The sequence below is a fragment of the Pedococcus sp. P2_D7 genome, assembly GCF_056404295.1.
In genome coordinates this window covers 1-111,896 of the sequence record NZ_JBFUEH010000007.1, presented here as the reverse complement: position 1 = coordinate 111,896, position 111,896 = coordinate 1, and the positions used below count along the sequence as shown (strand labels likewise).

The window sequence follows — 111,896 nt, the reverse complement described above, 5'->3', positions numbered from 1 at the left end:
CATGCCGAGAGCCCCCACCCTGCTGCGAGTGGGGGCTCTTGGCATGCCGGGAAGCGGGGATGTGGGAATGCGGATGCCGCGGGCCAACCGGTGTGGGTCAGGGTTGGCTCGGGCGCCAGACCACCAAGGCCTGCGAGCGCTGCATCCGGGGCCGCTGCCCGGCCCGCACCGCGATCACGTCACCCGTCGGACCGACGGCGAACACCCGGGAGGCCGACCGCGCCTGGGACGAGCGCCGCGAGCGTTCCAGCTCGTCGGTGAGCTCGAGCACCCGACCGCGCAGGGCAGCCACCTCGTTCTCGAGCTCCAGGATGCGCTGGATGCCGGCGAGGCTGACGCCCTCCTCCTGGGACAGGCGCTGGACCTCCCTCAGCATCGCGACGTCGCGCCCGGAGTAGCGCCGTCCCCCACCGCGGGTCCGCGACGGGCTGACCAGGCCGAGGCGGTCGTACTGCCGCAAGGTCTGCGCGTGCATGCCGGCCAAGGTGGCCGCGACCGAGATGACGAAGATCGGGGCGTCGTCGTCAGGCGAGAACGAGCGGGGGTCGTCCACGACCGGTCACCGCCTCGCGTTGGCGAAGAGCTCTGCCCGCGGGTCGAACCCTTCGTCGAGGGTCTGCAGGGTCTGGACCGCGGCCATCGCCTCGTCGGACAGCCGCTGCGGCACCACGATGCTGACCTTCGCCATCAGGTCACCCGGCTTGTCCTTCACCGGCACGCCACGGCCCTTGATCCGCAGCACCCGGCCGCTGGGTGTGCCGGGTGCGACGCGCACCTTGACGGTCGAGCCGTCGAGGGTGGGCACGGCCACGGTGGCGCCGAGGGTCGCCTCGGCGAACGTCACCGGGAGCTCGATGGTGAGGTTGTCGCCCTCCCGGCCGAAGACCGGGTGCTTCTCGACCGCCACGGTGAGGATGAGGTCGCCCGCAGGCGCCCCGGAGTCGCCGGGCTGGCCCTTGCCGCGCAGGCGGATCTTCTGTCCGTCCCTGACCCCGGGCGGGATCCGGGTGGTGATCTGGCCGCCACCGGTGGTGCTGAGGGTGACGGTGGCACCCTCGACGGCGTCGCGGAACGGCAGGCTCGTGCGCGCGGTCAGGTCCGCGCCCTTGCGCGGTCCCTGGGGAGCGCGGAAACCCGTGCCCCCGTATGCCGGGCCGCCGCCTCCTCCGAACATCCCACCGAGGATGTCCTCGAGGTTGGGTTCACCGCCGCCACCGGTCGAGTACCGCACGCGGGCGCCGCCTCCGCTGCTCCCGCCACCGAACATCGAGGAGAACACGTCGTCGAAGCCCCCCGCTCCGCCGCCGGGACCACCGGCGGTGAACCGCGCGCCGCCCCGGGCCATCTGGCGGACGGCGTCGTACTCCCGGCGCTTCTCGGGGTCGGCCAGCACCGAGTTCGCCTCGCCGATGTCCTTGAACCGTTGCTCTGCAGCGGTGTCCCCGGGGTTCTTGTCGGGGTGGTGGGTGCGGGCGAGCTTGCGGTAGGCCTTCTTGATCGCCGCGTCGTCGGCGTCCTGGGGGACGCCGAGGATCGCGTAGAAGTCCTTCTCGAACCAGTCCTGGCTAGCCATGTCGGCGCCCTCCTTCCTGCGTGGTCCTGGCTTCGTCCGGCCGGTCGGCCCGGCCTGCGCGGGTGGCGCGGCACGGGCCGGCCGACGGGACGCGGGTCATGCTGTGAATGATGCGGCCGTCACTCGGGATCGGCCACGGCGACGCGCGCGGCACGCAGGATCTGCTCGCCGGCGCGGTAGCCGGGCTGGAGCACCTGGACCACGGTGGTCGAGTCGGTCGGTTGCACCGAACCGTCCTGCGGCCAGGCCGTGTGCATCAGCGCCTCGTGCAGGTTCGGGTCGAACTGCTCACCGGCCACGCCGTAGCGCTCCAGCCCGAACTTGCCGAGGGTGGACTCCAGCTTGTCGGCGATGGCCGCGAACGGTCCGTCGGCGAGGTCGCCGTGCTCCCTCGCCGCGTGGATGTCGTCGAGCACCGGGAGCAACGCCTCGATGACGGACTGGGCGGCACGCTCCTGCACGACGGCCCGGTCACGGTCGACGCGGCGCTTGTAGTTGACGTACTCCGCCTGCAGGCGCTGGAGGTCGGCGAGCCGCTCCCCCGCAAGAACCGTGTCGGGATGGAGGTCGGCCGAGTCGGACGACTCCTCGCCGGCCGGCTCGGTGGCGTCACCGGCGCGCTGCGGGCCGGCACCCTCGTCGAGGATGTCCCCCTGCAGCGGGGCCGCCGCGGCGGTGGTGGGCGGGGCGGTCTCGCCGGCGCCCACCACCCCCTCGGCACCGTCAGGCGTGGGGGCCTGGTCGGTCACTTCTTCTCCTCGTCGTCCTCGACGACCTCGGCGTCGACCACGTCGTCGTCGGACGCACCCGGGTCGGCGGAGCCGGCGTCGTCAGGAGCCGCGCCGTCACCAGCGGTGCCGGCCTGCTCGGACTCGGCGGCCGCGGCATACATCGCGGTGCCCAGCTTCTGAGACTCCTCGGAGAGCTTCGAGGTCTTGGCCGAGATGTCCTCGGGCGTGGCGCCCGACTCCGGCTTCAGGGCCTCCTTGAGGTCCGCGAGGGCAGCGTCGACGTCGGCACGACCGTCGGCCGGGAGCTTGTCGGCGTTGTCGCCCAGGAACTTCTCGGTCGAGTAGACGAGGTTCTCGGCGGTGTTGCGGGCCTCGGTCTCCTCGCGACGCTTCTTGTCCTCGTCGGCGTGGGCCTCGGCCTCCTTGATCATCCGCTCGATGTCCTCCTTGGCGAGGGCGGAGCCACCGGAGATGGTGATCTTCTGCTCCTGGCCGGTGCCGCGGTCCTTGGCGGACACGTTGACGATGCCGTTGGCGTCGATGTCGAAGGTGACCTCGACCTGCGGCACGCCACGCGGAGCCGGCGCGATGCCGCTGAGCTCGAAGGTGCCCAGCTGCTTGTTGTGCTGCGCGATCTCACGCTCGCCCTGGAAGACCTGGATCAGCACGCTCGGCTGGTTGTCCTCGGCAGTGGAGAACACCTCGGAGCGCTTGGTCGGGATGGCCGTGTTGCGCTCGATGAGCTTGGTGAACAGGCCGCCCTTGGTCTCGATGCCGAGCGACAGCGGCGTGACGTCGATGAGCAGGACGTCCTTGCGCTCACCCTTGAGGACACCGGCCTGCAGGCTCGCGCCCACGGCCACGACCTCGTCGGGGTTGACGCCCTTGTTGGGCTCCTTGCCGCCGGTGAGCTCCTTGACGAGCGTGCTCACGGCGGGCATGCGGGTCGAGCCACCGACGAGGACCACGTGGTCGATGTCGGACAGCGCGATGCCGGCGTCCTTGATGACGTTCTGGAACGGCTGACGGGTCCGGTCGAGCAGGTCCTTGGTCAGCTGCTCGAACTGGGCGCGGCTGATCGTCTCCTCGAGGTGGATCGGGCCGTTCTCGGACATCGAGAGGTACTGCATCGACACGTTGGTGCTGGTCGAGGAGGAGAGCTCCTTCTTGGCCTGCTCCGCCGCGTCCCGCAGCCGCTGCATCGCGATCTTGTCCTTGGACAGGTCGACACCCGAGGTGTTCTTCACGGTGGTGAGGAGGTGGTTGACGATGCGCTCGTCCCAGTCGTCGCCACCGAGCTGGTTGTCACCGCTGGTCGCGCGGACCTGGATGGTCGAGAAGCCGTCGTCCGGGTCCTTGCCGACCTCGAGGAGGGACACGTCGAAGGTGCCACCACCGAGGTCGAAGACGAGGATGAGCTCGTCCTCCTTGCCCTTGTCGAGGCCGTACGCGAGCGCCGCGGCGGTGGGCTCGTTGATGATGCGCAGGACGTTGAGGCCGGCGATCTCACCGGCCTCCTTGGTGGCCTGGCGCTCGTGGTCGTCGAAGTACGCGGGGACGGTGATGACGGCGTCGGTCACGTCCTCACCGAGGTAGGACTCGGCGTCGCGCTTGAGCTTCTGCAGGATGCGGGCGCTGATCTCCTGCGCGGTGTAGGTCTTGCCGTCGATCTCCGGCGACTTCCAGTCGGTGCCGATGTGGCGCTTGACGGAACGGATCGTCCGGTCGACGTTGGTGACGGCCTGGCGCTTGGCGATCTCGCCGACCAGCACCTCACCGCCCTTGGAGAACGCCACGACGGACGGGGTCGTGCGACCGCCCTCCGCGTTGGCGATGATCGTCGGCTCCCCGCCCTCGAGGACGGCGACGGCCGAGTTGGTGGTACCGAGGTCGATGCCGACCGCACGTGCCATGGTGAATCTCCTGTTGCGTTGGGGTTGAGTTGCCTGCACTCAAGTTAGGAGCCGGTATGCCACATGGCAAATCCAAGCGCCAAACTTGCGTTCACTTCGCTCAACTTCGTGCGGGAGGAGATTGTTCCCGCAGATGACAGGATCTGTCGGTCAGTCCTCGCCGCGGGCGACGCCGTGCCAGTAGGCGGCGATCTCGCTGCCCTCGCGGAGGACGGCGTCCGGCTCGGGCGGGGCCGGCCAGAGCTGCAGGAGGTAGCGGTCGGGCGCGGTCTCGTCATCCTCCGGGGTGTCGAGCTCCTGCCCCTCGTCCATCCCGGCGACGCAGTAGCGCGCCCGGTGCCACCCGGGCTGGGGGATCGTGCACCCGTAGGCGCTCTCGAAGGTCGCGATCGTCAGGTCGGGCGTGGACAGCTCGACCGAGACCTCGACGACGTCCTCCCACTCCTCGTCGACCTCGGGCGCGTCCTCGCTCCACGTGACGACCAGGGGGACCTCGCCGGTGTGGAGCCCCGTCACCATGCCGAGCTGGTGCGGGACCTGCGCGCCGACGAGCCCGTTGGCCTGACCGCGGCGCGCCCCGACCAGGTCGTCGGACTCGTCGCCACTGCCGTCCGGGTCTGAGTAGAGGTCGATGAAGCCGTAATGGACGTCGACGAGACCTGCGAACACCTCGGGCATGCGGCCAGCCTCTCGCGGCTGACCCGGAGCGAGCAATCCGCCCGCGACTTCTGGCCGACGGTGTCGCACAACGGGCGGGTTTCGGAGTGGTCTTGAGGCACCAGTGGCCAGAAGTCGGGGGGTCAGGGGGTGTGGGTGGCGAGGAACCGGGTCAGCGAGTCGCCCCAGGCGGCCCAGCCGGCCGGGTTGGGGTGGTAGACCTCCGCCTGTCGTCCGCCCTTGGTGCCGAACCCGACGAACCACGGGCCTGCCTTCGAGCCGGCCGGGGCCTTGGCGCCGAGCTCGTGGCCCGCGAAGACGGTCGCGGCCGAGGTGTCGAGGTAGGTGCGCTCACGCCCGGGGCCTGATGCCCTGACGGCGTCGACCACTCGTTGCTGCACCGCCGTGCCGGCCTTCCCGAGCGCGCGGATCCCGCGGTTCGCGTCGTAGCCGCCCTGCTCCATCAGCGGTCGGTCGGGCGCGAGGAGGGGATAGCTGCGCAGGACGAGGGTCGCGTCGGGCCGCATCCGCGAGCGCACCTGCGTGAGCGCGACGGTGAGGTCGGACTGCAGTTGGGGCAGTAGGCGGTTCGCGCGGGAGATGCCGTCGGCGCAGCCCCCGTCGGCAGTGCCCGTGCCGAACAGGAAGCACTGGAGCACGATGCTCCCGAAGCCGACGTCGTTGCCGCCGATGGTCAGCACCACCACGTCTGCCGTGCGGTCCACGACGTCGACCTGGGCGGGGTGGGCCTGGTCACGGGCGTGGGTCAGGTCCGCCACGACAGCCCCGCTGCACGAGACGTCGACGACCACGGCCCGCACCTGCGCGGCATACCGGCGTCCTGCGCTCAGCGGCGTGCGGAAGCACGCGTCGACGTAACCCCCGGCACCGTTGCCCGCCGAGTAGGAGTCACCGAGCAGCACGACCTTGTCGAGCCGTTCGAGGGGTGGCGGCGCAGGGGTGCCGCTCGACCCCGCGACGGCCAGCCCGGCACCACCGAGCACGGACACGGCCAGGAGGGGCACGGCGAGCCTGGTCCACCGCATCAGCCGCACCTCCTCACCGTCGGGCTCTCACGCTACGTCGACACCCTGCGCGTCAGCCGACCGCCTCTGCCGGATGAGGGATCCGGTCGTGGCACCTTCCCGTCCGTCCGAGGTATGCCCCGTGGACTGTCAGTGGGTCCACCTACCGTGTGCGTCATGGCCGAGAAGCGTCCGTCACACCTGAGGGTGGTCCCCACCCCGTCCGCCCCCGGGCGGACTCCTGAGGTCTCGCGCGCCGACACCGACCCAACCGGGAACTACTGGGCCGAGCTCCAGGCCCTGCGCGACGAGCGCCGCAGACTACGCGCCGGCTGACCCCCGGCTGGTTCGGTTCCGCTCGGGTAGCGTCGCCGCTCGTGGACGACCGACTCTTCGCGCGCACCGTGGCCGGGCTGGCGGCCCACGACGCCGACCTCGCCGCGCTCGTGGCCGCCCACGGCATACCTCCGCTGTGGCTGCGGCCACCAGGCTTCGCGAGCCTGGTCCTGTTCATCCTCGAGCAGCAGGTCTCGCTCGCGTCGGCGGCCGCGGCGTATCGCAAGGTGCTCGAGCGCGTGGGCACGATGGTGCCCGAAGCCCTGCTCGAGACCACGCCGGACGACCTGCGGGTCGACGGGGTGTCCCGCCAGAAGGATCGCTACCTGCGGGCGTTGGCCGCCGCGGTCGTGACCGGCGAGCTCGACCTGCTCGGGCTGGTCGCCCTGTCCGACGACGAGGCGCGACGAGCGCTCATCGCCCTGCCGGGCATCGGACGCTGGACGGCCGACGTCTACCTGCTCGCCTGCCTGGGCCGTCCGGACCTCTGGCCGGTCGGCGACCGAGCACTGCAGGTTGCTGCGGCCGAGGCACTGGGGCTCGACGACGTGCCCGACCAGGCCGCGCTGGAGGCGCTGGGCGAGAGGTGGCGACCGCACCGTTCGACCGCGGCGCGGCTGCTCTGGCACGGCTACCTCGTGCGGCGCGGCCGGTCGGAGACACCACTCAGCGTCCTCGGCTGACCCACGACCCGCTGGTGGACGGAGCGCGGCGTCAGCCGGCAGTGACCTCGCGGGCGAGGGCTGGTGGCATGTAGTCGTAGCGGACGAAGCTGCGGGTGAAGGTGCCGGTGCCGTGCGAGACCGAGCGCAGGTCGACCGGGTAGCGGGCGAGCTCGTGGGCCGGCACCTCCGCGTGGATGACGGTGCGCCCACCCACGTCGGAGGGCTCGGTGCCGTGCACCTGGCCCCGACGGCCGCGCAGGTCGGCCAGGACCCCGCCGACCGCGTCGTCGCTGACCTCGATGTGCACCTCGTCGACGGGTTCGAGCATGGCGACCGTGGAGTCGTTGGCCGCCTCACGCAACGCCATGCCCGCCGCGGTCTGGAACGCCATGTCGGAGGAGTCGACCGAGTGGGCCTTGCCGTCGACGAGGGTGATCCGCACGTCGACCACGGGGTAGCCAGCCAGCACCCCTCTCTCGAGCTGGTTCCGGGCGCCCTTCTCCACGGAGGGGATGAAGTTCCGGGGCACCGCGCCGCCGACGACCTTGTCGACGAACTCGATGCCGGCGCCGCGCTCCAGGGGCTCGATCTCGAGGTGACAGACGGCGTACTGGCCGTGCCCACCCGACTGCTTCACGAGCCGGCCCTGCACCTTGGTGGGCCGGACGAAGGTCTCGCGCAACGAGGTGCGCACCGGCTCGACCTCGACGGGGACGTGGTAGCGGGAGTCGAGGGTGGCGATCAGCTGGTCGACGTGCGCCGGGCCCATCGCCCACAGCACGAGCTGGTGGGTCTCGGCGTTGTGCTCGAGCCGCATCGTGACGTCCTCGGCCACCACCCGTTGCAACGCGGTCGCGAGCTTGTCCTCGTCGCCCTTCGACCTGGCGTGGATCGCCACGGGCAGCAACGGGTTGGGCAGCAGCCAGGGCTCGACGAGGGCCGGCTTGTCCTTGCGCGACAACGTGTCCGAGGTCTCGGCACCGGCGAGCTTGGCGACGACGACCACGTCACCGGCGATCCCGGCGGCGATCGGTCGCGTCTCGTCGCCCACGGGCGCTGAGAGTGGTCCGATCCGCTCGTCATCGGTGTCGTGGTCGGCGTGCTCGTCCACGAGGTGGCTCGCGAAGTGCTGGAGGTGACCGGAGATGTGCACCGGATCGTCGGGTCGCAGCGTGCCGGAGAACACCCGCACGAGTGACTGACGTCCGACGAACGGGTCGGTCGTCGTGCGCACGACCTCGGCCACGAGTGGGCCAGCGGGGTCGCAGGTGACCGGGCCGAAGTCACCGCCAGCCGGGGTGTAGACCGTGGGCACGGCTGCCCCCACAGGAGACGGGAAACCCCTCTCGCACAGCTCGAGGAGCGCCCCGACGCCGATGCCGCTCGGAGCGTGGGTCGGCAGGATCGGGAAGAAGCGGGCCGTCGCGATGGCGAGGCGCAGGTCGCCGGAGACGGCCTCGGTGTCGACCTCTTCGCCCCCCAGGTAGCGCTCGAGGAGCCCTTCGTCCTCGGACTCCTCGATCACGGACTCGATCAGCTCGCCCCGCTGGGCGTCGATCAGCTCTCCCTCGTCGGTGCTGGGCTCCCGGTCGGCCTCACCGCCACCGGGGCGCTGCTCGGTCACGCTGCGGCGCAACAGGTTCAGCAGTCCGGTGACCGCGCCGTCGACCACCAGCGGCAAGGCCAGTGGCTCTGCGTCACCGAACGCCCGCTGGCACCCGGCGACGGTCGCCTCGAAGTCGGCCCGCGCCTGCTCGAGGCGCGTGATGGCGACGGCGCGCGGCATACCGAGCACCTCGCACTCACGCCACAACAGCCGGGTCGGCTCGTCCACGCCGTCAGCCGCGGCCACGACGAAGATGGCCGCGTCGGCGGCGCGCAGCCCGGCCCGCACGTCGCCCATGAAGTCGGGGTGCCCGGGGGTGTCGAACAGGTTGAGGGTGACCTCACCGCTCGGGATCGAGGCGGCCGTCAGGGACTGGGTCGCGGTGAGGTCGCCCCCTTCACGAGCGCGGCGGCCCGGGATCCGGGCCGCCACGAGCTGGTCGAACAGTGCCGTCTTGCCGGCCCCGCTCGCTCCCACCAGGACCACGTTGCGGATCTGCTCCGGTGAGGAGGGGCCCGCGGCGTCGCTGACACGGTTCATGGAAGTCACCTTGCTCCGGTCGCCAGTCCGCCGCAAGAGGTCTCCGCCGCCGGCACCAGGCCACGCTACGGCCCCAGGGCTCCGATCGGGATGACGACGATGCCGTCCTCGCGCGTGTAGCCGTAGCCGCCCGCCGCGGTGATGACGCCGAGGACAGCGGGTTTGCCGATCTTGTCTGTGTCGACCTTGGCGGCGAACCTGCGCAGACCAGCCGCTCCGTCGTTGACGCCTTGCTCCCCGCCGAGCTTGACCTCGAAGGCTCCCCAACCGCCGTCCCGAAGCTGGATGACGATGTCGACCTCGAGGGAGTCGCTGTCGCGGTAGTGGTGAATGGTCGCGTCGAGTGGGGTTGCGTAGACGCGGGCGTCCCTGACGACCAAGGATTCGAAGAGGAGTCCCAGGTAGCTCAGGTCGTCCAGCAGCCGGTTCGGTCCAGCACCCACCGCGGCCGCCGCCAGAGAGGGGTCGATCAGGTGGGTCCGGCTAGCGGTGCGCAGGGTCGCCCGGGACCGCAGGTGGGTGCTCCACGGCGGCTGCTCCTCCAGGACCATGAGTCGTCGCAGCCCATCGAGGAAGTCGTAGATGGTGGTGCGCGCGATGGTGCCCTCTTCGCCTTCGACTTCGGCGGCCAGCCTGGCGATCTTCTGCTCCATGGCGACGTTGCGAGCCAGCGCCTGGAGGAGTCGCTGGACGAGGGCGGGGTTGCGCCGGCTTCCATCGACACGGGAGATGTCGACCTCGGCGATGGTGCGCACGTAGTCGGCGTTGGCCTGCGCGGCGGCAGCGATGGGCAGGTTGAGGTTGAGTGGCCAGCCGCCCCGGACGACGAGCTCGGCGATGTCGGGGACAGTGAGAGGCGCGGTGGCAGTGGGCCGCTCACCGGCGAGCAAGGCTGCCAAGGACATGGCCCCGTTGGAGTGCCCGCTCTCGAACAGACTCATCGGGCGCATGATGAGACGGGCGAATCGCCCAGCTCCGGTATGGCGCCGTGCGTCGTCTTCGGGCACGGCTGATCCGGTCAGCACGTACTGGCCTGGGGAAGCGCGCCGGTTCACTTCGCTGCGGACGTGGTTCCAGACGCGGGTGGCTTCGAGCTGCCATTCGTCGACGAGCTGAGGAGGGTGGCCGTTGAGGACGAGCGCAGGGTCGACACGGACCGCCTCCAAGGCCCCCTGATCGGTATCGAGGTACACCTGGCTCGCCGTGAACTGCTCGGCCGTGAACGTCTTGCCACACGCTTTGGGACCTTCGACGAGTACTGCGCCGGCGGACTGCAAGCGGAGCTTCAGGACTTCATCGAGCACACGTGGTCGGTATTCACGCGCCGTGCCAGCGAGGGTGCCCATGCAGTCAGGCTACACTTCACGCGTCCTGAAGGCTACACTTTGAGAACCCATTGAACTACACTCCGGGCGATTCATAGGCTACACTTCGGAATCTGTGCCTCTCCGTGGATGCATGACCCACCGCGCCGCACGAGGTCTTCGAAGCCGGCACTCGGGTCAGCGAACGAGGACCGCCACCGCGAGAGGGAGCACGCTGGCGGCGACCACGAGCCAGTCGGCTCGTTGCCAAGGGGCGGGCTCCGCCCAGGTGCGCCGGTATGCCGTGGCGAACCCCCTCGAGTCCATCGCCACGGCGAGCGCGGCCGCGGACTGCAACGAGCGGACGAGCATGCCGATCGTCAGGGCCGACAGCTCGGCGAGCACCGATCGCGGCGAGCGCGCGGAGGCTCCGATGCCGCGCACCCGGCGGGCCCGGGCGATCTCGGACCAGATCTCACCGAAGGTGTGCACCCGCTGCAGTGCCGCGGCCACGGCCACGACCGGGCGGGCGGGAAGCCGGAGCCGCTGCCCCAGGTGGTCGCCGAGGGCGTCGGCGTCGACGTGCTGGATCAACACGGCCGAGGGAAAGACGATGATGAGCACCCGCAGGCCCGCGGTGAAGGCGGTGTCGGTGTCGTGGCCCCCGAGCAGCCACGTCGACCAGGCCACGGACAGGGCGCCCAGCACCCCGGGTCCCAGGCGCAGGAGGACTCCCCGCAGCCGACCGGTGGGGGCCCGTCCGTGTCCTGGCGCCCAGAGTGCGATCACCGCGAGCACGGCCTGGGCCGCGAGCACGAGCAGGCTGGTGGACCACCCCGGCGAGACGACCCCCGCGGGGATGGCGAGGCTCGCCCCCGCCAACAGCGACAGGGGTCCCGCCCGGGCCACCACCGGGCGGCGGCGGGCCGGCACGGGTGGCGGCTGGACCGGTCGCTCGATCACGGTGACCGCGTCGGCCCGACTGGTCACGGCGTCGTCGTGCGTGGTGAGGACGATCGCCGTCCCGGTGTCGCGCAGCGCCTCGACGATGCCCATGACGGCAGCCCAGGTGAGCCGATCCTGACCGACGGTGGCTTCGTCGGCACACACCAAAGCCGGCTGGTGGACCACCGCCGACGCCATCGCGAGCCGACGCTGCTCCCCACCCGAGAGGTGTCGGGGGTCGGCCTGCTCCAGATGAGCGAGGCCGAGGTGGGCCAGCAGCGCGCGGGCCCGCTCCAGTGCCTCGGACTCGACCAACCCGACCGCTCGCGACGTGGTCATCACCTCGTCGAGCACGGTGTGGCTGACGATCGTCGAGCTGGCCCACTGCGGCACCCAGGCCACCCGGCGGGCCAGGTCGACCGTGCCCAGCCCACGCGGGTCGCGCTCCCCCTCGACCGCGAGGTCGGGCCGCAGCCGAACCTCGCCGCCTTGCCGCTGCAACAGCCCGGCCAGCGCGAGCAGGAAGGTCGACTTCCCGGCGCCACTGGGGCCCACCAGGGCGTGCACCTGTCCGGCGCGAGCCTGGAACCACTGGTCCTGCACCGCGACCGTGGTGCGGGTCGATCCGTCGAGTGCGCGCACCGACCGGCTGATGGTGACGTCTGCGGCGTCGAGGGTCAGCACGTTGGCGCACGTCGACGACGGCTCGAACACCCCAGCCGGTATGCCGCGCGGTTGCGGGTCCGGGATCCCTGGCACCCAGATGCCTTGGGCTGCAAGAGATTCCCCGTGCAGGGCCAGCACCGAGGCGGTCTCCCCGTCCGCCACGATCCGGCCCGTCGAGTCGAGCACGACCAGCCTGTCGACCAGGTCGAGCCAGGGGCCGAGCCGGTGCTCCACGACGACCGTCGTCAGGCCTCGGGACCGCGTCACCCGGTCGACCGTCGCGCGGACGGTGTCGGCGTTCGCGGGGTCGAGCATCGCCGTGGGTTCGTCGAGCAGCAGGACCGCGGGCTCGAGGGCGAGCGCTCCCGCCAGGGCGAGCCGTTGCTGCTCACCCCCGGACAGGGCGTGCGTGGGAGTGTCCTGCGGCATCTGGAGACCCACCGCGGCCAGCGCGGCCGTGGCGCGCGCCGGCATGTCGGCGCGCGGCATACCGATGTTCTCGAGGCCGAAGGCCACGTCACGTCCGACGGTCGCCGACACGATGCCCGTGCCGGGCTCCTGGAGGACGAGGCCGACATCGCCGGCACGGGTCCCCGGGATGGCACCGTCGAGCAGCACGGTGCCACCGCGCTCACCCGAGTCGGCGACCTCGAGCACCCCGGCGAGCCCACGCAGGAGCGTGGACTTGCCGGAGCCGCTCGGGCCGACGAGGAGGACCCGCTGGCCGGCCGGGATGTCGAGGTCGAGTCCGGGGATGACCGGGTCGCGACGCCCGTAGGGCCGCCAGGTCAGTCCCCGGACCTCGAGGTGCCCCCGACGCCCCGATGAGGCGCCGGGACCGGGGTGATCAGACAGCGCGTGACTCCCGGGCTTCCTGTCCTGCGGGGAAGGCACCGAGTGCGCCAGCCCGTGCGAGCGCCTTGGTCAGCAGCCAGCCACCCGCACCGGCGACGAGGCCTCCGCTGAAGGTGAGGATCCCGGCATACGCGAGCTTCCAGGTGAGTGCCCAGTCCTTGATCCAGTTGGTCGACTCGTACCCGGCCTCGAGCGGGCCTGCGAGCGCCCCCGCGGCCACTGCCGCGACCAGTCCGAAAGCGGTATAGCCGAACAGGGCGAAGGCCAGCTCGGTGCCAACCCCCTGGACGACTCCGGAGACCAGCGTCGTGGCCCCCCACTGCGTGCCGGGGAGCATCGAGACGAGCGCGGCGATGACCTCGCAGGCCAGCGCTGCTCCCGGACGCCGGATGACCAGACCGCCCACGACGCCGGCCATGAACCAGGGCCCGGCGAAGAGGCCGGACAGCGGCGGGAAGCCGACGCTGATGGCGTTGGCCGGGGCTTCGTAGGCAAGGCCCCAGCCCCAGTAGGCGATGCCGAACGCGGCGCCGAGGAACGTGACCGTGAGCAGGTCGACCGTGCGCCAGCCGGTCAAGGGCGCCGCCGCGCGGATGCTGCCGCGGCGGGGCGTGGTGGGTGTGGATGAGGTGGTGTCGGCCGAGGCCGGGGTGTTGGTGGTGCTCATGTGTTCTTCTCCCGTGGAATCCGGTGGATACCTCGGGGAGACAGCTGCCGAACGAGGAGCACCTGTGGTGGCGCACTCGCCCGACAGGTGTCTGAGATCTCGACTCCCTACGCCGGTGCGAACCGGATCAGGTGTGAGGGTCTGCGGTCTCCCGCACTCTCAGCGCTCACGCGCTCCCCTGTCGTTACGCGTCGAAGACTACTCCACGATGTGACAGGGTGGAGGCGCAGGTCAGCAGCAGTTTGCGGCGGCCGGAGGGCGATCGGAACGGAGAGGTGCGACATGGGACCACTGGTGTGGCGAGTGCTCGGGACCGGGTCGGCGGTGCTCGCCGGCGTGATCGCCAACAAGCTGGTCACCACCGTCTGGAAGAAGGCCGGCCGTGACGCCGTGGTCGACCCCCGCGACCCGCGGACGCCGTGGAAGGACGCCGTCGCGTTCGCGGCGCTGACCGGGCTGGCCGCCGGCGCGGCCAGGGTCATCGCGACCCGCAAGGCGGCCGAGTACTACCAGAAGTCGGCCGGCCACCTCCCCAAGGCCATGCAGGAGGGCGACGCCTGACGCGTCGCTACAGGTCGAGGGCCCGGGCGATCGGGACACCGGCGCGGTAGGACAGGTGGACGTGCGAGGGCGCGTCGAGCACCGTCAGGTCTGCCCGCGCGCCGACCTCGATGCGACCGATGTCGGTGCGCCGCAACGACTTCGCTGAGCCGACGGTGGCAGCGAGCACGGCCTGACCGGGCGTCAGCCCCATCTCGCGCACCGCGAGCGCGATGACGAACGGCATCGACGACGAGTAGCAGGTGCCGGGGTTGCAGTCGGTCGCGAGCGCGATCGACACCCCGGCCCGCAGCAGGGCGGCCGCGTCCGGGTAGGGCGACCGGGTCGAGAACTCGACGCCCGGCAGGAGGGTGGCCACCGTCGTGTCGGCCGCGCCAGAGAGCGCCTCGACGTCCGCGTCGGACAGGTAGGTGCAGTGGTCCACGCTGGCCGCGCCCAGCTCGACCGCGAGGCGCACGCCGGGTCCGTGGCCGAGCTGGTTGCCGTGCACCCGCAGCTCCAGCCCCGCCTGGCGTCCGGCGACCAGCACCGCGAGGGCCTCGTCCTCGGTGAAGGCGTGGGCCGAGTGCGGCTCGCAGAAGACGTCGACCCACCGTGCGTGCGGGACCGCAGCCTCCAGCATCGGCCCGGTGACCAGCTCGAGGTATGCCGCGCGGTCACCGGCGTACTCGGGTGGCACCACGTGCGCGCCGAGGAAGGTGGTCTCCGGGGTGAACTCGCGGGCGATGCGCAGGGCCCGGGCCTCGTCCTCGACCGTCAGGCCGTATCCGCTCTTGATCTCGACGGTCGTCGTGCCCTGGGCGCGCATCTCCCCGACCCGGGCGGCGACCAGCGCCCGCAGCTCGTCGTCGGTGGCGTCTCGGGTCGCCGCGACCGAGACCCCGATCCCACCCCCGTCGTAGGGCGTCCCCGCCATGCGGGCGGCGAACTCGTCACCGCGGTCACCGGCGAACACGAGGTGCGCGTGGGAGTCGACGAAGCCGGGGAGCACGGCCCGACCGTCGACGTCGAGGACGCGGTCGGCCGCCGGCGCCTCCCTGGACGAGCCCACCCAGACGATCCTGCCGTCCGCCACGACGACGGCGGCGTCGTGGCGCAGGCCCAGCCCGTCTGGTGTGGTCCCGTCGCAGGTGACGAGCTCGCCGATGCCGGTGACGACGGTGCTGCTCACTGGTGGTCCCTGACGTCGGACAGCGCCTTGCCCAGCATCGCCGCCACGTCACCCAGCCGGTGCCGGCCGGACTCGACCACCACCTGTCCGCCCACGACGACGGTGTCGACATCGGATCGTGTTGCGCTGTAGAGGATCTGACCCGCCTTGGCGCCCGCCGTGTTGACGGTGTCGGTGCGGACCACGACGAAGTCGGCGGCCGCGCCGTCGGCGATGAGCCCGGCATCCTGCCACCCGAGGCTGCGGTAGCCGTCCACCGATGCGGCGGTCATCAGCTCGTCGGGTGTGAAGCGGCCGCGCTCGTTGCTGGCCAGTCGCTCGTGCATCTCCAGGCCCCTGACCTCCTCGAACGGGTCGATCACGGCGTGCTGGTCGGAGCCGAGCGAGAGCCGGGCGCCCGCCTCCGCCAGGGCACGCGCGGGGCCGATGCCGTCCGCGAGGTCGCGCTCGGTCGTGGGGCAGAAGCAGGCGGTCGACGAGGACCCACCGAGCAGCTGGATGTCGTGGTCGGACAGGTGGGTGGCGTGGACCGCGCTGAACCGGTCGCCCAGCAGCCCCGCCTCGTCGAGCAGCTCGGTGGGCGTGGCGCCGTAGAACATCTGGGTGGCGAGGTTCTCGGCGGGCTGCTCGCTCACGTGGGCGTGGACGATCCGGCCGCGGGTGACCTCGGCCATCGCCCGCAGGTCGTCGCGGGGCACGGCGCGCACCGAGTGGACGGCGGCACCGATCCGGGTGGTTGCGTCGGGGCTGAGTGCTGCTACTCGCGTGGCCCACCGGTCGACGTCGCCGTCGGTGAAGCGACGCTGGACGTCGTCGAGCGGCACGTGGCCGTCGCCCGCCAGACCACCGGCGAGGTAGCAGGTGTCGAGCAGCGTCAGCCGCAGGCCAGCCTCGCGAGCGGCCTCGATGAGCGCTGCCCCCATCGCGTTCGGGTCCGCGTAGGGCCGCCCGGACACGTCGTGGTGCAGGTAGTGGAACTCCCCGACCACGGTGGTGCCGGACAGCACCATCTCGGCGAACACCGCCCGGGCGAGGGCGAGGTAGGTGTCGGGCGTGAGGTGCCGCGTCACGGCATACATCTGCTGTCGCCAGGTCCAGAAGTTGCCGCCGTCGCCGTGGGTGCGGCCGCGCAGGGCGCGGTGGAAGGCGTGGCTGTGGGCGTTGGCCAGCCCGGGCAGGACGACTCCGTGGAGTCGCACGTCGCCGGCCTCCGCCCGCGCGCGACGGCGCACCCCTGCGAAGACGCCGTCGACGACGTCGAACCGCACGTCGGTGGCCAGGCCCGTGGGGAGCCAGGCGTGCTCCGCCCAGTAGGTCGTCATGCCGCGTCCCCGGCGAGGTCCTCGAGGACCGCGGTGAGGGCGGCGACCCCTTCGAGGCAGTCGGACGTCTCGGCGAACTCCTCCGGGGAGTGCGAGACGCCAGTGGGGTTGCGGACGAAGAGCATGGCGGTGGGGATGCCGGCGTTCGCGAGGATGCCGGCGTCGTGCCCCGCCCCCGTGCCCAGCACTGGTATGCCGCCGAGCCGGGTGCCGAGCCGTGCGCTCAACGAGGTGTCGAACGGCGTGGACGGGGTCCACGACTCCTGGGTGATCCTGCCGCCCGACTGCTCGACCATGGCGGTGATGTCGGAGACCGCACGACGGACCGCGCGGGGGCTCGCGCCCCGGGCGTCGAGCCACCCGGTGACCGCGCTGGGGATCGCGTTGACGCCACCGGGCGTCACGGCGACCTTGCCGATGGTGGCGACGCACCCGTGCGTGATGGCAGCCTCGCGGGCGGCGAGCACCGCGGCGGCATACCCGAGCATCGCGTCGTGACGGTCCTCGAGCCTGGTCGTGCCCGCGTGGTTGGCCTCGCCGGCGAAGTCGAGGCGCCACCGGCCGTGCGGCCAGATGTCGCTGCCGACCGCGACGGGGTGGTCGAGGTCGATGAGCCCGCGGCCCTGCTCGACGTGCAGCTCGACGAAGCTGCCGATGCGGCGCAGCGCGTCGTCGTCCCGACCGATCTGGTGGGGGTCGCGCCCGGCGGCCTTCAGCGCATCGGCCATCGACGTGCCGTCGGCGTCGGTGAGGCTGCGCGCGCGACGCGCGGTCATGGCTCCGGTGATGACGCGTGAGCCGGCGCAGGCGACCCCGAACCGGGCGCCCTCCTCGTCGACGAAGTTGACGACGCCGATCGGCCTGGACGGCTGGAACCCGTTGGCCTGCAGGGCGTCCACCGCCGCGAGGGCGCTGACGACCCCGAGTGGGCCGTCGAAGGCGCCACCGTCCGGCACGCTGTCGAGGTGGGAGCCGGTGACGACGCCCTTGTCACCCTTGGCCGCGGCCGAGTCGGGGTCTCCCCACCAGGCCCACTGGTTGCCCATCCGGTCCTCGGTGAGGTCGAGCCCACGGGTCGCGCACTCGCCCGCGAACCACTCGCGCAGGTCGTGGTCCTCGCGCGTCCACGCGAACCGGCGGTAGCCGCCGCTCTGGGCGCTGCGTCCGACCGGTTGCAGGTCAGACCACATCGACTCGAAGCTCACGGTGTCCTCTCAGCTCTGCCCACGCCGACGGCGAGGTCCATGCGACGCTCTGCTCAACCGGCACCGAGACCATTCCACACCAGGGACCGCCGGCGCACGGCAGGACACCGGGCAATGCGTCTCGGATCCCAGACCACGCCCGGCAGCGGCGTCGCGGCCGGGGACCTAGCATGACGACATGACCCAGGACACCGGCTCCGACCCTGCCCGGGACGCCACCCCGACCGAGGGCGAGGCGCGGGCCGCCGCGGCGCTGGCCGTCAGCGGGATCGAGCACACGATCACGCGGCACGGACGGGTCGGCTCCCTCGAGGAGGCGGCTGCTGCAAGGGGGGTCGAGCCGCAGGACATCATCAAGACCCTGGTGGTGCGGCGCGCCGAGGACGACTTCCTGTTCGTCCTCGTGCCCGGCGGCCGGGAGATCTCGTGGCCCAAGCTGCGGGCCCTGCTGGGCGTCAACCGGATGTCGATGCCCGATGCGGCTGTCGCCAAGGAGGTGACCGGCTACGAGCGCGGCACGATCACGCCCTTCGGCTCGACCACCCCTCTCCCCGTCGTCGCGGACGCGACCGTCAGCGGACGCCTGATCTCGATCGGCGCCGGGGCGCACGGCGTCGCCGCGACCGCACACTCCGACGATGTGCTCCGGGCCCTCGACGCGCAGGTCGCCGACGTCACCGAGCCCGCCTAGGTGTATCGAGCCATCAGGTTGGTCGCAGTCGGCTGACGGGTGGGTGCCCGCCGAGTGCTGTGTGGCGTCGTTGAGTGTTGTAGTGCTCGAGCCATGGGGCAAGAGCGGCTGCCCGGTCGGTGCTGCTGGTGAAGACCTGTCGGTAGGCCCACTCGGTTTGCAGGGTGCGGTTGAGTCGCTCGACCTTGCCGTTTTGCCAAGGGCAGTGTGGCTTGATGAAGACCTGCCGGATGCCGTGTCGAGCGCAGGTTTCGCGCAGCGAATAGCGGTAGGCCCAGGCGTTGTCGGTCATGAGCCGTTCGACCTGGGTGATGCCGTGCTCGGCGAAGTAGCTGATCGCGCGTTCGAGGAATCCGGCGCAGGTCGGGCCTTGCTCGTTGGGCAACACCTCGGAGTAGGCGAGCCGGCTGTGGTCGTCGACCAAGGAGTGCACGAAGTCGTAGCCGATCCGGGTCTTGTCGAGCCGTGTGCGGTGGTAGTTGGCGGTTCCGCCGGTCGCGCGCCAACCACCCCCGTCGGGGATGCGCCCCAGCTTCTTGACGTCCATGTGGACTAGTTCACCGGGGCGTTCGCGTTCGTAGCGGACCGCGGTGACCTTGCTGGCTCGGATGACGTGGCCGGTGATCGGGTCGAGCACGGCCAGCCTGGGCATGCCGTTGCGCGACAGGACCCGCGAGACCGTCCGGGTGGGTAGGCCGAGCTCGGCCCCGATCCAGTCCGGTCCCCGACGCTCGCGCCTGCGGAGCTCGATGATCCGCGCCTCGATCTCGACCGGAGTCCGGGTCGGGGTCCGGTGCGGACGAGACGACCGGTCGCGTAGGCCCAGTTCCCCCTCGGTGCGGTACCGGTCGATCCAGATCCGCACGCATTTGCGTGACACTCCCATCGCCGCAGCGATGTGGGCCTTGGGCCAGCCGGCCTGGTGTCGCTGAACGATCAGCAGTCGGCCATGAAGGGTCAGACGAGCATTACCGTGGGACACGAGAACCTCCGAGTGGATGTGGGCCTTCGACAAGCCACACCCCACTCGGGGGTTCTCCTCACGTCAATAGACCGATCCAGGTACCAACGTCATGGCCGGGTACACCTAGGGAGTCACCCAGCGCAGGCCGGTGAGGGTCGTCGAGTAGGGGTAGACCTCCTCGACGTCCTGCTGTCCCACTGGCTTGGAGCGGTCGAAGCTGGCCCGCACCTGGGTGGCGATGGTCCCGGCAGCGGTGTCCACCGTGACGATGCGCACCGGGTTCGTGTCGGGGGCGTGCATGGCCTGCAGGAACATCGCGACGGGGTGGCCGTCGGCGGCGGGCCTGGAGCCGGAGAAGACCTGACCGGTGTGCCCGGAGAAGGTCATGACGACGTTGGGGTAGACCTTGAGCGCGTCCCACAGCTGGGTCGAGGTGGTCGCGCCGTAGCCGCCGTTGGTCGTCGAGATCGACCCGTCGTTCTCGAGGAACATGTGCGTCAGCACGATGACGTTGTGGTGCGGGTGCGAGGCCACCACGCCGGTGGCCCAGTCGATGATCTGCTGTCGCGGCCAGATCTCGAGGCTGAGGACGAGCCAGTCGTCACCACCGGCGCGGAACGTGCGGAAACCGTTGTCGGACCTGCCCGGCTCGGCCAGCCCCTCGAAGCCGAAGTAGGACGGTGGGTAGTACGTGTTCCACAAGGTGGTGTCGCGCACCGTCACCGTGGTGTCGGCACCCGGACACGCCGCGCCCCCCTCGCAGACGGCCGCCGTGTCGTGGTTGCCGGGCGACGCGATGAACGGGATGCCGGCCGCCGCCAGCGCCGCGAACCGGGTGCTCATGCTGACCCACTGCTGGTGGTCGGGCGTGTCCCAGTCCTGGACGTCGCCGCTGTGCAGCACCCACTGCAGGTTCAGCTGCGCCCGGTGGGCGACGAGCCAGGCGATCCGCTTGTCGGTGCGGGGGTCCTGCGGCCTCACCTCGGGCTGGGTGTCCGGGATGACGGCGAAGGAGAAGGTGGTGGCCGGGTCGGCGATCGTGGGGATCGGCTCCACCGTCGGTTGCGGTGGGCCGGGCACCGCTGCCGTTCCGGTGGTCGTGGCGGTCGCCGAGGTGCCCGGCCGGCTGCGCGGCTCAGGTGTCGTGCACCCGACCATCATGAGGGCGAACGCGCACCCCAAGGCGCCGAGCCCGAGCGCGCGTCGTCCCCTCGCCCCTCGCCCCATGCACCGTCACCCACCTGAGTTGCACCGCCCCGTCAGGCCAGCGTATGCCGGGTGGTCACCACCCGGCATACGTCGTCCGGTGGAGCACCCGGTGCCCCTTGGCTGCTGTGCCGCCGGGACAACCGCGCGCGCTCGGTCGGCCATTCCGCGCGGGCCGCTCGGCCCGCGGTGGTCGCTCAGCCCTCCCGCATCGGGATGCGGACGCCCTGTTCCTGCGCCGTGCGCTCGGCGATGTCGTAGCCGGCATCGACGTGCCGGATGACGCCCATCGCCGGGTCGTTGGTCAGCACGCGAGCCAGCTTCTGGGCGGCGAGCTCGGTGCCGTCGGCGAGGGAGACCTGGCCGGCGTGCAGCGAACGGCCGATGCCGACGCCACCGCCGTGGTGGATCGACACCCAGCTGGCGCCCGACGACGTGTTGACGAGGGCGTTGAGCAGCGGCCAGTCGGCGATGGCGTCGGAGCCGTCGAGCATGGCCTCGGTCTCGCGGTAGGGACTGGCGACTGACCCGGTGTCGAGGTGGTCGCGGCCGATGACGATGGGCGCGCTCACCTCGCCGGTGCGGACCAGCTCGTTGAACGCCAGCCCCGCCTTGTCGCGCTCGCCCTGGCCGAGCCAGCAGATGCGAGCGGGCAGCCCCTGGAAGGCGATCCGCTCCTGCGCGCCGCGGATCCACTTGTGCAGCCGGTCGTTGTCGGGGAAGAGGTCGAGGACGGCCTTGTCGGTGGCCGCGATGTCCTTCGGGTCACCGGAGAGGGCGGCCCAGCGGAACGGGCCCTTGCCCTCGCAGAACAGCGGCCGGATGTAGGCCGGCACGAAGCCCGGGAACTCGAAGGCCCGGTCGTAGCCACCCTGTCGGGCCTCGTCGCGGATCGAGTTGCCGTAGTCGAAGACCTCGGCCCCGGCATCCTGGAACTCGACCATGGCCTGGACGTGCTTGGCCATCGACTCGCGCGCGCGGTCGGTGAACTCCTCCGGCTTCTTCTCCGCGTACTCGTGCCAGTCCCCGAGCTCGATCCCCTCGGGGAGGTACGACAGAGGGTCGTGGGCACTGGTCTGGTCGGTGACGATGTCGATCGGCACCCCGCGGCGCAGCAGCTCCGGGAAGACCTCGGCGGCGTTGCCGACGACGCCGACCGACCAGGCCCGGCGCTCGTTCTTGGCAGCCACGGCCTTCTCGATCGCGTCGTCGAGGGAGTCGGCCACCTCGTCGAGGTAACGGTGTTCGACGCGGCGACGCAGTCGGGTCTCGTCGACGTCGACGATGAGGCAGGCGCCCTCGTTCATCGTCACCGCGAGGGGCTGCGCGCCACCCATGCCACCGCAGCCACCGGTCAGGGTCAGCGTGCCGGCGAGCGTGCCGCCGAACTTCTTCTCGGCGATGGCGGCGAAGGTCTCGTAGGTGCCCTGGACGATGCCCTGCGTGCCGATGTAGATCCAGGACCCGGCGGTCATCTGCCCGTACATCGTCAGCCCGAGGTGCTCGAGCCGGCGGAACTCCGGCCAGGTGGCCCAGTCGCCGACGAGGTTGGAGTTGGCGATGAGCACGCGGGGCGCCCACTCGTGGGTCTGCATGACCCCGACCGGGCGCCCACTCTGCACCAGCATCGTCTCGTCCTGCTTGAGCGTGCTGAGGGTGCGCACCATGGCGTCGAACGACTTCCAGTCGCGAGCCGCGCGTCCCGTGCCGCCGTAGACGACGAGGTCGTCGGGACGCTCGGCGTTCTCGGGGTCGAGGTTGTTCATGAGCATGCGCAGCGGCGCCTCGGCACCCCAGTGCGTTGCGTGGGTGAGCTGGGTGCCGCGGGGCGAGCGGACGGGGCGAGCGCCTTCCATGGTGTTTCCTTTCTGAGGTTCAGTTGAGGGGGCCGGTGACGGATTCGGCTGCTGCGACCGCCGCGCCGGTGGCGACGAGCTGGACTGCGGTCTCGATCTCCGGGGCGAGGAAGCGGTCGGTGCCGGGCGCAGGGGCACCGGCGTCGCGCAGCGCCTTGACGACCGCGGCCGTGGCCGGGGCCGCGGTGAGCGGCGCGCGCAGGTCGAGGGCGCGGGCCGCAGTGAGCAGCTCGACCGCCAGCACGCGGGTGAGGCCGTCAACCGAGCGGCGCAGCTTGCGGGCCGCCGACCAGCCCATCGACACGTGGTCCTCCTGCATCGCGCTGGACGGGATCGAGTCGACCGACGCCGGAGCCGCGAGCCGCTTCATCTCCGACACGATCGCGGCCTGGGTGTACTGGGCGATCATGTGGCCGCTGTCGACGCCCGGGTCGTCGGCGAGGAACGCGTGCAGCCCGTGGTTGCGCGAGACGTCGAGGAAGCGGTCGGTGCGACGCTCGGAGATCGACGCCAGGTCGGCCGCGACGATCGCGAGGAAGTCCAGCACGTAGGCGACCGGCGCCCCGTGGAAGTTGCCGTTGGACTCGACCCGGCCGTCGGGCGTCACCACGGGGTTGTCGACCGCGGAGGCGAGCTCGAAGCCGGCAACCGTCGCGGCATACTCCACGGTGTCGCGGACCCCGCCCGCCACCTGGGGTGAGCACCGCAGCGAGTAGGCGTCCTGGACACGGGTGCATGCCTCCGGGTCACGGTGGCTGTCGCGGATCCCACTGTCCTGCATGAGCTTTCGCAGGTTCGCGGCGGACAGCGCCTGGCCGGGCTGGGGACGGAGCGCGTGCAGGTCGGCCGCGAACACGTCGTCGGTGCCGAGCTGGCCCTCGACGCTCATCGCTGCGGTGATGTCGGCGACCTTGAGCAGCATGCGCAGATCGGTGATCGCGAGGACGAGCATGCCGAGCATGCCGTCGGTGCCGTTGATGAGGGCCAGGCCCTCCTTCTCGCGCAGCTCGACCGGCGTGATTCCGGCGGCGGCGAACGCCTCGGCCGTCCGCATCCGCTCACCCTCGGCGTCGCGGACGACACCCTCACCCATCAGCGCCAGCGCACAGTGCGACAGCGGGGCGAGGTCGCCCGAGCAGCCGAGTGAGCCGTACTCGTGGACCACCGGGGTGATGCCCGCGTTGAGCATCGCGACGTAGGTAGTCAGGGTCTCCTCACGGATGCCGGTGCGGCCCGTCGCAAGGGTCGAGATGCGCAGGAGCATGAGCGCCCGGACGACCTCGCGCTCGACCTCGGGGCCGGAGCCTGCGGCGTGCGAGCGCACCAGCGACCGCTGCAGCTGGGCCCGCAGCTCCACGGGGATGTGCCGGGTGGCCAGGGCGCCGAACCCGGTGGAGACGCCGTAGTGCGCCACCGTGTCGTCGGCCAGCGCCTCGATCACGGCGCGGGTGCGGCGCACCTCGGTGAGCGACTCCGGCGAGATCTCGACCCGGGCACCGTGGCGGGTGACCGCCACGACGTCGTCGAATGAGATGGGGCCGGTGCCGACGGTGACCGTCGGCGCGGAGGTGGCAGTGGTCGTCATGCCTCCATTGCAGCGGAGGTATGCCGCGAGCGCGCCCTACGCACGCGCCATACCGTCTCGGATGCGAGACGTCAGCCGGCCACCCAGTAGGTGCGCTGGTTGGTGAACTCGAGGATGCCGGCCTCGGCGAGCTCGCGGCCATAACCGCTGCGCTTGGTGCCGCCGAAGGGCACCCGGGGGTCGGAGGCGACGACGGCGTTGACGAAGGCCGCGCCGGACGTGATCCTGCGGGCGACACCCAGGGCTCGCTCGCTGGACCGGCTCCAGACGCTGAGCCCCAGCCCGTAGGGCGTCGCGTCGGCCAACCGCACGGCCTCGTCCTCGTCGGTCGCCACGGCGATGGCGGCGACCGGACCGAAGGTCTCCTCGTCGAAGGCCGGCATGCCAGGGCCGGTGTCGAGCAGGACGGTCGGCTCGTAGAAGGACCCCGGGCCGTCGATGCTGCGTCCCCCGGCCGCGAGCGTGGCCCCGGCGGCCACCGACTCGTCCACCTGCCGCTGGAGGGCGTCGCGGAGGTCGCCGCGCGCGAGCGGGCCGACGCTGGTGGCCGGGTCGGTCGGGTCGCCGACGGACAGGGCTTCGACGCCCTGGAGGAACAGGCGGGTGAACTCCTCCGCCACGGGTGCCTCCACGACGAACCGCTTGGCGCAGACACAGCTCTGGCCGGAGTTGGTGAAACGGGCACCCACGGCTGCGGCCGCGGCAGCGGGGACATCGGCGTCGGAGAGGACCACGAACGCGTCGGACCCGCCCAGCTCCAGCACCGACCGCTTGGAGGCCCGTCCCGCAGCGGCACCGACCATCTCGCCGGCGCGGTTGCTGCCGGTGAGGGTGACGGCGGCGACCCGGTCGTCGGCGATGAGCCCGCCGACGGTGCGGGGCACGTCGTCCTCGACGAGGACCAAGGCCGTCACGAGGTGGGCGGGGAAGCCGACCTGCTCGAACGCCTCGGCCAGGGCCAGAGCCGTCCCGGTGACGTTGGGCGAGTGCTTGAGCAGCACACCGTTGCCGGCCGCCAAGGTCGGGATGGCGAACCGCAGCACCTGCCAGACCGGGAAGTTCCACGGCATCACCGCCAGCACCAGACCCAGCGGCTCGGGCGCGACGAAGGCCGAAACCCCTGCGGGGGAGTCGATCTCGACGTCTCGGGGAGCCAGGATCGTCGCAGCCCTCGCGGCGTAGTAGTCGGCCGTCACCGCCGACTTCTCGACCTCACCCCGGGCCTGCGCCAGCGGCTTGCCCATCTCCGCGGTGACCGACGCCGCGTAGCGCTCCGCGTCGGCCCGCAGGTGGGCGGCGAACCTGGTGAGCAGCGCTGCTCGGTCGGCGACGGGGACCTGGCCCCAGGCGCGGGCCGCAGCCGCACCGCGCGCGACGGCCTCTTCGACCTCTGCCGGACCCATGGCGGGATAGCTCGCGAGGGTGGTCCCGTCGGCGGGATTGGTGGTCGTGACGGTGCTGGTCGTGACGGTGCTCGTCGTGACGATGCTCGTCGTGACCGCACCGGTCGTGCCCGTGAGGTCGGCGCTCATGGGGTGCTCAGCCCGCCGCGGTCGCTCTCCGAGAGGTGCTCGAAGGTCTCCCCGGTCGCGGTGATCGTGCGAGTCACGTCGCGGCCGCCGTAGACCCAGTAGATCCGCATGACGCCGTCGCCACGGTTGAAGAAGCGGTGCGCGACGCCGGCCGGCACCCAGGTCGCCTCGCCAGCCACGAGGTCGAAGCGCTCCTCGCCGATCTCCGCGACGGCCTCGCCTTCGAGGACGAGCACCGACTCCTCGACGTTGTGGCTGTGCAACGGGAGTCCGGTGCCGGGCTGGAACTGCGTCTGACCCGTGGTGACGTGGTTGCTCTCGCAGTTCCACTTGCCGACGTAGGGGATGGTGACGACGCCGTTGCCCCGGTCGAACGGACGCACCGTCTCGGGTCGGATCAACAGGTTGGGGGCGAGCGGCTGGTCAGCCACGGGAGACCTCCTGGGTGAGTGTGTCGATCAGGGCGCTGGTGAAGTCGGCGGTGCTGAGGGAGCCCCCGAGGTCGCGGGTGCGGGTGGCGGGGTCGGCGACCACGGAGGTGACGGCGCGGTCGAGGTACCGCCACCCGTCGCACAGCTCGGGCCGGCCCGAGCGGGCGCCGTGCCAGTCGAGGAGCATGCCCGCCGAGCGGACGAGTGAGACGGGGTTGGCGATGCCCTGCCCGGCGATGTCAGGGGCAGACCCGTGCTGGGCCTGCGCGACGCAGATCCCGTCACCGGCGTTGACCGCTCCCCCGAGGCCGAGGCTGCCGCAGAGTTCCGAGGCCTCGTCGCTCAGGATGTCGCCGAACATGTTGGTGGTGACGACGACGTCGAACGACCCGGGGTCGCGGATCAGCCTCGCGGCGGCCGCGTCGACGATCAGCTCACGCAGCTCGACGTCGGGAAACTCCGCGGCCACCTCGCGGACGCACCGTAGGAAGAGTCCGTCGGACAGCGTGAGGACGTTGGCCTTGTGCACTGCCGTCACGTGTCGGCGGCGGGAGCGGGCCAGCGTGAAGGCGGTCCTGGCCACCCGATGCGACGCCCGCGCCGTGACCTTGCGGATCGAGAACGCCGAGTCCTCGTCCGGCATGAACTCGCCGCTCCCGGCATACATGTTGCGGTCGGAGTAGAACCCCTCGGTGTTCTCCCTGACGATGACGAGGTCCATCGGCGTGCGCAGCACGCTCAACCCCTCGACGGACCGGCACGGGCGGATGTTGGAGTGCAGCGCGAACCGCGTCCGCAGCTCGGCGGACGGGTTGATCCCGCCCTGGTCGCGGGCCGGGTAGTCGTAGTGCGAGACCGGACCGAGGACGGTGCCGTCGACCTCCGCCACCCTGGCCACCACGTCGTCGGGCAGGGTCGTGCCGACGGCTGCCAGGGACGCCAGCCCGATGTCGCGCTGCTCGAGCTCGAGGCCGAGCCCGAGCTGCTCGTCGAGCGCGCCCAGCACCGCGACCGTGGCTTCGCTGATCTCCGGTCCGATGCCGTCACCGGGCAGGACGAGGAGCTTCACGACTGCCCCTGCGGGTGGTGGAACCGTTGTGCGGCAAGGGTGTTGACCTGGCTGCCCGGCACCACACAGCGGTCTGCGGCGGCCCGCCACTGCGCGAAGTGCCGGGCAGCGCGGTGTGCGGCGATGGCCTCGTCGTCGGCGTAGAGCTCGTAGAACAGGAAGTGGTGGTCGTCGGCGAGGTCCTGCACCACGTCGAAGTAGAGGCAGCCCGGCTCGTCGGTGAACGACCGCTCGGCGTTGGTGGCGATGGCCTCGGTGAACTCGTCGAGCCGGCCGGGGACGACGTCGAGGGAGACGACGAGCGCGATCATGGGAGGACCTCCGGTCCGGTCGGGGTGAGGGGGTCGGGAAGGGCGACACCGGCCTCCCTGCCGAGGGTCGCCAGCGCGTCCCTCGTGGTGGCAGCCAGGGGTATGCCGTCGGCGGCCAACCGCTGTCGGGTGCGGTCCTCGAGCTCTCCGGGGACGAGGATCTCGTCCGCCCAGGTGGCGAGCGCACCACCACGTGTCTGGTCGACCATGGCCTCGATGCGGGCCGCGAACTCGGCCGCGTCGGACACGGCGGAGACGTCGATGGTGATGAGCAGGTGACCGGCCCCACTGCGGCGGTCGGGGTCGTAGGGGCCGGCGACCCCGTCGCCGAAGGCGCTGCCCGTGAGCACGCCGGCGAGGACGTCCATCATGAACGAGATGACGTAGCCCTTGGGTCCGGCCATTGGCAGGATCAGGCCGGCGATGGCCTCGGCGGGGTCGGTGGTCGGAGTGCCGTCGGCGGTGGCCGCCCAGCCCTCCGGGATCGCGTCGCCCCGCTCGGCGGCGAGGTAGACCTTGCCGCGCGCCACGGCGGTGTTGGCCAGGTCCATGACGACGACGCCGTGGCGGCCGGCCGGGGCCGCGATGGACCAGGGGTTCGTGCCGATCGCCTTGTCCCGCCCACCCCAGGGCGCCATGGCAGGGCTGGCATTGGTGACCAGGAGGGCGACGCAGCCCGCCTCGGCGGCCTGGCGGGTGAAGTAGGCGGCGGTGCCGAAGTGACCGGAGTTGCGGACCGCCACCCCGCTGATGCCGTGGGTGCGGGCCCGCTCGATCCCGAGCTCGACCGCGCGCTGGGTCAGCACCTGGCCGATGCCGTGACCTCCGTCGAGCACCACGACGGCGCCGCCGTCGCGGACGACCTCGGCAGCGGTGCTGCGCTCCATCGCCCCGGACCGCAGCCGGGTGAGGTACCAGGGCAGGCGGAGCATGCCGTGGGAGGCGTGGCCCCAGAGCTCGGCCGTGACCAGCGTGTCGGCGAGCAGGGCGGCGTCGGCCCCGGCCACTCCCTCGGCGACCAGCACCTCCGTCGCGAACCGGGCCAGGTCGGTCGCCGCGAAACCGGGGCCTGCGGCGGGTCGGGAGTCGGGCGTCACTGACGGGGTCACTCGTCCTCCTCGGTGCGGCTGTGCAAGACTGGGGAGAGGAAAGCATACTTGTATACAAGTATGCAACTACGTCGAGAACGGAGATCAGATGGTGGACCGCCCGCGCCGCGCGTCCGGTGGACAGCTCGTCTACACCGAGCTGCGCCGGCAGATCCTCGACCTCGAGCTCAAGCCGGGGCAGCGCCTGTTCGAGCCCGAGCTCGCGACCCGCATGCAGGTCAGCCGCACCCCGCTCAGGGAGGCGCTCCGGCTGCTGCTCGCCGAGGACCTGCTCGACCAGCTGCCGACCGGAGGCATGGTGGTGCGTCCGCTCAGTGCCCGGGAGATCGAGGAGCTCTACTCGGTGCGCGCGGCCCTCGAGGGGCTGATGACCGCCGAGGCCGGGACTCGCCTCGATGACGCCGGCGTCGCCACCCTGCGCGCCCTGGTCGAGCGCAACGCCGCCTTGGTCGACCTGCCGACGGACGCGATGAACGCCGGCCACGACTTCCACCTGGCCATCGGCGACATCGCCGGACACGGGTGGGCGTCGCGACTGCACGCCCAGGTCGACGGCCAGATGGCTCGCTACCGCGCCTTCACCAACCAGTCCCAGGAGCGCCGCACTGCCGCCCTGGCCGAGCACCGCCAGATCCTCGAGGCCCTTGTGGCGCGCGATCCGGAGCAGGCTCGCGCGCTCGCCGAGGCACACGTCCTGGCGGCTCGCGACACCGCGCTCAACGCCATCGCCGACCGGCTCGACCGGTCCGACTGACCGACTGACCGACCGGTCCGACTGACCGAGTCAGGTGGTCCGGCCCGCCCCTGGGTCAGCGCAGCGTGTAGCGCCGCTCGGGGCGACCCGCGGCGCCGTAGCGGGGCCGCATCTCGGCCTTCCCCACCGCCACCAGGTGCTCGAGGTAGCGCCGCGTGCTGCTGCGGGACAGCCCGGTGGACTCGGCGCACTCCGTGGCGGAGAGCCCGTCCTCGTCGGCCGCCTCGAGGGCCTGCAGGACGAGGTCGGTGGTCTCCGGGCTGATCCCCTTGGGCAGGCCCCCCCCGGTCCGGGCGACGGCCCCGGCCCGGAACACCCTGTCGACGTCGTCCTGGCCCACCTCGGTGAGCTCGTCCAGCTCAGCCCGGTGCACGGCATACTCGCGTAGTCGCTGCTGGAGCGACTCGATCTCGAACGGCTTGACCAGGTAGTGGAAGACCCCGCCACGCAAGGCGGTCCGCAAGGTGTCGAGGTCGCGCGCGGCACTGATGACGATCACGTCGACGTCCTCGCTGCCACCCTCGCGCAACCGGCGCAGCACCTCGAGGCCGGTCATGTCGGGCAGGTAGATGTCGAGCAGGACGAGGTCGGGCCGGGTGACCTCGACCGCACGCAGGGCATCCGTGCCGGTGCTGGCGATGCCGGCCACCTCGAAGCCGTCCTCGCGGGCAACGACGCTGGAGTGCAGGCGCGCCACCATGAAGTCGTCGTCGACCACGAGCACCGAGATCACGAGACGCCCTGGCCGAGCAACACCGGCAGGGTCGCCACGAAGACCGCACCGTCGTCGTTGCCGACGACGATGTCGCCGCCCCGGTTGCGGCAGATCACCCGGACGATGGCCAGTCCGATCCCGCGCTCCTGCGCGGTGGCCGTCGCCTTGGTCGTGAACCCGCGGTCGAAGACCATCTCGCCGATCGTCGAGTCGACGCCCGGGCCGCTGTCGCGCACCGTCACCGTGACGGCCTCCCCGGTGTGCGCCAGCGCTACCCGAACGGTGGGCGCGTCACCACCGGCAGCGGCGTCGAAGGCGTTGTCGATGAGGTTGCCCATGACGGTGTTGACGTCGGCCGCGAGCGCGTCGTCGAGCTGGGGCACGTCGCTGGACGGGTCGACGACGAGGTCCACCCCGCGTTCGGTCGCCTGGCTGGCCTTCGCGATGAGCAGCGCCGCGACTGCCGGATCCTGCACGCGCGTCACGACATTGGTCGTGAGTGTCGTCGAGTCGTCGGTGATCTGGCGGACGTAGTTGCGGACCCCGTCATACTCCTCCAGCGCGATCAGGCCGCTGACGACGTGCATGCGGTTGCTGAACTCGTGGGCCTGTGCGCGGAGCGTGTCGGTGGTGCTCTTGGTGAGGTCGAGCTCGCGCTGGAGCTCGAGCATCTCGGTGCGGTCGCGCATCGTGGCCACCCACCCGATGTGCCGACCGCGGCTGCGGACCGGCATCCGGTTGACGGTCAGCACCCGGCCGCGCACGGGCATGACGTGGTCGGTGAGCTCGACCGCGTCGGTGAAGATCAGCGCAGCGCGTCCAGTGGCGTCGACCTCCTGGAGCGTGCGGCCCCCGGAGGTGAGCGGTATGCCGAGCAGGTGCGCCGCCTCGTCGTTCACCATGGTGATCCGGTGGTCGAGGTCGACCGCCAGGACGCCCTCCTTGATGCCGTGGAGCAGGGCCTCGCGCTGCTCGACCAGACCGGCGATCTCACGCGGCTCGAGGCCCAGCGTCTGGCGCTTCACGCGGCCGGCCAGCAGGAGCGACCCGACGACCCCGAGCAGGCTGGCGATCCCCAGATAGGTCAACAGGTTCGGCACGGCGGCAGCGAGGTTGTCGAGGACGGAGGGGTAGGCCCGCACGACCGCCACCACCCCGTCGGTCTGGCGGTTGTCGACGTTGATGATCGGCGCCATGGCGAAGGCCGCACCGGTGCCCTGCTCGGTCCCCACCCACGACCGTCCGTCGAACGCGTCGGTCTGCTGGAGGTAGAGCGGGTCGCGCGGCAGGGCATCGCTCGACGCGATCACCCGTCGGTCACGCAGGGCCAGGAGCACGGTGGTCGAGCTCGAGAACGTGCGACCCGACTCCACCACCGACGTGGCCTGGCCCAGGTACTCCCGGCCACCCGACGCGGCTGCCTCGCGCACCCCCGCAGTCACGGCAAGACGCTCCGCGATCGCCAGGGCGCGACGGCCCTCGGTGTCGCGCGCCCGGGCATCGGACTGCGCCAGCGAGACCGCGGCGACCCCCACCAGTACGACGCAGACGATCCCGAGCTGCATCGCGAGCATGCGGCTGGCCAGCGTCCAGCGACGCTGCCACGGCCAGCGTCGAGCCGCCAGCCAGGCGCGCCATCGAACCTCCACACCCTGATTGTGTCGGGGCCGCCGTCGTCGGGCCAGCAGCGCGTGAGCACAAAGGACGAAACAGAGTTTGCGCACCTAACCGTGACAGCAGGCCCACAGCCGGGCACGGTGTGCGACGAACACCCCTCAGACAAAGGAGTCACCCGTGCGTGTACGGACCCCCCTCAAGATCGTGGCCGCCGCCACGGTCGCCGGTCTCGCCCTCAGCGCCTGTGGCGTGAGCGGCGACGACGCGTCGTCCGACGCCAGCAGCTCGTCCGGACCCGTCAAGGGCCTGCGGATCCTCGTCCCCAACTCCCCCGGCAGCGGCTACGACACCACCGCCCGCCTCGCGGCCAAGGCCATGCAGGACGCCAAGCTCGCCGAGAGCATCGAGGTGTTCAACTCCGCCGGCGCCGGTGGCACGGTCGGGCTGCAGCGGCTCGTCAACGAGAAGGGCAACGACGACATCCTCATGCAGATGGGGCTCGGCGTCGTCGGGGCCGTCTACACGAACAAGTCGAAGGCCACGCTCAACGACACCGTCCCGATCGCCAAGCTGATCGAGGAGTCGGAGGCCATCGTCGTGCCGAAGGGCTCCCCCTACGACACCCTCGACAAGCTCGTCGCCGCCTGGAAGGCCAACCCGGGCAAGGTGCCCGTGGGCGGCGCCTCCAACCCGGGTGGTCCCGACCACCTCACCCCGATGCTGCTGGCGAAGGCCGTGGGCGTGACGCCCAAGGACGTCAACTACGTCGCGTACGACGGCGGCGGTGAGCTCCTCACGGGCGTGCTCGGCAAGAAGGTTGCGTTCGCGGCGACCGGCATCGGCGAGGTCGCCGAGCAGGCCAAGTCGGGTGACGTCAAGATCCTCGCCGTGACCAGCGCGGAGCCCGTGGAGGGTGTCGACGCCCCCACCCTGAAGAGCCTCGGCATCGACATGGAGTTCACCAACTGGCGCGGGATCGTCGGCCCTCCCGGGCTCAGCGAGGCCAAGACCAAGCAGTACGTCGACCTCGTGACCGCGATGCACGGCTCCCAGCAGTGGAAGGACACCCTGGCCAAGCAGGGCTGGACCGACGCGTTCCAGACCGGTGACGAGTTCAAGACCTTCCTCACCGCCCAGAACGACAGCGTCTCCAGCATCCTCAAGGAACTGGGCCTGGCCTGATGTCCACCACGGCAACGACCACGGAGAAGGGAGGCCGCTCCGAGTACGGGGTGGCCCTCCTTCTCCTGGTCCTCGGCGCCTGGGCCATCGTCGACGGCCTGAGTCTCACCGACACGGCCTCCCGCGGCCCGGTCAGCGCCAAGACCATGCCGATCGCCGTCGGCGCGCTCCTGGTCGCGATGGCTGTCCTGCTCGTGGTCGATCTGGTCCGCGGTGGTCGTGGTGAGGCCGAGGGCGGCGAGGACGTCGACCTCTCGCACGGCAGCGACTGGCGCACCATCGGACTCCTGGTCGGGGCGTTCGTGGCCAATGCGCTGCTGATCGAACGCGTGGGCTGGCCGATCTCCGGCGCGATCCTCTTCTTCGGGACGACCTTCGCGCTGGGCGCACGGCACTACGTGCGGATGGCCCTGATCGCGATCCTGCTGTCCGTGGGGTCCTGGTACCTGTTCTACCTCGGGTTGGACATCAAGCTCCCCGTCGGCCTGCTGAAGGGAATTCTGTGATGGACGGCATCAACGCCCTCATCGACGGTTTCGGCACCGCCCTCACGCCGGTCAACCTGCTCTACGCCGTGATCGGCGTCGTGCTCGGTACCGCCATCGGTGTGCTGCCGGGCATCGGCCCGGCCATGACCATCGCCCTGCTCCTGCCGCTGACGTTGCGTCTCGAGGCGACCCAGGCCTTCATCATGTTCGCCGGCATCTACTACGGCGGCATGTACGGCGGCTCGACCACCTCGATCCTGCTCAACACTCCGGGCGAGAGTGCGTCGGTCATCACTGCCATCGAGGGCAACAAGATGGCCAAGAAGGGCCGCGGCGCGGCAGCACTCGCCACGGCCGCCATCGGGTCCTTCATCGCCGGCACCATCGGCACGCTCGGCCTGGCGCTCCTGGCGCCGGAGATCGTCAAGCTGGCGATCAAGCTCGGAGCCCCCGACAAGTTTGCCATCATGCTGTTGGCCTTCATCGCGGTCACCACCGTGTTGGGGTCGTCCAAGATCCGCGGGCTCGCCTCCCTGGGCATCGGCCTGCTCATCGGCACCATCGGGATCGACAGGTCCGCCGGCGGTCAGCAGCGACTCACCCTCGGCATCCCGCAGCTGGCGGACGGCATCGACGTCGTCGTCGTGGCGGTCGGGCTCTTCGCCGTCGGCGAGGCCCTGTGGGTCGCGGCCCACCTTCGTCGCGGACACGCCGAGGTCGTGCAGGTGGACGGCGCCAGGATGGGCCGTGAGGACTGGCGCCGCTCCTGGAAGCCGTGGCTGCGGGGCACTGCGATCGGCTTCCCGTTCGGCGCGATCCCCGCCGGTGGCGCCGAGATCCCGACGTTCCTGTCCTACGCGCTGGAGCGCAAGCTCAGCAAGCACCCCGAGGAGTTCGGGCACGGAGCCATCGAGGGTGTCGCCGGGCCCGAGGCGACCAACAACGCCTCGGCCGCCGGAGGCCTGGTGCCGCTGCTGACCCTCGGCATCCCCACCACGGCGACCGCCGCCGTCATGCTGGGCGCCTTCCAGAGCTACGGCATCGACCCGGGTCCGCGGCTGCTGAGCGACCACGCGGAGCTGGTGTGGGCGCTCATCGCATCCCTGTTCATCGGCAACACCATCCTGCTCGCCCTCAACCTGCCCCTGGCGACCGTCTGGGCCAAGCTGCTGAACATCCCCCGCCCCTACCTCTACTCGGGCATCTTGTTCTTCGCCAGCATCGGCGCCTACGCCACGAACACGTCGGCCTTCGACCTGTGGCTGTTGCTGATCATCGGCATCCTCGGGTTCTTCATGCGCCGCTACGGCCTACCCGTGGTGCCCGCGATCATCGGCATCATCCTCGGACCGGTGGCCGAGTACCAGCTGCGCCAGGCCCTGCAGATCAGCGACGGTGCGCTGTCCGGACTCATCAACACGCCCTTCGCGAAGGTGGTCTACGCCCTCGCGGTCATCCTCGTCGTGGCGCCCGTGGTCATCGACCGAGTCCGCTCCAGCCGGGCCGGGGACGACGACGGCGACGGCACGCACCACGTCCCGCACCTGACCCCCAACACCGAAGGAACCTGACCATGGCGATCGTCGTGGGCTACGTGCCCCGCCCGGAGGGTCAGGCGGCCCTCGACCGCGCGATCGAGGAGGCCGTCCTGCGGGGTGTCCGCCTCGTCGTCCTCAACGTCAGCCGGGGTGACGCCCTCGTCGACCCGCGGTACGCCTCGGAGGCGGACTGGGACGCGGTCAAGGCAAAGCTCGACGCGTCGGGGGTCGAGCACGAGGTCGCCCAGGCGATCGAGGCCCGCGACCCGGCCGACCAGCTGCTCCGGGTCGCGGAGGAGACGAACGCCGAGCTGATCGTCATCGGCCTGCGACGTCGCACCCCGGTGGGCAAGCTCATCATGGGCAGCGCCGCGCAGACCGTCCTCCTCGAGGCCGATGCGCCGGTACTGGCGGTCAAGGCACCCAAGTCGTGACGGCCTCCTGATGGGCGCGGTGTCGACGGCCGACCTCTACGACGAGCGGGGCGAGGAGCTCCAGTCCTGCTCCGTGCAGCTCCGCCACTACGGGCGCCACACCTCGTTCGAGGGCGTGGTCACGACGATCCGGTGTCACCGCGACAACGCGATGGTCAAGGCCACCCTCACCGAGCCCGGTGCCGGGCGCGTCCTGGTCGTGGACGGTGGCGCCTCGCTCGAGTCAGCCCTGATGGGTGACCTCATCGCCGCCAGCGCGGTCGCCAATGGGTGGGCTGGGGTCGTGATCCACGGCGCGGTGCGCGATGTCGTGGCCCTGCGCGAGCTCTCCCTGGGCGTGCTCGCGCTGGGCTCGAACCCGCGCAAGAGCGCCAAGGACGGGATCGGTGAGCGGGACGTCGTGGTCAGCTTCGGAGGCGTCGACTTCGCGCCGGGGCAGCGGCTGTTCGCCGACGAGGACGGGGTGCTCGTCACCCGAGCTTGAGTCCGCGGCATACCGTCGCACGTCTCGCACCTGAGACACTGCCTGCGTGGCCAACGCACCCGCCGCCCGGCACGCCCTGACCCTCCTCACCCTGCTGGCCCGGCACACCGAGCCCCTCCCCGCCGGGTCGATCGCCCGCGAGCTGGGGCTCCCCCGCTCGACGACCTACCACCTGCTCGCGGTGCTGCGCGACGCCGGTTTCGTCACCCACCTGGAGGAGGAGCGCCGCTACGGGTTGGGCGTCGCCGCCTTCGAGCTCGGCTCGGCCTACCAGAGGCAGGCGCCGCTGCAGCGCATCGCCCGACCACTGCTCGGGCGGCTCGTCGACCAGACCACCCACAACGCCCACCTCGCCGTCCTGCACGGCCGCGACGTCCTCTACGTCATCGAGGAGCGCGCGCCCGGTCGCCCGCTGCTCGTCACCGACGTCGGGGTCCGGCTGCCGGCGACGCTCACCGCCAGTGGGCTGGCCATGCTGGCGCGGTTGCCCGCCGCGCAGGTGCGGGCCCTCTTCCCGCACCGCGACACCCTGGTCCAGCGCGACGGGCACGGGCCGACCTCGGTCAGCGAGCTGCGGCGCGAGCTGACCGAGGTCCGCACCCGTGGCTACGCCACCGAGGACGACTCGGTGAGCGCCGGTCTGTCGTCGGTGGCCCAGGCCGTCCTGGACCACACCGGCCACCCTGTCGCGGGTGTTGCCCTGACCTTCCCCCGCGACGGCGTCGACGAGACCGAGCGCGCCAGGCTCGTCGCCGCCGTCTCGCGCGCCGCCGCCACGCTGTCGGCCCGCATCGGCGGGGTCCGCTGACTTCACCCGCTCGGCTGCCAGAATCGAGGCGACCGCGGCGACGGGGGTGAGGTCATGCGCACGACGACACACGTGTCGGCAGGGCGGCGGCGACGACAGCGCCTTCGCCGCACCCTCCTCGTGACCGCCCTCCTCGTCGCGTCCGCAGCGACTGCCGGGTATGCCGCGTGGCACGGCGACGACGCCGACCACCCCTCCGCGGCCACTCGCCAAGCGCGTCAGGGGTCAGCTGGCGGCAACCCACCCCCGGCGGCGAAGCCGGCGGGCAGGAAGTCCAACCCGCAGGTCTCGTCGACTTCGAGTGCGAAGAGCAACGCAAAAGCTAGTGGTGTCAATGGTTTTCAACCGGTGGTCACCGATCGGATCCCTGCGCCCACGATGAGCCTGGCCCTGTCGGCGGCCGTTCCCGGCACGACGAACATGCAGGCCTCGGCCGCGGCGGCTTTCCAGCGCGCCTTCGCCGACGCCCGGGCGGCCGGCCTCGCGCCTGAGATCAGGTCGGCGTGGCGCAGCGAGCAGTGGCAGCAGATCCTCCTCGACCGCGCGGTCGCGAAGTACGGCTCGCGCGCCGAGGCGTCGAAGTGGGTGCTCTCGCCGACGGCGTCGGCCCACGTGAAGGGCTACGCCATCGACGTCCACCCCCAGGCCGCGGCGACGTGGCTGCAGGCTCACGGCGCGGCATACGGCATCTGTCGCACCTATGACAACGAGTGGTGGCACTTCGAGTACCTGGCGACGTCCACGTGTCCGCCGCGCCGGCCCACCGCCGCCGGCTGACCCTTGCGGGCCGGCCGACGGCGGCAGCGGTCAGACGCCGATCGTGTGCCACGGCCCCCAGATGGCGAAGGTGAGGCCGGCACTGGCCTGGATGTTGACGAACAACGTCGACTTGTCCGGGCTGAAGGTCGAGCCGGCGAACTCGTCGTCGAACCGCGGCGTGCCGTTGGCGTTGGCCGCCCGGTTGAGAGCGATGTCCCAGAGCTGGCCGCCCTGGTTGAGTCCACGGACGTAGTTGTCCTGGTTGCTGTCCTCACACACGACCAGGGTGCCGCGGTTGCTGACCGTGATGTTGTCGGGGAAGTCGAAGGTCTGCTTGCCCGGCGACTGGTAGACGAGGCGGAGCTTCTCGGAGCGGGTGTCGTAGGCCCACACCTGGCCGAAACCGTTGCCGTAGCCGGCAACCAGCTCTGCTCCGGTCTCGGCGTCGCCACCACCCTGGGTCGAGGTGAAGTAGACGACGCCGTTGTCGTAGATCTGGCCCTCGAGCCGTGAGAAGCCGGCTGCACCCAGCGCCCGACCCTGGTCGCCGACCGCCACCAGTGCGGAGTCGTTCGTGGGCAGCACCCCGCCGGGGCCCGGCGCGAAGGTCGGGTCGGGGTCGGCGATGTCCACCCACTCGACGGAGTAGACCGCTCCCTTGTCCTGGTGCGCCTCGAGGTGGGCGTTCGGCTGTCCCTTGACGGCCAGCATCTGCAGGTGTCCGTCGTTGTCGAGGTGGCCGCTCTCCATCGGGTTGGTGCCCGGCGTGTAGCGGTAGAAGCCCGACGGGAAGGCGAAGTTGTCCTCGGTCAGGTAGAGCCGACCCTCACGCGGGTCGAACGACACCGCCTCGTGGGAGAACCGACCCGCCCGGGTGATCGGCATCGCCGCCGAGCGCCCCGTGACCGGGACCTCGAAGACATAGCCGTGCTTCTTGGTGAAGCCCGCATTGGAGGCTCCGGTGAAGTCCGGTCCGACGTCGGGCCCGTTGACCGTCTCCTCACAGGTCACCCAGGCGCCCCAGGGCATCTGGCCGCCGGAGCAGTTGTTCGCGGTCCCGTTGATGGCAGTGTGCGCGCCCAGCACCTCACCCTCGCCGGTGACGTCGACGTGCACGCAGCCACCACGGGCACCCATGTCGTAGGTCCACGATCCCACCGCCCCGAAGGGAGCCCCGGTGCCGGCGACCTCATGGTTGCGGATCAGGGTCACGGCTCCGTCCGGTCCCTCGAAGGCACCCATGCCGTCGTGGCGTCCCGGCATGGTCTTGCCGTCGACGAGCGGCGGCGGCACCGACTGGGTGTCGTGGAACGAGCGATAGCTGAAGCCCTCGGGCAGGTGCAGGCGCACCTTGCCGTCACGCAGGTCGGGCGTCGCGCGCAGGCCACGGAAGGGCGCTGCACCGATCGCCGATGCAGGCCCTGCCACCAGTCCGGCAAACGGCCCGGCGATCGCCACGCCCCCTGCCACTGCCGCGCTCCCCTTCAGAAACGTCCTTCTCTCGAGCGTCATCACTTCTCCTCCGAGATCGTCGAATCTCGTCAACCTAGACCCGACCCGCACCCTCCCGGAACCCCCACGAAGCCCCCACAATGGGCCGGTGACCTCGGACGACACCACCTCGACGCTGGCGACCGCCGTGGTCCTGTGCGGGGGCGAGGGTCGGCGGTTCGGCGGCGACAAGACCCGGGCCGACCTCGCGGGCAGCTCCCTGCTCGACCACCTGCTCGACCACCTCCCGGGCGACTGGCCGGTCGTCTGCGTGGGCGCTGCGAGACCCACGCGTCGAGCGGTCACCTGGTGCCGCGAGGACCCGCCCGGTGGCGGCCCGGTGGCCGCGATCGCCGCCGCCCTCCCCCTGCTCGACGGTCCCGTCCTCGTCCTGCTCGGTGGCGACATGCCGTATGCCGCGGGGCCGGCTCCCGAGCTGGTGGCCACCCTCGAGCGCTCCCCCGACCTCGACGCGGTGATCGGTCGCGACGGCGACGGACGCCTCCAACCGCTGCTCGCGGCATACCGGGCCTCAGCGCTGCGCGCTGCGGTGCCGCAGCCTGCGGCCGGCACCCCGCTGATGCGGCTGCTCGACCCGCTGCGCACAGCCACGGTGTCCGTGGGGGACCACGCCGCCCTGGACGTCGACACCGCCGAGGACCTCGACCGCGCCCGCCATAGGCTCGACCCGTGAAGGCGATCACCATCCCGGAGCCCGGCGACGCGTCAGCGCTCGTCCTGGCCGACGTCCCCGACCCCCAGCCCGCGCCCGGTGAGGTGCGGGTGCGCGTCGCGGCGGCCGGGGTGAACCGGGCCGACGTGATGCAGCGGATGGGCTTCTACCCACCACCGCCGGGTGCTCCCGACTACCCCGGGCTGGAGGTCAGCGGCACCGTGGACGCCCTGGGCGACGGCGTGGACGAGTGGTCCGTGGGCGACGAGGTGTGCGCCCTGCTGTCGGGCGGTGGCTACGCCGAGCTGGTGTGCGTGCCCGCCGGGCAGCTCCTGCCGGTGCCGGCAGGGGTCTCGCTGGAGGACGCTGCCGCGCTCCCCGAGGTGGTCAGCACGGTGTGGTCCAACGTGTTCATGACCGCCAACCTGCTGCCCGGCCAGACCTTCCTCGTCCACGGTGGCTCGTCGGGCATCGGCACCATGGCCATCCAGCTGGCTCGTGAGGTCGGCGCCCGGGTCGCTGTGACGGCGGGCTCGGCCGCCAAGCTCGAAGCCTGCCGCGCGCTGGGCGCCGAGATCCTCGTCAACTACCGCGAGCAGGACTTCGTCGAGGAGGTGCGGGCGGCGACCGGTGGTGCCGGCGTCGACGTCATCCTCGACAACATGGGCGCGAAGTACCTGTCCCGCAACGTCGAGGCGCTCGCCGTCAACGGTCGGCTGGTCGTCATCGGGCTGCAGGGCGGGGCCAAGGCGGAGATCGACCTCGGGCTCATGCTGCGCAAGCGGGTGGCCGTGATCGCCACATCGCTGCGGGCCCGGCCGGCCGACGAGAAGGCCGCCATCGTCGCTGCGGTCCGTGAGCACGTCTGGCCGCTGGTCGAGTCGGGCCGCGTCGTGCCGGTGGTGCACGGTCGGCACTCGCTCGCCGATGCGGGCGAGGCGCACCGCGAGCTCGAGGACAGCGGACACATCGGCAAGATCCTGCTCACGACCTGACCGCCGTCACCCACGCTGCCTTCGATGGCGCGGTCCTCGGTGGCGCTGTCTTAGGTGGCGCTGTCTTCGGTGGCGCCCCTCGTGCCGGGATCCGGCGAGTCGGGCGTCCGGTCGCCTCTCGTCTGCCACGCTGAGGCCATGACCGCCGTCGCCACCGTGCTCGTCGTCCTGGTCGCCCTCATCCACGTCTACATCGTGGTGCTGGAGATGGTCCTGTGGACCACTCCGCGCGGACAGGCTGCGTTCGGGCTGACGCCCGAGTTCGCCCAACAGACCAAGGCGCTGGCCGCCAACCAGGGGCTCTACAACGGGTTCCTCGCCGCGGGGCTCATCTGGGGCCTGGTCGGACCCGAGCACCTGCGCTTCGGGTTCCAGGTCTTCTTCCTGCTCTGCGTCGTCGTCGCCGGGCTCTACGGTGCGGCCACCGCCAGCCGCCGGATCCTCCTCGTGCAGGCCCTCCCCGGCGCCCTCGCCCTGGCCGCAGTCCTGCTCGCCCGCTGACTGACCCGAGGTGCTTGACGCGCCGGGTAGATACTCGGTATACATCTCCTCACCAGTGGTGATACTGGGTATGTAGGGGACACGCTGGGTATGTCGGGGACACCGAGGGGAGCGGGGCGGCATGTCGGTCAAACAGGGGCTGTTGGCCCTGCTGGCGACGGAGCCGATGTATGGCGCGCGGCTGCGTTCCGAGTTCGAGGCCAGGACCGGGGGGACCTGGCCGCTGAACGTCGGGCAGGTCTACACGACGCTGGCCCGCCTCGAGCGAGACGGGTTCGTCGAGGCCATCGGCGAAGACGCCGAGGGCCGCATCTCCTACCGCCTGACGCGCACCGGGCACGCCGAGGTCGCCCGGTGGTGGGTCTCCCCGGTCACCCGCGAGACGACCCCGCGCGACGAGCTGGTCATCAAGCTCGCGCTCGCCGTCACCGTCGAGGGGGTCGACGTGCACCGCGTCGTGCAGACCCAGCGCACCGCGACGCTGCGGCACCTCCAGGACCTCACCCGCCTCAAGCAACGGGCGACCACCCACCACGAGGCGGCCGAGGACGGTGACGGTCAGGTCGACCTCGCCTGGCTGCTGGTGCTGGAGAACCTCATCTACGCCGGCGAGGCCGAGGTCCGCTGGCTCGACCACGTCGAGGCCCGGCTGGTGCGCGAGGCGAACCGCCCGCGGCGGGCCACGAGCGCAACCACCGCGAGCAGCACGACTGACCCTGCGATGGGGGCCATCGCAGACGATCGCAGCACGACGACCAAGGGGGCACCACGATGAGCAGCACCGACCACGACCGCGAGGTCATCCTCTGGCTCGACAACGTCACCCGGGTGCACGGCACCGACGGCACCGCCGTCCGCGCCCTGGCCGGGGTCAGCCTCGAGGTGCGTGCCGGCGAGCTCGTGGCCGTCATGGGGCCGAGCGGCTCGGGCAAGTCGACCCTGCTCAACCTCGCGGGCGGGCTCGACGCGGCCACGAGCGGACAGGTCCTCATCGAAGGGCAGAGCATCGGCACCCTCAGGGGCGACGCGCTGGCCCGGCTCCGGCGGCGCCGGGTCGGGTTCGTCTTCCAGGACTTCAACCTCATCCCGTCGCTCACCGCGGTCGAGAACGTCGCGCTGCCGCTCGAGCTCGACGGCCAGCGGGTCAGCCGGGCTCGCCGACGCGCCATCGACGCGTTGACGATGGTCGGGGTGCAGGAGCTCGCCGACCGCTACCCCGACAAGATGTCGGGCGGCCAGCAACAGCGGGTCGCCATCGCCCGCGCGCTGGTCGGCGACCGCCGACTGGTCCTGGCCGACGAGCCCACCGGTGCGCTCGACTCCCACACCGGCGAGGGAGTGCTCCGCGTCCTGCGTGAGCGCTGCGACGCCGGCGCTGCCGGCCTGTTGGTCACGCACGAGGCGCGCCACGCGGCGTGGGCCGACCGGGTGGTCTTCCTGCGCGACGGAGTGGTGGTCGACAGCACGGGCTCGGCCGAGACGGCCGAAGCGCTCCTCGAGCCGACTGCCTGAGGCGCCGACCATGACCACCCTCATGGAACCCAGGACACCCGCCGGCCTCTCGGAAGACTCTGACCGCGCAGAGGTGAAGAGCTCGCGCCTCTCCCGGTGGCGGGCGTCCTGGCGGGTGGCCCTGCGCATGGCCAAGCGCGACCTCCGTCGCCACAAGGGCCGGTCCGTCCTCGTCTTCCTCATGGTCGCCATCCCGGTCGGGCTGCTCGCCGGCGCAGCGACCCTGGGCGCCACCGAGCAGGCTGACGCGGGCGACCTCATCACCGCCCGGATGGGCCCGGGCCAGGCGCTCGTCCAAGGCCCCCAGACGGGGAAGATGCAACAGACGCCCGACCCCAACCAAGGTGGCACCGGGTGGAGCGACGACAACCCGGCCGCCACGATCCCCGGCTTCACGGCCGATGGTTCGCCGTCGGACAACGCCGCGGCGATCGGTCGGCTGGTCGGTGGAGGGACCGCCGTCGCGGTCGGTGAGACCCAGATGCGGCTCGTGATCGGCGACCGCCGGGTCCGCGTCTCCGGACTGGTGGCCGACCCCCGCGGCGTGGACCTCGGTGACAAGGCTCGGCTCAGCTCGGGCTCCTGGGGCAACGGACCTGACGAGATCGTCATCACGCCGGCCGGCGAGCGCAAGGGGCTGCCGCGCTCCGGCTCGGTGATCCTGTCCGCGAGCGGGACGGAGCGCTCGGTGCAGGTCGTGGGCACCGCGAGCGCGCTGCTGGAGTGGGGAGGGATGCCCGACTTCGTGGTGCCGTCGCTGCCGGACGGCGCCGGCCCTGACGCCAGTGGCGTCGGAGCTGCCGGGTCGTGGGTGCTGCTCGATGGGAGCCCGGTGAGCTGGGAGGATGTCCAACGGCTCAACACCTACGGCCTGACCGTGTACAGCCGTGCCGTCCTCGAGAACCCGCCGCCGGACAGCGCCCTGCCGCCCGAGCTCCGACCCCAGAGCGACTTCACCCAGGACACCGGCCGGATGATCGCGGTCATCGGCGGGGTGATGCTGTTCATCCTCACCACCTTGCTGGTCGGCCCGGCCTTCGCGGTCAGCGCGACGCGCCAGCGTCGCACCCTCGCCCTGGCCGCCACCAACGGAGCCGAGACCCGCCAGCTGCGGCGCACGGTGCTCGCTCAGGCGCTCGTCCTCGGCGTCATCTCGGCGCTCGGCGGCGTGGTCCTCGGGACCCTCGCGGTGCGCGCGGGACTGTGGTGGTGGGTCAGCACCCACCCTGAGTCGTCCTTCGCCTCGATCGGCCTCGACCTCCCGTGGGGTGCCTTCGCGATCCTCGTGCCCTGCGCCGTGCTCAGCGCCGTGGTCGCGGCCCTCCTACCCTCCCTGCGACTCGGCCGGCTCGACATCATCGGCGTGATGCGCGGCCAGAGCGTGTCGCCCAGGCTCAACAAGGTGGTCCCGGTCGTCGGGCTCGTCCTCGCGCTGCTCGGCGGTGCGGTCGTCCTGTCCGCGGCCCGGGTGCAGGCCGGCGGCGACTTCCGCGTCGCGGGGGGTGCCGTCGCTCTGGTGCTCGGCACCCTCCTCCTCGTGCCGGCGATCCTCGTCGCGTTCGGCGCGCTCGCTGCGCGGTTCCCGGTGGCCCCACGGATCGCGATCCGTGACGCCGCCCGGCACCGCAGCCGGTCGACCCCCACCGTGGCCGCGATCCTCGCGGGGGTCGTCGCGCTGACTGCCTTCAGCATCGGGCTGGCCAGCGACACCAAGCAGCAGATGGCGACCTACCAGCCCCAGGCCCTGCCGGGTGAGGGCACCATCTACACCGGCGACGCCGAGACACAGCTCTCGGTCGACGCGGCGCTGGGCAAGGTCGGGGGAGCCGTGCGCAGCACCCCGCTGCTGCTCGTCCGCGGTCCCGAGGACCCGTTCGGGGGCCCGTCGTCGGCCGGCCCTGCGAAGCCCCAGCCGTTCGTCGCAGCCCTACCCCAGGGGTGCACCGTCCAGAAGGCCCTCGACCGCAATGGTCCGCAAGGACTCTGCAGCGCCCTCGGGACGTTGTCCTACGACAGTGGCCAGGTCGGCGTGCTCCCGGCGAGCGAGATCAAGGCGCGGCTGCGGTTGTCCGAGGCGCAGGGCAGGGTCATCGACGAGGGTGGGATCGCCGTGGGCGTGCCAGCGTTGGCGAAGGCGTCCACCCTCTCCGTCGCGCGCGGCACCTTCGTGATGGACCAGAGCACCTACTCGCCCACCGACGTCGTGACGACGGCGACCACCGAGCTCCCAGTGGTTGCCGTGGCCCCGAGCGGACGCAGTGGTGCGATGCCGGCCCAGACCGGGGCCTTCGTGACCCCGGAGACGGCGACGCGGTTGGGCTGGCCCACCTTCCAGGTGATGGTCCTGCTCCGCGCTCCGGACGGCGGTGCCATCGACGAGGCCTCCGAGAAGCAGCTCGACGAGCTGGTGGGCGACGAGGGTGGGCTCTACGTCGAGCGCGGCTTCCAACGCTACGACGAGCTGGCCATGAAGATCATGATGGGCGTCGCCGCGCTGCTCCTGCTGATCGTCACGCTGATCTCGACCGCCCTGTCGATGGCCGAGCAGCAGGCCGACTCCGGCACCCTCGCCGCTGTCGGCGCAACCCGCCGCACCCGACGCGCGTTCGCCGCCGCCCAGGCGATGGTGGTCGGGTTCGTGGGGGCCGTCCTCGGCATCGCCGTCGGTCTCGTTCCCGGCATCGCGATCACCTATCCGCTGACGGTCAGCTACGAGTACGACGCCGTCACGGGCGTCGACCACACGACCGGGCCCTACCTCGCGATCCCGTGGACGCCGTTGCTCCTCGTGGTGCTCGGGGTGCCCCTTCTGGCCGGGGCGCTGTCGGCCCTCGCGATCCGGCGGGCGCCCGCGATGACACGGCGGGCGGACTAGGACGGAGATCCACCGACGTGGGCTGGTCGGGGGGCGGCTTCCACCGGGGCCGAGGCGGCCGAGTCCCCGCTGTAGTGTCGGAGCCATGAGCGACCAGCACGGCGACGGGCCGGAGATGCAGGGCCAGCAGGGGGATCAGACCGGCGGGAACGACGGACAGCAACGCGTCGTCGTCGTGACCCAGGACGGCATGGGTGTCGCGCCGCACCACGACGGCGAGGACGGCCCCACGAACCCGGCCGACCTCGTCGAGCAGCCCGCCAAGGTGATGCGGATCGGGTCGATGATCAAGCAGCTGCTCGAGGAGGTGCGCAACGCGCCCCTCGACGAGGCCGGCCGGGTCCGGCTCGCCGAGATCCACCGGCGCTCGATCAAGGAGCTCGAGGACGGCCTGGCCCCGGAGCTGATCGACGAGCTGGAGCGGATCGCGTTGCCCTTCAAGGACGACGTGGCACCCACCGATGCCGAGCTCCGGATCGCGCAGGCGCAGCTGGTGGGGTGGCTGGAAGGCTTGTTCCACGGCATCCAGACCGCGCTCTTCGCCCAGCAGATGGCCGCCCAGCAGCAGCTCCAGCAGATCCGCCGGGCACTCCCCCCGGGCCACGCGCCCGAGGGCGGGCCGGGCGTGGCCGCGCCCCCCGGGCTGCGCCCCGACACCGGCGACAGCGGGCCGACCGGCCAGTACCTCTAGCCCACCCCAACCATCCGCGGTGACGCGGCTGGGAGGTGGGGGTTTGCGCGGGCTCGGGCACGCGGCATACAGTGGATAGCGTCACTATCCAACAGGAGCCGTCGTGGACCACTCGTGGAACGTCCTGATCGCCATCCATGCGTTCGCCGCGTCGTTCGCCATGGTGTTCGGTGCCGTCAACGTGCTGCGGCGCAAGCGGGGCGACCGCCCACACCGGACGATCGGCCGGATCTGGTTGGTGCTCATGTACTTCACCGCGTTCAGCTCGTTCTGGATCCAGCAGCTGCGCCCAGGCAGCTTCTCGTGGATCCACGGCCTCAGCGCCTTCACGATCGTCACCCTGAGCCTCGGGCTGTGGAACGCACGGCGTGGCAACATCCGCGCCCACGCCGGCAACATGATCGGGACGTATGCCGGGCTGTGGGGTGCGTTCATCGGCGTCGCCGCCGTGCCGACTCGCTTGGTGCCGCAGGCGTTCCAGTCGAACTGGCTGGGCATGACCGTCCTCACCGCGGGCATCATCGTCGTCGGGCTCGGCGCGGTCGCCGTGCTGGTCCGGCTGCTCGGTCAGGCCGGGGTCCCCGCCCGCGCGTGACCACCGGGCCCGGAACCGGGGCAGGGTCCGAGGGCTGGCCGGGTCAGGCCGGCGTGCCGGCGCGTGCGGCCGCGTCGACCAGCGCGATCCGCCGCAGCGGTGAGAGCCAGGCGTAGGCCGCGGCGGCAAGCCCCACACCCACGACCGTGAGCAGGGCGGGGCGGACTCCCACCTGGTCGGCGAGCGCGCCGGCCAGCAGGGCGCCGATGGTCCACCCGAGTCCCCAGGAGAGCATCCGGCCGGCGGTGTTGACGCGGCTCAGCAGGTGCTCGGGCGTGACCTGCTGGCGGTAGTTCAGGGAGTTGATGATCACCAGCTGGTAGGCGATGCCCCAGCCGACCATGAACAGCACCGCGAGCAGCCAGTGGGTCGACAGTGCGACGAGCAGTCCGAAGGCGGCGGAGACCGGGATCCAGCTGAGGGTGAGCCGGGCGGCGGAGAAGCGACGCAGCAGGCGAGGCGTCAGCCAGGCCGCGAGGATCCCACCGACACCCCAGGCGCTGAAGACGAGCCCGAACCGCCATCCCGACGTGCCGATCCGGAGCACGCGGTCGCACCAGGGCACCGCGAGCGCCATGAAGCCGGCACCGGCGACCGACTGCAGCGCTCCGATCACCGAGTTGGAGCGCACCCCGTGGTGCCGCCAGAGGAAGCGCACACCCTCGCGGATGTCAGCCCGCACGGACGCGAAACCCCTTGCCGCAGAACGCTCCCGGGCCACGGACATGGCTCGGCCGATCGAACGAACGACCAGAGCGGACACGAGGAAGGTGAGGGCGTCGACGGCCAGCAGGTCGGCCGGGTGCACCACGGCGAGCGCCAGCCCCACCCCCGCGGGCACGGTCAGGTCGAGGATCCCGCCGACCCCCCAGACCGCGGAGTTGGCCTCCCCCACCCGGTCGCGGCCGACCAGCACGGGCAGGGCGCCGAAGTTGGCGCCGTCGAAGAAGGTGAACAGGGACTGGGCGAGGAACCCCGCGACCAGGACGTGCGGCACGGTGAGCCCGCCGAACCACCAGGCGACCGGGACCGACCCGACCACGACGACGTTCGCGAGGTCGGCCAGCACCATCACCCGCTTGCGGTCGAAGCGGTCGCCGACCGCTCCGGAGAACAGGCCGAAGATCAGGTAGGGCAGCGCTTCGAGGGTCGTCGTCAGCGCCGTGAGGGTGGTCGAGCCGCTGAGTCGGTAGACCAGCACCGGCATCGCGATGGCCGTGACCAGCGACCCGAGGAGGCTGGCCATCCGCGCGAGCCAGTAGCGCCGGAAGTCCACATCGTCCCGCAGCCGGGCGCGCTCCACCGCAGCGTCGGGTCCCCCGTCGTCGAAGCTCACCCACCGAGTGTGCAGGGTGAAGTCCGCTTCACCTCAACCCGGGTGGGCCGGACCGGAAATGGAGCGCGACCGTCCGACGGGGCAGGTACGTTCGGGGACATGACGGACGACGTGCGACGCCTGGCTGACGACTACCACGACCACTGGATGAGGACGAGCCCGAGCTGGGCGCACATGGTGGGTGACTACCGGTTCGCCGACCGTTTCGACGACGCGAGCCGGGCCGCGGACGACGACCTCATCGCCGCCTCGCGTGAGTTCGCCGCGCGGGCTGCCGCGATCCCGGACGACGGGTTGAGCCTGCAGGACCGCGCCACCCGCGACGTCGTCTCGTTCCAGGCCACCAGCGCGGCCGACACCAAGGAGAGTCGCGCCGCCGAGTTCGCGGTCAACCCGGTCTTCGGCCCCCAGGTCGACCTCCCACTCACCGTGGCGAACCTCGCCATCCCCAACGCCGACGTCGCGGAGGCGATGGTGGCCAAGTTCCACGGCATGGGCCAGTACCTGCGCGACACCGCCCAGCGACACCGCGAGGGGGTCGCCTCCGGGCGCACCCCGGCCGCGTTCGCCGTCGCCGACACGGTCCCGCAGCTCGACGCCTGGCTGGCCACGCCGTTGTCCGAGGACCCGCTGCTCAAGACGGCCGACCTGCCCACCGACGTCGACGTCGACGCGTGGCGGGCCCGGCTGACCCACGCCATCGAGCACGAGATCCGACCCGGGCTCCACGAGTACCGCGACGTCCTGGTCGACGAGGTGGCGGCCCACACCCGACCCGACGAGAAGTGCGGACTGGTCTGGCTGCCCGACGGCGAGCAGGCCTACGCGCGCGCCCTGGCCGCCAACACCACCACGACGTTGAGCGCCCAGGAGATCCACGACCTCGGCCTGCGCCAGATCGCCTCGCTCGAGGAGGAGTACTCGACCCTCGGGGGCGAGGTCCTCGGCACCACCGACGTGCCCGCGATCTATCAGCGCCTGCGCACCGACCCGGCACTACGCCACCACGACGCCGCCGAGATCCTGGCCGAGTGCGAGACCGCGTTCGCCCGGGCGCGGGCCGAGATGCCGGCCTGGTTCAACCGGCTGCCCGCAGCCGACTGCGCGATCAAGACCACCACGCAGGGCGCGCTCGGCTTCTACTACCCGCCCTCGGACGACGGCTCCCGAGGCGGCGTCTTCTACGTCAACACGTCCGATCCCTCCGCCTGGGGCCGCGTCGAGATCGAGGCGCTCAGCTACCACGAGGGCATCCCGGGCCACCACCTGCAGCTCGCCATCGCCGCCGAGCTGACCGACATGCCGGCCCTGCGACGGCACACCGTCTTCAACGCCTACGCCGAGGGTTGGGGGCTCTACACCGAGCGGCTGGCCGACGAGATGGGGCTCTACTCCACGCCACTGGCCCGGCTCGGCATGCTGACCATGGACTCGGTGCGCGCCTGCCGGCTCGTCGTCGACACGGGGCTGCACGCGTTGGGCTGGAGCCGCCAGCAGGCGATCGACTACCTGGTGGCCAACTCGCCGATGTCCACCGCCAACGTCACCAGCGAGGTCAACCGGTATGCCGTGCTGCCCGGCCAGGCGTGCGGCTACATGGTCGGCCGGCTCGAGATCCTGCGCATCCGCCGCGAGGCGCAGGAGCGCCAGGGCGACGCCTTCGACATCAAGGCCTTCCACGACGCCGTGCTCGACGGGGGCAGCGTGCCCCTCGGAGTGCTCGACGGCATCGTCCGCGACCGCCTCCCCTGACCGACCGCGTCAGGCCGTTGCTGCCGCGGCGGCCCGTCCGGCGGTGCGGCCGGAGAAGATGCAGCCACCCAGGAAGGTGCCCTCGAGTGCGCGGTAACCATGCATCCCACCGCCACCGAACCCGGCGACCTCGCCCGCGGCATACAGGCCGGGCACCGGCTCACCCGACGCGGACAGGACGCGCGACGAGAGGTCGGTCTCCAGTCCGCCGAGGGTCTTGCGGGTGAGGATGTTGAGGCGCACCGCGATGAGCGGTCCGGCCTTGGGGTCGAGGATGCGGTGCGGGGTGGCGGTGCGGATCAGCTTGTCGCCACGGTAGTTCCGCGCCCCACGGACCGCGGTGACCTGCGCGTCCTTGCTGAACTCGTTCTCGATCTGGCGGTCGCGCTCGACGACCTGCCGCTCGAGGTGGGCGAAGTCGAGGGGGGCGTCGGGGGTGAGGGCGTTCATCTTGTCGACCAGCTCGCGCAGGGTGTCGGCCGAGACGAAGTCGGCTCCCTTCTCGAGGAACGCCCGCACCGGCCCAGGCATGTCGGCCCGCGCGCGACCCAGCACGTCCTTGACCGACTTACCCGTCAGGTCGGGGTTCTGCTCCGATCCGGAGAGCGCGAACTCCTTGCCGATGATCTTCTTCGTCAGGACGAACCAGCTGTGGTCGTGCCCGGTCTGGCGCAGGTGGGCCAAGGTGCCGAGGGTGTCGAACCCCGGGAAGAGCGGGGCAGGGAGCCGGTCGCCGTTGCCGTCGAACCAGAGCGAGCTCGGCCCGGGCAGGATGCGGATCGCGTGGGAGGGCCAGATCGGGTCCCAGTTCTCGATGCCCTCGACGTAGTGCCACATGCGGTCGCGGTTGACCAGCCGGCCGCCCGCGGCCTCGGTGATGCCGAGCATCCGGCCGTCGACGTGGGCCGGCACCCCGGTGAGCATGTGCTCCGGCGGCGCGCCCAGTCGCTCGGGCCAGTTGGCGCGGACCAGGTCGTGGTTGGCGCCGATGCCGCCGCTGGTGACGACCACAGCCTGGGCGGTCAGCTCGAACTCGCCCACGGCGTCACGGCTGGTCGGCCTGCCCCTGGAGGCGGAGTCGTCGGCCAGCAGCGTCCCGCGGACGCCGGTGACGGTGCCGTCGCTGGTGACCAGCCCGTCGACCTGGTGGCGGTGCCGCAGCTCGACGCGTCCGGCCGCGACGTGCTCCTCGACCCGACGCAGGAACGGCGCCAGCACCCCGGGACCGGTGCCCCAGACGATGTGGAACCGCGGCACGGAGTTGCCGTGGCCCGACGCCGACCCGTCGCCGCGCTCCGCCCAGCCGACGACGGGGAAGAACCGCATCCCCTGCTCGTGCAACCAGGACCGCTTCTCCCCTGCGGCGAAGTCGACGTACGCGCGAGCCCACTGGGCCCCCCACCGGTCTTCGTCGTCGAGGCGGTCGAAACCGGCCGAGCCCTGCCAGTCCTGCCAGGCGAGGTCGACGGTGTCCTTGATGCCCATCCGCCGCTGCTCCGGGCTGTCGACGAGGAACAGCCCGCCGAACGACCAGTGCGCCTGCCCACCGAGGTTGGCAGCGCTCTCCTGGTCGACCACCACCACCCGGCGTCCGGCGTCGGCGAGCTCGGCTGCGGCGACGAGTCCGGCCAGGCCGGCTCCGACCACGATGACGTCAGCGTCCATGACCGCACCCTACGGCGCTCGGGATCACGGCGGGGTCGGTCACAAGGGGTCGGTCACAAGGGGGCGGTCACAAGGGGTCGGTCACAAGGGATCGAGGATCCGTTGCAGGAACTGGCGCGCCCGCCCGGTCTGGGGTCGCGACAACACCTCGGCCGGCGTGCCGCGCTCCACGATCACGCCACCGTCCATGAACAGCACCTGGTCGGCCACCTGCTGGGCGAAGCGGATCTCGTGGGTCACCACGACCATGGTCCAGCCCTGCGCGGCGAGGTCCTTCATCGTGGCGAGCACCTCGCCGACCAGCTCGGGGTCGAGGGCCGACGTCGGCTCGTCGAAGAGCATCAGCTGCGGCCGGATCGCCAGGGCCCGGGCGATCCCGACCCGCTGCTGCTGGCCCCCGGACAGCTGGAACGGGTAGGCGTCGGCTTTCTCGTCCAGGCCCACCGCCTCGAGCAGGGCGCGCGCCTCGCGCTCGGCCTCCTCGGCCGGGCGCTTCTGGACGACGACCGGACCCACCGTGACGTTCTGGAGGACGGTCATGTGGGGGAACAGGTTGTGGGACTGGAAGACCATGCCGCTCTGCGCCCGCAGTCGCACCAGGTCGTCCTTGGCGACGGCCCCGGAGAAGTCGACGTCCACGTGTCCGATCCGCACCTGGCCGGCATCGGGTCGCTCGAGGGCGTTCAGCGAGCGCAGCACCGTCGTCTTGCCCGAGCCCGACGGACCGATCAGGACGGTCACCGAGCCGGCGTGCACCTCGAAGTCGATCGAGCGCAGCACCTGGTTGTCACCGAAGGCCTTGGCGAGGCCGCGCACGGAGACCAGCGCGCCCTCGTCCGGGTCCTGCCTGGTCGGGGAGTAGCCCACGGAGTCAGTCATCGCGCCACGTACCTGTTCTCTCGCTGTTCCAACCGGTTCTGGGCGACCGACATGAGGTGGCACACGACCCAGTAGTACGCCGCTGCCACCGCGTAGAGCTCGAAGAACTGGAAGGTCGGCGCCGCGACCTCCTGCGCCTTGCGCATCAGCTCGGTGACCTGGATCGTCGAGGCGAGCGAGGTGTCCTTGACGAGCGAGATCAGCGTGTTCGACAACGGCGGGATGGCGTTGCGGGTGGCCTGCGGGAGGACGACCTTGCGCAACGTCGTGGGGTAACCCATCCCGATGGTCGAGGCGGCTTCCCACTGACCCTTGGGGACCGAGAGGATGGCCGCCCGGATCACCTCCGCGGCATACCCACCGACGTTGAGGGACAACGCGATCACTGCGGCGGGGAAGGGGTCGAACTGCACCCCCACCGAGGGCAGGCCGTAGTAGATGAGGAACAGCTGCAGCAGCAGCGGCGTGCCCCGGATGACGGAGATGTAGACGCGGGCGACGCCCGACACCAGTCTGACCGGGGACAGCCGCATGAGCGCCACGACGAGCGCGAGCGCCAGTCCCAGGACGAAGCTCGCCGCGGTGAGCGGGATCGTCCCGATCACCAGGGCCTTGAGCATCGGCCAGAGGCTGTCCCCGACCAGCGTGAAGGTCTGCCCGTTCACCGCCGGACTACTGCTTCACGGAGACGTCGGTGCTGAAGTACTTCTCCGAGATCTTCTTCAGCGTGCCGTCCTTCTGCAGCTCGTCGAGCGCCGTGTTGATGGCGGCGACGAGGTCCGAGTTCTTGCGGGTGGCGACGACCTGCTCGGAGGTCTCACCCGTCTGCGCGGCGATCTTGATCGAGGTGTCGCCGGTGGACTTCTGGTACTCGAGGACGGCCAGGTTGTCGTTGACCGTCGCGTCGACCCGCTTCTGCTTCACGAGGGTGACGGCCTGGGTGAAGCCCTCGACGCCCTCGACCTTGGCTCCGGCGTCCTTGGCGACCTGCGCCCAGTTGGAGGTGAGGCTCTGCGCGGTGGTCTTGCCCTTGAGGTCGGCCAGCCCGGTGATCGAGGAGTCGTCGGCGCGGGTCGCGATGACGCCCTCGGAGACGGTGTAGGTGGAGCTGAGCCCGTAGAGGCCCTCGCGCTCGCTGTTGCGGGTCACCTGGTTGGCGATGACGTCGAAGCGCTTCGAGGTGAGCCCGGCGAAGATGGCGTCCCAGGGCGTCTCGACGAACTCGGCCTTCACGCCGAGCTTGGCTGCGACCGCCTTGGCGACCTCGACGTCGTAGCCGGTGAGCTGGTTGTTCGTCGGGTCGTGGTAGCTGAACGGCGAGTACGTGCCTTCCGTGCCGATCTTCAGGACACCGGCGTCCTTGACGCGGGCGAGGTCGGTCTCGGGACTGGCGGAGCCGCCGCAGCCGGCGAGCGCGGTGGTGGCCGCCAGCAGGAGGGCGAGCAGTGACAAGCGGGTGCGCATGGGAACGTTCCTTGGGACGGGCGACGCGTCGCGTCGGCAGATGACAATGCATCCGACTATAACGTCACCTTTGGCAATGGATAACACCGAGGTATGCCGGGTGGTCCGCCCCGCGGCCCGCCTCGTCCGCGAGCTACCGCGCGGTGAGCGTGACCCGGCCGGACTCGACGGAGAAGCGCACGTCGGCGAGGGTGTCCACCACGGCGTCGGCGAGCAGGTCGGCGGCGACGGTCGTCGTCGTGACGGCCAGCGTCGAGCACCCTGCCGCGCGAGCCGCCTCGAGCCCGCCCGGGGCGTCCTCGACCACGAGGCAGTCGGTCGGGTCGACCCCCAGCCGGGCGGCGGCGAGCAGGAACGGGTCAGGGTGCGGCTTGCCCTGCGCCACGTCGCTCGCGGTGACGACCACCCGCGGCGCGGGCAGTGCGGTGGCGACCAGGCGCGCGTCCGCGAGGGGTCGGGTGCAGGACGTGGCGATGGCGCACCGGTCCACGTCGCCGGTGAGGACGGCGAGCGCGTCGAGCGTGCCGGGCAGGATGGTGATGCCCTCGGTGTCGGCGACCTCGATGGCCTCGATCCGCTCGAAGGCGGAGTCCACGCGGTCCGGAGGCAGCAGCGCCGAGATGACCCCACGCGCCGGGACCCCGTGGAAGCCCGCCAGCTCGTGGGGGTCGACGCCTTCCTCCTGCGCCCACCGCAGCCACGACCGGATGACCACGGGGATCGAGTCGATCAGCGTGCCGTCCATGTCGAACAGGACCGCAGCGAAGGTGCGGCCTTCCAGCGTCCCCAGGCGTCGCGGCATACCCGCCAGCCTAGGAGGCGCCGACGCCCGCCGGTTACGGTGGACCGGTGAGCACGCCCCCGGAGAGCCCACGTCGCTGGAGGCGTGTGTCCGCGTGGCTGCTCCGGTTCGGCGCGCTCGTGCTGCTCTTCGTCGCCTGCAACAGCGGCGGCGTGGCCGCGACGACGCTCTTCCCCAGCCCCGCTGACACCCTCAACTACGGCGCGGACCTGCGGCTCTCCCTCAACCCCGGCGACATCTCCAAGATCCAGAGCCCCACGATCTTCGGCGACATCAGGCTCGACTTCGGTGGGCCCGTCCCGGCTCCGGGAGTGGTGGCCCAGGTCCACGTCAAGGAGCGCATCACCGACCTGCTCGCCCGCCCGAACATCTCGGTGCAGTCCCTCCAGCCCGGCCCGCTCGAGCTCGAACGCGCGGCGCGCGGCGGCGTGATCGCCCTCGCCTGGCGGTTCGCGGCGGGCGCCCTGGTCGTCGCCCTCCTCTGCCTCGGTGGGTATGCCGCGTGGCGGCGCCGACGCCCCGACCTGCGGTGGACTGCTGCGGTCGCCTCGGTGTGGGTCGCCTCGTGCGTGGCCACGTTCGGCGTGATCGGGCTGTCCTACCAGCCGGAGCGGCTGGACAGCTTCACCACCACCGGCATCCTCGGCACGGTGCAGCGCAACGCCGACCTGCTGGAGGGGGTCGAGACCCGCGCCGAGCAAGTGACGCCCTACCTCAAGAACCTCCTGGCCCTGTCCGCGGCGCTCCAGGACAAGTACGCGCCCCAGGCCCTCGACCAACCGGTCGCCGCGCGGATCCTCCTCGTCTCGGACATCCACGGGGCCAACCAGTACGCCCTGATGAAGACGATCGTCCAGCAGGAGCGGATCGACGCGGTCATCGACTCGGGCGACCTGGTCAACTTCGGCAGCGCGACCGAGGCCGACGCCGCCGGCCTCTTCCAGGGCATCTCCTCGCTCGGCGTCCCCTACCTCTTCGTCAAGGGCAACCACGACGGACGATCCGACGTCGACCGCGAGCTGCTCGACCGGCTCGCGGCGGTGCGCAACGTCGTGCTGCTCGAGCCGGACGACGAGACCTATGTGGTCGAGAGCATCCACGGCCTGCGCATCGCCGGTTTCAACGACCCCCGGTGGTTCGGTGACGACAACACGAACAACGCCGCCAAACAGAAGCCGGCGGCGGCCCGCTACAACACGGCGATGACCGACGAACCGGTGCCTGACATCGTCGTCTCCCACGAGCCGGCCGCGGCCGAGGACGTGAAGCGCGCGGGGATCCGCGTGAACGGGCACCTGCACGCCAGCCAGCTCCAGGGGTCCCGGATCGGCGTGGGCACCTTCACCGGCGGCGGCCCGTTCAGCCACTTCATCGCGGGCGACGGGACCGGTTCGGCGAATGGCGGTGCCAGCGGCGACGTCGGCGAGCTCACCGGCCAACCGTCGGCCTTCGACATCGCGACCTTCGGGACCGACTGCAGGCTCGCGTCGCTGACCCGCTACCAGTTCCGCAACGTCATCGAAGGGCGTCCGGCCTATGACGACGTGACCCTGATCAACGGGTCGCGGATCGAGGACGCCGCACCCGCCGCGGCGGCGCCCGCAAGTGAGGCCGGCGCGACCGGAGCGGCGGCCGCGCCCCGCACCTGCAGCGCGGACCTGGAGCAGAGCCGGGAACGCGTGACCGTCGCCCCCCGTTGAACCACGGCCACCCGCACCGTGACCGGAGGAACCGTGACCCCTACGCCGACCGACACCCACCGCCCGACGGACACCTCCCGAGCGACCGACAGGGAGATCGACAGGGAGATCGACCCGACGAGCCGAGACCAGGCTGCGACCGAGTTCGACCGGCAGGTCCGCGCCTACGTCGACGCCGAATACCCGGCCCTCGCGGGACTCAGCGAACGGGCCTTCGTCGACCGGCTGGAACCGTTGCGGGACAACGCTTTCCGGGCCGAGCCCACCGCTGCTGACCGCATCCCGTTCGCAGTCGTCGTGACGTCCCGCCTCGTCACCCCTGACCGGGCCCTCCCGACGGTGCACTGGAAGGCCACGACCGGCTGGACCGAGTACACCGCGGACGACCTTGCCGGCTACCGCCCGATCGAGGGTGTGGACGTCCCCGACCACGCGGCATACCTCGTCACGGACGTCGACACCGGAAAGGCGACCCTCGACGTGCGGGCCAAGGACGCCGTGCCACTCATCGCGGCCGAGGGCCGCTCACCGCTCACCGTCGACGAGGGCGTCAGCCTGCTGGCGCTGTGGCCCGGGATCCTCAAGGAGCGCAACGCCTTCTTCCTGCCTGGCGCGCGTGATGCGAGCAAGCGGGTCGCCGCGCTCTGGGTGAGCAAGGGGCACCCGCGGCTGGGCTGGTGCTGGGAGGGCAACCCCCACACCTGGCTCGGTTCGGCGTCCTGCGGCGCCCGCGTCGCCTGACCGGCGGCGCAGTCGCCCCTCAGCCGACCGGGTCGGCGACCACGGCCGTCCACAGGTATGCCGCGGCGTCGGCCTCGGCGCGGCAGGTGAGCCGCGCCGGGGGCTGGCTGCTGCGGCGCACCGTCACGACGGACCGCGCAGGCACCGCGCCGCGACCCAGGACCTCGACGCGCCAGAGCTCGCCGTCGGCGACCACGTCGCCGGGGGTCACGTCGCCGACACCGGCCAGGCCGTGCGCCCGCAGCACCGCCGCGAGGGCGGCCTGCACCGGCGGCCGGTGGGCCGAGAACCCGCGCAGGTGGTCGAGGTCCACCGATCCCGAGAGGTGTGACTGCACGACATCCACCGCGGTCGCCGCGTCGAGGCCGCCGTAGACGGTGCCGTCGGGGACGACGAGCAGGTTCGCGGCGAACCGGTCACCGCCGATGTGCGTGCACTCCCAGGTCTGCTGCGGCCAGCGGACCGCGAGGGCCTGGGCGACAGGGCGACCCCTGACGGCGCAGCAGACGTCGTGGCGGCCGTGCGTGCAGACCAGGAACAGCGGGTCGGGCGGACGTCCCGCGACGGAGTCGGCCGGCCCGTGGAGCAGGGCCGCCCCGGCGGCGACCAGGTCGTCGGAGTGTCGCCAGGTGCCCCACTGCTGTCGACCGTCGAGGTCGAGCACGGTCCAGCGACGCTGCTCCGGCGGTCCCGCCACCGCGGCCCGGCCCGGGCGGCGGACCAGCACGACGCGGCCGCCGACGGCCAGTGCCGTCCGGTGCAGCTGTTCCGCGACGGCGTCGTCGATGCCGGGGCTGTCGAGGGCGGCCGGCGCCCACCCACCGGGGTGCTCGATCAGCAGCCATCGCCTGGCGGGGGCGGCGGTGCCCAGCATCGGGTCGCCCCTACGCCGCGCGGACGTCGAGCACTGGGGCGTGGTCATGCAGGGACGACGACGCCGGCGCGGAGCAGCGCGCGGGTGAGCTCGAGGCCGAGCTCGGCCGCGGAGGCCGAGCCCGTGTCGAGCAGCTGCTCGACCGAGGCGAGGTCGGGGCGCTCGACCGTCTGCGACCCGACCCGGCTGCGCAGGACGGTGCGACCACCGGCGGCCGGCACGAGGGTCGCCGCGACGTGGGCCCGCAGGGCCACCCGCGTCTGTGGGGTGATCGCGTTCGCGGCGTCGGCCTGCGCCAGCGGTGCGAGCGGGGCCGGCCGCTGGGCTGCTCGCGCGGCACCGGCCAACCCGGTCGCGAGGTCGTTGGCGTCGACCTCCGCCAAGGCCTCGAGGAGGGCCGCCCGCACCACCTCCACGTCGTCACTCGCCGGGCCGTCGCCGACCAGGTCGGTCCCGATGGGAAGGGCCTCGCGCAGCTGGGCGGACTTGCTCGCCCGCGACACGGCGGCGCGCACCAGCTCGTCGGCGACGTGCCGGCGGGTCCACGCGTGGACCCCGATGGTGAGGTGGATGCTCGTGCCGCCCAACGCGGTCGCCGAGTGCAGGTAGCCGCGCGGCAGGTAGAGGCAGTCGCCGGGCGCGAAGGTCTCCTCGATCAACGGAGCCCCGAGGGCGGCCTCCTCGACCGCGGCCCGGTGGCCGGTCCACGGCTCGTCGCGGAGCGGCAGGTCGTGCACCGGCGGGTGGATCCGCCAGCGCTTCTCCCCCGCGATCTGGAGGACGAAGACGTCGTGCACGTCGTAGTGGTCACTGAAGCCGGTGTTGTCCGGTGGGGTCACGTAGGCGTTCACCTGCACCGGGTGCCCGAGCTCGGCGGCCAGAGCCTGGGAGAAGTCGACGACCGGTCGCCAGGTGCGGTGCAGACCCTGGAGCACCAGCGTCGCGCCGTCGGAGAAGTGCTGCAGGACGGCGTCGTCGCTGGCCTGGTCGGCGATGGCTGCGCCGATCCCACCGCCCCGGGTGAAGCTGCGGTCCTCGAGGGTCGCGCCCTCCTTGGCCATCCGCAGGAAGGGAGTCCGCAGGCCGCGCGCCGAGACCAGCTCGTCGACGGCGTCGGCGGAGAACAGGTCGTCGAACGACCGGGGCAGGTCCGCGGCCCTGCTGAGCAGGGGTGCGCGCGACCAGTGGCGCTCGGCGAACTCGGCCGGCGGGACGGCCAGCAGGCGCGACAGCACCGGGTGCCCACCACTCGTGGCGGGCACCCGGTGCGATGACGTCGTGGTCACCGGCTCACCGGTCGTCGGTCGTGGCTCTCAGGAGTCAGCGCCACCGTCGGCACCGCCGTCGTGGCCACCGGGGTTCGCGCCACCATCGGCCGGGCCCTCACCCGCGCCACCATCGGCACCGCCGTCGGCGCCACCGTCGGCACCGCCGTCGTGGCCTCCGGGGTTCGCGCCACCGTCGGCCGGGCCCTCACCGGCGCCACCGTCAGCGCCGCCATCGGCACCGCCGTCGGCACCGCCATCGGCACCGCCATCGGCGCCACCGTCATCTGCGCTGCCCGGCATGCCCGCCGCACCACCGTCGGACGGTCCGATACCACCCTCGTCGTCGCTTGCTTCGTTCAGCGGGGTCTCGGTCATGACTGGTTCTCCCTGTCGTCGAGCGACGCCGTGTCACGCCGCTCCTCCCTTCCTATGCCACCCAGACCCGAGCCGCCACTCAGAACCCGACGTTTGCGCAGGTCAACGGCCCGCACACGGGGCTGCGGGAGGACGAACCCACCTCGCGGCATACCCCAGCGCGGCCCGGGACCGGCGGCTCTGATCGTCCCCACCCGAGGTATGGACTTGGCAAGGGTTCAGGCGCAGGACGCCACGCCCGATTTCCCAGCCCTACTGTGCCACCACCGATCCACTGGACTGCAGGGAGAAATCAATGGCGATGACCCGCACCTTCGGCGCGCTCGTGGCACTCGGCGCCGCGACCGCCCTCACTGTGTCAGCAGCACCTGCCCAGGCCGCGAACTCGTATGTGGCCCTGGGCGACTCGTACTCCTCGGGCACGGGCACCCGGACCTACATCAATGACGGCACCACGTGCCAGCGCTCGGTCTACGCGTACCCCTCGCTCATCTCGGCGAGCAAGGGACTGACCCTCAACTTCCGCGCCTGCTCCGGCGCCAGGGTCGCCGACGTGACCAACACCCAGCTGAGTGCGCTCACGACCGCGACGACACAGGTGTCGATCTCGGTGGGGGGCAATGATGCTGGCTTCGCCGACGTCCTCACCGAGTGCGCGCAGCCCGGCTGGATGAGCGACTGCAACGGTGCGATCGACGGGGCACAGAACCTCATCAACACCAGCATCCCGTCGCGGCTGTCCACGCTCTACGCCTCGATCAAGGCGAAGGCACCCAACGCCAAGGTCGTCGTCGTGGGCTACCCGCGCATCTTCCAGGGTGAGGACTGCAACGCCTTCACCTGGTTCTCGCCGGCTGAGGAGACCCGGCTCAACCAGACCGCCGACCTGCTCAACAGCAAGACCTCCGCCCAGGCGGCGGCGAAGGGCTTCACCTTCGTCAACCCGACCAGCCGGTTCATCGGGCATGCCGTCTGCGACGACGTCGAGTGGCTCAACGGCCTGTCCAACCCGGTCGGCGAGAGCTACCACCCCAACGTCGCCGGGCACCGCGACGGCTACGCCCCGCTGGTCAGCACCCCACTCACGGGCAGTGCGCTCAAGGTCAGCAGCGCGACGCTGCGCCAGGCCGCGCTGTCGGCCGACCGTCTCGCGACCCAGCAGCGGCGCTATGCCGCCGCCGACGCGTCGATCCGTCCCGAGCAGTTCCGGGCGCCCGACCTGAGCACGGCCGAGGCCAAGGCGGCCGCCCAGCGCGCCGGGGTCGACCTGCGCTCGAGGACGAGCATCGATGCTGCCGATCGGGCGTGGTCCCAGCGCCAGGCCGCGGAGCCCGCCACCCGCTGATCCCCCCTTTATCGGGTTTAGGGACAAGGTTGACCTTCACTCGAGAAACGTTCTCGGGTGAAGGTCAACCTTCCTGCTAGACCCGATAAAGCTGTGACACGACGACAGGAGGGGTATGCCGGGTGGTGACCACCCGGCATACCCCTCCGTCGTGAGGTCGGGACCGCTCAGGCGCGACCGTGGGCGGCGCGGCTGCGACGGCTCAGGGAGTCGACGATGACGGCGAGCAGCAGGACGCCACCGGTGATCATGTAGCGCTCGGGCGAACCGAGGTTGACCAGGCTCAGGCCGTTGGAGATCGACTGGATGACCAGGATGCCGAGCAGGGCGGAGTAGGCCGACCCGCGACCGCCGAAGAGCGAGGTGCCGCCGATGACGGCTGCCGCGATGGCGTTGAGGTTCACGTCGCCACCACCACTGCTCTGGTTGGCCGCGGCGAGGCGACCCGCGGCCAGGAGGCCACCGAGGGCGGCGAGCGTCGAGCAGAAGACGAAGACCGTGACGTAGATCCGCTTGACGTTGATACCCGCCCGCCGGGCAGCCTCGACGTTGCCGCCGATGGCCAGCACCGAGCGACCCCACGACGTGCGCCGGATGACGAAGTCGAAGATGACGACCAGGGCCAGGAACAGCACGAACATGTAGGAGACACCGCGGTCGCGGTTGAGGACGTAGACCGGGATCCCCAGCAGCACCAGGAGCGCGACGGATCGTACGGCCACAGTCACGACCGGCGTCGTGGAGAGTCCCGCAGTGGCCCGCCGCTGGTTGGAGCGCAGGCGCAGGGCCGCGTAGATCACGACTGCGGCGACGACGATGCCGTAGGCGGTCGCGTCGGGGAGGAACTTCAGCGCCGAGAACTGCACGATCGCGGAGTCGAACGGGATGTTGATCGACCCCTCCTTGCCGAGCACCTTGAGCTGCAGGCCGAGGAAGCCGAGGAGCCCGGCCAGCGTGATGACGAAGCTGGGCACGCCGAACCGCGTGTAGAGCACGCCGTAGACCGCGCCGATGGCGGCTCCCGCGAGGAGGGCCGCGATGATCGCGAGGGGCAGCGCCCAGCCGTGGCCGACGAAGCCGACGGCCAGGATCGCCGCGGACAGACCGCTGATCGAGCCGACCGACAGGTCGATCTCGCCGAGCAGGAGCACCAGGACGATGCCGAGCGCGATGATGCCCGTCGGGACGCTCTGCTGGGTGAGGTTGACGAGGTTGCGGCTGGACAGGAACGCGTCGTTGCGCAGCGCGAAGACGCCCCAGATGACGACCAGGCCGACGACGACCGGCAGCGAGCCGAGGTCCCCGCTGCGCAGTCGCGACAGGAACGCGCGCAGGAAGCCACCGACGCCCTGCGAGGCGATCAGGCGCTCGTCCTGGAGGTCGGCGGGCAGGGCAGCCGTGGCGTCCGCGGCCTGGGCCTCCGGGGTGGGCGTGGGGGTGCTCATGACTGCTCCTCCGAGGTGGCTGCGGTGTCGGGACCGGCATCGGCGCCGGTGGGCTCGGGGGTCACCGCGCGGCGGGCGGCCCGCTGCGAGACGGCGTTCGTCGTCGCACCGGTGATCGCGGCGATGATCTCCTGGCTCGTCGTCTGGGCGACGTTGAACGTGCCGTTGTTGCGCCCGAGGCGCAGGACGCTCACGCGGTCGGCGACCGCCATCACGTCGGACATGTTGTGGCTGATGAGGATGACGCCGAGGCCGTTCTCGCGCAGGCGCTCGACGAGGTTGAGCACCTCGGCGGTCTGGGCGACACCGAGGGCGGCCGTGGGCTCGTCGAGCATGACGACCTTGGGGGCCCCGAGCAGCGACCGGGCGATGGCCACCGTCTGGCGCTGGCCACCGGAGAGGCTGGCCACCGGGATCCGCACCGACGGGATCTTGGCGCTGAGCTGGCGCAGCAGCCGCCAGGACTCCTGCTCCATCGTCACCTCGTCGAGGGCGCGGCCGCGGTAGAGCTCGCGGCCGAGGAACAGGTTGGCGACCACGTCGAGGTTGTCGCACAGGGCGAGGTCCTGGAAGACCGTCGCGATGCCGAGGTGCTGCGCCTCGGCCGGGCTGGCGACGCTGGCGGGCTTGCCGTCGAAGGTCATCTGCCCGTCGTCGGGGGTGTAGACGCCGGCGATGGTCTTGACGAGCGTCGACTTGCCCGCGCCGTTGTCACCCACCAGGGCCACGACCTCGCCCGAGTGGACGTCGAACTCGATGTCCTTGAGTGCCTGCACCGCACCGAAGCGCTTGGAGATGCCGGTCAGGGCCAGGACGGCTGTCGTCGGCGGCGAGAGGGTCGCTGTCATGTCAGTCCTTCGGTGGTTCGGTGGGTCCCGGTGCGGTGGCGCACCTGCCGGGGATGACTCCGAGGAGTGCCTCCGCCCAGCAGTGTGCCGCGTGCGCCAGCGGGTGGGAACAGCGCCGAGGCGCCGCTCCCACCCGCTGGGGTGACGTCAGCTGATGCCGGCCTTGGTGCAGACGGCGGCAAAGGCTCCGGTGCAGATGTCTGCGACCTTGTAGACGTTGTCCTTGATGATCGTGTCCTTCACCTTGTCCTTGGTGACCGCGATCGGGTCGAGGATGGTCGAGGGCACACCGTCGGTGTCACCCGTCGAGGCGGGCTTCTGCTTGTTCGCCAGCGCGATGGCGGCCTTGGCAGCAGCCTCGGCCTCCGGCGGGACCGGCTTGTAGATGGTCATGGCCTGGTCGCCCGCGAGGATCCGCTGGATCGCGGCGAGCTCGGAGTCCTGACCGGTGACGGGCGGGAGCGGGTTGACGCCGCCGGCCTTGAGCGCTGCGATCGCGCCACCACCGGTGCCGTCGTTCGCGGCGTAGACGCCCACGAGGGTGCCCTTGACGGCCGAGATCTGGCCCTCCATCCAGGCCTGCGCCTTGTCGGGGCTCCAGTCCGGGGTGTCGTACTCGGCGGCGACCTTGAAGCCGCTGCTGTCGAGGACGCTGTGCGCACCCTTCTTGAAGCTGGCGGCGTTCGGGTCGGTCGGCGAGCCGTTGATCATGACGATGTCGCCCGAGGTCTTGCCACCGGCCTTGATCGTGTCGACCAGCGTCTGGGCCTGGATCTTGCCGACCGTCTCGTTGTCGAAGGAGACGTAGTAGTCGGCGCCGGCGATGAACCGGTCGTAGGCGACGACGGGGACGCCCTGGCCCTTGGCGCTGGCGACGACCGCGGCGGCTGCCTTGCCGTCGACGGGGTCGAGGACGAGCACGTTGGCACCCTGCGTCAGCGCGGCCTCGGCCTGCTGCTGCTGCTTGGCGGGGTCCTGGTCGGCGTTGCTGTAGATGATCGTGCAGTCTGCGCAGCCGGCCTTGACGGCGGCCTCGAAGAGCGGACGGTCGAAGGTCTCGTAGCGAGTGGTCTTTGACTCGGGAAGCAGGAGGGCGATCTTCTTGGCGCCGCCACCGGACGACGACGAGCCGCTGCTGCCGGAGCCGGAGTCACCGCTGTCGCCGCACGCGGCGAGCGACGCGAGGCCGAGGCCAGCCACGAGAGCGGCCCCGGCGAGACGAATGGAACGGGTGGGCATAGCTGAACTCCCTTGGTCAGGCGCCGACAACCACGATGGTGCGGGCGTGTCCTGAGTTAATCGCTCCCCCACCCTTGACGTCAAGAGTTGAATTCAAGAAATGGACGCTGCAGTGGCCAGCACCGCTTCGTTCGCCGGCAGCAGAGCCGCCGCGCACACCAGCGCCCCCACGACGTCGGCGTCGGCGTCGAGCTCACCCTCACGCACCACGACCGAGGCTGCGGCGCTCGGGATGGCGCACCGCTCGAGCGAGGCACGCATCGGGCTGATGATGATCGAGCCCACCTTGGACAGCTGGCCGCCCAGGACGATGACCTCCGGGTTGAGCAGGTTGACCAGGCCGGCGACCGCGACGCCCAGGTGTCGCCCGGCGTCCTCGAGCACCCGCCGGCAGCCGGGGTCACCGTCGAGGGCGCGGGTGATGACGTCGCGCAGGCTCAGCGGGCCGTGCGAGGAGGCCAGGGCGTCGAGCAGCCCGCGGGCCCCGATGTAGGTCTCGAGGCAGCCGCGGTTGCCGCAGCGGCACACCGGGCCGTTCTCGTCGATGGTCAGGTGGCCGATCTCGCCAGCCGTGCCGGCGGCTCCCCGGAACACGTCACCGTCGAGGATCAGGCCGGCACCGACGCCGTAGGACAGCTTGATGTAGACCGCGTGCTGCACTCCTTGCAGCACACCGCATCTCAGCTCGCCGAGGGCTGCCAGGTTGGACGTGTTGTCCACCGCCACGGGTGCCTGGATCCGCCCCTCCATCTCCTTCGCCACGGCCACGCCGCGCCACCCGGGCAGGATGCTCTCGCTGCCCACCTGGCCCGACACGGCATCCACGGGAGCGGGGATGCCCACACCGACCGCACGCACGTCGGCCATCGTCTTGCCGACCTTCTCCACGAGGTCGAGGAGCAGCCGCGAGGCGCGGTCCATGCCCTCGTCAGCGGCGTGGTCGGCGGGCAGGGGCATGCGCTGCCGGCCGATGATGTCGCGAGGGCCGGTGCCGATCGCGACCCGCACGTCGCGGTCACCGAAGGCGATGCCTGCGATCAGGGTGCTGCCGGTCGCCAGCGAGACCAGGACCGCCCGCCGGCCGTTCCGGATGCTCGGCTCGAGCTCGACCGAGCCCGAGCTGTCGAGCTCCTTGACCATGTTGGAGACGGTCGCGGGGCTCAGCCCGGTGAACCCGGCGATCTCCACCTGCGTCATCGCGCCCTGGTCGCGCAGGGCCTCCAGGACACGCAGACGGTTGGCTTCACGCAGGGACGCCTGCGAGCCCGGAGCCGCCTGGGATGGATTCACGGCCTAAACATAAAGGCTGAGCCGGTCAAACGGTAGAGATGACCGACAGGCCGTGTCCGAAGGCGAACAGCGGGTCGTCGTACCCGGGGACGTCCTCACCGTGGCGACGCACCTGCTCCATCGAGCGCGGCAGGTCGAACGGCAGCCGGCCCTCCGGAGGGATCACTCCGGTGAGCGCGTCCACGAGGGCCTCGTCGTTGGTGCCGTAGCTGCCGACCAAGGCACTGGCCAGCGGCAGCAGCGGGGTGACGACCGCCGGACGGTCGAGGACGACGTCGATCACGAGGGGGCAGTGGGCGGCGATCCGCCCGAGCCGGGCGACCAGACCTGGCGGGAACTCGAGCGAGCCTTGGTGGAACCACGACTCGAGGAAGAGGTCGGAGCGGGGCTCGAAGGGCGCGGGCAGCCGCACCAGCGCCACCTCGGCGTCCTCGGGCCGGTCGACCGCGACCCCGAGCGCCGCGACGGCCTCGGGGGACACGTTCTCCGCGTAGACGCGCCGGCCCTTGGTCAGGGGGAGCACCGGCAGACCCTCACGCTCGCCGTTGGCGAGCACGGTCACGGACCTGGCCTGTGCGGCATACCCGGTGGCGCGGAAGTCCTTGCGCCCCAACGTCTCTGCGGCCACGTCCTCGTCGACGAACGGGTCGTCGAACAGACCGAGACGGAACTTGACGGTGAGCAGCCGGCGGGCCGACTCGTCGATGCGCGCCTCGGTGACGCGTCCCTGCGCGACGAGGTCGAGCAGCAGCTCGACGCACTCCTCGCCCCCGAACTGGTCGGCGCCGGCCTCGAGGATGAGCTCCATCCGCGCCGCGGGGTCGAGGTGCTCGACCCCCCACGCCCTGGCGGGGAGCACCTGGTCGCCGACGTGGTTGTCGTTGACCAGCTCCCAGTCGGTCACCACGACCCCGTCGTAACCGAGGGTGCCGCGCAGCAGGCCCGTGACGACCTGCTTGTTGTAGCCGAAGCCGACTTCCTCGATCTGCTCGCCGTCGATCTCCAGGGCGATCGGCATGCCGTAGTAGGGCATCATCGCCGCGGTTCCAGCAGCGATGATCGGGGGGAACGGCTTGAGGTGGTCGGCGAACCGGCCGCCGGGGTAGACCTGCTCGCGGCCGTAGGGGAAGTGCGCGTCCTCGCCGTCCTTCTGCGGCCCGCCACCGGGGAAGTGCTTGCTGGTGCAGGCGACGCTGCCCGGCCCGAGCGACTCCTGCTGGAAGCCCTGCAGGTAGGCCACCGCGAGCTCGCTGACGAGGTCGGGGTCCTGGCCGAAGGTGCCCGACTGCCGAGCCCACCGCGGCTCGGTCGCGAGGTCGAGGGTGGGGTGCAGGGCGGCCCGGATGCCCACCGCGCAGTACTCCTGGCGGGCGATGTCACCGAACTCCCGCACCAGCTCAGGGTCGCGCAGGGCGGCGAGGCCGAGGGGTTCGGGCCACTGGGAGAACGACTTCGCGGCGAACGACGTGCCGGCGTTCTCGATGAAGGCGTGCCTCGGGTCGGTGGAGACCGTGACCGGTATGCCGTGCGGCGACTGCTCGGCGATCGCCTGGAGGGCGTTGTGCCAGCGCGCGGCCAGGCGCGCGTCGTCGAGGGCGTGCACGTTGAAGTGGGTGAGGTGCTTGCGCAGCACCACGTCGGAGGTCGCCGACTTGCTGATGGCGCCCGGACCCTCCAGGACCGTGCCGTCGGCACCGGCCTCGATGACGGTCTGGAACATCAGCCCGACCTTCTCCTCGAGGGAGAGCCGGGGCAGCAGGTCCTCGACCCGCTCCTCGACCGTCAGGCGCGGGTCCTCGAACGGATCCATGCGGTCGTTGCTGTTGAGGTCGCGGTACTCGACCCCGTCGGGGCTGGTCTTCCTGACCGGGTGCATGGCGTCCTCTCAGTGGGCTGGCCGTGGGCGACCGGGCGTTCGGTCGGCCACCTCCGGCACCGCGCGCCCCTGGCCATCAGGGGCTTGCCCGGGGCGCGCGGTGGGTCCGGGGTCAGGCGATTCCGGCTCCGAACTCTTCCACACCGATGACCGGGCGCAGCGCCCGCTCCACGTCGGCGGTGCTGAACGCACGACGAATCACGTTGTCCGCCATGACGTTTCCGATGGCGCCCATGATCATGGCCTGGTCGAGGGACAGGTAACGCCTGGCGATCTTGCCCGACTTGACGGCGACGGCGTCGAAGAAGCCACCCGTGCCGTAGGCCTTGAGCTCGTCCTGGATCTTCGCGAGGTTCGTGAAGGCCTGGTCGGGCTCGTGCATCATCGCCAGGAACGCCGCGTGCGGCGTGACGACACCGTCGCGGTAGGCCGGGTTCGGGTTGGTGCCCGCGCGGCAGTCGCCGAAGCCGCCGTCGTAGTTGGTCCCGGCGAAGGCAGGGTCGTTGGGGTCGATGTCCGAGAGGTAGCCGGTCGGGTTCAGGCCGAGCTGGTCGACCCCGAACTCGCGGTAGCCACCGTTCGGGTTGCTCGACGGCGAGAAGCCCCAGTAGCCGTAGCCGGCCTCGATCAGGCCGTGCTCACGCTGCGAGCGCACGTGCAGCGTGTGGTTGAGCCCCCACGACCGCGGCGCCCAGCTGGACTCCGGGACGAACACGTCGGGCATGAGCTCCTCGAACATGCTGCCACCCCAGCCGGGGACGACGTGCATGCCGCGGTAGGTGTACGCGCCCTCGTAGACGTCGACGCCGAAGTAGGTGCGGTTCTCCCCGACCGGCTGCATCTCCGGCCACGACCAGTCGCAGGTCGCAGGGAAGGTGCGCCACATGGCGAAGTAGTGCTCCTTCGGGACCTGGCCGGTCAGGATGCCGAGATAGCTCGTGATGCGGGTCTCGGACACGGTGGTGTCGTAGTGGTGGTTGGTGAGCCAGACGTCGGGACCGATGCCGATGTGGTTGCCGTAGAAGCCATCCGTGCGACCGGGGGGCTGCACGACGAAGAAGCCACCGTGCATCAGGCCCGGCTTCCGGGAGGCGTTCGGGTCGTAGAAGCTGTCCCAGCGCATCCGGCTGAACAACCGCTTGGCCAGCGGCGCGGCGCCCTTGTCGGAGGTCATCACGACCCTGAGTGCCGCCCCGAGCCAGCCGTTGTCGACACTGGAGAGGAAGGGGTCGACCCGGTTGCCGTCGGTCGGCCAGGTGGTCAGCTTCTCGCCCGTGGCCTCGTCGTACCAGTTGTAGTACATGCCGCTCGGCTCGTGGTGCTCCATGCCCAGCAAGGTGTTCAACGTCTGGATGAGGCGCTTGGTGCACTCTGCCTTCGAGATGATGCCGAGCTCGCGGGCCACCACCGCCGACCAGAGGTAGCCGCCGATGTTGGTGGGCGAGGTGTAGCCGGACCGGTCGCCGGGGGCCAGCGACTCCGTGATGTTGTCGGCGGGCAGGCCGGTCTTCGGGTGGGTCATGGCCACCAGGCTGCGCCAGGTGTCCGTGGCCCAGCCGTGCACGCGGGTGGACTGGGCAGCCGCCGAGGTGGTCGACGCGAGGTATGCCGGTGCGGCAGGTGCCGCAGGAGCGGCGAAGGTTCCTGCCGACGCGCGACCGGCGGTCAGGCCGGTCGCGGCCACCGCCGTTGCCCCGACGAGGAGCTGTCGGCGCGTGGCGGAGGGGAGGATGAGCTGGGAGGTGGCCATGGGTGAGGCTCCAATCAGGTTGTTTCCCTTGCTGGTACCAAGGGCACGGGCTGCCTGCTGCGGGCGGGAACGCCCAAGGGGCTACTTGATCCCGGTCGTGGCAATTCCTTCGATCACGCGACGCTGGAAGACCAGGAAGATCGCCAGCACCGGGACGACGACGACGGTGGCTCCGGCGAGGAGCAGGCCGTACTGCGTCGAGTTCTGGCCGGTGGAGTAGAGCGCGAGCGCCACCGGCAGCGTGTAGGTCTTCTCCTGCTGGGCGACGACCAGCGGCCACAGGAAGTTGTTCCAGCTGCCGAGGAAGGTCAGGATGCCGAGCGTCGCCAGCGCCGGTCCGGCCAGCGGCAGGAAGATCTGCCGGAAGATCCGCAGCTCCCCCGCGCCGTCCACCCGGCCTGCGTCCAGCAGGTCGCGGGGGAGACCGAGGAAGAACTGCCGCATCAGGAAGACACCGAACGGCGCCGCCAGGAACGGCAGGATCAGTCCGGGCAGGGTGTCGATGAGCCCGATGTTGGCCACGAGGACGAACAGCGGCACGAAGGTCACCACGCCCGGGATCATCAGGGTGCCCATCACGACGACGAACAGGATCTTCTTGCCCTTGAAGTCGAGCATCGCCAGGGCGTAGCCGAGCATCGAGCAGAAGAGCAGGTTGCCGGCCGTGACGCAGACGGCCACGACGGTCGAGTTGAAGAAGTACTGCTTGAAGTTCAGCCGCGAGAACAGCTGGGTGTAGTTGTCGAGGGTGACCGTCTCCGGCCACCAGGTCGGCGGGCTCTGGAGGAGCTCACCCTGGGTCTTGAAGCTGCCCAGGATCATCCACACGAAGGGTGCGATGACGACCACGAGGAGCACGGTGAGCACTCCGTAGAGCAGCACGCGGCCACGAACGTTCATTCCAGTCATGACGACCTCACGTGTTGTCACGCAGCAGGCGGAACTGGATGGCAGCCACGATCGCGATGACGACGAAGATGATGTAGCTCATCGAGGCCGCATAGCCGTAGTTGCCGAAGCCGAACTGCTTGTAGGTGTACATGGACATCGAGATGGTGCTGTTGAGCGGGCCACCGTTGGTCATCACGAACGGCTCCTCGAAGAACTGGAGGTAGCCGATCGAGGTGGTGACCGAGACGAACAGCAGCGTCGGGCGCAGCATCGGCAGGGTGATGTGCCGGAACCGCTGCCACGCAGTCGCACCGTCGATCGAGGCTGCCTCGTGGAGCACCCACGGCACACCCTGCAGACCGGCCAGGAAGATGATCATCGCGGTGCCGAAGTTGCGCCACGCTGCCATCAGGATCAGGCCGGGCATCGACCAGTTCGGGTCGCCGAGCCAGTTCGGCCCCGGGATCCCGACCCAGCCGAGCACCGTGTTGATGAGGCCGAACTCCTCCTGGAGGAGGAACCGCCACACCACGGCCACCGCGACGATCGAGGTGATGACCGGCAGGTAGAAGCCGAGGCGGTACGCCGAGCGGAACTTGGTGATCCCGCGGTCGAGCGCGACCGCCGCGGCCAGGGCGATACCCAGGGTCAGGGGCATCCCGATGACGACGAAGTATGCGGTGTTGAGCGCCGACTTGCGAAAGACCGGGTCGGAGAAAGCCTTCGTGAAGTTGTCGAAGCCCACGACGTTGACCGCGAACGGGCTGCGCAGGTCACGTGACTTGGTGTCGGTGAGGCTCATGAAGAGCGACTGGACCACCGGCCACGCGGTGAAGACGAGGAACAGCAGGCAGAACGGCAGCGCCAGGATCCAGGCGGCCGGCGCTTGGCGCAGTGCCTTCCTCGCGGCACCACCCCCGCGGGGGGACGGGCGGGTCTCGCCCGTCTCCCCGCGAGGGGTCACCTCGGTGGTGGTGGCCATGATTACTGGCCGGTGCCGATCGAGTCAGCCTGCTGCTGCACGGTCTTCAGGGCCGCAGCGGGGTCGGCGCCCTTCTTGGTGACCTTCTCCATCTCGGTGTCGAAGCTCGCGACGACCTGCTCCCACGTGGGGAAGCTCGGCGGGGCCTGGGCGGTCTCGAGCTGCTTGCCGAAGGTGGCCAGCTTCTTGTCAGCGGTCAGCGCCGGGTCCTGCCACGCGGACTTCACCGCGGGAAGGTCGGTGGACATCTGGTACCACTTGACCTGGGTCTTCGGGTCGCTCAGCCACTGGATGAACTTCCAGGCGGTGTCGCGCTGCTTCGACTTCTTGAACACCACGAGGTCGGATCCACCCACGAACGACGACGACTTGGTCTTCGCCGGGATGGGCATGACGTCGTACTGGTCCTTCTTCACACCGACCTTCTCGACCGCGGACATCATCCACGGGCCCGAAACGAACATCGGCACGCGACCGCTCTTGAAGTCGGGCTCGGTGGTCGGCGTGGCCGGCGCAGCCTTGTCTGAGATCCCGTCGGTGAAGTAGCTCTGGTAGTACTTCACGGCCTCGAGCACCTGCGGGCTGTCGAAGTTGTAGGCCTTGCCGCCGTCCTTGGTGAGGTCGGCGTCGTTCGACCAGCCGAACGGCATGATCGACTGCCACGAGCCGACACCGCCGGCCTGGAAGCCCATGCCGTACTTGGCGCCCGCCTTGGTCTGCATGGCCTTGGCCATCGACTTCAGGCCGTCCCAGTCGGTCGGCGGCGTGGCGAAGCCGGCCTTCTTGGCGAGGTCGGTGCGGTAGTAGACCAGACGGGTCTCGACGTACCACGGCACACCGAACGAGGTGCCGTTGACCTCGGTGGTCTTCTGGGCGCCCTCGAAGAAGACGGACTTGTCGATCGCCGGCGGCGTCGGGTCGAGCGCGTCGTTGCCGGCGAACTCACCCATCCAGGTGGTGCCCACCATCGCGGCGTCCGGAGTGGTGCCGGCCGTGATCGCGGTGGTGAACTTCTGGTATGCCGCGTCCCACGGGATCGCGGTGACGTTCACCTTGGCGCCGGGGTTGGCTGCCTCGAACTCCTTGGCGAGCTTCGGGAGATTCTCTCCCTCGGCTCCCATGGCCCACACCGTGATGGTGCCGGTGGCCTTGCCTGCGCTGACGTCCTTGCCTGTCTCGGTGGCCGTCGAGCCGGCGTCACCACGGCCACAGGCCGTCAGGGTGAGCGCTGCGGCGGCGATCGTCGCAACCGCTATGGCGGGAGTGCGTCTCATCGGGTTTCTCTCTTTCCTCGGGGGCGGGGGCGTGCGGAAGTGGGTCTGGAGCGCGCAGCGTCGGGGCGCGCCGGGGTCTCGGGGTGGTGCTGTCAGCCGGGCGGGCCCGTGCAGCCACACGAGCGCCGGATCACCAGGTGGGTCGGGATCACCAGCGGACCGTCCTCGACGGGCCCACCGGTGACGCGACGGTGCAGGCGTTCGGCTGCCTGCGCACCGAGCTCGCGGACCGGCTGGCGGACGGTGGTGAGCGCAGGTTCGACGTAGCGGGCGGTCATCACGTCGTCCCAACCGACGACGGCGACGTCCTCGGGCACCCTCGTGCCGCCCTCGTGCAGCCGCTTCATCACGGCGAGGGCCAGCTCGTCGTTGGCGCAGACGAGGGCGTCGGTCGTGAGGTCACCGGACAGGATCCGGTCGGCGAGGGCGGTGCCGTCCGCCTCGCGCAGCGAGATGCGCACCGGCTCCGCGGCCGTCAGGCCGGCCGCCGCATGGGCGGCGACGAAACCGGCATACCGGTCTCGGACGTCAGGGCCGGAGTCCGGGTCACCGACGAAGAGGAGGGCGGTCCGGCCGTGTCCGAGGACGTGGCTGGTGATCTCCTCGGCGCTGTTGGTGTTCTCCGAGGTGACCGTGTCGATGTCGGAGTGCGGGTCGCCGGCGATGAGCACCACGGGCTTGGAGCCGTGGAGTGCGGTGACGGTGTCCTCAGGGATGGCCGCCGAGCCCAGCATCGCGAGGCCATCGACGCGGGTGGCGAGCTTGCGGACCGCGGCGGGGAGGTTGTCCTTGCCCTCGGCGAGCATGAGCACGACGCTCTGGCCGAGTTCGGCCGCACGCGACTCGAACCCCATCAGGAGCTCGGAGTAGTAGGGACCGGAGAGCTCGGGAAGCACGAGCCCGTGCGCCTCGTGGTGGCGCACCGCGAGGCTGCGCGCTGCGGCGAGGGGCACGTACTTGAGCTCCTCGGCGGCGTCCAGGACGCGCTGTCGGGTCTTGTCGGAGACCGCGGTGGAGCCCTGCAGGACGCGGGAGACGGAGGCGATCGAGACACCAGCACGCTCGGCGACGGAATAGATCGTCGTCCCGCTGGAGTGCGTCGCACCGGTCGCCACAGGTCTGCCTCTTTCATCGTTGAAAGCGCTTACATCTGTTTCGACCATGCCATGGCTGAGAGAGGGGCGCAAGGGGGTGTGTGGCGATTTGCCAGTTTCGAGGGCTCCGTCAAGGCCCTCGTCGAGGGCTGCCGGGACGCGGCGAGTCAGCCCGCGAGCAGCACGTCGGCCAGGGTCGCGTCGGCCACGAGACCTTGCACCAGCCCACCCTCGAGGGCGGCCCGCACGGCCGTCGACTTCGACGCCCCCGAGACCACCGCGATGACCTCCGGGACCCGCGTCAGGTCGTCGGGATCCATGGTGATGAGGCGGGCAGCGACCTTGGGGCGCAACGGTTTTCCGCCCGCGTCGAAGAAGATGCCGGCCAGCTCGCCGATGACTCCCCGAGCCGTGAGGTCGCGCTGCTCGGCCGCGTCGAGGAGGTCGTGGATCGTCGACTGGCCCGGCCGCCAGGCGCCGATGCCGACGACGGCCTTGCTCACCGCCGAGGCGCGGGCCAGGCCGTCCACGACGGCCGGCTGACGCCGCAGCGCATCCGCGCTGGACTTGCTGTCGAGGACGAATGGCGCATAGAAGACAAAGGCCTTGCCGCCGGACACTCGTGCTGCGCGCCGGACGATGTCGACGGCGCTGCTGTCGAGGTCAGGGAGGGCGATCGCGCCGGTCAGCTGGACGACGTCGACGCGGGGCAGGCTGGTGAGCGCGCTGACCATCGCGTGGACGTTGCGCGACCAGGGGAGGCCGAGCACGTCACCCTCGACGAGGACCTCCGACAGCAGCTCGGCCGCCGCCCGGCCCAGCTGGTGGCGCACGGCTCCCGGGTCGGCATCGGCGGTGTCGACGACGACGGCGTGCGCGAGGCCGAAGCGCTGCTGGAGTCGCGCCGACAGGTCGACGTCGAGCGAGCCCTGCCGCACGATCTCGATCCTGACCAGGCCACGCTCCCGGGCGGCCTCCAGCAGCCGTGCGACCTTGAAGCGGCTGATCCCCAGCTCGTCGGCAATCTCGACCTTCGACTGGTTCTGGAGGTAGTGGCGACGCGCGATCGCGGCGAGCATCACGAGCTCGGCGGGTCCGTCGTCCTCCACGTGTCCGTCCTTCCCATTGACAGGGTCCGGGGTGCGCCGACATGCTCGACGAACTCGTTTGCGCATCATTGCGCTCGTCTGAGCGACAGTCAACCAGGCCCGTGACCCCCGGAGGCCTCCATGCCCGACGCCCCTCGCACCCTCGTCGCCGGGGTCGACTCGTCCACCCAGTCGACCAAGGTGGTCGTCTGCGACGCTGCGACCGGCGAGATCGTGCGCTCCGGTCGGGCGCCGCACCCCGACGGCACGGCCGTGCACCCCGACCGGTGGTGGGACGCGTTCACCACGGCGACGGCCGACAGGCTGCTCGACGACGTCGCAGCCATCGCGGTCGGCGGGCAGCAGCACGGCATGTGCGCCCTCGACGAGTCCGGCGCGGTCGTGCGGGATGCGTTGCTGTGGAACGACACCCGCTCAGCGCAGGCCGCCCGTGACCTCACCGACGAGCTGGGCGGGCCGCAGGAGTGGGTGCGCCGGACGGGCTCGGCCCTGGTGCCCAGCTTCACGGTGACCAAGGTGCGGTGGCTGGCCGAGCACGAGCCAGACAACGCCGCACGGGTCCGCGACGTGGTCCTGCCGCATGACTGGCTCACCGCTCAGATCCTCAAGCAGGGCAACGGTTTCGAGCGCTACACCACCGATCGCGGAGATGCCTCAGGCACCGGCTACTTCTCCAGCACCGCCGACACCTACCTCCCCGACCTCCAGGAGCTCGCGCTCGGACGGGTCTTCGGCGTGCCGACGGTCCTGGGTCCCCACGAGGTCGCGGGCCGCACCGATCGCGGGATGGTCGTCGGACCCGGCACGGGCGACAACGCCGGGGCGGCGCTCGGGCTGGGGCTGCGACCGGGCGACGTCGCCGTCTCCCTCGGCACCAGCGGCGCCGTGTTCGCCGATGCCGACCGGCCGGTGGCAGATCCCAACGGCCTCATCGCGTCGTTCGCGAGTGCGTCCGGTGGCCACCTGCCGTTGATGGCGACCCTCAACGCGGCACGGGTCCTGACTGCTGCAGCCCAGCTGCTGGGCACCGATCTCGCCGGGCTCGACCGACTCGCCCTCGCAGCGGCACCCGGGGCCGGCGGGCTGACGCTGCTCCCCTACCTCGACGGCGAGCGCAGCCCCAACCTCCCCGACGCCACCGGCACCCTCGGCGGCCTGACCCGTGCCAACGCGACCCCCGAGAACCTCGCCCGCGCCGCGGTGGAGGGGATGCTCGCCAACCTCGTCGCCGGCGTGGCTGACGTGCGTCGGCTCGGCCTGCCGGTCGAGCGCGTGGTGCTCATCGGTGGGGCGGCGGCCTCCGGCGCGGTGCGCGCGGTCGCTCCCGGACTGTTCGGTGTGCCCGTCGCGATCCCGGAGCCCGGCGAGTACGTCGGGCTGGGGGCCGCCCGCCAGGCTGCCTGGGTGCTGGTCGGTGACGAGCGTCCGCCGCAGTGGCAGGTCCGTTACGAGGCGACCCTCGACCCGCCCCCCGGTGACGTGGGCGCCGCCGTCCTCGACCGGTATGCCGGCCTGCTGGCCCGCGTCCACCCCGCCTGACCGCTCTCCCCTCCTCGAGCAACCTTTGCTAGCAAAGGTTGCTCGATCGCCGACAGGTTGCAAACTGTCCGTCAGCCAGTTTCCTTTGCTAGCAAAGGTTGCGCGAAGGGAGCCCGACGGACCAGGCGTTCGGCGCCGACCAGCACCACGAGGGCCCCGAGACTGAGCGCAGCGCCGTCCCAGATGGTCGAGGCATAGCCGAGGCCCGCGGTGATGGTGAGCCCGCCGAGCCACGCACCTGCGGCGTTGCCGACGTTGAACGCCGCGATGTTGGCGCCGCTGGCCAGGGTCGGCGCCGAGCCGGCATACGTCATGATCCGCATCTGGAGCCCCGGCACGGTGGCGAACCCGAAGCCACCCATGAGCACGAGCCCCACCACGGCCAGCACGGGTGAGTACGCGGTGAGCGCGAAGCCGCCCATCACGACGGTGAGCGCCGCGAGCACCACGGTGAGGGTGACGGGGACCGAACGGTCGGCGGCCCGGCCACCTACCCAGTTGCCCACGAAGAGGCCGACCCCGAAGAGGACCAGCAGCCACGGCACCGTCGAGGACGCGAAGCCGGAGACCTCGGTGAGGGTGTAGGCGATGTAGGTGAACGCGCCGAACATCCCGCCGAAGCCGAGCACGGTCACCAGCAGCGACAGCCACACCTGGCCGGACCGGAACGCGCCCAGCTCGCCACGCAGCCCCGCGTCACCGGCCGGCACCGGCTGCGACGGCACCAGGGTGGCCATGCCGACGAGCGCCAGGACGCCGACCACGCTGATCGCCCAGAAGGTCGAGCGCCAGCCGAGCTGTTGCCCGAGCAGGGTGCCGAACGGGACGCCCAGGACGTTCGCGGTGGTCAGCCCCGCGAACATCATCGCGATCGCGCCGGCCTTCTTCTCCGGTGCGACCAGGTGGGCGGCGACGACCGAGCCGATGCCGAAGAACGCGCCATGGGTCAGGGCCGCCAGGATCCGCCCGAGGAGCATCACCTCGTAGGTGGGGGCGTTCGCCGAGACGAGGTTGCCGGCGATGAACAGCACCATCAGGGCGGTGAGGACGTGCTTGCGGTTGAACCGCGTGACCGCCGCCGTGAGGCCGATCGCCCCGACCGCCACGCTCAGCGCATAGCCGGAGATCAACCAGCCCGCCGCGGCCTCGTCGACGCCGTAGTCCGCAGCCACCTCGGGCAGCAGCCCCGCGATGACGAACTCGGTGAGCCCGATGCCGAAGCCCCCGATGGCGAGGGCGAGGAGTCCAAGGGGCATGTGGTGCCTTTCCGTGCGTCGAGGTGTCAGGGCCCGGGGTTCCTAGGTTTCCCGAGCGGGTATGCCGCGTATGCAACAACCGGCGTATGCAGCAAGTTAGTTGCATGCGCGGCTTATTGCAAATGCGGGCTATGATGGCCGGATGGGAATCGCAGACGATGCCGTCGAGGTCCGCGCCCAGGGCTGGCGGACCCTCGCCGCGCTCCACGGGCTGATCGAGTCGTCCCTCGAGCGCGAGCTCACCAGCGCCCACGACCTGTCGGTGGTCGAGTTCACCGTGCTCGACGCCCTGTCGCGCCAGGACGGCTGGCACCTGCGGATGTCACAGCTGGCCCGTGCGGCCGCGCTCTCCAACAGTGCGACGACCCGGCTGGTCAACCGGCTGGAGGACCGGCAGCTGATCCGGCGGATCCTCTGCGCCGACGACCGACGCGGCATCTACACCGAGCTCACTCGCTCCGGGGTCAAGCTCCTCGAGGCGGCCCGGCCGACGCACGACCGGGTGCTCGAGGAGACGATCCGACAGGCCGAGGAGACGCCCGAGCTGGCTCCCCTCGTCGACGCCCTGCACCGGCTCCCTGCCGCCGTCGCCGTCTGACCCCACCGCGACCTCCCGCCCGGGCGCACCCGTCGCGCGGTGGTGCGGGCCCGGGCAGGATGGCAGGCATGAGCTATCCACCGCCCCTCTACGACGGCACCACGGGCGAGGTCAGCGCGACCATCCGCCTGAGCGACGCGGAGCCGGATGTCATCTACCCCAACGGAAACCGGGTGCACTACCTGTCGAGCGGCGAGTCCACCGGACGGCTGTTCGGGCTCTACCGGTGGGAGTTCGCCGGACCGCCCTCCGGTCCCGACTCGCACTTCCACAAGACCATCGCCGAGTCGTTCTACGTCCTGTCCGGCGAGGTGAAGATCTTCGACGGCACCCGCTGGAACACGACCAGGTCGGGCGACTACGTCCACGTGCCGCCCTGCGGCCTGCACGGCTTCCGCAACGAGTCAGGCGCCGCGTCGATGCTGCTGCACTTCGCGCCCGGCGCTCCTCGCGAGGGGTACTTCGAGGGGCTGGCCCGCGTCGCAGCCGGCGAGACCATGACCGACCAGGAGCGCGACGAGTTCATGCGCTACCACGACAACTACTGGGTGGACTGACCCGCCGCCGCGATCTGGAGACGGACGGCGAGCCGCACGGTGGCATCGTCGAGGTCGAGTCCCGCGAGGTCGGCGATGCGGGCCATCCGGTAGCGCATCGTGTTGGGGTGCACGTGGATCGAGTGCGCGGCGCTGGTGGGCGCACCCGGGTGGTCCAGCCAGGCAGCCAGGGTCCGCAGGTAGTCGCTGTGGTGCTCGGCGTCATGGTCCCGCAGCACCGCCAGCGGGCCGAGCGGATCGCCGACCAGCGTGCTCGCGGCCCGCGCGATGGTGACCTCGGCCCAGACCTCCTCGTGCGCCACCACCGAGTCGTCGGCGCCCGGCACGTCACCCGTCCGGCCCGGACCAGGCAGGCTGACCACCCGGTCGGTCTCCTGCGCCTCCACCCGCGAGCGCTCCAGCTCCCCCGGTGCGTATGCCGTGCGGCCGGCTCGAGCGGTCAGCGCCAGGGACTCGTCGCGGGCCTGCCCGACCACGCCGCCCAGCCAGGCCCACGTCCCGGGTGACATCTCGTCGCTGTCGCGCACCACGGCATACCCACGACCGTCGAGGTCGGCGAGCAGGGGCTGGTTCCACGCGTGCCGTCGGCACACCGACTCCCAGAGGTCGAGCAGCCGCACGGGGTCGCCCTCGCCGCCGAGGGCGACGACGCGCCACGGTCCGGCCGGCAGCCAGTCGGCGGCGCCGCTGGTGTTGCCGGACAGCACGCCGCGCAGGCGGTCGGCGGCGACCCTGCGGGACAGGTCGGCCTGGGCCCGCAGGCGGAGCAGGTGCAGCGCCACCACCGAGGAGGTCTGGACGAGCTCGGTCACGAGGGCGGCCGGGGGGCGCTCCTCGACCACCGCCCAGATCGAGCCGAGCCACTCACCTCCCGCGCGCACGGGGATGACCAGGCGCGCCTTGGTACCACGCGCCGCAGGCACGAAGACGGGTTCGGCGGAGCGGGCGAGGCGGCGGAAGACGCCCTGCGCCCGGAACGTCGCGAGCACCTCGTCGGGCACCCGGCGGCCGACGATGGTCGAGACGCGCGCCGGGTCGGTGAGGTCCTGCTTGGAGGAGTAGGCGAGCACCCGCGACTGGGCGTCCTCGATGGTGACGGGGGCGGCGACCAGGGCGGCCGCGGCGTCGGCGAGCGCGAACAGGTCGTCCTGCACGGGGGCGTCGTCACGCCGTCCGGGTCCCACGGCGGCGCGGTCGATCACGCCCCGGAGCAGCCAGACGAGGTGGGCCCACGACGCCTGCTCCGCGAGCTCGACGAGGGCGATCTCGCTGCGCCGGGCGCGGTCGCGGACGGTCCGGCGCCGGGCGATGCCGCGCCGCAGCACCACGCCCCCCGCACCCGCCTCGGCGGCGCGGCGCACGAGGTCGGCCGCCGACTCGGCCGACTCGACCCCGACGCCCAGGACGAGGTCACCTGGCTGGCCGACGATCCCCTGACCGGGTTCAGCGATGGTCAGGTCGTCGACCTCGGCACCGGGGTGCGGCACCCCGAGGGTCAGCAGGCCCCCGAGGGTGGCCACGAGGTCGGTGACGGCGAGCACCCGCTCAGGGTGCTCCTGTTTGTGGTCTCAGCACAAGTGATGCTGGAGGATTCATGCTGTTGGCCCAAGGCGGCATACCCGCCCCGCTGTCACTCTCGATCTATGGCTCCCATCACCGCAGCAGGTCTCCCCGTCCCCCAGCGCGTCGCCGTCGTCGGCGCCGGCATGGTCGGTCTGTCGACCGCCTGGTTCCTCCAGGAGCACGGTGTGGAGGTGACCGTCCTCGACCGCGAGGGTGTCGCCGCGGGTTCGTCGTGGGGCAACGCCGGGTGGCTGACCCCCGGCATCGCGACGCCGCTGCCGGAGCCGGCGGTCCTGAAGTACGGCCTGCGCGCCGTGCTGTCGCCGAGCTCGCCGGTCTACGTGCCGCCGAGCGCCGACCCCAAGTTCCTCAAGTTCGTCACCGGGTTCACCAAGAACTCCACGATGAAGCAGTGGAAGAAGGCGATGGGCTCGCTCGTGCCGGTCAACGACCTGTCGCTCGAGAGCTTCGACCTCCTGCGTGACGGTGGCGTGCAGGCCGAGACCCGTGAGGCCAAGTCGTTCCTCGCGTCCTACCGCACCGAGGCCGAGCGGGTCACCCTGCTCGAGGAGATCGAGCACATCCACGCCGCCGGCCAGGACATCGAGTTCGACGCCCTCACCGGCGACCAGGCCCGCGCCATCGAGCCGAGCCTGTCCGACGAGATCGGCGCGGCGATCCTGCTCAAGGGCCAGCGCTTCATCGACCCGGGCACCTACGTGCACGCCCTCGCCGACTCGGTGCGGGCCCGTGGCGGCAAGATCATGGACGCCGCCACCGTCGCCGACATCCGCGACACCGGCACCGGCGTGGTGGTCACCACTGCCGAGGGCTCGGTCGAGGAGTTCGACGCCGCCGTCCTCGCGACGGGCGCCTGGCTCGGCAAGCTCGCGCGCCAGTTCGGCGTGAAGAACGTCGTGCAGGCCGGTCGCGGCTACTCCTTCTCGGTCGCGATCGACCACGTGCCCAACGGCCCGGTCTACTTCCCCGCCCAGCGCGTCGCCTGCACGCCGATCGGCGACCGCCTGCGCGTCGCCGGGATGATGGAGTTCCGCAAGCCCGAGGCCGCGCTCGACCAGCGCCGCATCCAGGCCATCGCCGAGGCCGCCCGCCCGCTGCTGCGTGGCGCCGACCTCGACAACCGCCAGGACGAGTGGGTCGGCTCGCGCCCCTGCACCGTCGACGGCCTCCCCCTCATCGGAGCCACGAAGTCGCCCCGCGTCTTCGCCGCCGGTGGACACGGCATGTGGGGCATCACCCTCGGCCCGGTCACCGGTCGACTCCTCGCCGAGACCATGGTCACCGGCAAGCAGGTCGAGCAGCTCAAGCCGTTCGACCCCCTGCGCTGACCCGACCTCTCCTCCCAGCACCCCCTCTCGAGCAACCTTTGCTAGCAAAGGTTCCTGGATGGCGGACAGGTTGCAACCTGTCCGCCATCCATTTTTGTTTGCTAGCAAAGGTTGCTTGCAGGGGGCGTGGGCTTGACTGGATACCATAGGGGGGTATGGTGTTGGCATGGCCGACACCGACACGCACCACGGATACCACGACCAGAAGGACAGCCACCTCAAACGGCTGCGCCGCGTCGAGGGACAGGTCCGCGGCCTCCAGCGGATGGTCGAGGAGGACAAGTACTGCATCGACATCCTCACCCAGGTGTCGGCCGCCACCAAGGCGCTGCAGTCGTTCTCGCTGGAGCTGCTGGAGGAGCACCTCGAGCACTGCGTGGTCGACGCCGCGCGCCGGGGCGGCCCCGAGGCCCAGGACAAGGTCCGCGAGGCCTCCGACGCGATCGCCCGGCTCGTCCGGTCCTGACCGGCACTGACCGGCCACCGCGAGACACCAGACCAAGGAGCACCCCATGAGCACCCAGAACTTCGACGTCGTCGGCCTCACCTGCGGTCACTGCGCGAGCGCCGTCACCGAGGAGCTCAGCGCCCTCGACGGCGTGTCCGGCGTGACGGTCGACCTCGTCGCGGGCGGCACCTCCGCCGTCACCGTCGAGACGTCCCGCGAGCTCACCCCTGCTGAGGTCGCCGAGGCCCTCGACGAGGCGGGCGACTACAGCCTGGCGCCGTGAACGCGGTCACCCGCGTCGCCGCGTTCGGCGCCGGGGTCGCCGTGGCGTTCGGGGCGGCCTTCGGCGTGGGTCGACTCGCGGACCTCGGTATGCCGGGTGCCGACCAGGCCGCCGCCGCCGCACCGCACGCCGACATGACGAGCGACGGCAACGGGCCCGACGGTCACGACCCCGACGGTCACGCCCCGGACGGTGACGTAACCCAGACCGAAGCATCCGTGCCGGCCGGGCTCAGCGCCACGGCCCAGGGCTACCAGCTCGTCCCGGGCACGACGACCATCGAGCCGTCGACCTCGGCGCGGGTGACCTTCCGGATCATGGGTCCGGACGGACGACCCGTCACCGCCTTCACCACGGCGCACGAGAAGAAGCTCCACCTCATCGTCGTGCGCCGCGACCTGTCCGGCTTCCAGCACGTGCACCCCGCGATGTCGCCCGACGGCACCTGGTCGGTCGACGTCGACCTGAGCCGGCCCGGGCAGTGGCGGATGTTCGCTGACTTCGACCCCGACGGCGAGACCGAGGGACTGGTCCTCGGCACCGACCTCGCCGTCCCCGGTGACTACTCCCCCGCCGCGCTCCCCGGTCCCGACCCGACCACCTCGGTGGATGGGTTCACCCTGCGGGTCGCGGGCGCCCTGTCCCCGGCGAAGGCCCAACCCGTGGCGTTCACGATCGGTCGTACCTCCGGCCGGGCGGTCGCCCTCGAGCCCTACCTCGGCGCCGGTGGCCACCTCGTGGTGCTGCGCGAAGGTGACCTCGCCTATGCCCACGCGCACCCCCTCACCGGAGTCAGCAGCCTGGCAGGCGGCGCGGCCGGTCTGGCCTTCCAGGTCGAGGCACCGGGGCCGGGGCGCTATCGCCTGTTCCTCGACTTCAAGGCCGATGGGGCGGTCCACACTGCCGCTTTCACGTCCGACGCCGGGAGGACGCCATGACCCACGCACCCCCGAACGGCACCACCACCGTCCCAGCGACCGGCGCGGTCGAGCTCGTCATCGGCGGCATGACCTGTGCCTCCTGCGCGACCCGGATCGAGAAGAAGCTCAACAAGATCGAGGGCGTCACGGCCACGGTCAACTACGCCACCGAGAAGGCCAAGGTCAGCTTCCCGGCCACGGTCTCGACGGACGACCTCCTCGAGACGGTCGAGCGCACCGGCTACACGGCGTCTCTCCCGGTCGTCGCTCGCGCCGACGGCGGCGCCGTCCCTGAGGCCGAGGCCGACCCCACCGCGCAGCTCCGTCACCGGCTGCTCGTCTCGGTGGCGCTGGCCGTGCCCGTCGTCGTGCTGGCGATGGTGCCGGCGTGGCAGTTCGACTACTGGCAGTGGGCTTCCCTCGTCCTGGCCGCCCCGGTCGTGGTGTGGGGCGGCTGGCCGTTCCACCGGGCCGCCTGGACCAACCTGCGTCACGGGCAGACGACGATGGACACCCTCGTGTCGGTGGGCACCCTGGCGGCGTTCGGCTGGTCGCTCTACGCCCTCTTCCTCGGCACGGCAGGTGTCCCGGGGATGACGCACCCCTTCCGGTTCACCCTCGAGCGCACCGACGGCGCCGGGAACATCTACCTCGAGGCAGCAGCCGGGGTGACCGCCTTCCTCCTGGCCGGGCGCTACGCCGAGGCCCGCGCCAAGCGGAGCTCCAGCGCCGCGTTGCGAGCCCTGCTCGAGCTCGGGGCCAAGGACGTGGCGGTGCTGCGTGGTGAGGGGGACGACGCCCGCGAGGAGCGGATCCCCGTCGAGCAGCTGGTCGTCGGCCTGCGTTTCGTGGTGCGACCGGGCGAGAAGATCGCCACCGACGGCACGGTCGAGCACGGCACGTCGGCCGTGGACGCGTCGATGGTGACAGGCGAGTCCGTGCCGGTCGAGGTCGGTCCCGGCGACGCGGTCGTCGGCGCCACCGTGAACGCCGGAGGCCGCCTGGTCGTCCGGGCCACGCGGGTCGGCGCCGACACCCAGCTCGCCCAGATGGCGACGCTGGTCGAGGACGCACAGAACGGCAAGGCGCAGGTGCAGCGGCTCGCCGACCGGGTCTCCGGCGTCTTCGTGCCCATGGTGATCCTGCTCGCGGCGGCCACCCTCGGCTTCTGGGTCGGCACCGGGGCCGGCTGGACGGCCGCCTTCACCGCGGCCGTCGCCGTGCTGATCATCGCCTGCCCGTGCGCGCTCGGGCTGGCCACGCCCACCGCCCTCATGGTCGGCACCGGCCGCGGCGCGCAGCTCGGCCTGCTCATCCGGGGGCCCGAGGTGCTGGAGTCCACCCGCCAGGTCGACACCGTGGTGCTCGACAAGACGGGCACCGTCACGACCGGTCGGATGGCGCTCGCCGACGTGGTGGCCACCGACGGCGAGGACCCGGCCGAGGTGCTTCGGCTGGCTGGTGCCCTCGAGGACGCCTCGGAGCACCCCGTCGCGCGCGCCGTCGCCGAGGCGGCCCGGGCTCGGACGACCGGTGCGCTGCTCGGAGTCGAAGGCTTCGCCAACAGCGAGGGGCTCGGTGTCAGCGGGACCATCGACGGCCACGCCGTCGTCGTGGGACGGCCACGGCTGCTCACCGACGCTGCGGTTTCCCTCCCCGACGACCTCAGGTATGCCGTGGAGTCGGCTCAGCAGCGCGGCGCCACTGCCGTCGTCGTCGCGTGGGACGGGGTGGCCCGTGGCGTGCTAGTCGTCTCGGACACGGTGAAGGAGAGCTCTGTCGCCGCAGTCGCCCAGCTGCGGGCGCTGGGTCTCCACCCGATCCTCCTCACCGGGGACAACGCGGCCGCCGCCGCCGCGGTCGCGGCGCAGGTCGGCATCGACGAGGTGGTCGCCGACGTGCTCCCACAGGAGAAGGTCGAGGTGGTGAAGCGACTGCAGGCAGAGGGGCGCACGGTCGCGATGGTCGGGGACGGGGTCAACGACGCGGCCGCGCTGGCGCAGGCCGACCTGGGGCTGGCGATGGGTACGGGGAGTGACGTGGCGATCCAGGCCAGCGACCTCACCCTGGTCCGGGGTGACCTGCGCTCGGCACCCGACGCGATCCGGCTGGCCCGCCGCACCCTCGGGATCATCCGCGGCAACCTCTTCTGGGCGTTCGCCTACAACGTCGCCGCGATCCCGCTGGCCGCGCTCGGCCTGCTCAGCCCGATGATCGCCGGGGCGGCCATGGCGCTGTCGTCGGTGTTCGTCGTCACGAACAGCCTCCGCCTGCGCGGGTTCCAGTCCACCGCCCCCTGAGACGCTGACCAGTGCGGCTGGCCGACGGTCGGTATCTCATGCAAAAGGCGAGTTAGCGCCGCGGCGGCCGTCGCTAACTCGCCTTTTGCATGAGCTAGCGCCGTGGCGCGGTCAGCCCCGGTGGCAGGATCGGGGGGTGAGCTCCGACCTGCGCGGCCTGCTGCAGTCCTCCCTCCTGCCCGCGATGCGCGCGCGCGATACCGACACGGTCGCCGTCGTGCGCTCGGCGCTGGCCGCCATCGCGAATGCCGAAGCCGTGCCCGTCGAGTCGACGACTCCCCTGGCTGAAGGTCCGATCGCTGGTGCTGCGGTGGGGCTGGGTGCCACGGAAGCCGCTCGGCGGGAGCTGAGCGAGGACGAGGTGCGCGAGGTCGTGGAGCGGGAGCGGCAGGACCGCGTGCGCGCGGCCGAGCAGTCGGAGGCTGGTGGCCTCGGGGAGTATGCCGCGCGGCTGCGCACCCAGGCCGCCGTCCTCGGGTTCCTCCTCGAGCGGACCGCCTGACGCCGTTGTTCGGAAGATCCGCCGTGCCTGGGCCCGGCGGATCTTCCGAACAACGGCAAGCGGGTCCGTCAGGCGGCGAGGGCCGCGCCGCGGCGGCGCAGCGACCAGGCGAGCATCGACAGCCCACCGACCGGGATCTCCATGCCGAAGATGAACGCGCGGTAGAGCAGGACGCCGGCGGCTGCGGTGGCCGGCTCGCCGTGGAACGCCACGAGCACCCCGGTCATCCCGAGCTCGACGATGCCAGTGGCCCCGGGCGTGATGGCCACCATGGTCAGGATCCGCTCGACCGCGAATGCCGCGCCGACGATGGCGGGGTGGACGTCGGCGCCGACCACGCGCAGGCAGGCCCAGAGGAGCACGGCCTGCAGCGCGGCATACGCGAGCTTGCCTCCGACCATCCGCCCCCAGCCCGCGGCGACGAGCCCGGCGCTCTCGCGGCGGAACGACGCGGCCCGCTCGGCATACCCCTCGTCGGCCGTGGGGAGGAAGTGGACGCGGGCCACGACGCGGTCGGCGACCCGACCGAGCCACCGCACCGCGCGGTCGTCACGGGCCACCAGCCAGACCGCGGCCATGCTGCCGGTGAGCAGCCCGAGTCCGACGTAGGCGGCGGTGCTGACACTGCTCGACACCTCGACGCCGGCGACGCCCAACCAGCAGAGGGCGAGCCCGGGCAGGACGAACTTGAGGAGGGTGTCGACGAGGTTGGTCAGGACGGCCCAGCGTGCGAAGGCCGGGGACTCGAAGCCCCACGAGCGGGCCATCCGCCAGTTGGCCACGGTGCCGGCGGCGCCGCCGAGGGGTAGCAGGTTGGAGACGAAGGAGCCGGTGAGGTTGAGCATCAGGGCCCGGCGGTGCGAGAGCCCCGGGAGCGCGGCGGTCAGCGCGGGGGTCTGCACCCAGAGCCCGGCCAGCCAGAGGACGGTCAGGATCGCGAGCTGGCCGACGGTCAGGCCCTTGAGCGCGGTCGCGATGTCAGCCCACTCGGCGCCGGCGACCTTCGGCAGCGCCAGCGCGACGATGCCGGTCGCGAGCGCCCCGGTCACGAGCAGCTTGGCGGCCCCCCGCCCGCCGCGTCCTCCCCCAGGAGCGCGGCGGGCGACCCGAGCCCGCGCGGTGACCGGCCGCACTGGTGCGGTCAGTGCCGTCGGCGGGATCAGCTCGGTGTGGAGGGCCATGAGTCAACCGTCCCGGTTCAGGGCACCGCCGTACATGGGGGCAGATACCCAGATCGACCCTCGGTGTGACTAGTCATTCTCAGGGTCAACCCTGAGGCGAACGGGTGCGGAGGCTGTACCTGCGGCTAGTTGAGGTGGCTCTGCCAGTCGGCGGGGACCTGTCCCGCCGGACCCGGCGTGGGCTGGTCCTCGGGGTGGCTCTGCGGGTCGGCCAGCCGCGGGCCGAGGAAGGCCCGCTGCGCGCTGAAGTCCCAGAACCAGTCCTCCCCCGGCTCGAAGCTCGCCATCACCGGATGGCCGGTCTCCTCGAAGTGGTGGCTGGCGTGCTGGCTCGGCGAGGAGTCGCAGCACCCGATGTGTCCGCACTGCGCGCACCGACGCAGGTGGACCCACCACCCTTGCACCGCAAGGCATTCCACGCATCCGGTCCCGCTCGGCTCGACCTCCGGGTCGATCCCCACCTGCTGCTGCGCCATGTGGCCACCTCCGTCCCGGCCAAGTTACCCGCGATCGCGAGGGGTCGCGTCCCGAGCGGATGTCCCGGCTCCCCGCTGTCGCGACGTAGCGTGGGGGCATGCCCCGACCCGCACCAGCTCCCACCTCCCCCGGCCAGGAGTCGGTCTGGGACTACCCCCGTCCACCACGGGTGGAGTCGAGCACCGAGACCCTGGAGGTCTGGCTCGGCGGTGCGCGGATCGCGCTCTCGACCACGTCGTGGAGGGTGCTGGAGACCAGCCACCCGCCGACCTACTACCTGTCGCGCGAGGCGTTCGTCGACGGGTCGCTGCGCCCTGCTGCCGGGTCCTCGTGGTGCGAGTGGAAGGGCGGGGCCTCCTACCTCGACCTGGTCGCGGGCGGCGTCGTGGCGCCACGCGCGGGGTGGTTCTACGCCGACCCGTCGTCCGGCTTCATCGTGATCAGGGATGCCGTGGCCGTGCTGCCCGGCCTGGTCGACCGCTGTGTCGTCGACGGCGAGGTCGTGCGCCCGCAGGAGGGCGGCTTCTACGGCGGCTGGATCACCGATCGCGTCGTGGGCCCGTTCAAGGGGGGGCCCGGCTCGCACGGCTGGTGAACCGGTCGGCTCGGGCGGTCAGTCGTCCGCCTGTGCGCGGTCGAGTGCCTCCCGCGCGGTATGCCGCGCGGCCTCGGCGGCCTTGCGCGCCCGGACCGCGTCGGTGACCGCCTCGAGGGCCAGCTCGTCGGCCTCGCGCGCCTTGGTCAGCTGGCGCTCGACGACCCCGAGCCGTTCGCGGGTCTCCTCCGCGCGCTCACGGGCGCGAGTCACCTCGGCCTCGGCCGCCGCCAGCTGCTTCTCGGCCGTCTCGAGCGCTGCCTCGAGCCGCTCCTCGTCCGGCTGGTCCGCGTCGGCCTCGTCGGCCCCGTCGTCGCGGTCGTGGTCGTGTCGGTCGCCACGCGCTGGCCTGCCGGAACCACCGCTTCCGTGCACCACGGAGAGGATCGCGCCCGACGTGGTGCGGACGACCGCCTCGGCGAGGTCCACCTCGCCGAAACCGCTGTAGGACAACGTCCTCGCGAGCTGGCCGGACGCCACGGCTGCCATCGCCTGCTCGTCGGCGAGGGCGGCGATCGCCGTCGCCCGGACCTCCTGCTGGGCCGCCGCGCTGCAGGTGCGTCCCGCGTCCTCGACGAGCTGCACCGTCATGCGCACCACCTCCTCGAGCAGCTGGTCGCGCTCCGGGCGCAACGACGTCAGGGTGCCGGTGTCGAGCCGACCCTGGGCAGCGCGCATCCGCCCGCCCAGGTCGGCGAGGCCGTCGACGAGGTCCGGCGCCTCGCGGGCCAGCAGGTTGACCGCCCAGGCAGCGATGCTCGGCTTGCGCAGGGTGCCGATCTCCTTGGCCACGGCAGGGTCGCCGTCCGCCTTCTCGGCGGCGACAAGGCGCTTGCGCTCGGCCATGAACTCCTCGGGCGGCACGGCATACAGGCTGCGCAGGGCTGCGGCGAGCGCCCCCGTCTCTTGGACGTCAGGCATCGTCGACCTCCAGCCCGAGGAGTCGGGCACCGTTGTGCCACAATACTTTTCGCATCCACTCGTCGCCGAGTCCCAGGCGGTGCAGCGCCTCGATCTGGTGGGCGTAGGGGTAGGGGATGTTGGGGAAGTCCGAACCGAGGACGACCCGGTCGCCGAGGGCGCCGAGCCGTTCGACGTAGGACGGCGACAGGGGGGCGAACCGGTTGCTGAAGTCGGTGCCGGCCATCGTCGTGTCGAGGTGCACCCGCGGGAAGGTCTCGACGAGGTCGGCGAACGCGTCGTACTCCCCCATGCCGAGGTGGGCCACCACCACCGTCAGCTGTGGGTGGCGCTCGAGGACCGCCGCGACGGCCTTGGGCCCGGTGTACGCGCCCTCCTTGGGAGCCGACCCCGCGTGCAGCACGACCGGCGCACCAGCTCGCTCCAAAGCGTCCCAGGCCGGGTCGAGCAGCGGGTCGTCCGGGCTGTAGCCGCCGACCTGGACGTGCATCTTGAACAGCCGTGCCCCCGACTCCAGTGAGCGCTCCACCTGCTCGCCGACACCGGGCTCGGGGAAGAGCGTGGCGCAGTGCACCGCGCCGTCGACGCGCGCCGCGAACTCGGCGCACCAGTCGTTGAGCCACTGAGCCATGCCGGCCTTGTGGGGGTAGGCCAGCGCGGGGATGGCGCGGACCCCCAGCGCGCGCAGCGTCGCGATGCGGGTCGCCTCGTCGTCGCGGTAGTGGATCGGCCAGGGCTGGCCGTAGTGCTCCTGCGCCTGGTCGAAGTAGGCCCACACCTTCGCGAGCATCGGCTCGGGCAGGAAGTGCACGTGGACGTCGGCCAGGCCGGGGAGCCCCAGGGCGCGCCAGTATGCCGGGAGGTCGGCGTCGGAGCGCGGCGCCGTGAGCAGCGACGAAGGTGACGGGGCCACGGTGGCGACGCTACGGCATACCCAGGCCAGGCTCCGATCTCTGTCCGTACGCGGACGGACCGCCGGGGGAGTGCAGCCCGGGGCCGTCACGTTCCGGCGCCTCATACGTCTCACTGCCGCGAGGATCCCGCATTTGCCGCCAAGCAAGGGGCGTTGACATGAGTGCACATCTGAGGCGAAGCCCGTCGCGGGCAGGCCACGTAGCAAGCACGGCCGGGCTGGCTGCCGCTGGCTTGCTGTCGGGGTGCTCCGGGTCGCTACCCGAGTGGCCCGACCGTGGACTACTCGTCAGCTCTCCCGTGTTCTCCAGCACCCGGTCGATGCTGGTCGAGTCCGATCTCGTCGTGGTGGGCACCGTCTCCGACGTGGCACCGGGCCGCGAGGTGGGTGACGGGCAGGAGAAGGTCAAGTATCGAGATGTCACCATCGCCGTGACGAAGATCCTCTTCTCACGGGGCGGGACGCCGACCACGGTCATTGTGCAGGAGACGGGATGGGTCAACGGCAAGTCCGCCCAGAACGTCGATCTCCCGTGGAGCAAGGTCGGGGACGAGGGGTACTTCTTCCTGCAGGCCGACGTTCCGGGAAAGTACGGATATCTAGGTCCCCAAGCACGCGTCCTCATCCAGGACTCGGAGTTGGTGCCCGGGGGCGATGAGGGCCTCAAGGCCGTGCAAGGGGTCAAGGCAAAGGGCATCGAGGAGTACGCCACGGAAATTGCCGAGACCGCACAGGCCGTCAATCTGGCGAAGATCCCCAACCCGCCTGGGCCAGCCAACGGCGACGGAGACGCCCAGTGAAGCGCCGCACCTTGCGACTGAGGTGGAGCGTTGTCCTGGCCGGCGCCTTCATCGTCGGACTCTCCGCGCCCGCACATGCATCCCACCAAGACCTTTTACCCGACCCCGACAACACAACACAGTGCGTCAAATCGCCGAGCATCGTTCCCAAGACCGTCATCGCCCGCAATCAAGGTTTCGCCCAGCTCGACCGCACCGACATAGACACTCAGTACTGCACCGGCGACGACATCTGGGTCCAGGACTACACCTACGGTGCAACCGGTTGGTACGCGCACGCCTTCTGCGACGACAAGACCCTCGCGGGGCGCTGCGACATCTACATCGTTCAGTTCAACGAAAGCACTTACGGCTCAGTCAAACTCGTGGCTGAGATCGCTGGGATGTCACGAGTTTGGACACACCGGCAGCATCGCTCACCGGGCCTACGCCAACGACACGGACAACAACTCCTGCATGCACAGCGGCATCTCACCTGAGTCGTACGACTCCCACGACATCGCCGCAATCAACGGCGGCGTGTAGATCTCGGAAACGGTAACGACGCTACGGCATCGCTCGCGGTCGCCCGCGCGATGAGTTCCGGCTCCAGCGGCGGTCTATCCCACACCAGCCATCCCCGACCGTGAGGAGCACGCCATGCCACGCCAGTACGTCTGTCTCTGGTTCGACCGCCAGGCGGAGGACGCCGCGAACTTCTACACCTCGGTGTTCCCGAACTCGAGCATCGGGACCGTCTCCCGCTACCCCGACGACAGCGGTGAGCGCGCTGGGGAGGTGCTGACCGTCGCGTTCGAGCTCGACGGGGTGCCGTACGTCGGGCTCAACGGCGGACCACAGTTCACCTTCGACGAGGCCATCTCGATCACCGTCGACTGCCAGGACCAGGCGGAGATCGACCACTACTGGGACACTCTGACGGCGGACGGCGGCGAGGAAGGGCCGTGCGGCTGGCTCAAGGACAAGTTCGGGTTGTCGTGGCAGATCGTGCCCCAGGACTGGGACGCGATCTTCTCCACCGATCCCGACCGGGCCGCTCGCGTGTTCGCCGCGATGATGGCGATGAAGAAGCTCGACATCGCCGCGCTCGAGGCCGCCGGCGACGCCTGACCGGCTCCCACCTGCGGCGATACCCAGCCACCGCTCACCCGGTCACCAGGCGAGGAAATGCACGTGTCGACTGTCGGTCGGCGGGGCTAGGCTTTTCCGTGCGTCACGCAACGGAGCGGGGGGCGCGACCACACGCTTGTGACAACACGCCTGAGTGCGCTCAGGCCCAGTTCCGAGAGGACTCCCAGTGTCAGCACCTGCCACGACACCCGTGGAATACCCCGAGAAGATCGACGCTGCCGTCCTCAAGGTGGCCGGCGTCGTGGTCCTCGGGGCGATCATGTCGATCCTCGACATCACCGTCGTCAACGTCGCGCTGCGCACGTTCCAGACGGCCTTCGGCGGCGAGCCGCTCGCCTACTCCAGCGTCGCGTGGACGGTGACCGGCTACACGCTCGCGCTCGCCACGGTGATCCCGCTGTCCGGCTGGGCGGCCGACCGGTTCGGCACCAAGCGCCTCTACATGCTGGCGATCCTGCTGTTCACCCTCGGCTCGGTGCTGTGCGCCGCGGCCACGTCGATCGGCATGCTGATCGGGTTCCGCGTCCTGCAGGGCCTCGGCGGCGGCATGCTCATGCCGCTCGGCATGACGATCATGACCCGCGCCGCCGGACCCGCCCGGATGGGCCGGCTGATGGCCATCCTCGGGGTGCCGATGCTGCTCGGCCCGATCTTCGGACCCATCCTCGGTGGCTGGCTGATCGACCACTTCAGCTGGCACTACATCTTCCTGATCAACGCGCCGATCGGTCTCATCGCGTTGGTCTACGCCCAGTTCGCGCTGGCCAAGGACAACCCGCAGCCGTCCGAGTCGTTCGACTTCGTGGGCATGCTCATGATGAGCCCGGGCCTGGCGTTGTTCCTCTACGGCGTCTCGTCGATCCCCGGCGAGGGCGGCATCGGCCACGCCAAGGTGCTCGTGCCGGGCTTCGTCGGCCTGGCGCTGATGGTGACGTTCGTGCTCTACAGCTTCCGGCCCAAGCACCCGCTGCTCGACCTGCGACTGTTCAAGAACCGCAACCTCACCGTCTCGACGATCACGATGTTCATCTTCGCGGCGTCGTTCTTCGGTGGGCTGCTGCTCGTGCCGCAGTTCCTCCAGCAGGTGCAGGGCGAGTCGCCGCTCAACGCGGGCTGGCTGGTCGCTCCTCAGGGTGTCGGCGCGATGATCACCATGCCGATCGCCGGCACCTTGGTCGACAAGTTCCCGGTCGGGCGGATCGTGCCGTTCGGACTGGTGCTCATCATCGGCGGCATGTTCGCCCTGACCCAGATCGAGGCGGACTCCTCGCACTGGGGCTTCCTCATCCCGGTGCTGTTCGTGATGGGGCTGGGCATGGGCGGCACGATGATGCCGATCTTCACCACTGCCCTGAAGACGCTGACCCACCACGAAGTCGCCCGAGGGTCGACGCTGCTCAACATCACCCAGCAGATCGCCAGCTCGGTGGGCGTGGCGCTCTTCTCGGTCGTCCTCACGAACGCCCTCAAGGACAACCCGCCGACCAGCCCCGCGCAGGCGCCGGTCGCGGCCGCGGCGGCGTTCGCGCACACCTACTGGTGGGCGGCGATCCTGGTGACCCTGACCCTGATCCCGGCCTACTTCCTGCCCCGCAAGCGCGAGGTGTCGCACCTGCTCGACGAGCAGGGAGTGCCTCCGGTGGTGGTCCACTAACCGTGGATCTCCTGCGCCGGGTCCGCGAGGACTTCGGCATCCCGCCCATCGGCGTCCGGCCCACCGGGTTGGGCGCCGATGCGCGTGCCCGGTGACGATCACCCTGTCGGAAGTCGCTGCAGGGCACTAGGTTCGGCCTGTGGCACTCGACCAGCAGCCGAGCCCGCCGGAAGCATGGTGGCGCTCCGCAGTGATGTACCAGGTGTACCCGCGCAGCTTCGCCGACGGGAACGGTGACGGCGAGGGCGACCTGCCCGGCCTCCGGGCCAAGCTCCCCTACCTCGCCGACCTCGGCGTCGACGGTCTGTGGATCTCGCCGTGGTTCCCCTCGCCGATGGCGGACGGGGGATACGACGTGAGCGACTTCCGCGGCATACACCCGATGTTCGGCACCCTCGAGGATGCCGACGCGCTCCTGCGCGAGGCTCGCGAGCTGGGCCTGCGGGTCATCATCGACCTGGTCCCCAACCACACGTCCGACCAGCACCCGTGGTTCCTCGACGCGCTGGCCGCCGCTCCGGGATCGGCCGAGCGGGCCCGCTACTTCTTCCGCGACGGGCGGGGCGAGTCCGGCGAGGAGCCGCCCAACAACTGGATCAGCGCGTTCGGGGGGCCTGCCTGGTCGCGGATCACCGAGCCGGATGGCACACCGGGTCAGTGGTACCTGCACCTCTTCGCGCCCGAGCAGCCCGACCTCGACTGGAGCAACGAGGCGGTGCTGGACGACTTCGACGACGTGTTGCGGTTCTGGTTCGACCGTGGCGTCGACGGGCTGCGGATCGACGCGGCGCCCGCGATGTCGAAGAAGGCGGGACTGCCCGATGCGGACTACGGCGGGGTGCTGCAGTTCCGCACCGTCGACTGGGACGACAACCCGCACTGGGACGTCGACACCGTGCACGGCATCTTCCGCCGCTGGCGCGCGATCGCCGACACCTACGACGGCGACCGCGCCTTCGTCGCCGAGGCCGTCGTCAGCACGCCGGAACGGCTGGCCGCCTACCTGCGCCCCGACGAGATGCACACCGCCTTCAACTTCCCCTACCTCAAGGGACCCTGGGAGGCCGGGCCGCTGCGGGACGTCATCGACGCGACGCTGTCGTCGTTCGCGCCGATCGGGGTGCCGTCGACGTGGGTGCTGACCAGCCACGACGAGACCCGTCCGGTCACGCGCTACGGCCGCACGACGACGAGCTCGTACTTCATCTCCGACGGCGCGGGCGAGGTCTCCGACCTGGCCCTCGGCACCCGTCGGGCTCGGGCCGCGGCGATGCTCATGCTCGCGCTGCCCGGCGGCGCGTACGTCTACCAGGGCGAGGAGCTGGGGCTCCCCAACGTCGACGACCTGCCCGACGAGGTGCTCCAGGACCCGATGTTCCTGCGCAGCGGCGGCGAGATGCGCGGCCGGGACGGTTGCCGGGTGCCGCTGCCCTGGAGTGGGCAGGAGCCGCCGTTCGGCTTCTCCCCCGACGGCGTGACGCCGTGGCTGCCGCAGCCCGAGTCGTGGCGCGACCTCACGGTCGAGGCGCAGGACGGCGACCCCGCGTCGATGCTGACCCTCTACCGCGACGTGCTGCGACTGCGCCGCGAGACCCCCGGCCTGTATGCCGCCGGGCTGGCGTGGCGCGAGTCGGCGCCGAACGTCCTCGACTTCGACCGCGACGACGCCCTGCGCTGTGTCGTCAACCTCTCCTCGGAAGGTGTCGACGTGCCGGCCGACCGCGTGCTGCGGTCGAGCAGCCCGCTCGAGGACGGCCAGCTGCCGCCCGACGCGACGGCCTGGCTCCGGCCCTGACGCGGGCCGGTCGCCAGCAGTCTGGAGTGGATCAGCCGTCTGAGTCGGGGCGGGCGCCGGCGATGTTGACCATCCAGCCGATCCCGAACTGGTCGGCGCACATCCCGAACTCGTCGCCCCACATCTGCTGCTCGAGCGGTACCTGGACCTGGCCGCCGTTGGAGAGCTTGTCCCAGTAGCCGTGCAGCTCGTCGGGGTCGTCACCGGAGAGGCTGACGGCGATGGTGCTGCCGGGGTTGTAGTCCATCCCCGGCGGGGTGTCGGCGGCCATGATCGTGTAGCCGCTCGGGGTCTCGAGCTGGCCGTGCATGATGCCGTCGGCGCCGGGCTGGCTGGGGTCGCCGTACTCACCGAAGGTGCTCACGGTGAGGTCGCCGCCGAAGACTCCCTGGTAGAAGTCGAGCGCTTCACGAGCGTTGTCCTTGAACTGGATGTAGGGGTTGAGGCGAGAGGCCATCGCGTGCTCCTGGGTCGTCGTCGAGTGGATGACTCGCACGATAGACCCGGCCGGTGACGGCGTCAGGTGCTCGGAGCTGGCGGCCGGCGCTCCTCACCCCAATGAGCGAGGACAGGCTCGAGCGCGGGTGGACAATGAGAAACATGGCTATGGGGAGCCCGACACCCGCCAGCGCGCCCACCGGGGGGCAACCACAGGCACTCGCACCGGTGGCGGTCCGCGACGCGGTGGTGGTGCAGACCAGCTTCCTCGCGCTGCGCCGCACGGTGGCGGCGGTGCAGGCCGACTGCGCGGAGGTCGCCGAGACCCTGGAGGCGCTCGAGGACGCCCTGGCCATGGTGACCCAGGGCGGCAGCGGCGGCGGGGCCCAGGCGATGAGCGGTTTCGGGCTGGTGGGGCTGCCGATCGTGGGTGCCATGCGCGCGGTGAAAGGGCTGGCCAGCCAGTACGTCAAGCAGCAGACCGGGGTGCCGCTGAGCACCTGGGCCGCGTTCGTGACCTCGGCCTCGGGTGAGTTCCAGGCCTACCTGGCCGAGCTGGAGCGGATCAGCGACCTCGCGGAGAAGCAGCGACAGTCCCCCGACGGGGCGATCGATGCGACCCGGATCCGCAAGGACCTCAAGGTCCTGGCCGACGTGCGCTGGCGAACGGCAGCGTGGAAGACGGTGCTCGGTCGGGTGGCCCAGCTCGGGCAGGTCGTCGACGCGATCCTGCAGGTCGACGTCCACGCGGTCGAGGTCGAGGCGGGGACCGCCACCGGCGAGGCAGCGCCGCCCGAGGCACCTGCCGGGCTGACCGGGCTGACCGGGCTGACCGGGCTGGGTGGGCTGGGTGGCACCCTGCAGCGACGGATCAAGGACGTGCAGCACCGCACCACCGACCGGTCCTCCGACCTGCGCGAGTGGGTCATGCGCCCGTTCCTCGACGTCCGCGACCGGGTGCGACAGCTGCCGGCACAGGTGGCGCGACTCGCGCAGGAGGTGGGTCTGCTGGAGCTGTTCCTCGAGCTGGAGACGGCCGAGCTGAGTGGCCTGGCCGGGCACCTCGCCGCGGACGAGACGCGGATCGTGCGCCTCCGGGTGGCCGCCTCGGTGCTGCTCCCCGAGCTGGTCCACGACCTGGCCCGGGCCCGCTCGGCGGTGGCCGACCTCGAGGCCTACCAGCGCCGGCTCGACGTCGGGCGCGAACAGGGCACCGTGGGGACCGTGGCCCACGAACGGCTCTCGACCGAGTACGGCAGGGACCTCGAGGCCGCGCGTCTGCTGCTGACCGACCTCGAGACCCAGAAGGAGGTGTGGCGGCGCGACGGGCCGCAGATCCTCCGGGCGTGCGAGGAGTGGACCACCGTCGAGCTCGACGTGCTCGCCGCCCGCCGGGTCGCCGAGCAGGCCGACAAGGCAGCCGACCGTCGCGCGTTGCTGGAGCGCGAGCGCAGCCGCCTGGAGGAGGCGCGCGCCCTGCTCGCGAGCCTGTAGTGGGCTACCGGCTGGTCGGCCGCGCTCAGACCGCGCGGAGCTTGTCGAGCCTGGCTCGCAGGGCGGCCTCGCGGTGCGCGTTGCCGTGCAGGGCGAGGTAGCGCGATCCGTAGACCGCGAGCAGCGCGTCGTCGAGACGACGCACCGCGCCGGCCGGGTAGCGGTAGCCCATCCGCGCGTTGATGCCCTCGAGGTCGATCGACGAGAGCAACCCGCCCAGCTCGTCGAGCGAGGTGATGCCGAGCTCGAGCAGCAGTCCGGAGATCCACGCGTAGTGGTCGGTGCGCGACCAGCCCGCGTCCTGGAACTGCCCCGCGAGGAACGTCGCGAGGTCGGAGGCGCTGATGCGGGGGTCGTCCTCGTCGATCGTGAGCCGCTGGCCACGCATCGTCGCCTGGAGGGTGTCGCGGATCTCGGAGAACTCACGGTCGGCCAGCTCGAGCAACCCCGCCGCCAGGGTGAACCGCCGGTCGAGGTCGGGCACGTGCTCCTCGGGGATGGTCCCCTTGTAGCGCACGTCGTGCTCGAACTCGGCCCACGCGTGCTGGAGGATCGTGCGCACCTGCACCGAGGCGCTGCGGCCCTTCAACGTCTCGTATGCCGCGGGCACGCCCTTCACGGGGTCGACCGCCACGAGCAGGTGGCGGCTGGAGTAGCCGAACCGGCCCTGCCGGGCCGTCTCGCGACCCATGTCACGGTCGTCGAGGACGCTGAACTGGTCGGAGAGCAGGCCGGCCACCGCGTCGACGTCGCCGTGCAGGTAGGTCACCACGCGCACGCCGAGCTGGTCGGTGATCTCGGTCAGTGGGTCGGAGTAGACCGGCTCGCCGTCGAGGGTCCGGGACGCCTTGGCGGCGAACGAGGCCACCGACTTGGTGCGGCCGGTGACGCTGACGTAGTTGATGCCCGCGTCGTCGAGCAGCGAGGTGACGAGCGAGACGAACTGTTCGGTGGGCACGCGCAGGTCCGGCTGCATCGCGGCATACCGCTGCACCGCGTCGTGCACGGTGGTCGGTTCGGGTGCTGCGGCCTCGTTGCTCACGCTGCACAGGCTATGGCTTCCGGGAGTACGTTCCGCCATGCAGGCAGCGGCGCGCCTCGCCAGAGGCGGAGAGGCGCTGCGCGGACGCTATGCCGTGCCCCTCAGGGTGGGCCGCCCTTGCCCCGCCCTGAGGGGCACGGCATAGCGTCGAGAACCACCACCGCGACGGTCGCGGCGGACCTACTGTCCCGTGCGCCCGTCGATGCGCTCGCGGATGAGGTCGGCGTGACCGCAGTGCCGGGCGTACTCCTCGATCAGGTGGACCAGCAGCTCCCGCAACGTGATCGGCCCACGCGTCGCGTGGGTGCTGAGCAGCTCGAGGGACCCCGCGCGCTCGACGAACTCCACGGCATACGCCACCTCGCGGCGCCACGCCTCCCACGCCTCGGCGACGACGGCGTCGTCAGCCACGGCCTGGTCGAAGTCGGCGTCGCGGTCCTCGTCCTTGCCCCAGAGCCGGGGCACGTCCTCGTTCGCCATGGTGATCCGGAACCAGGTCTGCTCGACCGCGGCGAGGTGGCGCAGGAGCCCCAGCAGCGACATGGTCGACGGCTCGACCGACCGGCGCGCCATCTGCTCGGCGTCCAGCCCGTCGCACTTCATCTCGAAGGTGAGGCGGAAGTGCTGGAGGTACTCCAGGAGCACGCTGCGCTCGTCGGTCGCCCTGGAGGCCGCCGACTCACGAGGGTCGTTCGCGGGGTCGACCCACATGTCCGGGTACTGCTGCGCCTTGGAAGCCATGGGTCGATCTTGTCAGGCTCGTGCCGCTGACCTCGCCCGGTCGAACCCTCGCCGCAGCTCCCGACGCAGGTCCCACAGGTAGTGGTCGAAGTCGACCTCCATGGTGTGCCGCACCGAGGAGTAGAACTGCCGCTTGTTGCGCTCGTGGTCGGCGCGCATCTGACGCCGGACCTCGGAGTCCGGCGGTGGCGCGTAGCGACCGGTGAGGAGCTGGGCGACCCACTCCCCCTGCGCCTGGGCCAGCGGCATGACGGCGCCGACGGGTTGCACCAGCCCGATGAAGAAGAGCCCGGGCAGGTCAGGGTGGATGGTGCGCTTCCACAGCGGCAGGTCGTTGTCCTTGGCCGACACCAGCGCGGGGTCGAGGAACGGGAAGCTCACCTGGTAGCCGGTCGCCCAGACGATCAGGTCGGCCGGCACCCGGCTGCCGTCGGCGAAGACGATGTGGTCGCCGTCGAGCCGCTCGATCGCCGGGCGCGGAGTGACCCGGCCGGTGCGGAGGGCGTCACGGATCCCCTCGGACTGCACGGGATGGGACTGACCGGGCTTGTGGTGGGGCTGCGGCAGGCCGAGCTTCGCGACGTTGCCGGACAGCAGCGCCCCGATCCGCAGCCGCAGCGCTGTGGCCCACCAGGGAAGCCAGCCGGGCAGCGCGACCTGGTCGCTCGGACGACCCAGCGCGAACTTGCGCAGCACCCACTGTCCCCGGCGCTGCGACAGGTTGGCCGACCGGGCCACCTTGCCGGCCTCGACGGAGATGTCGAGCGCCGAGTTGCCCGACCCCACGACGACGACGTCCCGACCGGCCAGCTGTGCCCCCGAGCGGTAGTCGTGCGCGTGGATCTGCTCGCCGTCGAACACCCCGGGGTAGGGCGGGTGGGGCCAGCGCGGGTCCCAGTGGTGGCCGTTCGCGACCAGGACGGCGTCGTACTCCCGCACGTGGTCTCCGTCGGGTCCGCTGGTGGTGACCAGCCAGGTGGCGCCGGGTCCGCGCGCGACGTCGGTCACCGTGGTGTGGAAGGTGATCCGGTCGCGGAAGCCGAAGTGGTCGACATAGGCGTTGAAGTAGGCGGCGACCTGGTCGTGACGCGCGTAGGGCGGGTAGTCGTCCGGCATGGGGAAGTCGGAGAAGGCCATCCGCGGGCCGGAGGTGTTGATCTCCAACGTCTCGTAGCAGGCCGACAGTCCGTTCGGGTTGTCGTAGACCCAGTTGCCGCCGATCACGCTGCCACGTTCGAAGCAGTCGAAGGGGATTCGTGCGGTGTAGAGCGCCTTCGCCGCGGCCAGACCGGAGGATCCGGCACCGATCACGCACGCGCGGGGCAGTCTCGGGTCCGGCGGGATCGGCCTTCGCACGGGTCGAGCCCGATGGCTCTGCTTCACGAGGTAGGGCACCGCGCGATTATCTCCGGAAAGCGGGAGGACGCGAGCGCGGGTTACCCTCGGTGACCATGCGGCATACCGTCTGGTTGGCCACAGCCTGTCTCGCGCTAAGCGCTTGCGCAGGCGCGGCGCAGACCCCTCGGGCCGCCAGCCCGACGTCCGCGACCACGGCGGCGACCAGCAGCACGGCGGCGTCGACCACGACCACCACCACGACGACGCCGCGTTCACCAACGCTGCGCCCATCAACTGCGTCGAAGCCGGTGAAGCCCGTGCCCGAGCCCACCCCGAAGCCGTCTGCCGCCAAGCCGCGCACCAGCCTCGAGGGCGACACCAACGACGCCTTCGCCTTCGCCCCGCTGAGCAACCCGGGCAACGTCACGGTCGAGGGCTCGGTGTCGAGCTACAAGGCCTGGTCGACGTCCAAGGTGCTCGTCGTCGCCGCGTTCCTCGACACCGCGTGTGACGGAGACCCGGCCAACGCCAGCGCCCAGCAGAAGCGATGGGTCACGGCCGCCCTCACCGCCTCCGACATGAACGCTGTCATCGCCCTGCGCGACGACATCCCCGGCAGCCCGGGGGCCGCCATCACCGCGGTCCTGCGGTCCATCGGCGACACCCGCACCGTCGCCCCTGACGCCTCCCAGGGCGGGATGCAGTGGACCATCCGCGAGCAGGTGCGGTTCATGGCTGCGCTCAGCTCGGGACGGGTGGTGTCGAAGGCCGCCAGCGCCTACATCCTCTCGTCGATGCGGCCGATCGCGGCGCACCGGTGGGGTCTGGGCACGATCGGCGCCGGGCCGTTCAAGGGTGGTTGGCTGCGCGCCGACACGGTGACGCGGCAGATGGGCATCGTCGACGGGTATGCCGTGGCGATCATCACCGACGCCGTCGGCCCCGCGGTGCGCCAGACCGACGGCGACTCGGCCCACGTGGAGCAGATGAACTACCTCGCGAAGGTCCTCGACCGGCGGCTGGCCATCGAGTCCGGCCGCGGCTGACGGTTCACCTGTGGGCGAGCTCCGGTTGTCGCGTGCCGACGCGCGACGAATCGCGGTCCGCGCCCAGCTCCTCGACGAGCCGCGACCGACCGACGTGCTCGACGTGGTGCGGCGCCTGGGCGCTGTGCAGGTCGACCTCACGGCGGCGGTCGCGCCCAGCGCCGACCTCGTCTGCTGGAGCCGGCTGGGTCGCGACTACGAGCTCGGTGACCTCGACGACCTGTTCCAGCAACGCGTCGTCGTGGAGCTGAGGGGCTTCCTGCGGCCGGCGGAGGACATCGCGCTGTACCGCGCAGAGATGCAGGCGTGGCCGGGAGCGGAACCGCTGCGCGACTGGCAGATGGACCTCGCCGAGTGGGTGTCGGCGAACGACGAGTGCCGCCTCGACATCCTCGACCAGCTCGAGTCGGAGGCACCCCTGTCCGCGCGACGGCTGCCGGACTCGTGCGTCGTCCCATGGCGGTCGACGGGCTGGACCAACAACAAGAACACCCAGCGGATGCTCGACTTCATGGAGGCGCGCGGCGAGGTCGCCGTCGCCAGCCGCGAGGGACGCGAGCGGCAGTGGGACCTGGCTGCGAGGGTCTACCCCGACGGCGACGCGGTGCCGGCGGTCCCGCTCGACGAAGCCCTGACCGAACGGGCCCGTCGTCGGCTGGCCGCGCTCGGGGTGGCCAGGGCCAAGGCAGTCGAGAGCTACGGCGAACCCCACGACGTCGGACCGGTGGGAGAGGTCGCCGTCGTCGAGGGCCTGCAGGGCGAGTGGCGGGTCGACCCCACCCAGCTCGACCGCCTCGGTGAGCCGTTCCGCGGTCGCACCGTGCTGTTGTCACCCCTCGACCGGCTGGTCTTCGACCGCAAGCGGATGACCGAGCTCTTCGACTACGACTACCAGCTGGAGATGTACAAGCCGGTCGCCAAGCGGCGATGGGGCTACTGGGCCATGCCGATCCTGCACGGCGACCGGTTGGTCGGGAAGCTCGACGCCACCGCCGACCTCGCGGCTGGGGTGCTGCGGGTGACCGCGGTGCACGAGGACGAACCGTGGTCCACGGCCCAACGCAGGGCCGTCGACCACGAGGTCGCCGACCTCGCCGACTGGCTCGGTCTCAGCCTCGCCCACTGACCCGGAGCGGGGCCCCGACGGCGTGGAGATGACGCAACACGTCGGCATACGAGGAGCGTGCTGACGCCTCGACGTAGGGGACCGCGTGGAGCTCACACACGGCACGCACGATGCGCTGGGCGCTCGGGAGGTTCGCCCGCGGCATGCTGGGGAAGAGGTGGTGCTCGATCTGGTAGTTGAGTCCGCCCAGCGCCCAGTCGACGACGGGACCGCCCCGGATGTTGCGCGAGGTCAGCACCTGGCGCAGGAACGGATCCGCCTCGTCGGCCCTCGACAGCACCGGCATCCCCTTGTGGTTGGGCGCGAACGAGACCCCGAGGTAGATCCCCCGCACGCCCTGGTGGATCGCGACGAAGACCAGTCCCTGCGCCCAGGTCATCGTGGTGACCATGAGCGAGAGGTATGCCGCGGTGTGGACGCCGATGAGCGCCACCTCGGCCCAGCGGTGCTGGAGACCTGGCCGGGCCAGCGACCGCAGGCCGGCGAGATAGAGGTTCACCGCCTCGAACGTCAGCAGCGGGAAGAACAGCCAGGCCTGGTGGCGCGTGACCATGGCGCCCAGTCCGCGTCGCTCGCGTGCCTGGCTGACGTCGAAGATCAGCACTCCCGCGCGGACGTCGGGGTCGGTCTCGAGGTCGTTGGGGTGCGCGTGGTGGGCGTTGTGCTTGTCGACCCACCAGCCGTAGCTGAGCCCACTCAACAGGTTCGCGTGGAGCAGGCCGAGGAGGGCGGCCGTCCTCGCCCGGCGGGAGACCTGCCGGTGGGCGATGTCATGCCCGAGGAAGCCGATCTGCACCGACACCACCGCCAGCACCACGGCCCACGGCATGAGCCACCACGAGTCGTGCCACACCACCAGCGCGGCCAGCACGACCAGCAGACCGAGGGTGTTGACGGCGAAGTGGACCAGGTACGGGCCGAGCCGTCGGTCCAGGAGGCCGGCGGCACGCACCGCCCCCACGACTTCGGGGTAGAGCGGCCGCGGGACGAGCGAGGCAGGACCGACGGGAGTGGGAAGGGTGCTCATGCCGGACTCCTGGAATGGTGGTGCGCCACCGGGTCCAGGGCAGCCTTCTGGTTCGACTCTACTCGCGATCGCGACTGGCAGCGGGGCCAGCGAGAGCCCGATCCGGACCGGCCGGTCTGGTCCGGCCAGCCTGCCCAAGTCGTGGGCGGGTTCACCACCTCACAGGGTGTGGTCAACCCTTCGAAGAGTCCGCAGGCGTGGTGACACGTCGATGCCGCTGGGCGATACTGGTCGCGGCAGCAGGCAGGGCGAAGGGAAGCCCATGCCCGATCCGCCAGTCCACTCCGGAGACGATGCCACCCCCACCGTCGCTGTCGCGCAGCTGCTGGACGAGGCTCGCGCCGGCGACCCGGCGGCGTTCGCGGCGCTGTATGTCGGCCACGTGCTTTCGGTGCGGCGCTACGCGCGTCGCCTGGCCGGTCGCGAGCACCAGGCCGAGGACCTGGTCGCCGAGGCGTTCGCCCGCACGTGGGCGCAGCTGGCTATGGGGCGCGGGCCCCGGGAGGCGTTCGCCGCGTACCTGCGCGCCGTGGTGTTGAACCTGCACCTGAGTGCGTTGAAGAGGGACCGAGCCCTGCGCTGGGTGTCAGACATCGAGCACGCGGCGCTCGCCAACCCGGATCTGGCGGCCCGGATCGCGGAGCGCGACCCCGGCCCCGAGGAGGCCACTCTCGAGCGCCTGTTCAACACCCGCCTGAACGAGGCGTTGTCCACCCTCCCGGACCGGTGACAGGTCGTGCTGCGCAAGATCTACGTCGAGAACGAGCCCTACCCCTCGGTGGCCGCCCACCTCGGCGTCAGCGTCAACGCGACCCGCCAAGTCGCCCGCCGCGCCCGACAAGGCATGCGCAAAGCGCTCGACGACCTGTCCGAAGCCGACACGCTCCACTGACTTCGGTCCCGGACGCGCTGCGGTCTCGTCCGGGTCACCGCAGGCGTTCGGGCTGACCGCCGCGTCACCGATCGCCGCCTCCCGACTCTAGATCCATGTCGGAAGGCCTGAAGCACGTGGTCAGGACCCTCCGACGTTCTGTTGGGGCCACCGATCACCACGGTCGATGGCCACCGGTCACCACGAGCCAGGGGAAGCACTGCATGCGAATTGGAACGTTCAAGCAACAAGTACGCGTCGGCGCCGTGGGCGCTGCGATGGCTGCCGTGGCGCTGGGAGTCGCCGTCAGCGCACCGGCCCAGGCCGTCGAGGTGCCCACGGCTGCGGCGGTGGTCAGTGGCGGAACCGGCACGCTCACCATGCCCGGTTCCGGGCTGACCGCGAGCGTGACCAGCACCGGTCTCACGCAGGTGACCAACGACGTCACCCTGGGTAGTCGCGGCTACGTGGCCGGCGACTACACGCCAGGGCTCACGTCGACCACCCCGAGCGTGGAGGTGCTCACGGATGCCGTGAACAGCTGCCCGGCTGTGGGCACCTGCTCGGGTCTGGGCACGATCACCATCACCTTCAGCCAGCCGGTCCTGAACCCGATCCTGAACGTGGCAGGTATCGGCGGCGATGTCTGGTTCGCCGACAGCGCGAACACGGTGGTGAAACAGTCGCAGCTCCATGACGTGTTGACCCTGACGACACCTGGCGTCACGATGACGGACCTCTCGGGCGGCAACCTCGCGGTGTCCGGCAACAGCATCACGGCCGACAACCACAGCACGAGTTACCGGTGCAACACCACCGCCCAGGTCACCGGCGCCGTCGACGACTACGACGCGCAGGACACCGCGGCGTGTGGTTCGGTCCAGCTCAACGGTGTCGTGACGTCGGTGACGTTCACGGTGAGCGCCGTGTTCACGCAGACGACCAGCGCGGTCCCGGCGTACACGAACAACGACATCAACGACCCGGTGCACAACTCTGACGCGTTCGTGATGACCTTCACGGTCCCTGAGGACTTCGGCGACGCTCCGTCGTCCTACGACCAGGGCAACGCCGCACGGGCGGTGCTGTCCGACCTCAAGCTCGGCTCGAGCGTCACCCAGGACAACACCACCGTCGCGAACGGCACGGTCTCGCCGAACGCCAGCGCGTCCGCCAACGGTGACCAGGCCGACGACGGCGTGGTGCTGGGCCCCCTGACGGTGGGCAACACGGCGTACTCGACCACGGTCGCCCTCAGCGGGGCCAGCAAGCCGGGCACCGTCTGCGGGTGGATCGACTTCAACCACAACGGGACGTTCGACAACCCGGCCGAGCGGGCCTGTGCTGCTTTCGCTGCCGGCGCCACGTCTGCGAACCTGACGTGGTCGGGAATCACCGGCCTGGAGGCCGGCAACACCTACGCGCGGTTCAGGGTCGGGTACGACGCCGCAGCGACGCAGTCACCGATCGGGGCGTCGGATGCCGGCGAGGTCGAGGACTACCTGTTCGAGGTCCTCCCTTCGCAGCCGATCCCGGTGGCTGACCCGCGGGTCCTCCTCGCGATGGTTCCGCTCGGGGCCCTGGGGGTCGTGGCGCTGCGCCGGTCCCGGCGGCAGCACGGCGCCGCTGCCTGATGACCGGGTTGGCGCCGCGCAGCGTCGCGGTCGTGCTGGGCACGCGGCCCGAGATCATCAAGCTCGCCCCGGTGATCCGCCAGCTGCGCGACGCCGCCCTGGTCGTGCACACGGGGCAGCACTATGACGAGTCGATGTCCGGGGTGTTCCTCGCCGAGCACGGGCTGGACAGTCCGGACGTCCACCTCGACGCAGGGGGCCTTGGCCGGGCCGAGCAGCTGTCAGTCATGCTGCTCGGCCTGGACCGCGCCCTCTCGGGGCGCGAGCTGTCGGCTGTGGTCGTGCAGGGCGACACCAACTCGACCCTCGCCGGGGCCCTGACGGCCAACGCGTTGTCCGTGCCTCTGGTGCATGTCGAGGCGGGATTGCGCAGCTACGACCGGGCGATGCCCGAGGAGCACAACCGGGTGATGGTGGACCACCTCGCGGACGCGTTGTGTGCTGCGACCACCGACAACGTGGCCAACCTGCGCCGCGAGGGGATCCCGGACCATCGCATCCACCTGACGGGCAACACGGTGGTCGAGGCGGTGATCGACCAGCTGGGCGAACCCCGGGAGACCTTGGCGACCGTCGAAACCCTTGGACTGCAACCGAATTCGTACGTGCTGGCCACCATCCACCGACCTGAGAACACGGACGACCCCGCAGTGCTGCGCACCATCCTCACGGAGCTGGCGCAGCTGCCTTGCCGCGTGGTGCTGCCTCTGCATCCGCGCACGCAGGCGGCAGCCCGGCGGGCTGGCGCCGAGCGCGAGCTCGGCGCTCTCGGCGTCATCGCGCCGGTCGGCTCTCGTCAGTTCCTGGCCCTGGCCGCGCACGCTGCGGTCCTGGTGTCTGACTCCGGCGGGGTCCAGGAGGAGTGCACCGTGCTCAAGCGTCCGCTGGTCGTGGTGAGGCGGTCGACCGAACGACCCGAGGCGCTCGCCGACTTCGCCGTCCTCGTGCGGCCGGGGCCCGACATCGGCGCGGCGGTTCGGGCCCGGTTGGGCGACCTCGACAGGTGGCTCGACCGCCTCGCCGGCCTGCCGAGCCCGTTCGGGGATGCGGGCTCTGCGAAGCGGGTCGTCGAGGTCATTCGCCTTTCCACCCAGCAGGGGACGTCGCACTTGGCGCCGTCGCTCACGTCAGCATGAGGAAGTAGCGGAAAAGCATGTACGGAAGCGGAATCAAGATCTCAGGCGCCGGACTCGGCGTGGCCTCCACCGGCGGCAGCCTGGCCATGACCGGCACTGACGGCCTGCCCCTGACGATCGGGCTGGGACTCAGCCTGCTGCTGGGTGGAGCTGCCATCCTGCTCCTCCTCGGATACCGGCGCCGCGGGCTGCGACAGTGATAGGGACCCTCCTGCAAGGCCTCTCGCTGTTCTCGGTCGTGGTGTTCACCGGGTATGTCGCCACCATCGTCCTCCCCTATCTGCGGCGAGGCCCTGACGTCCCGGGTGACTCCACCGCATACCAGTGGCACGTCTTCGTCCCGGCCCGGGACGAGGAGGCCGTCATCGAGCCGACGATCCGTCGGTTGCTCGAGTTCCCCGCGGCCCACGTCTGGGTGATCGACGACGACAGTGAGGACGGCACGGCACGCATCGTCCGCGCCCTGTCCGCCGACCCACGGGTCCACCTCGTGCAGCGACGTCGCCCCGAAGCCCGGACGGGCAAGGGCGACGCGCTCAACGCGGCCTACTCGGCACTGAGCACCTGGCTGCCCGTCGACAGTGACAGGACCAGGGTCATCGTCGGCGTCGTGGATGCCGACGGGGCGCTGGCTCCCGACGTGCTGGACCTGGTTGCCGGTCCTGGGGTCTTCGGCGACCCCGACGTCGGCGGGGTCCAGATCTCGGTGCGCATGTCCAACCGGCACACGCGGGGTGATGGTGTCGCCTCCTCCGCGCTGGGCGGGTGGTTCGCCCGCTTCCTGGTCCGTATGCAGGACCTCGAGTTCGTGGGCACCATCTCCGCCATGCAGATGCTGCGGGAGAAGACGGGCACCGTGGGGCTGGGGGGCAACGGCCAGTTCAGCCGGCTGAGCGTCCTCGACGTCCTCCGGGATGGCGATGGCACCCCGTGGCATGGCGCGCTCCTCGAGGACTACGAGCTGGGGCTGCACATCCTCCTGGCTGGGTACAAGAACAGGTTCGTCTTCTCCGCGGAGGTCTACCAGGAGGCCGTCGAGAGCGGCCGCCGCCTGATCGCCCAACGGGCCCGCTGGGCCCAGGGCGGGATGCAGTGCTCCCGGCTCTACCTCGGCCGGATCCTGCAGTCCAGGCACCTGAGCACCGCCGGGGCCCTGGAGGCCGCCTACTTCCTCGTCGCCCCCTGGACCCAGCTGTTCGGAGTGCTCTACTGGCCGGCGATGTACATCCTGCTGTCCGTCAAGTGCCTGACCTACCCGGCGGGTCCGCTCACCTTCGCCGCCGACTACTGGTTCCTGGCCGTCCTCACCGCCGTCACGGGCATCGCGCCCTTCGCGGTGTGGGGACCGCTGTACCGACGCGTCGCCGATCCGGGCATGGGCCGGCTCCGGGCGGTGTGGCTCGGGCTCGAGTACGCCCTCTTCCTCACCTACACGTACCCGACCACGGCGCGCGCCTTCGGACGCCTCGTGACTGGCCGAACCGGGTGGGCCAAGACCCGCCGGAACGCCGAGCCGGTGCTGGCAGGTCCGGTGGCGGTCGATGCGTGACGGCGTGTCCTCCACCGTGAGCGACTCGCGAACAACGCGCTGGATACCGGCACTCGGGCTTCTCGCGGTCGTGGTCGTCATCGTCGCTGCCAACGGGCAGTTCCGTGCCGTGGAGGCCTGGGCAGCCCAACCCCTGGTCGCGTGGGTGACCGGCGGCGGAGTGGCCGCCACGCAGGATGTCGTCACCTTCGGCTTGGGCACGCGCTCCGCTCTCGGTCTTCAGATCACCCCCGGGTGCTCCACGTCCGTGCTCATCGCGCCGTTCCTGACGATCATGGCTGCCGTCGCGGGAAAGAGCACCGTGCGGATCCCTCGGGTGATGGCTGCAGCGTCCATCGGCGCCGTCGTCCTGGTTGGGGTCAACCTCGTGCGGCTCAGCGGTATCGCCTGGGCAACCTCCACGTGGGGCATCCACCCGGGATTCGAGATCAGCCACTACCTCGTGGGGTCGATCTTCGCGATCATGGGTTTCGCCGCCACCCTGATGCTCTCCGTCAGGATCCTCACCGGCTCCCGGCCAGTCCGATCCCGCCCGGTCCGATCCCGACGAGACGCGCACGTCGGACGACACCGCAGGAGCTAGTTGTAAAACTGACGGACGCCTATGACAGTGGGTCCTGGGCTTTGCGTCGGAGTCGTTCGTAGGGTGTCTGCCCGTCGAGTGCGCCGTGGGGTCGATCGTAGTTGTAGTAGTCCTCCCATTCTTGGAGTCGAGATTCGAAGAGTCGGGCGTCGTCGATGACCTCGCCCTCGAGTAGTCGGTAGAACTCCTCGGAGTCGATGCGGTGCGACCTCTCCACCTTGCCGTTGAGCCGCGGGGTGCGTGGTTTGATCCGGATGTGGCCGATGCCTTTGTCGAGTAGGTGCCAGTGGAAGGCCGACCCGAATTCTTGGCCGTTGTCGGTCTGAATCTGGTCGACGGCGAACGGCAGCTTGGACAGCACGTGGTCGATGAACGAGATCGCGGTCGGCTGGTCGTTGCGCGGGTAGGCCCTTAGCACGCGCAGTCGTGTGCAGTCATCGATCGCGGTGTACTGGTAGTAGCGCTTCTTGCGGCCCTTCTGACCGAGGGGCTCGATGAACTTCACGTCGACCTGCAGCTGGTGGCCAGGTCGCTGCTTTTCGTAGCGCTTCCACCGGGTCTCGCGGCGTTTGTAGCGCTGGGAGCTTGGCAGTCGATTGACGCCGGCGCGGTGCAGGATGCGCCACACTCCGGACGGACTGATCCTGATCTGGTGGTACCGCTCCAGGTACATCGCGATCTTCTGTGGGCCGAAGTGGTAGCGCTGGCGCAGCCACAGAATCTTTTCGACGACGTCGGCCTGTGTCGCCTTGGGTGAGTTGTGCGGGGCGCTGGAGCGGTCCTTGAGGCCCTCGAAGCCTTCGTCTTCGTAGCGTTTGAGCCACTTGTAGTAGCAATTCCGGCTGATGCCGTAGTAGCGACAGGTTGCCGAGACGCTGCCGCTGACTTCCTCGACGTGTTTGAGCACCGCGAGCTTGTGCTTAGCTCGCCGCTCCAGCTCTCGTTCAGTCATGCAGGTCTCCTATTCATCAGAGACCCGGACTGTCAACAACCTCCGTCAGTTTTACAGCTAGTCGCAACTCACGGGGAGCGCCATGCACCGGCTCGGAGGGCTGCTGTACCTGCTGGCGAGCTGGAGGCCGAAGTAGGACGGGTCGATCCGTGACCGGCACCAGACCGACTACTTCGCCGGCTCCTTGGTGACCACCGGCGTGCACGCGAGGCCCTTGGCGGTGGAGACGACAACCTTCGCAAGCGTGAACTCCGTGGACTTCTTCGGTGCCAGCTCGAATGACTTGTCGGCGCTCCCGATGACGGTCGACGTCTTGGAGTTCGCGACCAGCACCTGAACGGTGTAGCGCTGCTTCGAGTCGCCCGTGTTGGTCACGGTGCCCTTGGCGGCCCACTGACCCTTGGAGTCGGCCGAACACGTGAAGTCTTCGAGCTCCCTCCGGGCGCCCACGACTGTTCCGGTCCCCTCGGAAACCTTCCCTGTCATTGTGCTGCCCGTCGGGGTGGGAGTCGTCGTCCTTGACCCACCGTCGCTGCCAGTGCATCCCGTCACCAGACCGGCAGCCATGAGGCAGACTGCGACGCTCGTGCTTGTCCTGGTCAACAGTCGGGGAAGCGTGCCGGCCGTCGTGGTACTCATCGCGATCATTTCTCTTTCACTTCGTCTCGTGGATTGGTGAAGCCATTGCTCGTCGTCCGATGAGCAGAAGCACGCCCAGGCCCAGAAGCAGCATCGCGTACAGCAGGATCTGGGGCGCATTAGCGCCGGTGAAGGCAAGGATGTCCCGAACAGGCCCTCGGTCGGTAGGCGTTCTGGTGCTCGACGGTGGCGACGTCACGACCGTGTCGTCGGGGCTGGTAGCCGTGGCCGTTGCCACATTGAGCACTGCGCCCGCGTCCACATCAGCCTGGGTCACCACATACGCCGAGGATGTACACACCATCGTGGCGCCCGGGGCCAGGGTGGTGGCCGGGCAAGTCACTGTGAGGCCCATCCTGACCAGCCGGTCATCGTTGATCATCACAGCACGCAGTGTTGTTGCCCCGATGTTCTTCACGGCGAAGTGATAGACGATCGGCTCGCCGGCGTCGGCCAAGCGATCGCCATCCCGATCGCGGAGATCAGCAGACTTCACGATGCTGATCCCAGGCCCAGGAGCCGTCGTGACGGTCGTCGAGGGCGGAGTCGTCACCGGGCCGCCGGTCGGCGGGGTCCCGGACGCGGTCGCACTGTTCCGCACCGCGCCCGCATCCACATCAGCCTGGGTCACCACATACGGGCTGCTCGAACACACCATGGTGGCGCCCGGGGCCAGGGTGGTGCCCGGGCAGGTGACCGTCACGGCCGGGCCGGCCGGGGCGAYCAGCTGGTCGGCCACGCCGACCGAGGTCAGGGTGACGTCGCCGGTGTTGGCCACGGTGAAGGAGAACGTGACCTGGTCACCGACGCCGGCCAGGCCGTCGTTGTTGGTGTCGGTGCTGATCGTGGCGGACTTCACCAGGGTCAGGCCCGACCCGGTGGGGGTGGGGG

General features: G+C 70.9%; 108 protein-coding genes and 1 riboswitch. Of the genes, 49 read left to right on the top strand and 59 right to left on the bottom strand.

Annotated elements, in window-relative coordinates:
- Positions 1-97: 97 nt before the first annotated feature.
- The 6 genes from AC1DWJ_RS17175 to AC1DWJ_RS17150 form a co-directional block, all read right to left on the bottom strand.
- Positions 98-553 (bottom strand): heat shock protein transcriptional repressor HspR, encoded by a 456-nt coding sequence (locus tag AC1DWJ_RS17175; protein WP_477621469.1) that lies wholly within the window; start codon positions 551-553, stop codon positions 98-100.
- A 6-nt stretch (positions 554-559) separates the two neighbouring features.
- The gene (locus AC1DWJ_RS17170) at positions 560-1,573 is read right to left on the bottom strand and encodes a DnaJ C-terminal domain-containing protein (RefSeq protein ID WP_477621468.1); all 1,014 of its coding nucleotides are present in this window, start codon (positions 1,571-1,573) and stop codon (positions 560-562) included.
- A gap of 119 nt (positions 1,574-1,692) precedes the next feature.
- Positions 1,693-2,322, bottom strand: a complete 630-nt coding sequence (gene grpE, locus AC1DWJ_RS17165; RefSeq protein ID WP_477621467.1) for a nucleotide exchange factor GrpE — start codon at positions 2,320-2,322, stop codon at positions 1,693-1,695.
- A complete protein-coding gene (dnaK, locus tag AC1DWJ_RS17160; RefSeq protein ID WP_457254989.1) occupies positions 2,319-4,217 on the bottom strand; it encodes a molecular chaperone DnaK in 1,899 nt (632 codons plus the stop codon). The genes grpE and dnaK overlap by 4 nt, the downstream gene beginning before the upstream one ends.
- A gap of 150 nt (positions 4,218-4,367) precedes the next feature.
- On the bottom strand, positions 4,368-4,895 hold the full coding sequence (locus tag AC1DWJ_RS17155; RefSeq protein WP_457254987.1) for a hypothetical protein: 528 nt from the start codon (positions 4,893-4,895) through the stop codon (positions 4,368-4,370).
- Positions 4,896-5,017: 122 nt separating this feature from the next.
- On the bottom strand, positions 5,018-5,920 hold the full coding sequence (locus AC1DWJ_RS17150) for an SGNH/GDSL hydrolase family protein (RefSeq protein WP_457254986.1): 903 nt from the start codon (positions 5,918-5,920) through the stop codon (positions 5,018-5,020).
- A 156-nt stretch (positions 5,921-6,076) separates the two neighbouring features.
- Between AC1DWJ_RS17150 and AC1DWJ_RS17145 the strand changes: the two genes are divergently transcribed.
- On the top strand, positions 6,077-6,235 hold the full coding sequence (locus AC1DWJ_RS17145; protein ID WP_457254984.1) for a hypothetical protein: 159 nt from the start codon (positions 6,077-6,079) through the stop codon (positions 6,233-6,235).
- 41 nt (positions 6,236-6,276) lie between these two features.
- Positions 6,277-6,918, top strand: a complete 642-nt coding sequence (locus AC1DWJ_RS17140; protein WP_457254983.1) for a DNA-3-methyladenine glycosylase family protein — start codon at positions 6,277-6,279, stop codon at positions 6,916-6,918.
- A 31-nt stretch (positions 6,919-6,949) separates the two neighbouring features.
- On the opposite strand, the gene AC1DWJ_RS17135 is transcribed toward AC1DWJ_RS17140, so the two are convergent.
- The 4 genes from AC1DWJ_RS17135 to AC1DWJ_RS17120 all read right to left on the bottom strand — a co-directional run bounded on the left by AC1DWJ_RS17135 (position 6,950) and on the right by AC1DWJ_RS17120 (position 13,483).
- On the bottom strand, positions 6,950-9,046 hold the full coding sequence (locus tag AC1DWJ_RS17135) for an elongation factor G-like protein EF-G2 (RefSeq protein WP_457254982.1): 2,097 nt from the start codon (positions 9,044-9,046) through the stop codon (positions 6,950-6,952).
- A 65-nt stretch (positions 9,047-9,111) separates the two neighbouring features.
- The gene (locus tag AC1DWJ_RS17130) at positions 9,112-10,392 is read right to left on the bottom strand and encodes an ATP-binding protein (protein WP_477621466.1); all 1,281 of its coding nucleotides are present in this window, start codon (positions 10,390-10,392) and stop codon (positions 9,112-9,114) included.
- 156 nt (positions 10,393-10,548) lie between these two features.
- Complete coding sequence (locus tag AC1DWJ_RS17125) at positions 10,549-12,855, bottom strand: ATP-binding cassette domain-containing protein (protein ID WP_477621465.1); 2,307 nt, start codon at positions 12,853-12,855, stop codon at positions 10,549-10,551.
- Positions 12,809-13,483, bottom strand: coding sequence for an ECF transporter S component (locus AC1DWJ_RS17120; RefSeq protein WP_477621464.1), 675 nt, complete (start codon positions 13,481-13,483; stop codon positions 12,809-12,811). Before AC1DWJ_RS17120 ends, AC1DWJ_RS17125 begins: the two co-directional genes overlap by 47 nt.
- 87 nt (positions 13,484-13,570) lie before the next feature.
- Positions 13,571-13,673, bottom strand: a riboswitch (TPP riboswitch).
- 92 nt (positions 13,674-13,765) lie between these two features.
- Between AC1DWJ_RS17120 and AC1DWJ_RS17115 the strand changes: the two genes are divergently transcribed.
- Positions 13,766-14,044, top strand: coding sequence for a DUF4235 domain-containing protein (locus tag AC1DWJ_RS17115; protein ID WP_457254977.1), 279 nt, complete (start codon positions 13,766-13,768; stop codon positions 14,042-14,044).
- A 7-nt stretch (positions 14,045-14,051) separates the two neighbouring features.
- On the opposite strand, the gene hutI is transcribed toward AC1DWJ_RS17115, so the two are convergent.
- The 3 genes from hutI to AC1DWJ_RS17100 are packed head-to-tail and all read right to left on the bottom strand — an operon-like array spanning position 14,052 to position 17,742.
- Complete coding sequence (gene hutI, locus AC1DWJ_RS17110) at positions 14,052-15,215, bottom strand: imidazolonepropionase (RefSeq protein ID WP_477621463.1); 1,164 nt, start codon at positions 15,213-15,215, stop codon at positions 14,052-14,054.
- Positions 15,212-16,537, bottom strand: coding sequence for a formimidoylglutamate deiminase (locus AC1DWJ_RS17105; protein ID WP_477621462.1), 1,326 nt, complete (start codon positions 16,535-16,537; stop codon positions 15,212-15,214). Before AC1DWJ_RS17105 ends, hutI begins: the two co-directional genes overlap by 4 nt.
- On the bottom strand, positions 16,534-17,742 hold the full coding sequence (locus AC1DWJ_RS17100) for an allantoate amidohydrolase (RefSeq protein WP_457254974.1): 1,209 nt from the start codon (positions 17,740-17,742) through the stop codon (positions 16,534-16,536). The genes AC1DWJ_RS17105 and AC1DWJ_RS17100 overlap by 4 nt, the downstream gene beginning before the upstream one ends.
- 178 nt (positions 17,743-17,920) lie before the next feature.
- On the opposite strand from AC1DWJ_RS17100, the gene AC1DWJ_RS17095 reads away from it, so the two are divergent.
- Complete coding sequence (locus AC1DWJ_RS17095; protein WP_477621461.1) at positions 17,921-18,433, top strand: aminoacyl-tRNA deacylase; 513 nt, start codon at positions 17,921-17,923, stop codon at positions 18,431-18,433.
- Positions 18,434-18,446: 13 nt separating this feature from the next.
- Here AC1DWJ_RS17095 and AC1DWJ_RS17090 read toward each other — a convergent pair whose 3' ends face one another.
- From AC1DWJ_RS17090 to AC1DWJ_RS17050, 9 genes are all read right to left on the bottom strand, one after another.
- Positions 18,447-19,415 carry an IS481 family transposase gene (locus AC1DWJ_RS17090; protein ID WP_477621460.1) on the bottom strand — a complete coding sequence of 323 codons (969 nt, stop codon included), beginning with the start codon at positions 19,413-19,415 and terminating at the stop codon, positions 18,447-18,449.
- A 105-nt stretch (positions 19,416-19,520) separates the two neighbouring features.
- Entirely contained in the window at positions 19,521-20,624 is a 1,104-nt protein-coding gene (locus AC1DWJ_RS17085) for a metallophosphoesterase (RefSeq protein WP_477621459.1), read from the bottom strand.
- Positions 20,625-20,800: 176 nt separating this feature from the next.
- Entirely contained in the window at positions 20,801-22,459 is a 1,659-nt protein-coding gene (gene hutU / locus AC1DWJ_RS17080; protein WP_477621458.1) for a urocanate hydratase, read from the bottom strand.
- Between the two features lie 19 nt (positions 22,460-22,478).
- A complete protein-coding gene (hutH, locus tag AC1DWJ_RS17075; RefSeq protein ID WP_477621457.1) occupies positions 22,479-24,044 on the bottom strand; it encodes a histidine ammonia-lyase in 1,566 nt (521 codons plus the stop codon).
- 71 nt (positions 24,045-24,115) lie between these two features.
- Complete coding sequence (locus tag AC1DWJ_RS17070) at positions 24,116-25,576, bottom strand: aldehyde dehydrogenase family protein (protein ID WP_477621456.1); 1,461 nt, start codon at positions 25,574-25,576, stop codon at positions 24,116-24,118.
- A complete protein-coding gene (locus tag AC1DWJ_RS17065; RefSeq protein ID WP_457254966.1) occupies positions 25,573-26,007 on the bottom strand; it encodes a cupin domain-containing protein in 435 nt (144 codons plus the stop codon). Before AC1DWJ_RS17065 ends, AC1DWJ_RS17070 begins: the two co-directional genes overlap by 4 nt.
- The gene (locus AC1DWJ_RS17060) at positions 26,000-27,076 is read right to left on the bottom strand and encodes an isocitrate/isopropylmalate dehydrogenase family protein (protein WP_477621455.1); all 1,077 of its coding nucleotides are present in this window, start codon (positions 27,074-27,076) and stop codon (positions 26,000-26,002) included. Before AC1DWJ_RS17060 ends, AC1DWJ_RS17065 begins: the two co-directional genes overlap by 8 nt.
- Positions 27,073-27,387, bottom strand: a complete 315-nt coding sequence (locus AC1DWJ_RS17055) for a putative quinol monooxygenase (RefSeq protein WP_477621454.1) — start codon at positions 27,385-27,387, stop codon at positions 27,073-27,075. The genes AC1DWJ_RS17060 and AC1DWJ_RS17055 overlap by 4 nt, the downstream gene beginning before the upstream one ends.
- On the bottom strand, positions 27,384-28,496 hold the full coding sequence (locus AC1DWJ_RS17050) for an Ldh family oxidoreductase (RefSeq protein ID WP_457254963.1): 1,113 nt from the start codon (positions 28,494-28,496) through the stop codon (positions 27,384-27,386). The genes AC1DWJ_RS17055 and AC1DWJ_RS17050 overlap by 4 nt, the downstream gene beginning before the upstream one ends.
- Positions 28,497-28,584: 88 nt before the next feature.
- Here AC1DWJ_RS17050 and AC1DWJ_RS17045 point away from each other — a divergent pair, with 88 nt between their 5' ends.
- Positions 28,585-29,250, top strand: coding sequence for a GntR family transcriptional regulator (locus AC1DWJ_RS17045; protein WP_477621453.1), 666 nt, complete (start codon positions 28,585-28,587; stop codon positions 29,248-29,250).
- Positions 29,251-29,305: 55 nt separating this feature from the next.
- Here AC1DWJ_RS17045 and AC1DWJ_RS17040 read toward each other — a convergent pair whose 3' ends face one another.
- Both AC1DWJ_RS17040 and AC1DWJ_RS17035 read right to left on the bottom strand, forming a co-directional pair.
- On the bottom strand, positions 29,306-29,983 hold the full coding sequence (locus AC1DWJ_RS17040; RefSeq protein ID WP_457254960.1) for a response regulator transcription factor: 678 nt from the start codon (positions 29,981-29,983) through the stop codon (positions 29,306-29,308).
- Positions 29,980-31,614, bottom strand: coding sequence for a sensor histidine kinase (locus tag AC1DWJ_RS17035; protein ID WP_457254958.1), 1,635 nt, complete (start codon positions 31,612-31,614; stop codon positions 29,980-29,982). Before AC1DWJ_RS17035 ends, AC1DWJ_RS17040 begins: the two co-directional genes overlap by 4 nt.
- A 145-nt stretch (positions 31,615-31,759) precedes the next feature.
- On the opposite strand from AC1DWJ_RS17035, the gene AC1DWJ_RS17030 reads away from it, so the two are divergent.
- From AC1DWJ_RS17030 to AC1DWJ_RS17000, 7 genes are all read left to right on the top strand, one after another.
- Complete coding sequence (locus AC1DWJ_RS17030; RefSeq protein WP_457254957.1) at positions 31,760-32,764, top strand: Bug family tripartite tricarboxylate transporter substrate binding protein; 1,005 nt, start codon at positions 31,760-31,762, stop codon at positions 32,762-32,764.
- Positions 32,764-33,270 (top strand): tripartite tricarboxylate transporter TctB family protein, encoded by a 507-nt coding sequence (locus AC1DWJ_RS17025; protein WP_477621452.1) that lies wholly within the window; start codon positions 32,764-32,766, stop codon positions 33,268-33,270. The genes AC1DWJ_RS17030 and AC1DWJ_RS17025 overlap by 1 nt, the downstream gene beginning before the upstream one ends.
- Complete coding sequence (locus AC1DWJ_RS17020; protein WP_457254954.1) at positions 33,270-34,823, top strand: tripartite tricarboxylate transporter permease; 1,554 nt, start codon at positions 33,270-33,272, stop codon at positions 34,821-34,823. The genes AC1DWJ_RS17025 and AC1DWJ_RS17020 overlap by 1 nt, the downstream gene beginning before the upstream one ends.
- A 2-nt stretch (positions 34,824-34,825) precedes the next feature.
- Positions 34,826-35,224 (top strand): universal stress protein, encoded by a 399-nt coding sequence (locus tag AC1DWJ_RS17015; protein WP_457254953.1) that lies wholly within the window; start codon positions 34,826-34,828, stop codon positions 35,222-35,224.
- Between the two features lie 10 nt (positions 35,225-35,234).
- Positions 35,235-35,708 (top strand): ribonuclease E activity regulator RraA, encoded by a 474-nt coding sequence (gene rraA / locus AC1DWJ_RS17010; protein ID WP_477621451.1) that lies wholly within the window; start codon positions 35,235-35,237, stop codon positions 35,706-35,708.
- 46 nt (positions 35,709-35,754) lie between these two features.
- A complete protein-coding gene (locus AC1DWJ_RS17005) occupies positions 35,755-36,516 on the top strand; it encodes an IclR family transcriptional regulator (RefSeq protein WP_457254951.1) in 762 nt (253 codons plus the stop codon).
- Between the two features lie 348 nt (positions 36,517-36,864).
- A complete protein-coding gene (locus AC1DWJ_RS17000) occupies positions 36,865-37,293 on the top strand; it encodes a D-alanyl-D-alanine carboxypeptidase family protein (RefSeq protein ID WP_477621450.1) in 429 nt (142 codons plus the stop codon).
- 30 nt (positions 37,294-37,323) lie between these two features.
- Here the strand turns inward: AC1DWJ_RS17000 and AC1DWJ_RS16995 are convergent, their stop codons facing one another.
- Positions 37,324-38,787 carry a PhoX family protein gene (locus AC1DWJ_RS16995; protein WP_477621449.1) on the bottom strand — a complete coding sequence of 488 codons (1,464 nt, stop codon included), beginning with the start codon at positions 38,785-38,787 and terminating at the stop codon, positions 37,324-37,326.
- An 88-nt stretch (positions 38,788-38,875) separates the two neighbouring features.
- On the opposite strand from AC1DWJ_RS16995, the gene mobA reads away from it, so the two are divergent.
- From mobA to AC1DWJ_RS16955, 8 genes are all read left to right on the top strand, one after another.
- Complete coding sequence (gene mobA / locus AC1DWJ_RS16990) at positions 38,876-39,460, top strand: molybdenum cofactor guanylyltransferase (protein ID WP_477621448.1); 585 nt, start codon at positions 38,876-38,878, stop codon at positions 39,458-39,460.
- Positions 39,457-40,434, top strand: a complete 978-nt coding sequence (locus AC1DWJ_RS16985) for an NAD(P)H-quinone oxidoreductase (protein ID WP_457254944.1) — start codon at positions 39,457-39,459, stop codon at positions 40,432-40,434. The genes mobA and AC1DWJ_RS16985 overlap by 4 nt, the downstream gene beginning before the upstream one ends.
- Positions 40,435-40,572: 138 nt before the next feature.
- The gene (locus AC1DWJ_RS16980) at positions 40,573-40,935 is read left to right on the top strand and encodes a DUF1304 domain-containing protein (RefSeq protein WP_457254942.1); all 363 of its coding nucleotides are present in this window, start codon (positions 40,573-40,575) and stop codon (positions 40,933-40,935) included.
- A 121-nt stretch (positions 40,936-41,056) separates the two neighbouring features.
- Positions 41,057-41,710 (top strand): PadR family transcriptional regulator, encoded by a 654-nt coding sequence (locus AC1DWJ_RS16975; RefSeq protein ID WP_457254941.1) that lies wholly within the window; start codon positions 41,057-41,059, stop codon positions 41,708-41,710.
- Entirely contained in the window at positions 41,707-42,447 is a 741-nt protein-coding gene (locus AC1DWJ_RS16970) for an ABC transporter ATP-binding protein (protein ID WP_477621447.1), read from the top strand. Before AC1DWJ_RS16975 ends, AC1DWJ_RS16970 begins: the two co-directional genes overlap by 4 nt.
- Positions 42,448-42,457: 10 nt before the next feature.
- On the top strand, positions 42,458-45,322 hold the full coding sequence (locus tag AC1DWJ_RS16965; protein ID WP_477621446.1) for an ABC transporter permease: 2,865 nt from the start codon (positions 42,458-42,460) through the stop codon (positions 45,320-45,322).
- An 85-nt stretch (positions 45,323-45,407) separates the two neighbouring features.
- Positions 45,408-46,013, top strand: a complete 606-nt coding sequence (locus tag AC1DWJ_RS16960; protein WP_477621445.1) for a bacterial proteasome activator family protein — start codon at positions 45,408-45,410, stop codon at positions 46,011-46,013.
- 103 nt (positions 46,014-46,116) lie between these two features.
- Entirely contained in the window at positions 46,117-46,608 is a 492-nt protein-coding gene (locus AC1DWJ_RS16955; RefSeq protein ID WP_477621444.1) for a DUF2306 domain-containing protein, read from the top strand.
- A 43-nt stretch (positions 46,609-46,651) separates the two neighbouring features.
- Here AC1DWJ_RS16955 and AC1DWJ_RS16950 read toward each other — a convergent pair whose 3' ends face one another.
- Positions 46,652-47,944 carry an MFS transporter gene (locus tag AC1DWJ_RS16950; RefSeq protein ID WP_477621443.1) on the bottom strand — a complete coding sequence of 431 codons (1,293 nt, stop codon included), beginning with the start codon at positions 47,942-47,944 and terminating at the stop codon, positions 46,652-46,654.
- A gap of 99 nt (positions 47,945-48,043) precedes the next feature.
- Here AC1DWJ_RS16950 and AC1DWJ_RS16945 point away from each other — a divergent pair, with 99 nt between their 5' ends.
- Positions 48,044-49,696 carry a DUF885 domain-containing protein gene (locus tag AC1DWJ_RS16945; RefSeq protein ID WP_477621442.1) on the top strand — a complete coding sequence of 551 codons (1,653 nt, stop codon included), beginning with the start codon at positions 48,044-48,046 and terminating at the stop codon, positions 49,694-49,696.
- A 9-nt stretch (positions 49,697-49,705) separates the two neighbouring features.
- On the opposite strand, the gene AC1DWJ_RS16940 is transcribed toward AC1DWJ_RS16945, so the two are convergent.
- From AC1DWJ_RS16940 to AC1DWJ_RS16920, 5 genes are all read right to left on the bottom strand, one after another.
- A complete protein-coding gene (locus tag AC1DWJ_RS16940) occupies positions 49,706-51,361 on the bottom strand; it encodes an FAD-binding dehydrogenase (RefSeq protein WP_477621441.1) in 1,656 nt (551 codons plus the stop codon).
- Positions 51,362-51,442: 81 nt separating this feature from the next.
- Positions 51,443-52,240, bottom strand: coding sequence for an amino acid ABC transporter ATP-binding protein (locus tag AC1DWJ_RS16935; protein WP_477621440.1), 798 nt, complete (start codon positions 52,238-52,240; stop codon positions 51,443-51,445).
- Entirely contained in the window at positions 52,237-52,860 is a 624-nt protein-coding gene (locus AC1DWJ_RS16930) for an amino acid ABC transporter permease (protein WP_457255189.1), read from the bottom strand. Before AC1DWJ_RS16930 ends, AC1DWJ_RS16935 begins: the two co-directional genes overlap by 4 nt.
- 52 nt (positions 52,861-52,912) lie before the next feature.
- Positions 52,913-53,704, bottom strand: a complete 792-nt coding sequence (locus AC1DWJ_RS16925) for an amino acid ABC transporter substrate-binding protein (protein ID WP_457254929.1) — start codon at positions 53,702-53,704, stop codon at positions 52,913-52,915.
- Positions 53,705-53,837: 133 nt separating this feature from the next.
- Positions 53,838-54,506: an HAD-IA family hydrolase gene (locus AC1DWJ_RS16920; protein ID WP_477621439.1), complete on the bottom strand. Its 669-nt coding sequence runs from the start codon at positions 54,504-54,506 to the stop codon at positions 53,838-53,840.
- Positions 54,507-54,553: 47 nt separating this feature from the next.
- Here AC1DWJ_RS16920 and AC1DWJ_RS16915 point away from each other — a divergent pair, with 47 nt between their 5' ends.
- The gene (locus AC1DWJ_RS16915; protein ID WP_477621438.1) at positions 54,554-56,206 is read left to right on the top strand and encodes a metallophosphoesterase family protein; all 1,653 of its coding nucleotides are present in this window, start codon (positions 54,554-54,556) and stop codon (positions 56,204-56,206) included.
- 33 nt (positions 56,207-56,239) lie between these two features.
- Positions 56,240-56,947, top strand: a complete 708-nt coding sequence (locus tag AC1DWJ_RS16910; RefSeq protein ID WP_477621437.1) for a DUF5701 family protein — start codon at positions 56,240-56,242, stop codon at positions 56,945-56,947.
- Between the two features lie 19 nt (positions 56,948-56,966).
- Here the strand turns inward: AC1DWJ_RS16910 and AC1DWJ_RS16905 are convergent, their stop codons facing one another.
- Genes AC1DWJ_RS16905 through AC1DWJ_RS16895 form a run of 3 tightly spaced genes read right to left on the bottom strand, consistent with a single transcriptional unit; the run spans position 56,967 to position 59,464 of the window.
- Positions 56,967-57,821, bottom strand: coding sequence for a sucrase ferredoxin (locus AC1DWJ_RS16905; protein WP_477621436.1), 855 nt, complete (start codon positions 57,819-57,821; stop codon positions 56,967-56,969).
- Positions 57,822-57,865: 44 nt separating this feature from the next.
- Complete coding sequence (locus AC1DWJ_RS16900) at positions 57,866-59,107, bottom strand: cupin domain-containing protein (RefSeq protein WP_477621435.1); 1,242 nt, start codon at positions 59,105-59,107, stop codon at positions 57,866-57,868.
- A gap of 27 nt (positions 59,108-59,134) precedes the next feature.
- On the bottom strand, positions 59,135-59,464 hold the full coding sequence (locus AC1DWJ_RS16895; protein ID WP_477621434.1) for a hypothetical protein: 330 nt from the start codon (positions 59,462-59,464) through the stop codon (positions 59,135-59,137).
- A gap of 301 nt (positions 59,465-59,765) precedes the next feature.
- Here AC1DWJ_RS16895 and AC1DWJ_RS16890 point away from each other — a divergent pair, with 301 nt between their 5' ends.
- Complete coding sequence (locus AC1DWJ_RS16890; RefSeq protein ID WP_477621433.1) at positions 59,766-60,809, top strand: SGNH/GDSL hydrolase family protein; 1,044 nt, start codon at positions 59,766-59,768, stop codon at positions 60,807-60,809.
- A gap of 167 nt (positions 60,810-60,976) precedes the next feature.
- Here the strand turns inward: AC1DWJ_RS16890 and AC1DWJ_RS16885 are convergent, their stop codons facing one another.
- The 11 genes from AC1DWJ_RS16885 to AC1DWJ_RS16835 all read right to left on the bottom strand — a co-directional run bounded on the left by AC1DWJ_RS16885 (position 60,977) and on the right by AC1DWJ_RS16835 (position 74,607).
- On the bottom strand, positions 60,977-62,254 hold the full coding sequence (locus tag AC1DWJ_RS16885; RefSeq protein ID WP_457254920.1) for a sugar ABC transporter permease: 1,278 nt from the start codon (positions 62,252-62,254) through the stop codon (positions 60,977-60,979).
- A complete protein-coding gene (locus tag AC1DWJ_RS16880) occupies positions 62,251-63,102 on the bottom strand; it encodes an ATP-binding cassette domain-containing protein (protein WP_477621432.1) in 852 nt (283 codons plus the stop codon). Before AC1DWJ_RS16880 ends, AC1DWJ_RS16885 begins: the two co-directional genes overlap by 4 nt.
- 147 nt (positions 63,103-63,249) lie before the next feature.
- On the bottom strand, positions 63,250-64,341 hold the full coding sequence (locus tag AC1DWJ_RS16875; RefSeq protein ID WP_457254918.1) for a substrate-binding domain-containing protein: 1,092 nt from the start codon (positions 64,339-64,341) through the stop codon (positions 63,250-63,252).
- A gap of 93 nt (positions 64,342-64,434) precedes the next feature.
- Positions 64,435-65,631 (bottom strand): ROK family transcriptional regulator, encoded by a 1,197-nt coding sequence (locus AC1DWJ_RS16870; RefSeq protein WP_457254916.1) that lies wholly within the window; start codon positions 65,629-65,631, stop codon positions 64,435-64,437.
- Positions 65,632-65,656: 25 nt separating this feature from the next.
- A complete protein-coding gene (locus AC1DWJ_RS16865; RefSeq protein ID WP_477621431.1) occupies positions 65,657-67,507 on the bottom strand; it encodes a glycoside hydrolase family 3 protein in 1,851 nt (616 codons plus the stop codon).
- Between the two features lie 112 nt (positions 67,508-67,619).
- The gene (locus AC1DWJ_RS16860; RefSeq protein WP_477621430.1) at positions 67,620-69,257 is read right to left on the bottom strand and encodes a glucoamylase family protein; all 1,638 of its coding nucleotides are present in this window, start codon (positions 69,255-69,257) and stop codon (positions 67,620-67,622) included.
- An 81-nt stretch (positions 69,258-69,338) separates the two neighbouring features.
- Positions 69,339-70,166 (bottom strand): carbohydrate ABC transporter permease, encoded by an 828-nt coding sequence (locus AC1DWJ_RS16855; protein ID WP_457254913.1) that lies wholly within the window; start codon positions 70,164-70,166, stop codon positions 69,339-69,341.
- A gap of 7 nt (positions 70,167-70,173) precedes the next feature.
- The gene (locus AC1DWJ_RS16850; protein WP_457254911.1) at positions 70,174-71,130 is read right to left on the bottom strand and encodes a carbohydrate ABC transporter permease; all 957 of its coding nucleotides are present in this window, start codon (positions 71,128-71,130) and stop codon (positions 70,174-70,176) included.
- Between the two features lie 2 nt (positions 71,131-71,132).
- Positions 71,133-72,404, bottom strand: coding sequence for a sugar ABC transporter substrate-binding protein (locus tag AC1DWJ_RS16845; protein ID WP_457254910.1), 1,272 nt, complete (start codon positions 72,402-72,404; stop codon positions 71,133-71,135).
- 92 nt (positions 72,405-72,496) lie between these two features.
- Complete coding sequence (locus AC1DWJ_RS16840) at positions 72,497-73,519, bottom strand: LacI family DNA-binding transcriptional regulator (protein WP_457254909.1); 1,023 nt, start codon at positions 73,517-73,519, stop codon at positions 72,497-72,499.
- Positions 73,520-73,665: 146 nt separating this feature from the next.
- Positions 73,666-74,607, bottom strand: a complete 942-nt coding sequence (locus tag AC1DWJ_RS16835; protein ID WP_457254908.1) for a sugar-binding transcriptional regulator — start codon at positions 74,605-74,607, stop codon at positions 73,666-73,668.
- A gap of 120 nt (positions 74,608-74,727) precedes the next feature.
- On the opposite strand from AC1DWJ_RS16835, the gene AC1DWJ_RS16830 reads away from it, so the two are divergent.
- Positions 74,728-76,146: an FGGY family carbohydrate kinase gene (locus AC1DWJ_RS16830; RefSeq protein WP_457254906.1), complete on the top strand. Its 1,419-nt coding sequence runs from the start codon at positions 74,728-74,730 to the stop codon at positions 76,144-76,146.
- A 71-nt stretch (positions 76,147-76,217) separates the two neighbouring features.
- On the opposite strand, the gene AC1DWJ_RS16825 is transcribed toward AC1DWJ_RS16830, so the two are convergent.
- Positions 76,218-77,402 carry an MFS transporter gene (locus AC1DWJ_RS16825; protein ID WP_477621429.1) on the bottom strand — a complete coding sequence of 395 codons (1,185 nt, stop codon included), beginning with the start codon at positions 77,400-77,402 and terminating at the stop codon, positions 76,218-76,220.
- A gap of 142 nt (positions 77,403-77,544) precedes the next feature.
- Here AC1DWJ_RS16825 and AC1DWJ_RS16820 point away from each other — a divergent pair, with 142 nt between their 5' ends.
- Both AC1DWJ_RS16820 and AC1DWJ_RS16815 read left to right on the top strand, forming a co-directional pair.
- On the top strand, positions 77,545-78,000 hold the full coding sequence (locus AC1DWJ_RS16820) for a MarR family winged helix-turn-helix transcriptional regulator (protein WP_477621428.1): 456 nt from the start codon (positions 77,545-77,547) through the stop codon (positions 77,998-78,000).
- A 68-nt stretch (positions 78,001-78,068) separates the two neighbouring features.
- Positions 78,069-78,557: a cupin domain-containing protein gene (locus AC1DWJ_RS16815; protein WP_477621427.1), complete on the top strand. Its 489-nt coding sequence runs from the start codon at positions 78,069-78,071 to the stop codon at positions 78,555-78,557.
- Here AC1DWJ_RS16815 and AC1DWJ_RS16810 read toward each other — a convergent pair.
- Positions 78,542-80,098 carry a PucR family transcriptional regulator gene (locus AC1DWJ_RS16810; protein ID WP_457254902.1) on the bottom strand — a complete coding sequence of 519 codons (1,557 nt, stop codon included), beginning with the start codon at positions 80,096-80,098 and terminating at the stop codon, positions 78,542-78,544. The two genes, AC1DWJ_RS16815 and AC1DWJ_RS16810, sit on opposite strands and share 16 nt — an antisense overlap.
- Positions 80,099-80,200: 102 nt before the next feature.
- Between AC1DWJ_RS16810 and AC1DWJ_RS16805 the strand changes: the two genes are divergently transcribed.
- From AC1DWJ_RS16805 to AC1DWJ_RS16780, 6 genes are all read left to right on the top strand, one after another.
- Positions 80,201-81,469: an NAD(P)/FAD-dependent oxidoreductase gene (locus AC1DWJ_RS16805; protein ID WP_477621426.1), complete on the top strand. Its 1,269-nt coding sequence runs from the start codon at positions 80,201-80,203 to the stop codon at positions 81,467-81,469.
- 166 nt (positions 81,470-81,635) lie between these two features.
- A complete protein-coding gene (locus AC1DWJ_RS16800) occupies positions 81,636-81,935 on the top strand; it encodes a metal-sensitive transcriptional regulator (RefSeq protein WP_457254900.1) in 300 nt (99 codons plus the stop codon).
- A 46-nt stretch (positions 81,936-81,981) separates the two neighbouring features.
- Positions 81,982-82,200: a heavy-metal-associated domain-containing protein gene (locus AC1DWJ_RS16795; RefSeq protein WP_457254899.1), complete on the top strand. Its 219-nt coding sequence runs from the start codon at positions 81,982-81,984 to the stop codon at positions 82,198-82,200.
- Positions 82,197-83,138: a hypothetical protein gene (locus tag AC1DWJ_RS16790; RefSeq protein ID WP_457254898.1), complete on the top strand. Its 942-nt coding sequence runs from the start codon at positions 82,197-82,199 to the stop codon at positions 83,136-83,138. The genes AC1DWJ_RS16795 and AC1DWJ_RS16790 overlap by 4 nt, the downstream gene beginning before the upstream one ends.
- Complete coding sequence (locus AC1DWJ_RS16785; protein ID WP_477621425.1) at positions 83,135-85,420, top strand: heavy metal translocating P-type ATPase; 2,286 nt, start codon at positions 83,135-83,137, stop codon at positions 85,418-85,420. Before AC1DWJ_RS16790 ends, AC1DWJ_RS16785 begins: the two co-directional genes overlap by 4 nt.
- Positions 85,421-85,556: 136 nt before the next feature.
- On the top strand, positions 85,557-85,922 hold the full coding sequence (locus AC1DWJ_RS16780; protein WP_477621424.1) for a hypothetical protein: 366 nt from the start codon (positions 85,557-85,559) through the stop codon (positions 85,920-85,922).
- A gap of 68 nt (positions 85,923-85,990) precedes the next feature.
- On the opposite strand, the gene AC1DWJ_RS16775 is transcribed toward AC1DWJ_RS16780, so the two are convergent.
- Positions 85,991-87,103 (bottom strand): lysylphosphatidylglycerol synthase transmembrane domain-containing protein, encoded by a 1,113-nt coding sequence (locus AC1DWJ_RS16775; protein WP_457254895.1) that lies wholly within the window; start codon positions 87,101-87,103, stop codon positions 85,991-85,993.
- Between the two features lie 125 nt (positions 87,104-87,228).
- Positions 87,229-87,579, bottom strand: a complete 351-nt coding sequence (locus AC1DWJ_RS16770) for a UBP-type zinc finger domain-containing protein (RefSeq protein WP_457254894.1) — start codon at positions 87,577-87,579, stop codon at positions 87,229-87,231.
- A 98-nt stretch (positions 87,580-87,677) separates the two neighbouring features.
- Here AC1DWJ_RS16770 and AC1DWJ_RS16765 point away from each other — a divergent pair, with 98 nt between their 5' ends.
- A complete protein-coding gene (locus AC1DWJ_RS16765) occupies positions 87,678-88,175 on the top strand; it encodes a DUF427 domain-containing protein (RefSeq protein WP_477621423.1) in 498 nt (165 codons plus the stop codon).
- An 18-nt stretch (positions 88,176-88,193) separates the two neighbouring features.
- On the opposite strand, the gene AC1DWJ_RS16760 is transcribed toward AC1DWJ_RS16765, so the two are convergent.
- Together AC1DWJ_RS16760 and AC1DWJ_RS16755 are read right to left on the bottom strand one after the other, a co-directional pair.
- Positions 88,194-89,096 (bottom strand): hypothetical protein, encoded by a 903-nt coding sequence (locus tag AC1DWJ_RS16760; RefSeq protein ID WP_477621422.1) that lies wholly within the window; start codon positions 89,094-89,096, stop codon positions 88,194-88,196.
- Positions 89,089-90,009 carry an amidohydrolase family protein gene (locus AC1DWJ_RS16755; RefSeq protein ID WP_477621421.1) on the bottom strand — a complete coding sequence of 307 codons (921 nt, stop codon included), beginning with the start codon at positions 90,007-90,009 and terminating at the stop codon, positions 89,089-89,091. The genes AC1DWJ_RS16760 and AC1DWJ_RS16755 overlap by 8 nt, the downstream gene beginning before the upstream one ends.
- Before the next feature lie 320 nt (positions 90,010-90,329).
- Here AC1DWJ_RS16755 and AC1DWJ_RS16750 point away from each other — a divergent pair, with 320 nt between their 5' ends.
- The 5 genes from AC1DWJ_RS16750 (at position 90,330) to AC1DWJ_RS16730 (ending at position 95,389) form a co-directional block, all read left to right on the top strand.
- The gene (locus AC1DWJ_RS16750; protein ID WP_477621420.1) at positions 90,330-90,809 is read left to right on the top strand and encodes a hypothetical protein; all 480 of its coding nucleotides are present in this window, start codon (positions 90,330-90,332) and stop codon (positions 90,807-90,809) included.
- Positions 90,806-91,288, top strand: coding sequence for a hypothetical protein (locus tag AC1DWJ_RS16745; protein ID WP_477621419.1), 483 nt, complete (start codon positions 90,806-90,808; stop codon positions 91,286-91,288). Before AC1DWJ_RS16750 ends, AC1DWJ_RS16745 begins: the two co-directional genes overlap by 4 nt.
- 160 nt (positions 91,289-91,448) lie before the next feature.
- Positions 91,449-91,919, top strand: coding sequence for a VOC family protein (locus tag AC1DWJ_RS16740; RefSeq protein ID WP_457254886.1), 471 nt, complete (start codon positions 91,449-91,451; stop codon positions 91,917-91,919).
- A 187-nt stretch (positions 91,920-92,106) separates the two neighbouring features.
- The gene (locus AC1DWJ_RS16735) at positions 92,107-93,594 is read left to right on the top strand and encodes a DHA2 family efflux MFS transporter permease subunit (RefSeq protein ID WP_477621418.1); all 1,488 of its coding nucleotides are present in this window, start codon (positions 92,107-92,109) and stop codon (positions 93,592-93,594) included.
- 139 nt (positions 93,595-93,733) lie between these two features.
- Positions 93,734-95,389, top strand: a complete 1,656-nt coding sequence (locus tag AC1DWJ_RS16730; RefSeq protein ID WP_477621417.1) for a glycoside hydrolase family 13 protein — start codon at positions 93,734-93,736, stop codon at positions 95,387-95,389.
- 31 nt (positions 95,390-95,420) lie between these two features.
- Here the strand turns inward: AC1DWJ_RS16730 and AC1DWJ_RS16725 are convergent, their stop codons facing one another.
- Complete coding sequence (locus AC1DWJ_RS16725) at positions 95,421-95,846, bottom strand: VOC family protein (protein ID WP_457254882.1); 426 nt, start codon at positions 95,844-95,846, stop codon at positions 95,421-95,423.
- A gap of 143 nt (positions 95,847-95,989) precedes the next feature.
- On the opposite strand from AC1DWJ_RS16725, the gene AC1DWJ_RS16720 reads away from it, so the two are divergent.
- Positions 95,990-97,321 (top strand): hypothetical protein, encoded by a 1,332-nt coding sequence (locus tag AC1DWJ_RS16720; RefSeq protein WP_477621416.1) that lies wholly within the window; start codon positions 95,990-95,992, stop codon positions 97,319-97,321.
- Between the two features lie 25 nt (positions 97,322-97,346).
- Here AC1DWJ_RS16720 and AC1DWJ_RS16715 read toward each other — a convergent pair whose 3' ends face one another.
- The 3 genes from AC1DWJ_RS16715 to AC1DWJ_RS16705 all read right to left on the bottom strand — a co-directional run bounded on the left by AC1DWJ_RS16715 (position 97,347) and on the right by AC1DWJ_RS16705 (position 100,415).
- Positions 97,347-98,363 (bottom strand): GTP pyrophosphokinase, encoded by a 1,017-nt coding sequence (locus tag AC1DWJ_RS16715; protein WP_457254879.1) that lies wholly within the window; start codon positions 98,361-98,363, stop codon positions 97,347-97,349.
- A gap of 180 nt (positions 98,364-98,543) precedes the next feature.
- Positions 98,544-99,104 carry a DinB family protein gene (locus tag AC1DWJ_RS16710; protein ID WP_477621415.1) on the bottom strand — a complete coding sequence of 187 codons (561 nt, stop codon included), beginning with the start codon at positions 99,102-99,104 and terminating at the stop codon, positions 98,544-98,546.
- 12 nt (positions 99,105-99,116) lie between these two features.
- Complete coding sequence (locus AC1DWJ_RS16705) at positions 99,117-100,415, bottom strand: flavin-containing monooxygenase (RefSeq protein WP_477621414.1); 1,299 nt, start codon at positions 100,413-100,415, stop codon at positions 99,117-99,119.
- A 344-nt stretch (positions 100,416-100,759) separates the two neighbouring features.
- On the opposite strand from AC1DWJ_RS16705, the gene AC1DWJ_RS16700 reads away from it, so the two are divergent.
- Positions 100,760-101,488, top strand: coding sequence for a serine hydrolase (locus AC1DWJ_RS16700; RefSeq protein WP_477621413.1), 729 nt, complete (start codon positions 100,760-100,762; stop codon positions 101,486-101,488).
- 10 nt (positions 101,489-101,498) lie between these two features.
- A complete protein-coding gene (locus tag AC1DWJ_RS16695) occupies positions 101,499-102,614 on the top strand; it encodes a DNA glycosylase AlkZ-like family protein (RefSeq protein WP_477621412.1) in 1,116 nt (371 codons plus the stop codon).
- On the opposite strand, the gene AC1DWJ_RS16690 is transcribed toward AC1DWJ_RS16695, so the two are convergent.
- Entirely contained in the window at positions 102,598-103,641 is a 1,044-nt protein-coding gene (locus tag AC1DWJ_RS16690) for a fatty acid desaturase family protein (RefSeq protein WP_477621411.1), read from the bottom strand. The two genes, AC1DWJ_RS16695 and AC1DWJ_RS16690, sit on opposite strands and share 17 nt — an antisense overlap.
- Positions 103,642-103,903: 262 nt before the next feature.
- Between AC1DWJ_RS16690 and AC1DWJ_RS16685 the strand changes: the two genes are divergently transcribed.
- The 7 genes from AC1DWJ_RS16685 to AC1DWJ_RS16655 all read left to right on the top strand — a co-directional run bounded on the left by AC1DWJ_RS16685 (position 103,904) and on the right by AC1DWJ_RS16655 (position 109,414).
- Positions 103,904-104,371 (top strand): RNA polymerase sigma factor, encoded by a 468-nt coding sequence (locus AC1DWJ_RS16685; RefSeq protein WP_477621410.1) that lies wholly within the window; start codon positions 103,904-103,906, stop codon positions 104,369-104,371.
- A 6-nt stretch (positions 104,372-104,377) separates the two neighbouring features.
- On the top strand, positions 104,378-104,533 hold the full coding sequence (locus tag AC1DWJ_RS16680) for a hypothetical protein (RefSeq protein WP_477621409.1): 156 nt from the start codon (positions 104,378-104,380) through the stop codon (positions 104,531-104,533).
- Between the two features lie 203 nt (positions 104,534-104,736).
- Positions 104,737-106,146 carry a GEVED domain-containing protein gene (locus tag AC1DWJ_RS16675; protein ID WP_477621408.1) on the top strand — a complete coding sequence of 470 codons (1,410 nt, stop codon included), beginning with the start codon at positions 104,737-104,739 and terminating at the stop codon, positions 106,144-106,146.
- A gap of 32 nt (positions 106,147-106,178) precedes the next feature.
- Positions 106,179-107,282: a non-hydrolyzing UDP-N-acetylglucosamine 2-epimerase gene (gene wecB / locus AC1DWJ_RS16670; protein WP_477621407.1), complete on the top strand. Its 1,104-nt coding sequence runs from the start codon at positions 106,179-106,181 to the stop codon at positions 107,280-107,282.
- A 17-nt stretch (positions 107,283-107,299) separates the two neighbouring features.
- Positions 107,300-107,482, top strand: coding sequence for a hypothetical protein (locus AC1DWJ_RS16665; protein ID WP_457254867.1), 183 nt, complete (start codon positions 107,300-107,302; stop codon positions 107,480-107,482).
- Complete coding sequence (locus AC1DWJ_RS16660; RefSeq protein ID WP_477621406.1) at positions 107,479-108,831, top strand: glycosyltransferase family 2 protein; 1,353 nt, start codon at positions 107,479-107,481, stop codon at positions 108,829-108,831. The genes AC1DWJ_RS16665 and AC1DWJ_RS16660 overlap by 4 nt, the downstream gene beginning before the upstream one ends.
- Before the next feature lie 4 nt (positions 108,832-108,835).
- Positions 108,836-109,414 (top strand): hypothetical protein, encoded by a 579-nt coding sequence (locus AC1DWJ_RS16655; protein ID WP_477621405.1) that lies wholly within the window; start codon positions 108,836-108,838, stop codon positions 109,412-109,414.
- 19 nt (positions 109,415-109,433) lie between these two features.
- Here the strand turns inward: AC1DWJ_RS16655 and AC1DWJ_RS16650 are convergent, their stop codons facing one another.
- The 3 genes from AC1DWJ_RS16650 to AC1DWJ_RS16640 all read right to left on the bottom strand — a co-directional run.
- Positions 109,434-110,366 (bottom strand): IS481 family transposase, encoded by a 933-nt coding sequence (locus AC1DWJ_RS16650; RefSeq protein ID WP_477621404.1) that lies wholly within the window; start codon positions 110,364-110,366, stop codon positions 109,434-109,436.
- 168 nt (positions 110,367-110,534) lie between these two features.
- Positions 110,535-110,852 carry a hypothetical protein gene (locus tag AC1DWJ_RS16645; protein WP_477621403.1) on the bottom strand — a complete coding sequence of 106 codons (318 nt, stop codon included), beginning with the start codon at positions 110,850-110,852 and terminating at the stop codon, positions 110,535-110,537.
- A gap of 169 nt (positions 110,853-111,021) precedes the next feature.
- The coding region (locus tag AC1DWJ_RS16640; protein ID WP_477621402.1) for a DUF7507 domain-containing protein at positions 111,022-111,896 on the bottom strand (875 nt) is incomplete at its 5' end.

Coding starts and splice junctions, on each gene's coding strand:
- AC1DWJ_RS16770 (WP_457254894.1), bottom strand. CDS start 87,579: ATGGCGCAGCAGCAGGTGGGGATCGACCCGGAGGTCGAGCCGAGCGGG.
- AC1DWJ_RS16960 (WP_477621445.1), top strand. CDS start 45,408: ATGAGCGACCAGCACGGCGACGGGCCGGAGATGCAGGGCCAGCAGGGG.
- AC1DWJ_RS16710 (WP_477621415.1), bottom strand. CDS start 99,104: ATGGCTTCCAAGGCGCAGCAGTACCCGGACATGTGGGTCGACCCCGCG.
- AC1DWJ_RS17085 (WP_477621459.1), bottom strand. CDS start 20,624: ATGGGGCGAGGGGCGAGGGGACGACGCGCGCTCGGGCTCGGCGCCTTG.
- AC1DWJ_RS16920 (WP_477621439.1), bottom strand. CDS start 54,506: ATGCCGCGACGCCTGGGGACGCTGGAAGGCCGCACCTTCGCTGCGGTC.
- AC1DWJ_RS17150 (WP_457254986.1), bottom strand. CDS start 5,920: ATGCGGTGGACCAGGCTCGCCGTGCCCCTCCTGGCCGTGTCCGTGCTC.
- AC1DWJ_RS16850 (WP_457254911.1), bottom strand. CDS start 71,130: ATGGCCACCACCACCGAGGTGACCCCTCGCGGGGAGACGGGCGAGACC.
- AC1DWJ_RS17055 (WP_477621454.1), bottom strand. CDS start 27,387: ATGATCGCGCTCGTCGTCTCCCTCGACGTCGTCCCCGGCCGGCTCGAC.
- AC1DWJ_RS16750 (WP_477621420.1), top strand. CDS start 90,330: ATGCTGGTCGAGTCCGATCTCGTCGTGGTGGGCACCGTCTCCGACGTG.
- AC1DWJ_RS17130 (WP_477621466.1), bottom strand. CDS start 10,392: ATGGGCACCCTCGCTGGCACGGCGCGTGAATACCGACCACGTGTGCTC.
- AC1DWJ_RS16890 (WP_477621433.1), top strand. CDS start 59,766: ATGACCCGCACCTTCGGCGCGCTCGTGGCACTCGGCGCCGCGACCGCC.
- AC1DWJ_RS17105 (WP_477621462.1), bottom strand. CDS start 16,537: ATGACGACCTACTGGGCGGAGCACGCCTGGCTCCCCACGGGCCTGGCC.
- AC1DWJ_RS16975 (WP_457254941.1), top strand. CDS start 41,057: ATGTCGGTCAAACAGGGGCTGTTGGCCCTGCTGGCGACGGAGCCGATG.
- AC1DWJ_RS16980 (WP_457254942.1), top strand. CDS start 40,573: ATGACCGCCGTCGCCACCGTGCTCGTCGTCCTGGTCGCCCTCATCCAC.
- AC1DWJ_RS16930 (WP_457255189.1), bottom strand. CDS start 52,860: ATGCTCAAGGCCCTGGTGATCGGGACGATCCCGCTCACCGCGGCGAGC.
- AC1DWJ_RS16965 (WP_477621446.1), top strand. CDS start 42,458: ATGACCACCCTCATGGAACCCAGGACACCCGCCGGCCTCTCGGAAGAC.
- AC1DWJ_RS17020 (WP_457254954.1), top strand. CDS start 33,270: ATGGACGGCATCAACGCCCTCATCGACGGTTTCGGCACCGCCCTCACG.
- AC1DWJ_RS16815 (WP_477621427.1), top strand. CDS start 78,069: ATGAGCTATCCACCGCCCCTCTACGACGGCACCACGGGCGAGGTCAGC.
- AC1DWJ_RS16945 (WP_477621442.1), top strand. CDS start 48,044: ATGACGGACGACGTGCGACGCCTGGCTGACGACTACCACGACCACTGG.
- AC1DWJ_RS16925 (WP_457254929.1), bottom strand. CDS start 53,704: ATGCGCACCCGCTTGTCACTGCTCGCCCTCCTGCTGGCGGCCACCACC.
- AC1DWJ_RS16935 (WP_477621440.1), bottom strand. CDS start 52,240: ATGACTGACTCCGTGGGCTACTCCCCGACCAGGCAGGACCCGGACGAG.
- AC1DWJ_RS16645 (WP_477621403.1), bottom strand. CDS start 110,852: ATGACAGGGAAGGTTTCCGAGGGGACCGGAACAGTCGTGGGCGCCCGG.
- AC1DWJ_RS17135 (WP_457254982.1), bottom strand. CDS start 9,046: ATGAACCGTGTCAGCGACGCCGCGGGCCCCTCCTCACCGGAGCAGATC.
- AC1DWJ_RS16970 (WP_477621447.1), top strand. CDS start 41,707: ATGAGCAGCACCGACCACGACCGCGAGGTCATCCTCTGGCTCGACAAC.
- AC1DWJ_RS17120 (WP_477621464.1), bottom strand. CDS start 13,483: ATGAGCACCACCAACACCCCGGCCTCGGCCGACACCACCTCATCCACA.
- AC1DWJ_RS16905 (WP_477621436.1), bottom strand. CDS start 57,821: ATGCTGGGCACCGCCGCCCCCGCCAGGCGATGGCTGCTGATCGAGCAC.
- AC1DWJ_RS16650 (WP_477621404.1), bottom strand. CDS start 110,366: ATGACTGAACGAGAGCTGGAGCGGCGAGCTAAGCACAAGCTCGCGGTG.
- AC1DWJ_RS16995 (WP_477621449.1), bottom strand. CDS start 38,787: ATGACGCTCGAGAGAAGGACGTTTCTGAAGGGGAGCGCGGCAGTGGCA.
- AC1DWJ_RS16675 (WP_477621408.1), top strand. CDS start 104,737: ATGCGAATTGGAACGTTCAAGCAACAAGTACGCGTCGGCGCCGTGGGC.
- AC1DWJ_RS17095 (WP_477621461.1), top strand. CDS start 17,921: ATGACCCAGGACACCGGCTCCGACCCTGCCCGGGACGCCACCCCGACC.
- dnaK (WP_457254989.1), bottom strand. CDS start 4,217: ATGGCACGTGCGGTCGGCATCGACCTCGGTACCACCAACTCGGCCGTC.
- AC1DWJ_RS16855 (WP_457254913.1), bottom strand. CDS start 70,166: ATGACTGGAATGAACGTTCGTGGCCGCGTGCTGCTCTACGGAGTGCTC.
- AC1DWJ_RS17170 (WP_477621468.1), bottom strand. CDS start 1,573: ATGGCTAGCCAGGACTGGTTCGAGAAGGACTTCTACGCGATCCTCGGC.
- AC1DWJ_RS16785 (WP_477621425.1), top strand. CDS start 83,135: ATGACCCACGCACCCCCGAACGGCACCACCACCGTCCCAGCGACCGGC.
- AC1DWJ_RS16760 (WP_477621422.1), bottom strand. CDS start 89,096: ATGCCTGACGTCCAAGAGACGGGGGCGCTCGCCGCAGCCCTGCGCAGC.
- AC1DWJ_RS17025 (WP_477621452.1), top strand. CDS start 32,764: ATGTCCACCACGGCAACGACCACGGAGAAGGGAGGCCGCTCCGAGTAC.
- AC1DWJ_RS16860 (WP_477621430.1), bottom strand. CDS start 69,257: ATGGCCACCTCCCAGCTCATCCTCCCCTCCGCCACGCGCCGACAGCTC.
- hutH (WP_477621457.1), bottom strand. CDS start 24,044: ATGACGACCACTGCCACCTCCGCGCCGACGGTCACCGTCGGCACCGGC.
- AC1DWJ_RS16740 (WP_457254886.1), top strand. CDS start 91,449: ATGCCACGCCAGTACGTCTGTCTCTGGTTCGACCGCCAGGCGGAGGAC.
- AC1DWJ_RS17145 (WP_457254984.1), top strand. CDS start 6,077: ATGGCCGAGAAGCGTCCGTCACACCTGAGGGTGGTCCCCACCCCGTCC.
- AC1DWJ_RS16895 (WP_477621434.1), bottom strand. CDS start 59,464: ATGACCGAGACCCCGCTGAACGAAGCAAGCGACGACGAGGGTGGTATC.
- AC1DWJ_RS16690 (WP_477621411.1), bottom strand. CDS start 103,641: ATGAGCACCCTTCCCACTCCCGTCGGTCCTGCCTCGCTCGTCCCGCGG.
- AC1DWJ_RS16775 (WP_457254895.1), bottom strand. CDS start 87,103: ATGGCCCTCCACACCGAGCTGATCCCGCCGACGGCACTGACCGCACCA.
- AC1DWJ_RS16880 (WP_477621432.1), bottom strand. CDS start 63,102: ATGACAGCGACCCTCTCGCCGCCGACGACAGCCGTCCTGGCCCTGACC.
- AC1DWJ_RS16800 (WP_457254900.1), top strand. CDS start 81,636: ATGGCCGACACCGACACGCACCACGGATACCACGACCAGAAGGACAGC.
- AC1DWJ_RS16805 (WP_477621426.1), top strand. CDS start 80,201: ATGGCTCCCATCACCGCAGCAGGTCTCCCCGTCCCCCAGCGCGTCGCC.
- AC1DWJ_RS17015 (WP_457254953.1), top strand. CDS start 34,826: ATGGCGATCGTCGTGGGCTACGTGCCCCGCCCGGAGGGTCAGGCGGCC.
- AC1DWJ_RS16845 (WP_457254910.1), bottom strand. CDS start 72,404: ATGAGACGCACTCCCGCCATAGCGGTTGCGACGATCGCCGCCGCAGCG.
- AC1DWJ_RS17155 (WP_457254987.1), bottom strand. CDS start 4,895: ATGCCCGAGGTGTTCGCAGGTCTCGTCGACGTCCATTACGGCTTCATC.
- AC1DWJ_RS16665 (WP_457254867.1), top strand. CDS start 107,300: ATGTACGGAAGCGGAATCAAGATCTCAGGCGCCGGACTCGGCGTGGCC.
- AC1DWJ_RS16865 (WP_477621431.1), bottom strand. CDS start 67,507: ATGCACCCGGTCAGGAAGACCAGCCCCGACGGGGTCGAGTACCGCGAC.
- AC1DWJ_RS16725 (WP_457254882.1), bottom strand. CDS start 95,846: ATGGCCTCTCGCCTCAACCCCTACATCCAGTTCAAGGACAACGCTCGT.
- AC1DWJ_RS16685 (WP_477621410.1), top strand. CDS start 103,904: ATGCCCGATCCGCCAGTCCACTCCGGAGACGATGCCACCCCCACCGTC.
- AC1DWJ_RS16875 (WP_457254918.1), bottom strand. CDS start 64,341: ATGCCCACCCGTTCCATTCGTCTCGCCGGGGCCGCTCTCGTGGCTGGC.
- AC1DWJ_RS16820 (WP_477621428.1), top strand. CDS start 77,545: ATGGGAATCGCAGACGATGCCGTCGAGGTCCGCGCCCAGGGCTGGCGG.
- AC1DWJ_RS16885 (WP_457254920.1), bottom strand. CDS start 62,254: ATGAGCACCCCCACGCCCACCCCGGAGGCCCAGGCCGCGGACGCCACG.
- AC1DWJ_RS17045 (WP_477621453.1), top strand. CDS start 28,585: ATGGTGGACCGCCCGCGCCGCGCGTCCGGTGGACAGCTCGTCTACACC.
- AC1DWJ_RS16825 (WP_477621429.1), bottom strand. CDS start 77,402: ATGCCCCTTGGACTCCTCGCCCTCGCCATCGGGGGCTTCGGCATCGGG.
- AC1DWJ_RS16765 (WP_477621423.1), top strand. CDS start 87,678: ATGCCCCGACCCGCACCAGCTCCCACCTCCCCCGGCCAGGAGTCGGTC.
- AC1DWJ_RS17070 (WP_477621456.1), bottom strand. CDS start 25,576: ATGAGCGCCGACCTCACGGGCACGACCGGTGCGGTCACGACGAGCATC.
- hutU (WP_477621458.1), bottom strand. CDS start 22,459: ATGGAAGGCGCTCGCCCCGTCCGCTCGCCCCGCGGCACCCAGCTCACC.
- AC1DWJ_RS16720 (WP_477621416.1), top strand. CDS start 95,990: ATGGCTATGGGGAGCCCGACACCCGCCAGCGCGCCCACCGGGGGGCAA.
- AC1DWJ_RS16795 (WP_457254899.1), top strand. CDS start 81,982: ATGAGCACCCAGAACTTCGACGTCGTCGGCCTCACCTGCGGTCACTGC.
- AC1DWJ_RS16830 (WP_457254906.1), top strand. CDS start 74,728: ATGCCCGACGCCCCTCGCACCCTCGTCGCCGGGGTCGACTCGTCCACC.
- AC1DWJ_RS17115 (WP_457254977.1), top strand. CDS start 13,766: ATGGGACCACTGGTGTGGCGAGTGCTCGGGACCGGGTCGGCGGTGCTC.
- AC1DWJ_RS16940 (WP_477621441.1), bottom strand. CDS start 51,361: ATGGACGCTGACGTCATCGTGGTCGGAGCCGGCCTGGCCGGACTCGTC.
- rraA (WP_477621451.1), top strand. CDS start 35,235: ATGGGCGCGGTGTCGACGGCCGACCTCTACGACGAGCGGGGCGAGGAG.